Here is a 114,864-nt window from a genome sequence, read left to right on the forward strand (position 1 = left end):
GCATGCCGACGGTGCAGGCCTGGCTGCGTAACGCGGAAGCGGCGCGCAGCGTCGTGCAGACGCGCGGTCTCGACGAAAACCAGATCGTGCAGGCGCTGGTCGAGGAAAACGTGCGGCTGCAACTCACCCATCTGCGCACGCACCCGGCGGTCGCGGCTCGCGTGGCGCAAGGCCAGCTCGAGCTGCAAGGCTGGGTCTACGACATCGGCCACGGCACGATTTCGGTGTTCGACGACACGCACGGCCGCTTCGAATCGCTCGGCGAGGCGCGCGCGCGCCTGCGCAAAGACACCACGGGCTAAGCTCGCCCCAGCGCCGGCCTCAGCCCGGCACCCGCCAGGTATTTGCCAGGCGTTCCCTGCCAGAATCCCCGCTCTTTCCGCCATGCCGGACCGCGCCTCAAGGCGCCGTCCGGCGTCGGCGCTCGATTACATCAACCGTTGCAACAACGTTTTGACTAAGGTGTAACACCTAGGGGTTTACCCCAGGTCAAGACATGGCTATACTCTGCCCCGTACCAGATGCGGCGCCCAGCCGCACGAGAAAAATAATTCCGGAGGTTGCCAGCTTATGCAGTTCGCTTCCTTGCCGTACCCGTCTGACACCGGTTCCACCCGCAGTTACGTCGTCTCTTACGTCGTTCAATTCGCAGTCGATTTCGTCGCCGCACAAGGGCGACCGCGCGCGCCACGCTAATACCGGCACGCGCATCGCGCCGCCGCGTCCACAAGATGCGGCGGCGTTCCCAGGCCCACTCCACGTCAAGCGCCGTTCGACCGCCGAGGCTTTCGCCCCGGCCGACGGCCCGCGCGCGTTCGCGCACTGGCGGCCGGTAATGGGCTCACGCACCCACACGGGCCGAGCGCCCGGTTACCGAAGGAGCAATGCCATGGAGTCCAGCCTCACGCCGCCCGCGAAGATCGAAGTCAAACTGCTTCTGCATCCGCAGGACCACGACCGCGCGCTCGCTATCGCCCGATCGGCCAACATTGCCGAACGCGACTTCTTCGCGCTGGCGATCCACCTTGGCGCGGCCGAAATCCTGCGCGCGTCCGTCACGAACTGAACTTGTCAGGCAAGTGCCGCGCGGCGCTGGTCCGCGACGGCCGCCCCTGCCCACGACCGGCGCGGCGGATTCACCACTCGACCGGCGCCGGATTGCGCTCCGCGAACCCTTCCTGATGCCAGTACGGATAAACCGGCCGCACCTTGCTCGCGGCGTCGAGCTTCGCGACCTGTTCGGCCGTGAGGTTCCAGCCCACCGCGCCGAGGTTCTGACGCAACTGCGCCTCGTCGCGCGCGCCGATCAGCACGGTCGCCACGGTCGGACGCTGCAATAGCCAGTTCAGCGCGATCTGCGGCACGGTCTTGCCGGTTTCCTGCGCGATTTCGTCGATGGCGTCGAGCACGCGGAACAGGGTTTCGTCGGGCACCGGCGGCCCCTGATCGGCGGTCTTGTGCAGACGGCTCGTCTGCGGCAGCGGCTGTCCGCGACGGATCTTGCCGGTCAGACGGCCCCAGCCGAGCGGGCTCCACACGACCGCGCCCACGCCCTGATCGAGCCCGAGCGGCATCAGTTCCCATTCGTAGTCGCGGCCGATCAGCGAGTAGTAGGTCTGATTGGCGACGTAGCGCGGATAGCCGTAGCGGTCGGCGACCGCGAGCGACTTCATCAGGTGCCAGCCCGAAAAATTCGACACGCCCGTGTAGAGGATCTTGCCCGCGCGCACCAGATCGTCGAGCGTCGAGAGCACTTCTTCGGCGGGCGTTTTCGCGTCGAAACCGTGCAGCTGGAACAGGTCGATGTAGTCGGTTTGCAGACGCTTGAGCGCGGCGTCCACGGCGCGCCGCAGATGAATGCGCGAGGAACCGACGCTGTTGGCGTCGTCGTCGAAACGGAAGGTCGCCTTGGTCGAGATGATGACCTTGTCGCGCCGCCCCTTGAGCGCCTCGCCGAGCACCGATTCCGATGCGCCGTTCGAATAGATATCGGCGCTATCGAACATGTTCACGCCCGCTTCGAGACAGATGTCGATGAGGCGGCGCGCTTCGGCCACGTCGGTCGCGCCCCACGCCTCGAAGAATTCGCCCTTGCCGCCGAACGTGCCCGTGCCGAAACTCAGCACCGGCACCTTGAAACCTGATGCGCCCAGAAAACGGGTTTCCATTTCCGATCCTCCGCGAGTCGAGTGTTTGACGAAACAACCGGTCAACGAGTGTACGCGCGTCTTTTGTAATTTGCCGCGCCAGCGGATTCGGCAGCCGCGCTGTACAGTTGCGCTTTCGTATCGGGAACACGCGCGCGCTTCCACGCACTTCCAGCGTGTACGTTCGTTTCCGATCGGCAACTTCCCAGCCTTTCCCATCATGAGCCGCACATTCCCCACCCGCTTCCCCGAGATCCGCCGATGACGAGCACGACGCCCACGCCCCCGACGCGCTCGTCGTTCATCGGCTGGCTGCCCTACATCGTCGCCGCCACCTTCTTCATGGAGTATCTCGACACCACCGTGATCGCCACGGCGCTGCCGCAGATGGCGCACTCGTTCGGCATCGGCCCGAACAGCCTGAGTCTCGGCGTGACGGCCTACATGCTGGCGCTCGCCATCTTCATTCCGGCGAGCGGCTGGGTGGCGGACCGCTGCGGCTCGCGCACCGTGTTCTTCGGCGCCGTGCTCACGTTCACGATTGCCTCGGTGCTCTGCGGGATCGCGCAGAACCTGCCGGAGTTCGTCGCGGCGCGCGTGCTGCAAGGCATGGGCGGCGCGATGATGGTGCCGGTCGGCCGCATGATCGTCGTGCGCAGCACCGAAAAAAGCCGCTTGATGCAGGCGATCTCCACGATCACCTGGCCCGCGATCGCCGCGCCCGTGGTCGGGCCGCCGGTCGGCGGCTTCATCACGACCTACGCGTCGTGGCGCTGGATCTTTCTGCTCAACGTGCCGTTCGGCATCGCGGTGCTCGTCGCGATCATGGCGATGGTGCCGAACCTGCGCGGCGAGCAGCGCCGCCCGCTCGACGTGCTCGGCCTCGTGCTGAGCGGCGCGGCGCTCACGGCGATCCTCTATGGCGCCGAACTCGCGAGCCAGCCCGGCGAAAATCCGTGGCGCGCGGCGGCGCTCGTGGTGGCCGGCGTGCTGATCGGCGCGATGGCGTTCTTCCACGCGAAGCGCCACACGCATCCGCTGATCGACGTATCGACGCTGAAAATCCCCACGTTTTCGGTGACGGTCGTGACGGGTTCGGTCACGCGCGTCGGCATCGGCGCGGCGCCGTATCTGATGCCGCTGCTGTTCCAGATCGGCTTTGGTTTGTCGGCGTTCAAGTCGGGCTTGCTGCTGCTCGCCAGCGCGCTCGGCAACCTCGGCATGAAAGCGCTCACGACGCGCATTCTCGAACGCTGGGGCTTCCGGCTCGTGTCGGTCGTCGACGTGACGATTGCGGGGCTCTCGATGATCGCGTGCGGACTGCTCACGCCCGGCGTGCCGCTCGCGATCGTGCTGATCGTGGTGTTCATCTACGGCGTGACGCGCTCGATGCAGTTCTCGACGCTCGCCACGCTCGCTTACGCCGACGTCGCGCAACCGCAGATGAGCGCCGCCAGCACGCTCTGGAGCGCGGCGTCGCAGATGACCAACGGTCTCGGCATTGCGTTCGGCGCGCTCGCGCTGCGCATGGCAGCGAGCTACAACGGCGAGACGACGGGCCACGCGTTCTCGCTCGACGACTTCCGCCTCGCGTTTCTGGGCGCGGGCCTGCTCACGCTGCTGTCGGTGTGGGGATATGCACAGATGGCGCGCGACGCGGGCCGCAACGTGGGCGGCGGCTCGCGGCGGCAGCGCGCGTGAAGCTTCGGGGCTTCAAGCGCGCGTTGAAGGTGGTTCGATGAAAATTTGCAGCCGCAACGAACACCGTCGCGGCATCGCCGCTTACTTCGACAAACTCGCGCGCACCGTGAATTCCTGCTCGGTGTCCGGCTCGAAATCGTCGTCGTCGCGAATGTACGCGGGATGGAATTCCGCCGAGAGCGGCTCGACCGGATAACCGCGGCGCTCCCACGCATCGAGCCCGCCCTTGAGCGCATGCGCGTGATGAATATGCTTGCTGCGCAACTGGTTGACGATGCGCTTGGCCGTCGCCTCGTTCGGGCACACGCAATAGACCACGATGGGCCGCGCGACCAGTTCGGGCGCGATCTCGTCGTGCGAATCCAGATCGAGCGGACGCGCGCCCGGAATGCGGTACGCCTCCTTCTCGCGCACGGTCTGCGGCCGCGCGTCGAACACGATCGGCGGCGCGGCGGACTTCATCATCTCGTCGAGCTGATCGGGCGAAATACGGTGCGTGGCGAGCCAGCGGCGGAACTGCAAGCGACGCACCCAGCGCCAGCCGAGAAACAGCACGCCGGCCACGGCGAGCACATCGAAAATCGTCCCGCCGTTCGCGCGCACGAATACGGCGAAGCGCGCGATTTCCGCGTGCAGCGCCGCGCCGCCGAGCAGATAGACGCCCGCCCACAAGGTCGCGCCGAGCGCGTCCCAGAGCAGGAAGATGCGCATTTCCATCGACGTGGTGCCGAGCAGCGGCGCCGACATCAGACCGAGGCCCGGCACGAACTTCGCCACGGTCAGAATGGGCGCGCCGTGACGCTCGAAGACGTTGCGCGCGACGCGGATCGTCGTGTCGAGCGACAGCGAAAAACGCACCAGCGCGTTGAGCAGCCGGCGGCCGCGCAGACGGCCCGCCATGAACCACAGCGAATCCGCGAGCAAGGTCGCGCACACCGCCGCGATCAGCAGATTCGGATACGACGCCTCGCCGCCCGCCGCCATCGTGCCCGCGAGAATGAGCACGGGCGCGGCCGGAACCGGCACGCCGAGCTGCGTCACGAGCACGCTGAGAAAGACCGCCCCGGTGCCGAAATCGGGCGGGATGGCGGTGGGGAGGGTCCACATGTCGGGGTTTTCCTGCGCGGGTACGTTGGGTATGAAAGGAAACATGTGTGCGTGCGCAGCACAAGGGTGGAGATTAACCCATCCAGCGCATTTCTTGCTCGCGGTCAGCCGCGCGCGGGATGCGCAAACGCGACGCTTGAGCGGCCGCAGATCCGGCCCTTTTCGTAGCGGGAACGATTGAATGCGATCGGCTTCGATCGGGAAATCACGTGCACGGGCGTAGCACCGATTCGCCCGCCAGCGATTCGGTGCTACGCTCGGGAACCCGGAGCGCCGCGCCGCCGCGCCGATATTTTTCCCGATTTCCTTTAAGAAACATGCGTTACTGGCGTCTCGACCGTCCCAGCCAGACGGGTCAGTTCGACCTGTCCCGCGTCACCCGCCTCGTTGCCTCGATCGGCGACGACGACGCCAATGCGCTCGCCGCCGAAGTCCTCAATCTGCTCGGGCCGGCCACGTCCGTGTCGCAATGCACGGTGTTCGCGTACGAGTTCGGCAACCGTCCGCGCACGGTCTCGGTCGCCGACCATCGCGGCGGGCGCTTTCTGCGCGATGTCGCCGACACCTACGCGCGCCTCTTTTACGCGCTCGACGGCAACCAGCGCATCGTCGCGGGCCACGACGCCGACGCGCCCGGCAACGCACTCGTGCTGCACTGGCAAACCAGCGCCGATATCGCGCACGACGGCTATCGCACGGCCTGCTACGCCACGCCCAATGTCTCCGACCGGCTCTCGCTGCTGTTGCAGCCCGCCGCCGATATCTGGCTCTCCGTGAACCTCTATCGCGAGCGCGACGCGGGCAATTTCCGGCCCGCCGAAGTCGAACTCGTGGAATCGCTCGCACCGCTGATCGGCGAGGCGACGAAGCATCACTACGCGTTGAACGGCCAGCGTCAGGCCGGCATCGCGCCGCTGATGCTCGCGCGCCTGCGCGGCCTCTGCCCCGATCTCTCGAAACGCGAACTCGACGCCCTGCGCGGCGTGCTCGAAGGCCACAGCGCCGCCGAAATCGCCGACCACATGGGCGTCAAGCCGAGCAGCGTCGTGACCTACCAGAAGCGCGCCTATCGGCGGCTCGGCATCTCCAGCCAGCGCCAGTTGTTCGCGCTCTGCCTCGCCCACGGCAACGGCTGAAACGCGCCCCGCGCGCTGTACCCAAAATGAGGACAGCGCCGCCGCCCGCGCGCTCCATACTGACTCCATCGCCGCGAGGTCGTCTCAAACGATCCGCGAAGCCAATAATCCAGATTGGAGACAGCGCACCATGCCCCACTACGCCCATCTTTCGCGCGCCCGCTTTGGCGCATCGCAGCAGGAGCGCGCGCGATGACCGCCGACTTCCAGCCCTACCCGTTCGAAGCCCAACACTACGACGCGCGCCTGCCCGAATGCGTCGATGGCCGCGAAACGGAGCGCCACGCCGTGACGATCGTCGGCGGCGGTCCGGTCGGCCTCGCGATCGCGCTCGGACTCGCGCAACACGGCGTGCGCTCGGTGCTGATCGAAGCCGACGAATCGGTCTGCTACGGCAGCCGCGCCATCTGCATTTCGCGGCGCAGCCTCGAAATCATCGAACGGCTCGGCGCGCTCGACGGCTTTCTCGCGAAGGGACTGCCGTGGACCGGCGGACGCAGCTTCTATCGTCACGACGAAGTGCTGCACTTCACGATGCCGCAGGACGAGAACCAGAAGCTGCCGCCGATGGTCAATCTCGCCCAGTACCACATCGAGCAATTCCTGCTCGACGCGGCCGAGCGGCATGCCGACCTGATCGACATCCGCTGGCAGACGAAGGTCACGGCGATCCGCCACGACGAACACGGCGCGACGCTCACGCTCACGACGCCCGCAGGCGACTACGAAGCGAAAACCGACTGGCTCGTGGCCGCCGACGGCGGACGCAGCACAGTGCGCGACGCGCTGGGCCTGAAGCTCACGGGCACGAGCTACGAAGGCCGCTATGTGATCGTCGACATTCTGCTCGACAGCGCGCGGCCGACCGAGCGCCTCGCCTATTTCGATCCGGCGTCGAATCCCGGCTCGACGGTGCTCGTGCACAAGCAGCCCGACAACGTCTGGCGCATCGATTATCAGCTGCGCGACGGCGAGGATGCCGACGAAGCCGTCAAGCCCGAAAACGTGATGCCGCGCGTGCAAAGCCTGCTCGACATGATGGGCGAAACCGCGCCGTGGTCGCCGGTCTGGATCACGATCTACAAGGCCAACGCGCTCACGCTCGAACGCTATCGGCACGGCCGCGTGCTGTTCGCAGGCGACGCCGCGCATCTGGTGCCGATCTTCGGCGTGCGCGGCGCGAATTCGGGCATCGACGACGCCGACAATCTCGCCTGGAAACTCGCGTACGTCACGCAGGGTCGCGCGCACGCAAGCCTGCTCGACAGCTATTCCGACGAGCGCGTGTTCGCGGCGCACGAGAACCTGAGCTACGGCACAAAGAGCACGGAATTCATGGCGCCGCCGTCGTTCGCGTTCGATCTGATGCGCAAGGCCGTGCTGAGCCTCGCGCTCAAACATGCGGGCGTGCGCTCGCTGATCAATCCGCGCCAGACTTCGGCGATTGCGTATCTTGAGTCGCCGCTCAACGCCGGATCCGATGCGTTCGCGAGCGGCCCCGCGCCCGGCGCCGTGCTGCCCGAATGTCCGCTGACGATCGTCGATCGCGACGGCGCGCGAGCCGCGCATCTCACCTCGCATCTCACCGCACATCTCACCGATCTTCTCGGGCCGCGCTTCACGGCGTTCTGGTTCAGCGACGATGACGCATTGCCCGCCGATCTCGCCGCGCTCGAAGCCGAATTCGCGGCGCGCGACGTGCCATTCGCGCTGATTCCCATCGCGCGCCACGCTCTCGCCGATACCGCGCAACGCAGCGCCTGGGATCACACGGGCAAGCTGTTTCCGATGTACGGCGTCGCGCAACAGGCGCTCTACCTCGTGCGCCCGGACGGCCACGTGCTCGGACGCTGGCAAGGCAAGAGCGAGCAAAGCGACAAGCACGACGAACGCGCCACGTTCGCACAACGCGCGCTCGCCGCCGTCGATCGCGCACTGCGCGGCTGATCCCGACACCCGGAGACACGATGATGGAACAACACTTGAAGCACGCCATGACGGACAGCGAACTCGACGCGGTCTATACGCGCCTGTGCAAAACCATGACGGATTTAGGCGAAGCCGCGACGCCGCTCTTTCTCGCGCGCTTCGCGCTGCTCGCCGTCGAGCGCATCGGCGATGCAGCCGCCGCGTTCGAGTTGATCGACGCCGCGCGCGAGGACATGGACGTATCGGTCACGCGTTGAATCGGGCTTTAAACCGGCTTTAGCGCCGCTTCAAAGCCGCTCAGCGGCGCGCCGTTTGCAGTAGCCGCGCCAGTTTCGACCGATTGCTGATGCCGAGTTTCTGAAAGGAACGGTCGAGATGCGTGCGCACGGTCGTATAGGAAATCCCGAGCCGTTGCGCGATTTCCTTGTCGAGCAAGCCATCCGCGGCAAGCTCGACAACCTCGCGCTCTCGCCGCGTGAGGCGCGCGAGCAGATCGCCGTCAGGCTGAGGCAGATCGTCGGCGGTGGCGGGCGGCGCGTCGATCCACACCTCGCCGTTCGCGCGTGCCAGCGCCGCCGCGAACGCGGGCCGAATCAGATCGAACAACGCGCGTTCGCGCGCGGACGCGACATCGCGATGCCCGCCGCGCGCGATCCACAAGTTGCCGTCGATCGCCTCGTCGCGCCACGCGGTCTCGGCGAAATCGTCCGCGCCCAGCAGATCGAGCATGCGTTGCGCAGCGTCGGCGCGCAACGCGTCCGCGCTCGACGCAGGCTCCGCCAGCACCCTGAAGAAGTCGGCAAGCAGCACCAGTTCGCGGCTAGTCAGATGCATGCGCAACGGGATGAAGACAACGGTGGATCGAAGTACGGGTTCATGACTGCAAGACGTCCCAGGCGCCGTTGCATTCGCAACGTTCTGAGCCGGGATACGCGCTTCAGCTTATCCAGCGCGGCCGGTGAATTCAAGAAAACTTCTGGAGCGGAAAAGAAAATGGGCGGCAACGCCGCCCCAAAAAAACACACGCCGACAGCTTTCAGGCCGCCGGAAATTGCATCCTACGCGATGCTCTCTGGGTGTGAATCCTCATTAAAGAGGACAAATGTGCATCGCATGCGAGCTTTGCCGAATCGCGCCGTCATTCCGGTCTGCAGTGGGAAAAAATGCCCCGCAAATATTGCATACCGGAGAGTTACGGCGCATCGATTCGGTAATTCCTCCCCGCGAACACACGCAGACGAAGGTCGGCGCAAGCTCAGGGAATCACGCGCGTCACGCCACGGCCGCGCGGATCGGAGGCGGCCTCGGGCGTCTGGCCGTCGATGCGGATCGCCTGAATGTCGCCATTGAAATCCTGGCCCTTCAGCACATAGCCCTTCGCCTCGACCTGCTTGGCGAGATCGCCGTCGATCGGCTGGTACGGCTCCCAGAAAATCGTGTTCGGCGGCAGCAGCTGATGGTGGAAACGCATCGCGCCCACGGCATCCTTCAACGGCATCTTGAAGTCGTAGAGATTGTTGATGACCTGGAAGATCGACGTGAAGATGCGCGAGCCGCCCGGCGTGCCGATCACGAGCGCCACCTTGCCGTCCTTCGTGAGAATGGTCGGCGACATCGAGGACAGCGGACGCTTCTTCGGCGCAATCGCATTCGCGTCGCTGCCGACCACGCCGAACATGTTCGGCACGCCGGGCTTCGCGGAGAAGTCGTCCATTTCGTCGTTGAGCACGATGCCCGCGCCCGGCACCACCACGCCCGAGCCGAAGTAGCCGTTGATCGTGTAGGTGTTCGAGACCGCGTTGCCCCACTTGTCGACCACCGAGAAGTGCGTGGTCTCGGCCTTTTCCGGCATCGAGGTGCCGAGCCCCGCCTGCACACTCTTCGTGTCCGAGGGCTTGTCGGGATCGACTTCGGCGGCGCGTTTCGCGAGATAGGCGTCGTCGGTCAGTTGCGCGACCGGCACCTTGTAGAAGTCGGGATCGCCGAGATATTGCGCGCGGTCCGCGAACACGCGCTTCTCGATCTCCGCGATCAGATGAATGTATTGCGGCGAGTTGAGCGTCACGTCCTTGAATTGCGGCGCGAGCATCGCCTTCATCTTGAGCAGCTGCACGAGGCCGACGCCGCCCGAACTCGGCGGCGGCGCGGTGATCACTTCATAGCCGTTCCACTTCGCCTCGACCGGCTGACGCCACACGGCCTTGTACTCCTGCAGATCGCGCTTCGTGATGAGGCCGTGGCCCTTCATCGACGCCGCGATCAGGTCGGCCGTCTTGCCGTCGTAGAAGTCCTTCGCGCCTTGATTGGCGATGCGCGTGAGCACGTTGGCGAGATCGGGCTGCTTGAACGTCGCGCCCTCCTTCATGTCGCCGAAGTACTGATCGAAATTGGTCTTGCCGCCGAATTCCTTCGACGCTTCCTCGCGGCGCTTCGCCAGCAGTTCGTCGACGACGAAGCCGTCGCGCGCGTATTGAATCGCCGGTTGCAGCACCTGTTTCCAGGGCAGCTTGCCGAAGCGCTTCTGCGCTTCCCACATGCCCTCGACCGTGCCCGGCACGCCCACGGCGTCGTAGCCATAAAGGCTCTTGCCGGGAATCACGTTGCCCTTGTCGTCCTGATACATCGTGCGCGTGGCGGCCAGCGGCGCGCGCTCGCGATAATCGAGGAAATACGGCTTGCCGTTCACGTAGAGCGTCATGAAACCGCCGCCGCCGATATTGCCGGCTTCGGGATACGTGACGGCCAGTGTGAATGCGATAGCGACCGCGGCATCGACCGCGTTGCCGCCCGCCTTGAAGATCTGCTCGGCGGCGTCGGCCGCGTATTTGTCGGCGACGGCGACCGCCGACGCGTTGAGGACCGCCGGATGTTGCTGCGTGTCTTTCGCGAATGCGGGCGTGGCTTCGAGAAAGCCCGCCGATAAAGCGGAAAGCGAAATGAGTGCGAGAGCGGCTGCGGAAATTTTCGTTCTATCGACCAGCTTCATTGAGTGACCTCCATGATTCGGTTCATCGCGTAACGTCAACCACCTTTCACCGGGCTTTTGGCCTGGTTACAGCGCTTATAGCACGCGCAGAAATCGTTTGCGATCCGGCGATCCGCCGATAACGCTACGGCGCCGATTCATGGAAGTACCGCGTATCAGGCCTTGCCGCGGCTGCCGCGCGCGATCTCGTCGCCGGCATTGGCGGGCAGGCGCATCGTCACGGGAATCGAGGCCACGGAGAAGAGTCCGACCACGAAGAATGCGGGCCAGAAATCGGACCAGACGATGGTCGAATGGCCTTGTACACGATGCGAAACTTCCAGCACGATCCCGGCGATCGTCACGCCCAGACCCAGCGACACCTGCTGGATCACGCTCGCGACGCTGGTCGCGCGCCCGATGTCTTTCGTCTCGATGTCCGCGTAGGCGAGCGAATTGAGGCCGGTGAATTGCAGCGACGGAAAGAGCCCGCCCGCCAGCACGACGAGCCAGATGAGCCACACGGGCGTAGTCGGCGAAAACAGCCCGCAGACCGCGATGGCCGCGCCCGCGATCGCCGCGTTGACGATCAGCGTGCGCCGGAAACCGAAGCGTCCGAGCACGCGCGAGACGATCGACTTCATGAAAATGGAGCCGAACGCCGACGCGCAGGTAATCGCGCCCGACGCGAACGCCGTCATGCCCAGACCTTCCTGTAGCGTGAGCGGCAACAGGAACGGCACCGCGCCCAGGCCGATGCGAAACAGCGAGCCGCCCGCCACGCTCGCGTTGAAACTCGGAATGCGCAGGAATTTCAGATCGAGCACGGGACGTTCGGCGCGCTGCGCGTAGAACCAGTAGATCGCGAGCAGGACCGCGCCGACCACGCACATCGTCACCGCTTTCGTATTCGAAACGAGTTGGCCGCCGACGAGCGACAAGCCCAGCATGAACAGCGACGCGCCGCCCGCCGAAAGCAGAAACCCGAGCCAGTCGAGCGGCCCCGGATGCTCCTCGTGCATGTTCGCGATATGCCGGTTCGCGAGCCAGATGCCGAACACGCCAATCGGAATGTTCACGAAAAAAATCAGCCGCCAGTGCAGATAGGTGGTGATGAAACCGCCGAGCGGCGGCCCCACGACCGGCCCGAGCAGCGCGGGCACCGTGAGATAGTTGACCGCGCGAATGAAGTCCGACTTCGGCAGCGAACGGAAAATGATGATGCGTCCGACCGGCACCATCATCGCGCCGCCAATGCCCTGCACGAAGCGCGCGGCCACGAACATTTCGAGCGAGCGCGACGCCGCGCACAGCAGCGAACCGGTCATGAAAATGCCGATGGCCGTGCGAAACACATTGCGCGAACCGAAGCGGTCGGCCACCCATCCGCAGATCGGGATGAACACGCCGAGGCCGATCACGTAACTCGTGACGGCGAGCTTGAGGGTGATGGGATCTTGCCCGAGATCGCGGGCCAGCGCGGGCAGCGAAGTGACGATGACCGTCGCGTCCACGTTCTCCATGAACATCGAGCACGCGACGATGAGCGGAACGATGAAAGTGCCGAGGGCAAGGGGCATGGGCAGGAACGACGATCAGCGCGGCTGATGGCGTAAAGGCACCATTATGGCACTGTGTTGCAAAACGCGGTGGCTCGGCAACAGATGAAGCCGCGCTAAAAACACAAAGGCCGTGAAGCGAACTTCACGGCCTTCACGGCCTTTTTTACGGCGTTTCAGCGACAGCGGTTCGCGCGAGCGCTCACTCTGCCGTCTGCTTCAGGCGGCTCACGACCGGCGCGAGTTGCGGCAGCACTTCTTCGGCCGCGCGCGTCACATCGTTCGGGAAGTCGATCTCGATCCACGGCGCGCCCGTCACGTCCGCCGTGTCGAATTCGGCGCCGCGTTCGAGCAGCAGATCGCGCAGCGCTTCTTCGTGCGGCAGGTTCGCGCGGCCCGTATCGACGTAGCCTTCGACGATCTGCGCGAAACGGCGCGCGGTCGCTTCGTTCAGGCGGAAGAAGCCAACCGATTCGCCGATCGTGTCGTACTGCAGGCCCACGGCGAGCTGCTTGCGCAGTTCGACGGGCACGCCGTCGCGCAGGCACAGCTTCACGGGCTCGTCGCCGGCTTCGAAGTCGCGGTCGATCAGCAGACGGTTGGTGGGCGCCTCGCCCGCGACGAGCGGCGCGAACACGCGTTCGTCGTAGAGCACGTCGGCGTCCATGAGCAGCACGTCGCCGCCGCGCGTGATGGCTTCGGCCGTGCGATGCACGGTGAGCACGCTGCCCAGATCGAAACGCGGATTCATCACGACTTCGACCTTGTGCGGCCAGTTGATGCGCTTGAGTTCCGCTTCGACCAGTTCAGGCTGGAAGCCGAGCGCGAGCACGACTTCGGTGACACCCGCCGCTTCGAGCATCTGCAGGTGGCGTTCGAGCAGCGACACGCCCTCGAATTGCAGCAGACATTTCGGAAACTGTTCTCCAGCGCGTTGCTGAAGGCGCAGGCCGAGGCCTGCCGCAAGAATGATGGCGCGCATGCGTTCCTTGGGAGAAAAAAATCAATCGGCGATTTCGACAGCGGGCACACGCAGGGCGCGCCGGCGTTGCCAGCTTCGTTCGCTGAAATGCAGATACAGCAGGCCCGGCAGACCGAGCAGGATTTCGCGCGCGCGCTTGGCGAGCGAGAGCGCGAGGGCCGCTTCCGGCGGCAGGCCGACGAGCGGCGCGAGCAGCAGATAGCCGCCCTCCTGCACACCGAGCGAGCCCGGAATGGCGAAGGCCGCGCCACGAATGGCCTGGCCGATGCTTTCGAGCAGCAGCGCGTCGACCCAGCTCACCGGATGGCCGAGGAAATGCAGCGCGAGCCACACTTCCGCGGTGCCGACGAGCCAGCCCGCGAGGCTCAGCGTGAAGCTGGCCGCCGCGCGGCCGCGTTCGGCGTAGAGCGCCTTGACGGCAGCGTCGATGGCGTCGGCGCGCGTGGCCAGCGACGACCAGTCGCGCTTGCCGAACAGCTTCGACGCGATGCGCAGCAGACGGCCGAACAGACCGCGCCGCTGCGCGACATAGAACAGAGCGATGAGACCGCCGAGCACGACGGTCGCGATCAGCGCGGCGATACCGAGATCGCGCGGCGCGCCGTTCGCGGCGTAAGCCGAAAAGAGCACGATGCCGAACACCGCGAAGACGATCTGCGCGACTGCTTGCAGCGTGGTGCTGACGGTGATGGCGGCGGCCGCGTCGCGCATCAGCATGCCGCGCTGCGCAAGCTGGCGCACCATCGCGACCGGACCGCCGATCTGGCCGGCCGGCAGCAGGCTGTTCACGGCCTCGCCGCTCCAGCGCGCGAGCAGCGCGTGACGCTGGTCCACGCGCTCGCCCTTCTTGAACAGCACGGCGATGGCAGCCGCGTCGAGCGCGAGCGGCACCACGTGGAAGGCCGCGACGAGCGCGAGACCCCAGCCAGCCGCCGCGAGCGCGCCCGTGACCGAGCCGAGGCCCTGCCACGCGAGCAGCGCGATAAAGAGCGCCGTGCCGATCGACAACAGCAGGATGGCAGCACGGCTCACACCGATCCCCCGGTCTTGCGCGCGCCGCCCGTGGCCGATTGCAGCGCCTTGCGGAACACCTGACGGAAACCGAAGTACGCGATCGCGTCCTTCATGTTCGAGATGAAGCGGCGCCACGGACGCATGTTCGGGTTCGTCACGTATTCGAGCGTGAGCGAGACGCGCACTTCGCCTTCGCGGCTGGGCGTGACGCGATGCCGCAGCTTGTCGCCGTCGAAAAGAATGAGCGCGCCCGGCGGATACTGCACCGCGCCGGGTTCGTCGGGCTTGTTTTCATCGCGCGTGTGCAGCTCGTAATCGAGAATGCACGACGAGTCGTCGATCACGCCGAGCAGCACCGTATAGCGGCGGCCGTCGTAGTAGGACGTGTCGTAATGCCAGCCGATGTGATCGCCCGCGCGCGTGTAGTAATACAGCGCGTACGCGTGCGGATCGTCGGGCGGCGAAAGCTGGAGCTTGTCGCCCGTGATGTTCTCCAGCCACGCGATCAGCTTGGGCGAGCGATACAGTTCGGCGATCCACGGCTGCAGGCGGTCGATGGTGTGGCGGCTCACGCTGCCACCCGCCTTGTGGCCGGGGATGAAATTGCGGTTGACCTCGGGCATCAACGCGTTGGCGGCGTCGATGAGCCGCTGCGTCGCGTCCGCGGGCAGGAATTCGGAGAGATAAAGGAACGAGCCTTGATCGACGTACTCGTTTCGCAACTGATTCGTATTCAGGCCGCCCGTTGCCCGGCCGACCGCGGCATCCGCGTCCCCTGACTGCATGGACGCACTCGCCCCGCTACTGTCGCGCACACCCGGCGCGACCACCTGCTCTTCTGCTTGCACACTCATCTGCTGATCCAAACCTGACGGGTTTCCTTGCCTGGCCGCGTGCGGCGCGTTACGCGCACATAGTCGAGCACCACGTAAATGGCGAACAACGGCGCCCCGATGGACGCGGCCACGACGAACGGCGCCACGATACCGGTGAGCGTGACGAGCGGCAACAGATAGAGAACGTCTTCCGTTTCGAACCCGCCGACGAACGCCTGTTGGGTGCCGGCCTTGCCAGCCATTTCCTCGATACGCATGCGCAGGAAAAAGATCACCGCGACCGCGATACCGGCGACGCCGCCGAGGATTGCCGGCGGCACATGCCAGTTCGCACTGGAGGCCGCCTGCACGCCGAGCCCGTAACCCATGCCGAAGAACAGCAGGATGGTCGTGAGCGCGTCGGCAGCGAGATCGTAGAAATGGCCGATCCGGCTGGTTTTACCACTGATGCGCGCGAGCTCACCGTCAGTGTGATCAACAAAATTCGACAAAACGATCAGAAATGCGCCAATATTGACGTTCAGGAAATCGCCCCGCGCCAGATAGAAGGCGCCGGCGACACCGATCAGCAGGCGCAGCGTGGTCAGGTGATTCGGGGTAACGCGGGTGGGCACGAGCGGCGTGACGAGCCAGCGCGCGACGCGCGCGTCCCAGGTACGCGGCAACGGCACCGCGCGGGGTGCCGTTTTTGCAGGTTGGTCTTTTCCAGTCATAACCGGGAAATATATACGGCTTCCAGAAAACTTGCAGGTTTTCCGACAGTCGAAGGGCGCTGGAAGCGCGCCCGCACGCCGCCTGAATGCGCCCGTTGGCGGCGCGGCGCACATGCTCCGGGCGGCCTCGCGAGCAAAATTAAACGATCCCGCGTAGAGTTCAGACCTCGCACCGGCCCGGTACCGAATATCGGGTGACGCCTGCCACGCAGGCGCAGCTTAATCGCCAGAATTCCAATGAAACGTCTGACTTTTGCGGCTCCCGCTGCCGCCCTTCTCGCCACGGCGCTCGCTTTCGCGCCCCTCACGTCCCGCGCCGCCGCCCTCGACGACGCGCTGACCTGCCAGGAATCCGCGCACGATTTCGTGTCGGGCCTGATCGACCAGAAGCTGATCGACGCGAAACCCATGCGCGTGGAAAGCAACTCGATCAACGCGTTCTGGCCCGCTCACGGCCAGCGTCTGACCGCTTACGGCTTCAGCGTGTTCGCCATCGTGGGCTTCCAGCAGGACGATCCGCTGTTCAAGACCGGCGACGGCAAGCCCATCGGCCGTTCGGCCTATGGCGCGGTCGTGGTCGCCACGCAGAGCCGGGTGCAGGCGGCGCTCAACGCGGCCGGCAATCACGCGATCGTCCATCATGCGGGCCCGCTTCTGACGGCGATCTTCTGTCAGCAGGATTAAGCGCGATGGCTTAAGCGCACTCGCGGCGGCGTGTTGGGCCGCGTCGTGCGTGTTTGGCTGTTAGTTGCATATCAATGGGAGCGCCCGCAAGGCTGCGCCGCCCGTCCAGCGCCCCGCTATTCGATACGGCCGAATCCGCCCTCGGCCCACGACTCGGCGCGCGCCTTGGTGAGCTTGAAGTTCGGCGCGACGCGCGCCTGCGCAATCTGCTCGCCGTACGCATCGAAGGCCGTGAGCGTTGCATAGGGCTCGTACTCGTCGGGCACGATGTCGAGCGTGACGTCGACATCGCCATCCGCGGTGCTCACGCCGATGCGCTTGTGCATCAGCGCGCGCAACTGCTGCTCGTGGCGCCGGAGCACCTCCGAGGCGGTCTTCACGAGCGTATTGAACGCCGACGTATCGAGCGGCTTCGGATTCTTCTTGTCGCGCCCCATCGTCCACGGGCCGACCAGCGCGGGCTCCGGCTCGCCGTCCTTGATCATCTCGACCGCCCAGCCGTCGTCGTCCTCGTTCTTGATGACGCGCGCCATCCAGCCGTCCTTGTGCCACAGGCGCGCTTCCTTGATCTCGTCGGCCGCGTCGGTGGCGGTCGGGTCGTCAAAGGCGTCGTCGGGGAGTTCGGTTGAGGCGTCGGTCATGGCGGGTTCCATCGGGTTCTGCGGGCGGCCCGTTTTAGCGGGCTGGGGGCAGGATTTTACCCGCAAGTGCCGATGCGGCCGCGAGGCACGCCATTCAGGCGGCGCTTTATCCGTTTTTCGGCCTTTATAGGGCGCAAGCGAGGGCACACGCGAGGGACATCCGAAAACCGGCACGCAAAGTCACGTGAAATCGTCTCGATTAATGATTCACGACAAAATCAAATCATTAATAAGCGAGAAAGTTCCTGATTTCCTATTTTGCAACAGACTCTTCCAGATTTTAGAAGAAAGGAAAATGCAGGAAATCGGGCAAAAAAAACGCGGCCCGGGGGCCGCGTAAAAACAGATGAAAAAAGACCACCCTTGGTCAAGGGGCAGAGAAATTGTACCGCCGCGCATCGCTGATGTGGGTCACATAATCTGGAACAATACCTTCCACAAATCGGCAGAATACCGTAGCAAATATTTCGTCATCTTCTGTAACGCCCGTCTGACAGGGCCTCCCGGTACGTCGTAATGACGCAACAGATTTTATCGCCGTCACATTTTGTCGCATCTATTTCCAGCATGAAAAAATGCTTATAACCCAGTGACTTACGTTAATTAGTGCGACTTCTACAATATTAAGAATGTATTGTTTCCCCGAACAGTACGAATGTTCTGATTTACGAGAATACACTGGGCCTCGAATCGTCAGACCACGAATGTCAGCGCAGCAACGCGGCTTTCGTGAGATTCCCAAGTACTGTCCCGGAGTTAACAAGCATGAAAAAAACCCTCATCCTCGCTGGCGTTCTCGGTGCCTTTGCCATGAGCGCGCATGCGCAAAGCAGCGTCACCCTTTACGGCTCTCTCGATGCCGGCATCGTCTACGCGAACAACGCTGGTGGCCACAGCCTGTGGGCCCAGGGCAGCGGCGCGCTGTCGCACAACTACTTCGGCCTGAAGGGCTCTGAAGACCTCGGTGGCGGTCTGAAGGCCATCTTCAAGTTGGAAAGCGGCTTCAACATCGGTAACGGCTCGTTCAGCGAATCGGACACGATCTTCAACCGTCAGGCCTATGTCGGCCTGCAGAGCGACCAGTACGGCGCCCTGACACTCGGCCGCCAGTACGACTCGATGAACCAGTACCTCGCGCCGCTCTCCGAAGCGGGCGCGGGCTTCGGCAACAACCTCGCGGGCCACCCGTTCGACAACGACAACTTCGCCCAGACGTTCTCGATCAAGAACGCGGTCAAGTACTCCAGCGCGAACTACGCGGGCTTCCAGTTCGGCGGCATGTACGGCTTCTCGAACCAGGCCGACGGCTTCGCGAACAGCCGCGCATGGAGCGCGGGCGCATCGTATAGCAACGGTCCGCTGAACGTCGCGGCCGGCTACCTGCAACTGAACAACTCGGGCACGGTGGGCGGCAACACGAGCGGCGCCGCGTCGGCTGACTCGAACATCTCGGCGCGCCTGCAGCGCAGCTTCGGCGTCGGCGCGAACTACACGTACGGCCCGGCGCAAGTCGGCTTCGTGTGGTCGCATTCGCAGATCGACGGCCTGCAAAGCCTCGGCAGCGGCGGCGCGACGCTCGCCGGCGTGAGCGGCCTGAACCTGCACATGGACAACTACGAAATCAACGGCGCGTACCACCTCACACCGGCGCTCGCGTTCATCGGTTCGTACACGTTCACGGACGGCACCGTCACGGGCACGGGTACGGGCGACCAGAGCCCGAAGTGGCACACCGTCGTGCTCGGCACCGACTACTCGCTCAGCAAGCGCACCGACGTCTACCTGGCCGGCGTGTACCAGCACGCTTCGGGTTCGCTCGGCGTGAACAGCGCGGGCCAGAGTCTGCAGAACGTGGCGGCGATCAACACGCTGTCGCCGTCGTCGACGAACAACCAGATCGCCGCGACGATCGGTCTGCGTCACCGCTTCTAACACGCTCATCGGCGCGCGCCGAAGCGCGGATCAGCGGGATGGCGGCGCAATCCGCCGCTCGTTCTGCTTCACGCACAACGCACATGCGGCACAAGCGCATGTGCGTTTTTTCTTGAGCGATGGGTTGAGAGAGTCGGGTTGCGAGAGTCGGGTTGCACGAGTCGATGCAAGCGCGGCGCTCGATGCGTGCCTCTTCGCCGGATACTTCAATCGCTTCGTCGTTGCCGGGCGCTTCCCTCTTTCTCTTCGTCCGATCAACAACTCGCCGACGCGCGCCGCGTGTTCCCTCTTCGCTGTTGCATCTTTTTACGATATGCGAGGCCTCTGCCGCATCCTGCGTGCGTATACTCTTATGCAGCTTCCGCAGTCCCGCACTGCCTTTCGATCTGCATTCGTCACACCGCCATGAATACGCTTACGCAACGCCTCGCCGCCGTCCTGCCTTTCGCGCTGCTCGCAGCCTGCGGATCGTCGCCCTCCAGCACCGCCTCGAATGGCGAAACGATGATCTACGCGTCCTCGGCGCGTTCGCCGTCGTCGATTGCGAACTGCCTCGAAGACCGTCTCTCGAACGTGCACGAATCGCGCTCGGGCAGCACCACGGAACTCACGGTGGGCTCGCGTTCGAACGCCTCGTATTTCGTCACGCTCACGCCGAACAACTACGGCTCGGTGATTCGCGTCACGCACGGCGCGTCTACCTCCGACGATCCGCCTGAAGAAAAGCTGCGCTTCGACGTGGCGCGCTGCACGACCTGATGCGTTGAACGTAACGGCCGGCGCATGATTTATTTACTGCGCCGAACCCCTGTCACGAAGCGGTCACATCTGCGATGATGTGCGCCCTTTCGACTTCGCACGGCATCGCTTCATGGCTTCAGGGACCGCACATCACGCCACCGGATGGGCAGCAGGCGTCATCGCCGCCGCCCTCGTCACGCGCATGGGAGCCGACGGTCCCTGGCATCTCTACGCCGCGCTCGCGTTCGTCGCGGGCGTCGCGGGCGGCACCGCGCCCGACTGGCTCGAAGTCGCCTGGTGGAGCAAGAAGCGTCGCCTGTGGATCACGCATCGCACGATCACGCATTGGGGCATCGGCTGGATCGCGCTGCTGGTGGGCTCGTATCGCGAACTGGGCCATCAGATGTGGGCCGCGCCCGCCTTCGGCTTCGCGTGCGGCGGACTGATCCATCTGTTCGCGGACTGGCCGAATCCGCTCGGCGTGCCCTGGATCGTGCGCCGTCATTCGCTGAACTTGTGGCGCAGCGGGCATTGCGATCTGATCGTGGTCGCGGCGTCGTGGGTCGCCGCCTGGTTTTTCGCCGTGCACGGCGTACCGCATAGCTGGTCGCTGGAACCGCTGCGCCGACTCGTCTGATTGATCGGGATTCCGAAGTAAATCGGTGAAGCGCTCGGTGACTTTCTCAGTGACTTGCCCGTATCCAGCGAGCGTGAAAACGGGCGGCCTGAGCCGCCCGCCTGCGCACATCAGTCCAGCGTAAAGTCGATACCCTGCGCAAGCGGCAGCGCCGACGAATAATTCACCGTGTTCGTCGCGCGCCGCATATAGCCCTTCCACGCATCCGAGCCCGATTCGCGTCCGCCGCCGGTTTCCTTTTCGCCGCCGAATGCGCCGCCGATTTCCGCGCCGCTCGGTCCGATGTTGACGTTCGCGATGCCGCAATCGCTACCCGACGCCGACAGGAAACGCTCGGCCTCGCGCAGATCGGTCGTGAACGCGCACGACGACAAACCATGCGCCGCCGCGTTGTTCGCGGCCACGGCCTCGTCGAACTCGCGATACTTCATGACGTAGAGAATCGGCGCAAAAGTTTCCTTGAGCACGACCGCGCTTTGCGACGGCATTTCCACCAGCGCGGGGCGCACGTAATAGCCGTTCGACAAGCCGTCGACATTCACGCGCTCGCCGCCCGTCACCTTGCCGCCTTCCACGCGCGCCTGCTCAAGCGCGGCTTGCATCTGCTCGAATGCGCGCGCGTCGATCAGCGGTCCCATCAAGGTGCCCGCCGTGAGCGGATTGCCGATCGGCACCTTCGCGTAGAGCTGTTTCAGACGCTCGACGGTGGCCTCGTAGACGCTCTCGTGCACGAACAGCCGGCGCAGCGTGGTGCAGCGCTGCCCCGCCGTGCCGACGGCGGAGAACAGAATGCCGCGCAGCGCGAGTTCGCGATCGGCGCTCGCGGTGACGATGCCCGCATTGTTGCCGCCCAGTTCGAGAATCGCGCGCCCGAAACGCTGCGCCACGGCGACGCCGACTGCGCGGCCCATTTCCGTGCTACCGGTCGCGCTGACGATGGCCGCACGCGGATCGGCCACAAGTTTTTCGCCGACATCGCGTCCGCCGACGACCAGCGAGACGAGCCCCTCGGGCGCATCGCCGAAGGCGCGCAGCGTGTCATCCATGATTTTCTGCACCGCGAGCGCGGTGAGCGGCGTTTTCTCCGAGGGCTTCCAGATCACAGGATTGCCGCAGACAAGCGCGAGCGCCGCATTCCAGGACCAGACCGCGACGGGGAAATTGAACGCGGAAATCACCGCGCACACGCCCATCGGATGCCAGCTTTCCGCCATGCGATGGCCGGGACGCTCGGAGGCGATGGTCAGGCCATAGAGTTGCCGCGAGAGACCGACCGCGAAATCGCAGATGTCGATCATCTCCTGCACTTCGCCGAGCCCCTCTTGCAGGATCTTGCCGGCTTCCAGCGAGACGAGGCTGCCGAGCGCTTCCTTGCGGGCGCGCAGGCGCTCGCCGAGCAAGCGCACCAGTTCGCCCCGGCGCGGCGCCGGCACGTTGCGCCACTGCAGAAATGCGGCGTGCGCGCGCGTGAGCGCGGCGTCCACATCGGCGGGCGACTGGCTCGCGACGCGCCCGATGGCTTCGCCGGATATCGGCGATTTGACTACGATGTCACCCGACCCGGCCTCTTCTGAAATGCCGAGGTCGGCAAGAATACGCGCTGCGTTCATGACCGATCCTTTTATTTCCGATAAGAAACAAACTCTCGTGCGCCGACTATACACGGCACCCGATAGCGCATCAAGACGGGAAAAAATGGACGGCGCGCGGGGGCGGAATCCCCGTATGGCAAGCCACAGCGCGCGATTGCGCGAGTCTGGAGCAGGAAGGATGGGCGCGGCGAAAGAGTTTCCGATCAGAAACTTTTGAGCGAAGGGACGCGTTTCCTATCGGAAAATGAGAAAAATCGGGCGCGGGAAACGTGCGAGGTGGCGGTGCGAAGCCGCCGCCCGATCGTCCGCGCCAGAAGCGGCGGCATCGATGGAAAACCGTCAGCGCGCGGAACCGTTGCCCGGTCCGCCCTGCGCATCCTGAGCGCCGCGCCACCGGTTCGGACCGCCTTGACCACCTTGGCCACCCTGCCCGCTGGCGCCGCCCTGGCGATTCTGCGCCGCGCCGTTCGAGCCCGGCGCATGACCCCAGCCGTCACGGCCGGCAGGCGCGGCGTCCGCAGCAGGCCCGCCCGCTCCGCGCTGGCCGTAGGCGGGCCGCGCCTGGTCGGGCCCGCGTCCGCGATGATCGTCGGCTTGCGGCTGGCCGTGGCGAGTGTCGCCGCCCCGACGCTCGCCATCATCGCGACGACCGCCGACCGCGATTTCGACCGAACTCACCGTGCCGTATCCTGGCCCGTATGCCGGCCCGTATCCTGGCCCGTAAGCCGGCGCAGAACCATAGACCGGCGCCGCCGGATAAACCTGAGCGCCGCCCTGATCGCCATAGCCGTAACCCGCCCCATACCCCGGACCGACCACGCACCCCGCCAACGCCACGGCAGCTCCAGCCGCCAGCCACAGTTTCAGCATCGCTACTCCTCGAATCGTTACGCAAAGATCTCGCGATCAACAAAAAACCCCGCAGCGATTGCGGGACTCGTGGGACCGCACCGGCGCTTTAGCGGCAGCGCTTTTCCCAGTGGTGATGCACGCGGACCTTGTGGCAGTCGTGATGCACGCTGGCCTGTGCCGACGAAACGCCGGCCGCGACGATACCCAGCGCGGCAAGTGCGAGGAGGATGGACTTCATGGATTGCTCCGATCGATTGAATGCGGGGCTCGGATCGTAGCAACGGGTGTCGCGCGGCGCGAGGAACGTAAAAGGCCGCCTGACAATCGCGGCGAAGCGCGAGAAAGCGAAGAATTCGCAGCGCCGATGCCAAACGTCGAGGACCCGGGTCAGAGAGGGATCGGAGGCGTGGGCGAAGAACGAGGAAGTCAGGTCAACCGCTGAACCGCACATTGCCGCCCGCGCAGCGGACGGCGGCAAACCAGCACGCAGCGTATCAGCCCGCACGGCCTGCCAGAACGCGCCGCGTAGCCATCGTGCTCACGTTTCTTCCGTGCATTCCGCGCGCCCCATGCGATGGCCGATGATCAAACCGGCGTCGTAGGCGGTTTCCAGCGCGCGGCCGACGTCTTCCGCGCTCACGAGGTGAAAGTCGGCGGTTTGCTTTCCGGTCAGTTCGAAGCGCTCGATACCGAGCGTTCTACGCGAGATGGCCAGCAATAATTCGAGGCGTTCGTCATACATTTTCTTTACTCCATTTGATCCTTCTCATCCAATCTAATAATAAGGACGGGGATAGCGTTCTTCACGCGGCGCCGCGACGCATATCGAGGCTCTATTCAAATTCTTACTACATTGAAAGACAGCGCCGACACCAGTAAGATCCGCGGCAATCTTTAAGGATTGTCAATTCGAAGCCCTAAACGATTTCGGCGGCGTTCAGGCTCGCAAGGCAGACGCCCCAGACCGCGACGCGCCCCGCGCAAATCCACGACACTGGCCATCTGGCCGAGTTTCCTAAACGCGACGTTTTGCTATGATCGGAAACCTGCCAGCCCCAGTCCCCATTTCAGATCCCGCTCATGGAAACCCCGCTCGCGCCATCGGCCGGCTCGTCGACCGCCGACCTCGGACGCCGCGTCCGCGCCGCGCGTCTCGCCCAGGATCTGACGATCGACTACGCCAGCCGCGTCTGCGGCGTGTCGCGCTCGACGCTCTCGAAGATCGAAAACGGCCTGATGTCGCCCACTTTCGACGTGCTGCAGAAGATCGTCGCCGGCCTGAACATCGACCTCGTGGAACTGTTCGGCTCCACGCCCAAGGCCGATTTCGGCGGTCGTCGCGCGCTCACGCGGCGCGGCGCGGGCAAACCGCATGCGTATCGCGGCTATGAGATGGAATTGCTCGCCACCGAACTCGCGCACAAGGCGATGCTGCCGTTTCTCGTGCGTATCACCGCGCATTCGACCGACGCCTTCGACGACTGGGGCCGCCACGAAGGCGAGGAATTCATCTATGTGCTCAGCGGCAGCGTGTGTCTCTACACCGAGCTCTACACGCCCACGCAGCTCGAAGCGGGCGACAGTCTCTATTTCGACAGCCGCACCGGCCATTACGCGGTCTCGACCAGCGAGGAAGACGCCGTCGTGATCTGGATGTCCACCGGCGCCGCCGTGCCCGGCTCGCCCGCGCAGGAAGAAGAAGCGACGCCCGCCGCGAAGCCGACGCGTTCCAAAAGGAAACTTTCGTCGGCTTGAGGAAACGCGCGCGGCTTTAGCGGCTTTAGCGGCTTTAGCGGCTTTAGCGGCTTTAGCGGCTTCGGCGGCTTCGGCGGCTTTACCCACTGGAACGGCTCGCGCGACCCGGTTTTTCCGCGACCACCGGCTCCGGCTGACGCTTGCGCGATCGGCGTCCCGACGCGGCCGCGTGCGCCGCCGCATCGCGTTCGCGCGCCGCGGCCCGCATGGCGTCGATCAGCGCGCGGCCCACCGCAGAGGGCTGCGTGTCGGTGCGCTGGATCAGGCCGACCGGTTCCTCGCCGCCCGCCACCGGCAAGGGCAGGCGCACGAGCGAGCCGTGCCGCAGGTCGTACTCCACCGCGCCCGACGGCACGAACCACACCGCGTCGTTTTCCAGCGCCATCGCGCGCCCGACCGATACCGACAGCAACTCCACCGACGACGTCAGCGGCGGCGCGCCCCACGCCGCCAGCAGACTGTCCGCGGCCTGGCGGATCAGCGTGCCGAACGGCGGCAGCACGAGCGGAAACTGCGTCGGGAACTGCGCGAGCGGCCGCGCCGCGCCCGCGCCCTGCAACAGCGGATGACCCGCGCGCACAACCACCGTCATCGGCTCGTTGTAAAGCTGCTCGAAACTCAGGCCCACCATGCGCTCGGGATCGGCGAGACGGCCCACCGCGAAGCTGATCGCGCCCGCCTTGAGGCGTTCGAGCAGCTCCGTGTTGGCCCCCGTCAGCAGCCGCACGCTCACGCGCGGCCACTCGCCGGCGAAGCGCCGCATGGCGTCGGGCAGCAGCGCCGTGGCGACCGTCGGCAACACGCCGATTTCGAGCGTCGCCGCCACCGCGCCCTCGTCGCGCGCGAGCAAGGCCACGCCCTGACGCAGCGCGCTCACGCACGCGCTCGCGTGCGGCATGAACAACTGCCCCTCGTGCGTGGGCACCGCGCCGTGGCGGCCGCGCTCGAACAGCTTCACGCCCAGCGCCGACTCCAGCTCGGCGATGGTCTTCGAGACGGCGGGCTGCGTCACCGACAGGCTTTCCGCCGCCTGCTGCACGCTGCCGAACTGCGCCACCGCGAGAAAACACTGCAAATGCCGGAATTTGACGCGCGAATCCGCAAGCCGGTTTTCCATAACGATCCGTTATACGAGATGCGATAAAACATCATTTTGCATAACTTTTCCCCTTGGATAAAGTGGATGTCATCCGCGCAACGCGACCGTCCGCCGCGCGGCATAAATCCACTTCCCACAAATCTGCCAGGAGACAACCCCATGGACGAGTCCATCCTGTCGCCGCGCGACTTCGACTCGCATCCGGCGTTCGTGTATCCGCCGTATCGCTCATCGGTCAAACGCGGTCCCACGCTGCCCCTGATCCCCCTGAAGGACAAACTGCGCAATCTGCACGCACCCGTCTACGGCGCGGAAGATCTCGGCACGCTCGACAACGACCTCACGCGTAACGCGGTGCGCAACGGCGAACCGCTCGGCGAACGCATCATCGTCACGGGCCGCGTGCTCGACATCGGCGGCAAGCCGGTGCGCAACACGCTCGTGGAAATCTGGCAGGCGAACGCCGCCGGCCGCTACGTCCACAAGCAGGATCAGCACGATGCGCCGCTCGACCCGAACTTCCTCGGCGCGGGCCGCTGCGTGACCGACAACGAAGGCCGCTATCGCTTCCTGACGATCAAGCCGGGCGCGTATCCCTGGGGCAATCACCCGAACGCCTGGCGTCCGCAGCACATTCACTTCTCGCTGTTCGGCGATTACTTCGGCTCGCGTCTCGTCACGCAGATGTACTTCCCCGGCGACCCGCTGCTCGCGTTCGACCCGATCTATCAAGGCACGCCCGAGCAGGCACGCGAGCGCATGATTTCGCGCTTCTCGCTCGACACCACCGAAGACAGCTACGCGCTCGGCTACGAATTCGACATCGTGCTGCGCGGCCCCAACGAAACCCCGATGGAGCGTTGATCATGGCACTCAAGGAAACGCCCTCGCAGACCGTTGGCCCGTACTTCGCCTACGGCCTCTGCCCGCAGCAATACAACTTCGATTTCAAGAGCCTGTTCAGCGCCGATATCGTCGGCACGAAAACGCCCGGCGAGCACATTTCGCTGATCGGCCGCGTGATCGACGGCGACGGCAAGCCGGTCTTCGACGCGATGCTGGAGTTCTCGCAAGTCGATGCCAGCGGCCAGTATCCGCAGTCGCGCGAGCAGATCGCCGAGACGGGTTTTCGCGGCTTTGCGCGCGTGGGCACCGGCACTGACCCGGAGCAGCGCTTCATCGTGCGCACCGTGAAGCCGGGCGTCGAGAACGCCGGCGAAGCGCCGCATCTGAACGTGATCGTGATGATGCGCGGCATGCTCACGCACACCTTCACGCGCGTCTATTTCGACGACGAAGCGGCAGCGAACGCGGCCGATCCGGTGCTGTCGTCGGTGCCGGCAGCGCGCCGCGACACGCTGATCGCGCGACGCAGCGAGCAGGCGGGCAACATCGTCTATCACTTCGACATCGTGATGCAGGGCGAACGCGAAACCGTGTTCTTCGATCTCTGATCGCGCATGTCACGACACACGGAGCGCGCCGCACTGAATGAAAAACGCATGACTTTCACGCGCCTTTCATGAACGTACCCTAAGATCGCCCGCACTGCGATCTGATCGCGGAACTCCGAGCTGTACCTTGATGAAGCCTGCCATGAGCAGGCTTCTTTTTTTGCTTTCGCGAATGTGAGCGGAGGTGAGCGGACGTGACGGTGTGCGTGTGAAACGCGTCTCAGCCGAGCGGCCGCACACCGATCAGCACGCCGTGCAGCCAGAACCCGAACACGGCCCACGCGACCAGACCGATCACGACGACGAGCGCGTCACGGCTCGCGCTGCCGGGCGGATAGACCACGCCGGCCTCGCGATCGCGGCGGCGGCCCGCACGCACTTCCACGAGCGACCAGACGAGGAACACGCCGAACAGCACGATAGCGTGCAGCGTGCCGTTGGCGAGCAGATGCGCGAACGCCCAGAGCGCCACACCGCTGACGAAGGGCTGGCCGAGCGCGCGCTTGATGTGATTGCCGGGGACGTAGGCCGCCACGATCATCACGAAGGCGATCGCGGTGAGCAGCGCGACGAGGTGCGCCATGCCGTGCGGCGGCAGCCAGATGGGGACGGGATAGCGCCGTGCGAGCCCGTAGCCGGCGACGGTGAGCACGACGCCGAGTATCGACAGCAAGGCGAAAACGCCGCGCCACGCACGGATGCCGAAGCGTTCGATTTGCGCGGCGCGCCACGGCCCGGCCAGCATGCGGATCGAATGCACGCCGATGAAGATCGCAAGACCCAACACCAGTAACGCCATTGTCGCCTCCTGTCGACCCAAGTTAGCGCTTTAGCGCTTACTTGGGTCCCATGCGAAGCTGTCGGTCCAGGTTCGTTTAAACGCTCACCGTCCTTTATCACAAGACGGCGTGCAGCGTCGCGCAACTGACCGGCGCCGCCAATGCGAATGGCCCGCGCGACGCATCCGCATTAATCGCCTAACAGAAGAAGCGGACGAAGCAGAATACGGACGCACCCGAACCGGCGAATCCGCCCGGCCATTTTAATGGCCATAATAAACCAAATAGTATTATTAAAACATCGCTGAAAAATATACCGGAAATGGCCAATAAGCCGGATTGCCATCCGGCAAAATCGACCAACGCGATTACGAACGCCGCCCCGGGCAAACGCCCGTGCCACGTGCCGTACAGGCCGTCATCAGCAGCGGAAATGCTCGATATCCTGGCCTGCGTGCTTATAACGCAGAAGCCAGCTCGGCATTTCGCCTTCCCCGTTCCAGCTATTGCCAAACGCATCCCGGTACTTCGGTTGCCGTTGGCTTTCGGCTATTGATGACTCAAGATCTTCGAGCGTAATGCCGTACTCTTCCATGCGGTGTTGAATCCACAGGATGAGCCGTTCGCGCGCCTCACCGTCGAGGTCGAACATCGGTTAATTCCTCTCGCATCGCCAAGGGCAAGGTGCCGATCGATATCGATTCGTCTGCCCTGAAAAGACAAAGGCTTCGCTCGTACTGCGAAGCCTTGCTGCACTGATGAGGTGGTCTGGGCTGTGGAACCCGTGACCGGTTCGGAGGGGATTGCGGTCCGCTGCTCCGCTCGCCAGAATCGCCGCTATGGGTGTGCGGCTGTTTGCTGCAAGCGGAACCGATCATACCTTGCGCGAGCCGCCCAGATCAAGCGGTTTCCGGCCTGCGCGGCCCGTTGCGGGCACGCGCAGGCACCTCCTCACGACGCCGACGCGCGGCGCTTTTGCACCCCTTTGCGCGCTGTGCCATCGGCCTCGGACGATGCCTCGCCAGCCGACGCCGCCTCGCTTTCCACCGCGTTTTCCACACCGCCATCCACCGCGCTCGCCGACGCATTCGCTACGCGCGCGAGCACCGGCTTGAGCGCCACGCCCGTATGGCTCGCGGCCACCTTCACGAGTCCTTCCGGGTCCGCCGCGCCGACGATCGTGCCGCCGCCCACGCCGCCTTCCGGCCCGAGGTCGATGATCCAGTCGGCTTCGGCGATCACGTCGAGATCATGCTCGATCACGACGACGCTATGCCCGCCATCCGCGAGACGATGCAGCACGCGAATCAGCCGCGCCACGTCCGCCATATGCAGGCCGACGGTCGGCTCGTCGAGCACGTAAAGCGTGTGCGGCGCCTTCTGCCCGCGGCGCGTGATGTCGTCGCGCACCTTGGACAGCTCCGTCACGAGCTTGATGCGCTGCGCCTCGCCGCCCGAGAGCGTGGGCGACGGCTGGCCAAGCGTGAGGTAGCCGAGCCCGACGTCCTTCATCAGCTGCAACGGATGCGCGATGCTCGTGATCGCGCCGAAGAACTCCACGGCTTCGTCGATCTCCATCGTCAGCACTTCGCCGATATTGCGGCCGCGCCAGCTCACCGCGAGCGTTTCCGGATTGAAGCGCTGGCCGTGACAGACATCGCACGGCACCTTCACGTCCGGCAGGAAGCTCATGCCGATCGTGCGCACGCCCTGGCCCTCGCAGGCCGGGCAGCGTCCGTCGCCGGTATTGAACGAGAAACGCGAGGCGCTATAGCCGCGCGCGCGCGCTTCGAGCGTGTCGGCGAACAGACGGCGAATCGCATCCCACACGCCGATATAAGTCGCGGGACACGAACGCGGCGTCTTGCCGATCGGCGTCTGATCGACTTCGAGCACGCGGTCGATGCTTTCCCATCCGCTGATCGATTCGCAGCCCTGCCACGTATGCGCAACGTCGAGCTTCGGCTTCGCGCTCGTGCGCGCGAGCACGCTCGAACGACGCTCCGCCGCGCTCGGCGCAGTCTCTTTCGCCGCCTTGCGCGCGCGCCGCACCGCCGGCGACGACAACACCGAACGGCCCACCGCGTCGAGCAGATTCGAGAGCAGCACGTCGCGCGCGAGCGTCGACTTGCCCGAGCCGCTCACGCCCGTGATCGCCACGAGGCGGCCGAGCGGAATGTGCGCGGTCACGTTGCGCAGATTGTGCAGCTTGCCGCCATGCACCGTGAGCCATTGCTCGGGCACGGCTTCGCGGCCCGCGCGCGCGGCCTTCACTTCGCGGCGCGGTTGCAGCGGATGCACGATCGGATGCGCGAGATAGCGGCCCGTGAGCGAGTCCGGCTGCGCGGCGAGGTCGGCGACCTTGCCTTGCGCGACCACGCGTCCGCCGCGCTTGCCCGCGCTCGGCCCGATATCGATGATGTGATCGGCACGGCGAATCGTGTCCTCGTCGTGCTCCACGACCACGAGCGTATTGCCCTTGTCGTTGAGACTGCGCAGCGCGTCGAGCAGGATCTGGTTGTCGCGCGGATGCAGACCGATGGTCGGTTCGTCGAGCACGTAGCACACGCCCTGCAGATTGCTGCCGAGCTGCGCCGCGAGACGAATGCGCTGCGCCTCGCCGCCCGAGAGACTCGGCGCGGCGCGATCGAGACTCAGATAACCGAGCCCGACTTCCTCAAGGAATTGCAGACGGCTGCGGATTTCGCTGATCACGTCGCGCGCGATCTGCGCGTCGCGGCCATTGAGTTCGAGCGATTCGATCCAGCGGCGCGTTTCGCCCACGGTCCATTGCGCGACATCGACGATCGGCTGTTCATCGAACGTCACCGCGCGCGCGACCGGATTCAGGCGCGTGCCGTGGCAATCCGGGCACGGTTCGTCGACCATGCCGTCCGGCTCCTGCTCCTCCGACGGCAAGGTCTGTTCGCGGCCGCGATCGTCGGCGGACATCACCGTATCGTCGTAGACGGCGCGTTGTTCGCGCGTGAGCGCGAGGCCCGTGCCCACGCAGGTCGTGCACCAGCCATGCTTGCTGTTGTACGAGAACATGCGCGGATCAAGCTCGGGATAACTCGTGCCGCAGACCGGGCACGCGCGCCGCGTCGACAGCACCTTCACTTCGCCGATGCCGAGCGTCGAGCCGCCGTTTTCGAGCGCGCCGTCGAGACCGTCGAGCGGCGCAAGCAGATGCACGACGCCCTTGCCCGCGTCGAGCGTCGCGTCGAGCAGCGCGCGCAATTGCGCCTCGTTTTCAGGCTCGATCAGGAGATCGCCGACCGGCAACTCGATCGTGTGCTCGCGGAAACGGTCGAGCTTCGGCCACGGCGCGACCGGCACGAATTCGCCGTCCACACGCAGATGCGTGTTGCCGCGCCCCTTCGCCCACTTCGCGAGATCTGTATAGACGCCCTTGCGATTCACGACGAGCGGCGCGAGCAGACCGACATGCTGGCCGCGATGCTCGCGCAGCAGTTGCGCGACGATCGCATCGACGCTTTGCGACGTGACCGGCGTGCCGTCATGCACGCAATGCTGCACGCCGAGCTTCACATAGAGCAGACGCAGGAAGTGCCAGACTTCCGAGGTGGTCGCGACCGTGCTCTTGCGGCCGCCGCGCGACAGACGCTGCTCGATCGCGACGGTCGGCGGAATGCCGTAGACCGCATCCACTTCGGGACGGCCCGCGGGCTGCACGATCGAACGCGCGTAAGCGTTCAGCGATTCGAGGTAACGGCGCTGACCTTCGTGGAAAAGAATGTCGAATGCGAGCGTGGACTTGCCCGACCCGGACACGCCGGTAATCACGTTGAAACGGCCGTGCGGAATGTCGACGTCGAGCGCCTTGAGATTGTGCTCGCGCGCATTCACGATGCGCACCACGTCCTCGCCCTGAATCTCGCGGCGCGCCTGCGCGGCACGCAAGGCCGTCTGCAACGCGACGCCCTCTTCTTCGGCGACGAGCACGCCATTCGCGCTGCCGAGCGCGGCTTCGTAGCGTTCGAGCGCCGCGCCCGTGTGCGAGCGCGGGCAGGCGATCACGTCCTCGGGCGTGCCGACGCAGACGACTTCGCCGCCCGCATCGCCGCCTTCGGGACCAAGATCGATGAGCCAGTCGGCCGCGCGGATCACGTCGAGATTATGTTCGATCACGAGCAGCGAATGACCGCCCGCGAGCAGCTTGCCGAACGCGCGCATGAGCTTGGCGATGTCGTCGAAATGCAGGCCCGTGGTCGGTTCGTCGAACATGAACAGACGGCCGCCCACGCTCTTTTCCTTGCCACGCGACTGCGCCGTTTCCGCGAGAAAGCCCGCGAGCTTCAGACGCTGCGCCTCGCCGCCCGACAGCGTGGGCACGGGCTGGCCGAGCTTCACGTATTCGAGGCCCACGTCGACGATCGGCTGGATCACGCGCAATACTTCGGCATCCTGACTGAAGCACTGCGCGGCTTCGCTGACCGTCAGGTCGAGCACGTCGGCGACCGACAACGCGCGGCCGCCGCGCTCGATCTTCACTTCGAGCACTTCGGGGCGATAGCGGCTGCCGTCGCAATCCGGGCAACGCAGATAGACGTCGCTCAGGAACTGCATTTCGATGTGCTCGAAACCCGAGCCGCCGCAAGTCGGGCAACGGCCTTCGCCCGAGTTGAAGCTGAACATGCCCGCCGTATAACCGCGTTGCTTCGCGAGCGGCGCCTTGGCGAACAGCTTGCGGATCTCGTCGAACGCGCCCACGTAGCTGGCCGGATTCGAACGCGCGGTCTTGCCGATGGGCGACTGATCGACGAACACGGCGTCGCTGATCTGCTCGGCGCCGCTCAGGCTGCGGAACACGCCCGGCGATTCGGTGGCCTTGCCCAGATGGCGCGCGAGCGCCGGATACAGCACGTCCTGCACGAGCGTCGATTTGCCCGAACCCGAGACGCCCGTCACGCAGACGAGACGTTGCAGCGGAAACTCGACCGTCACGTCGCGCAGATTATGTTCGCTCGCGCCTTCGAGCAGCAGCGTCGGCGTTTTCGCATCGACGGGGCGGCGCTCCCAGTTCGAAGCATCCGCGACGGCGCGATGGCCGCCCAGATATTCGCCCGTCAAGGTGCCGGACGAGCGGATGTCGTCGGGCGTGCCGTCGTAGACGATCGAGCCGCCGCGCTCGCCCGGACCCGGGCCCATGTCGATCAGGCGGTCGGCCGCCAGCATCACGGACGGATCGTGTTCGACGACCACGAGCGTGTTGCCCGCGTCGCGCAGGCGCTGCATCGCTTCGACGATGCGGTTGAGGTCGCGCGGATGCAGGCCGATGCTCGGCTCGTCGAGCACGAACAGCGTCTTCGTGAGCGAGGTGCCGAGCGCCGTGGTCAGGTTGATACGCTGCACCTCGCCGCCCGACAGCGTGCGGCTCTGGCGGTCGAGCGTGAGATAACCGAGGCCCACATCGCACAGATATTTGAGGCGCGTGCGCACTTCGGCGAGCAGCAGCTTCAGCGCGTCGTCGAGCAACGTTGAGGATAGCGAAAGATCGTCGAAGAAGCGGCGGATGCGCTCGATCGGCAGCAGCATGACATCGTGCAGCGTGAGGCCCGGCAGCGCTTCGAGTTGCGCGCGCGTCCAGTCCACGCCCTGCGGCATGAAACGCGCGGCGGGCGCGAGCACCTCGTCGGCGTTCTGCTGGCTGCCCAGACGCCATTGCAGCGCTTCGGTCTTCAGACGCGCGCCGCCGCAGGTTTCGCACGGCGTATAGCTGCGGTACTTCGAAAGCAGCACGCGGATGTGCATCTTGTACGCCTTCGATTCCAGATACTGGAAGAAGCGTTTGACGCCATACCACTGCGTTTGCCAGCTGCCCTTCCAGTCCGGCGCGCCGTCGATCACCCAGTCGCGCTGCGCCTGCGTCAGCTCCGACCACGCCGTATCGCGCGGAATGCCCGCCTTCGCGGCGTAGCGCATCAAATCGTCCTGGCACTCCTTCCACGCGGGCGTTTGCAGCGGCTTGATCGCGCCGCCGCGCAGGCTCTTGCGCGCGTCGGGAATCACGAGGCCCCAGTCGACGCCGATCACGCGGCCAAAACCGCGGCACGCATCGCAGGCGCCGTAGGCGGAGTTGAACGAGAACAGCGCCGGTTGCGGATCGGCGTAGCGCAGATCGCTGTCCGGGCAATGCAGGCCGGTCGAGAAACGCCAGATCGTCGGCTCGGGTTTCGTATCGGAAACCTCGGCTTGTGCGTCCGTTTCCGATACGACATAAATGTTCACGCGCCCCGCGCCGCGCTTGAGCGAGGCTTCGATGGCCTCGACCACGCGGCTCTTTTCGGCGTTCTGCAGGCGGAAGCGGTCGGCGACCACATCGAGCACCTTGCGCGTGCCGTCGGCCGTCTTCACTTCGCGCTGCGCCTGCACGCGCGTGTAACCGCTCGCCGACAGCCATTGCGCGACCTCTTCCTCGGTGGTCGTGTCCGGCAGCTCGACCGGGAACGTCACCACGAGACGCGGATCGCCCACCGCCGTGCGCGCGAGCAGTTCGGCGTAGATCGTTTCGGGCGTGTCGTGGCGCACCGGCTGCGCGGTCACGCGGTCGAACAGATTCGCAGCGCGCGCGTAGAGCAGCTTCAGGTGGTCGTTCAGCTCGGTCATCGTGCCGACCGTCGAGCGCGAGCTACGCACCGGATTGGTCTGGTCGATGGCGATGGCGGGCGGCACGCCGTCCACGCGATCGACCTGCGGACGGTCCATGCGGTCGAGAAACTGGCGCGCGTAGGCGCTGAACGTTTCGACGTAACGGCGCTGGCCTTCCGCGTAAAGGGTGTCGAACACGAGACTCGATTTACCCGAGCCGGACGGCCCGGTGACGACCGTCATTTCGCCGGTGTGCAGATCGAGATCGAGGTTCTTGAGATTGTGCTGGCGGGCACCGCGGATACGGATGGATCGGTTATCGCTCACTTGCGCTGGCATTCCGGCTGGATCACTCGCGGGGGCCGGGCGGCGGCGCGGCCCGGCAGCTTGCAGCCCGACGCAGCGGGCTGAGTGTTTGAGATTCTACTGTATATTTATACAGCACGCTGGGCGCGCGCCGGGGAGCCGCCAGACCCGGTTTGTGGCGCGTCAAGCCTGCCGAACGGCCTACGCCGTTTGAATCGGCGTGAGGCCGTGCGGCTCGGTTTAGCTGCGTTGCGTCGCGCTCCACATCGTCTCGTAAGCCGACTCCATGCCGCGCGCGAATCGCGCGCCGTCCATGAGCGGCGACGCCTCCATGCGCGCGCGCAAGGTCGCCCGCAGGTTCGCCAGGCGCGGCAGATCGCTCGCGAGATCGGCCACGATCTGCACGAACGCCTCGTCCGACAACGCGGCCAGGTCGTCGAGACCCAGATTCGCCAGCTGCGACAGCCCCGCCCGTCCGGCGCAGGTCGTGCCGACGCGCGTGACCACCGGCACGCCCATCCACATGGCGTCGAGGCTCGTGGTGTGGCCGTTGTACGGCAGCGTATCGAGCGCCAGATCGATCTCGTGATACGTGCGCAGATAGGCGTCGCGCGGCTGGAACGGCACGAAACGCACACGCGACGCCTCGATGCCGTGACGCGCGAGACGGGCGAGCAAGCGCTCGCGCGCCTCGCCTTGCGCGGCCATCAGCAACAGACGCGCCTGCGGCAAGGCCGCGAACACGCCGGACCAGAGCGCGAGCGTCGCCTCGGTGAGCTTGCACGGATTGTTCAGGCTGCCGAGCGTGAGGTGTCCCGCCTGCGCGGCGGGCAGCGCGTTGACGGCGGGCTCGCTCGTGAGCGGGTCATAGCACCAGAACGTGTCGGGCAGACGGTGCGTGCGTTCGGTGTAGTGCGTGTCGTGTTCAGCGGGATCGAGATGCGGATCGGTGAGCCGGTAGCCGATCGCATCGAGCCCCGTCGTGCCCGGATACGCGAGCCACGCGACCTGCACCGGCGCGGGCTGGCGCGCGAACAGCAAGGGACGGCCATCGGCCATATGCATCGCGAGATCGACGAGGATATCGATGCCGTCCGCGCGAATGCGCGCCGCGAGCGCCGCGTCGTCGAGCGGGCGCACGTCGTGCCAGACGTCCACGTGCGCCGCGAGACGCGCGGTGGTGTCGTCCGGGCGCACGACGCTCGAATACGCGTGAATCTCGAAGCGGCTTCTATCGTGATTCGCGAGCAAAGGCGTCATGAACAATGCCTGGCAATGCTCACGAAAATCCGACGACACATAACCGATCCGCAGCCGCCGCCCTTGCGCGCTGCGCGGCGCGTGCGCAATGCGTTCGGCACGCAACGGCGCTTCGTGCTGCGCGGCGAAGCGGCGCGCTTCGGCGGCAATTTCCTCGCCATCGAACGATTGAAAAGACAACGCATACAGCAGATTGCTGTGCGCGGTGAGATTGCCCGGATCGCTCGCCACCGCCTGCCTGAAGCACGCGACGCCTTCGTCCAGTTCGCCGCAATCCTTGAACACGTTGCCGAGATTGTTGAGTGTGGGCGAATGCCGCGGCGCGAGCGCGAGCGCCTGGCTCAACAACGCGCGGGCCGCATCCTGATGCCCGAGCGCGCGATGCAGATTGGCCGCGTTGTTATAGGCATCGACGAAATCGGGGCGCGCCTGAATGGCCGCTTCGAACGCATCCATCGCGGCCTTGTGCTCGCCGAGTTCGCGGCACACGTTGCCGAGATTGTTCGCGGCCTCCGCATGCGCGGGGTCGAGCGCGAGCGCGCGCCGATACTGCGCCTGCGCCTCGCGTTGCTGCCCGAGCGCGTGCAGCGCGTTGCCGTAGTTGTAAGCCGCCGGCGCGAAATCGGGCGCGAGGGCCACCGCGCGCGCGAGCACGTCGGCGGCTTCCTGCGTCTGCGCCTCGTCCATCAGCAGCGCACCGAGATTCACGAGCGCGGCCGCCGATCCGGGCGCAACCGCCACGGCCTCGCGTAGCAACGGCAGCGCCTGCGCGCGTTGACCTTGCGCTTGCAGCAAGGTGCCGAGATTGGTGAGCGCGTCGGCGTTGCCGGGCTGCGCCGCGAGCGCACGCGCGTACGCGGCCTGCGCGAGCGCGGGTTCGCCGAGCAGACGGCGGCAATTGCCGAGATTGTTGAGCGCGTCGGCGCGCTGCGGATCGCGCTGCGCCACGCCTTCCCACGCGAGCGCGGCGTCGCGCACGGCGCCCTGCGCCTGCAACGCGCTGGCGAGGCCGAACCAGTGGTCGGCGTCGGCGGCATCTTCGTCGATCAGGCCGCGATAGGTCGACGCGGCCTCGGCATGCCGCTGCGCGAACGCCAGCGCCTGCCCCAGCGCCTCACGATAACGCCGGTTGCCCGGTTCGATCTCAAGCGCTTTCGTCAGCCGCTCGATAGCGTCCTGAAAGCGATTTTCCTGAATGCCGATGACCGCAAGCCGGAATTGCGCGGCGCCATGCGCCGGATCGATGCCGACGATCTGTGTGTAAAGCTCACGCGCCTGTGCGAGGTGGCCCGCAATATGCTGTTCATGCGCGCGCTGAAAAAGTTCTTCGGTCTGCATCCAGGTAAGCCAGTCGATGTGCAATGCCTCGATTGTAATCGGACGCCGTGGCGGTTCAGGAATCCGCCGGAATGACAATTTTCAGCGCCGGCAATTTAATTCGGAATCCGATTCAAATATCACCGCCATGAGGTTTCCATTCACTTTCGTTAATAAACATCGAATTTGAATTTCGTCGATTTCGCATGCGCAAGCTCAACGCATTGCATTGTGCTTTTCGGCACACTGCCTACGTGTTGAAAGCGTGTCCGCCATGGCAAAACGCAGGCACGCATGCACGATGCATGCACCGCTTTCGCGCTTTACCCCCATCAACAGGAGCCCGACGATGAGCAAGACTATGCAAGCCGCGGTGGTTCGCGCGTTCGGAAAACCCCTCGTGATCGAGGAAGTGGCGATTCCCGAACCGGGCCCCGGCGAAATCCTCGTGAAGATCGAAGCGTGCGGCGTCTGCCATACCGACCTGCACGCCGCGCACGGCGACTGGCCCGTGAAGCCGGAACCGCCCTTCATTCCAGGGCACGAAGGCGTGGGCTACGTCGTGGGCGTGGGCAGCGGCGTCAAGCACGTGAAGGAAGGCGACCGCGTGGGCATTCCGTGGCTCTACTCGGCTTGCGGCCATTGCGAACATTGTCTCGGCGGCTGGGAAACGCTCTGCGAACAGCAGAAAAACACGGGCTATTCGGTCAACGGCGGCTTCGCGCAATACGCAAAAGCCGACGCCAATTACGTGGGCCTGCTGCCCAAGGGCGTCGATTTCATCGACGTCGCGCCGGTGCTTTGCGCGGGCGTTACGGTCTACAAGGGCCTCAAGGTCACCGACACGCGGCCCGGCAACTGGGTCGTCATCTCGGGCATCGGCGGGCTCGGCCATATGGCGGTGCAATACGCGCGCGCGATGGGACTCAACGTTGCAGCCGTCGACGTCGACGACGCCAAGCTCGAACTCGCGAAGCGTCTCGGCGCCACCGTCACCGTCAACGCGAAAACCACCGACCCGGCGGCATATCTGAAGAAGGAAATCGGCGGCGCACATGGCGTGCTCGTCACGGCGGTGTCGCCCATCGCGTTCTCGCAGGCGCTGGGCATGGTGCGGCGCGGCGGCACGGTGTCGCTGAACGGCCTGCCGCCCGGCGACTTCCCGCTGCCCATCTTCGACATGGTCTTGAGCGGCGTCACCGTGCGCGGCTCGATCGTCGGCACGCGCCTCGACCTCGAAGAGTCGCTGATGTTCGCGCAGGAAGGCAAGGTCAAGGCCACCGTGAGCACCGACAAGCTCGATAACATCAACGACATTTTCGCGCGTATGGAACGCGGCGCGATTGAAGGCCGCGTGGTGCTCGATTTCGCGAGTTGAGTGAATACGCGACGCACGCATTCGCTACGTTAAAGCGTTCGCGAATAAAAAAACGCCGGGCACGAAAGCCCGGCGTTTTCATTTCAGCGCAGCGATATCAAGCTGCGATATCCACGCCATTCAGCAACTTGACGTCCACGGGTTCCGCCAGCCAATCGCCGATCTTCGCGCGGAACGCCACGTAATGCGGGCTGTCGCGATGCGCCTGGATGGCCGCTTCGTCCGCATAGGTTTCGTAGACGTGAAAGCCCGGCGTGCCGTCCGCGCGGCGCAGCAGGTCGTAGCGCAGATTGCCCGGCTCACGGCGCGAATGAACCACCATATTGCGCAGTTCCGCTTCGAGGTCGCCGACGTGTTCGGCCTTCGGCGTAATGCTTGCAAAGATGTAGATGCTCATCGTTGTTTCCTGTCGTCAACGAAGTTTCCGATCGGCACATTGCCGACCGGTGCGAGGCGCGCTCAGGCCTTGTAGCGTTCGAGCCAGTGCGCGTACGGTGCGGGCAGCGTCCAGGCCGCGCGCTCGACGTTGAGCTGCTGCGCGGCGAAGTACGGCCAATGCGGGTTGGCCAGATGCGCGCGGCCGACCATCACGAGATCGAGTTGCTCCGACGCCACCGAACGCTCGGCCAGTTCCGGCGTGCCGATGCCCCACGCCGACGAGACCGGCAGGCCGGTTGCGCGGCGCACCTTCTGCGCGATCGGCGCGAGGAACGCGGGCGCCCACGGAATCTGCGCGGCGGGCGTCGAAAAACCAACGCTCACGCTCAGCATATCGAGGCCTTCGCGCTTGAAATTCTTCGCGAGTTCGATCGACTCGGCGAGCGTCTGCTCGTCGCGGCCATCGTACTCGATCACGCCGAAACGCGCCGTCAGCGGCAGATGTTCCGGCCAGACCTTGCGCACGGCGGCGAGCGTTTCCAGCAGGAAACGGCTGCGGTTTTCGAGGCTGCCGCCATAGGCGTCGTCGCGCTGGTTCGAATGCTCCGAGAAGAAGCTTTGGCCCAGATAGCCGTGCGCGAAATGTAGTTCGAGCCATTCGAAGCCCGCGTCGAGCGCGCGCTTCGCGGCGGCGACGAAGTCCTCGCGCACGCGCGCGATATCGTCGAGCGTCATCGCCTGCGGAATCTTCGGCAGGTTCGCGCCGAACGGGATCGCCGAGGGCGCGATGGTCTGCCAGCCGCGCGCATCGCCTTCGGGAATATGGTCGTCGCCCTCCCACGGACGGTTCGCGCTCGCCTTGCGGCCAGCGTGCGCGATCTGGATGCCCGGCACCGAACCGGCCGCCTTGATCGCCTTCACGGTCGGCACGAATGCCTGGGCCTGCTCGTCGTTCCAGATGCCCGCGCAGCCCGGCGTGATGCGGCCTTCCGGCGATACGGCCGTGGCTTCGACGATCACGACGCCCGCGCCGCCGCGCGCGATCTGCGCGTAATGGACGTGGTGCCAGTCGTTGATCACGCCGTCGTCGGCCATGTACTGGCACATCGGCGGCACGGCGATACGGTTGCGCAGAGACACGTCCTTGAGCTTGAACGGTTCGAACAATGCAGACATCAACAGCTCTCCTGTGTCGACCCGGCCGGCGCACGAACGCCGCTGCGGGTCACATGAAAAATGGGTTCAGCCGGGCGCGGCTCGCAACGGGTGCGAGGGGCGCGGCGCTCACCCGCTATCAAAGCGAAAAACACGCAAACGCCCCGCCGCGTCGCGCGCGGCACATGGCGTTGCCGAAACAAAAGGGAAATCGAGGACGAAGACGGCGCGCGGACGAATCAGGCGCCGCCTTCGTTACCGGCTCACTGGCCCTTGAGCGCCGCGAGCAAGGCTTCGGCGACCGGCTCCGAGGAAGCCGGGTTCTGGCCCGTGATGAGCAGCCCGTCGACGGCGACGTGCGGCGCCCAGTCGGCGCCCTTGGTGTAGCGGCCGCCGTGGTCCTTGAGCATGTCCTCGACGAGGAACGGCACCACGTCGGTCAATCCCACGGCGGCTTCTTCGCTGTTCGCGAAACCGGTGACCGACTTGCCGGCCACGAGCGGCTTGCCGTCGGCGCCCTTCACGTGGCGCAGCACGCCCGGCGCGTGGCACACGGCCGCGACCGGCTTGCCCGCCGCGAGCGTCTTTTCGATCAGCGCGATCGAGACCGGATCTTCGGCGAGATCCCAGAGCGGACCGTGGCCGCCCGGATAGAACACCGCGTCGAAGTCGCTCGCGTCGATATCGGCGAGGCGCTTCGTGCTGGCCAGTTCGGCGCGCGCGGCGGCGTCCGCATCGAAGCGGCGCGTGGCGTCGGTCTGCGCAGACGGATCGCTGCTTTTCGGGTCGAGCGGCGGCTGGCCGCCCTTCGGCGAGGCGAGCGTGAGTTGCGCGCCGGCGTCGCGCAGCGCGTAGTACGGCGCGGCGAATTCCTCGAGCCAGAAGCCCGTCTTCTTGCCCGTGTTGCCGAGGTCTTCGTGCGAAGTCAAAACGATCAGTACCTTCATCGGCGTTCCTTGTTCGGTGATGTCCGGGCGCTTGCGCGTCCGTGCGAAACCGGCCCATGCGCGTGATCGCGCACGTTATTAGACCGGTCGTCTAGACCTTCGCCGCATCAAGCGGCCCTCTTTGCTGCGCCCGGCCAGCGGCGCTGTCTCTGTCTCGATGGATTGGGTTCGCGGCGCAGCGCTACGATGGCGCCGCTGCGCGTTCGATCACGTCGCGGGCGGCAGGTTCAACAAGGCGAGCGTCGTCGCCATCGCCGAATCGAGCGGGCTGCGGTCGCGGCGGATTTTTTCCATCAGCGTCGCGCCCAGCCAGAGTTCGTAGAGCGTCGCCGCCGTGCTCGAAGCGTTGCGCACGCCTTCGAGCGAACCGTCCGCGAGGCCTTCGTCGATACAGGCCGCGATACGCGCGATGATCTCGTCGGTGCCGCGGCGCAGGACCGCGCGCATCGGCTCCGAGAGGTCGCTGACTTCGGCGCCCAGTTTTACGGCGAGGCATTTGCCGTCGGGGCCGTCCGCGCACTGCATCGCGCGCCATTCCTCGAAGTAGCGCATCAGGCGCTCGCGCGCCGTGCCGGGCGCGCGCACGAGCTGCGCCTCCAGGCGTTCTGCATACTCGGAGAAATAGAACGTCAGCAAGGCTTCGCCGAACGACTCTTTCGAACCGAAATAGTGATAGAACGACCCTTTGGGCACGCCGGCCGCCGCGAGGATCTCGTTGAGACCGACGGCCGAAAAGCCCTTGCCCAGCAAAATGGGCATGGCGGTATCGAGGATGTGTTGCCGCACTTCCGCGGCTGGCGCTGCATTCATGGGAGGGCATGTTACAGGCCGATTAGACCAGTCGTCTAGGCTTCTCCCGATGGCCAACATGGTTATAGCGCCGGTCTGCCGCACCGGGTTGCAACGCCTGGTTGCTACACATTACGCAGTCGAGTCACACGAATGTTTCCGATCGGAAACCCTCTCCTCCCGCACACTTATTCTGGAGCGTAGACCCATGACGACACGCACCCTGCTCTGCTACGGCGATTCCAACACGCACGGCACCAAGCCGCTCAATCTCCCCGGCGTGCTCGAACGCTTCGGCCCCGCCGACCGCTGGCCCGGCGTGCTGGCCGAGACGCTCGGCGGCGGCTGGAAGATCATCGAGGAAGGCTTGCCCGCGCGCACCACCGTGCACGACGACCCGATCGAGGGCCGCCACAAGAACGGCCTCGCGTACCTGCGGCCATGCCTCGAAAGCCAGTTGCCCGTCGACGTGGTCGTGCTGATGCTCGGCACCAACGACCTCAAGACGCGCTTCTCGGTCACGCCCGCCGACATCGCCAATTCCGTCGACGTCCTGCTCGACACGCTGCTGGCCTGCCGCGCGGGTCCGGGCGGCGCCACCCCGCACGTGCTGCTGATGGCGCCGGTGCCGATCGAGGAAGTGGGTTTTCTCGGTGCGATCTTCACCGGCGGCGCGGCGAAATCGCGGCTGCTCGCGCCGCTTTACGAGCGCGTCGCGGTGAAATATGGCTCGGCGTTCCTCGACGCGGGCGAGTTCGCCACGGTCAGCCCGACCGACGGCATCCACTACGAGGCCGATCAGCATCACAAACTCGGCCGCGCGGTCGCCGGGATCGTGCGGCAGCGCTTCGGCACCTGAACGCGCGACATCGCGACAGCAATCACGAATAAAACGCACGCGGGCACGCCCCAAAAGAAAAACGCCGCCGGGCGCGAGCCCAGGCGGCGTTTTGCTTGTTGACGCATCCGGCGCTGATGCCGGATGCGGTTCAAGCCGATATCGCTGATCGAACGATCAACGCGACATCATGTTCATGCTGACGTTGTGCATGACCCACAGCGTACCGACGACCACGATCAGGACCGTCAACACCGTGAAGCCGAACGCGGTCACGTTCCAGCGCTGGCCCGACGACGTGTTCATGTGCAGGAAGAACATGAGGTGAACCACGATCTGCACCACAGCCAGCACGGCGAGGCCGAGCAGCGCGGTTTCGCGCGGGAAGCCGCCATGCAGCACGAGCCAGAACGAAGCGGCCGTGAGCACCACCGCCAGGACGAAACCGGCCACGTAGCTGCCTACGCTGCCATGGCTTTCTTCTTCATGGATGGAATGAGCACTCATTTAGATCACGCTCGCAAGATAAACAAAGGAGAACACGCAGATCCAGACGATGTCCAGAAAGTGCCAGAAGAGGCTCAGGCAAGCCAGGCGGCGGATTTCACGCTCGCCCAGCACCGGTGCCTTCACGGCCTGAACCATCAGCACGATCATCCAGATCATGCCCATCGTCACGTGGATACCGTGGGTGGCAACCAGCGTGAAGAACGACGACAGGAACGCGCTGCGCTGCGGACCATTGCCTTCGGCGATCATGTTCGCGAACTCATGCAGTTCGAAGTACAGGAACGTCGCGCCGAGCAGGAAGGTGATCGCCAGCCAGACCAGCACTTGACCCTTGCGCTGCTTGTGCGCGCCGATCATCGCAAAGCCGTACGTAATGGACGACAGCAGCAGCACTGCCGTTTCCATCGCGACGCCCTGGATGTCGAACAGGTCCTTGCCCGTCGGGCCGCCTGCGAACTGATTCTGCATCACGGCGAACACTGCGAACAGCGTGCCGAACAGAATACAGTCGGTCATCAGGTACAGCCAGAAACCGAACACCGAGTGTGACGGCGGGTGATCGTGGTGATCGTGCTCCGCGAGTGCGGCCGCACCAGTTTTCGTCAACATCAGTTGGCCTCCAGTGCTTCTTCAACCTTGCCACCGCGCTGCTTGTCAGCAAACGCCTTGACCAGTGCGCGACTACGCGCTTCTTCGTCTGCCCGAACCTTGGCGGCCGGGATGTAATAGCCTTCGTTCTTCTGGAAGCTATAAGCGATGGCCGTGCCGAGAATACCGACGAAGCCGACGATCATGAGCCACCAGATGTGCCAGATGCCAGCAAAGCCGAGCACCAGGCTGAAGAAACCGATGAACAGACCTGCGCTCGTGTTCGAGGGCATGTGGATATCGGTGTAATGCGTGTTCGCGACGTCCGGCGTTTCGCGGCCCGTTTCCTTCAGGTGCTGGAATTCATCGAGTTCCGACACGTTCGGGATAACCGGGAAGTTGTAGACCGGCGGCGGCGACGACATCGACCATTCCAGCGTACGGCCACCCCACGGATCGCCCGTCAGGTCGCGGTTTTCCGGCAGGTTGCGGTCGCGGATCGACACGTACAGCTGCATCAGCTGGTGAGCGATACCAATTGCCACGAGCACGGCGCCAACCCAGGCGATGATCATCCACGGATGCCATGCCGGATTGTCGTAGTGGTTCAGACGACGCGTTGCGCCCATGAAGCCCAGCACGTACAGCGGCGTGAAGGCAACGTAGAAGCCCACGAGCCAGAACCAGAACGCGCGCTTGCCCAGTTTTTCGTTCAGCTTGAAGCCGAACGCCTTCGGGAACCAGTAGTTGAAGCCGGCCAGGTAGCCGAACAGCACGCCGCCGATGATCACGTTGTGGAAGTGAGCAATCAGGAACAGCGAGTTGTGCAGCACGAAGTCCGCGCCCGGGATCGCCATCATCACGCCGGTCATGCCGCCGATGGTGAAGGTGACCATGAAGCCGAGCGTCCACAGCACCGACGAGTTGAACTCGAGGCGACCGCGGTAGATCGTGAACAGCCAGTTGAAGATCTTCACGCCCGTCGGGATCGAGATGATCATCGTGGCGATACCGAAGAACGCGTTGACGTCGGCGCCCGAACCCATCGTGAAGAAGTGGTGCAGCCAGACAACGAATGCCAGCACCATGATCGCGCAGGTTGCGTACACCATCGCCTTGTAGCCGAACAGCGGCTTCTTGGCGTAGGTCGCCACGACTTCCGAGAAGATACCGAACGCCGGCAGGATCAGGATGTACACCTCGGGGTGACCCCATGCCCAGATCAGGTTCAGGTACAGCATGGCGTTGCCGCCGCCGTCATTCGTGAAGAAGTGCGTACCGATGTAACGGTCCAGACCGAGCAGCGCGAGCGTGACGGTCAGGATCGGGAACGCAGCCATGATCAGCACGTTCGTGCACAGCGCCGTCCACGTGAACACCGGCATCTTCATCAGCGTCATGCCAGGAGCACGCATCTTGATGATGGTGACGAAGAAGTTCACGCCGGTCAGCAGCGTGCCGACACCCGAGATCTGCAGCGCCCACAGGTAGTAGTCGACCCCGACGCCTGGACTGTATGCCAGCTCCGAAAGCGGCGGATACGCGAGCCAGCCCGTCATGGCGAATTCACCGACGACCAGCGAGATCATCAGCAGGATTGCGCCAACGGCGGTCATCCAGAACGACAGCGAGTTCAGGAACGGGAACGCGACGTCGCGCGCACCGATCTGCAGCGGCACCACGATGTTCATCAGGCCAACCATGAAAGCCATGGCCATGAAGAAGATCATGATCACGCCGTGAGCCGTGAAGATCTGGTCGTAATGGTGCGGCGGCAGATAGCCCGGCGCGTTGTACGCGAGAGCCAGCTGGGTACGCATCATGATTGCGTCGGCGAAGCCGCGCAGCAGCATGATGAGGGCGAGAACGATGTACATCACGCCCAGACGCTTGTGGTCGACGCTCGTCAGCCACTCCGTCCACAGATATTTCCACTTACCGAGGTAAGTGATGCCACCGAGCACGAATGCGCCGATGAGTGCCATGCCGATCATCGTGCCGAGAATAATCGGCTCGTGATACGGAATGGCGTCCAGTGTAAGTTTTCCGAACATGCTTGGATTACCCCTTGGTCACGCAGGACGGGTCACTGAAATTCGTGACGTGGCCGTTGTTGTACTTCGCGATGATGTTGTTGAAGAGCTTCGGATCCACCGTCGAGAAGTACTCAACCGGCGCCTTTTCGCTCGGCTGCGCGACCGTCGCGTACTGGTCCATCGAAAGCTGCGTCGAGGACGCCTTGACCTTCTGAACCCACGCGTCGAAGTCTTGCTGGCTCGTGGCGAGCGTGCGGAACTTCATGTCCGAGAAACCCTTGCCGCTGAAGTTCGCCGAAAGGCCGGCGTAATCACCAGCTTGATCGGCGATCAGGTGCAGACGGGTCTGCATGCCTGCCATCGCGTAGACCTGGGTGCCCAGCTGCGGGATGAAGAACGAGTTCATCACCGAATCTGACGTGATGCTGAAGTTCACCGGCGTGCCGACCGGCACTGCCAGCTGGTTCACCGTCGCGATACCCAGATCCGGATAGATGAACAGCCACTTCCAGTCGAGCGCCACAACTTCGACGTTGATCGGCTTGACGTTCGATTCGAGCGGCTTGTACGGGTCGAGCTCGTGCGTGGTCTTCCACGTGAGCACGGCGAGGAACAGGATGATCAGCGAGGGGACCGTCCAGACGACAATTTCAATCGCCGTCGAGTGCGACCATTTCGGTGCGTAGGTGGCGCTGCGGTTGGAAGCGCGGTAGCGGTACGCGAACCACAGCGTCAGGATGATCACGGGGACCACCACAATCAGCATGGCCCAGGTGGAGGTCGCGATCAGCGACTTTTCCGCCATGCCCACGCTCCCTTTGGGGTCGAGGACTTCCAGATTGCAGCCGGAAAGACACATGGCCAATCCGGCGCTGACGGGAAGCAATAACCTTTGAAAGGTTGTTCTTTTCATCACGTTTGCCTGAATTTCATTCATTGAATAGTTCCGGGCACTACCCCTGACATCACGCAAAGGAAGCGCGACCGCATCATACAGCCGCTTTGATCAATAACAATCAATGAATGTTGAAAATGATCTTTGTCAAAACAAAAGTGAGACACTTTGTCACATGTGTTCGCGAGGTTCGTCGCGCCTCATCAACACACGCACGTCATGCCCTGCCCTCATTTCAACGCAGACTCGCCGCGGCTTTTTTTCCGAATTGAGAGATTCGGAAACTCTTGAACGCACACGCGCGCCGTGCCGCGAACACTCGCGGGACGGCGCGCGCTTGCGTCGTCATTCTTTAACTGCAGTGAACGTGCTGCTTACGTCGGCGAACGCTCGGTGAGCGAAACAGCACGAACGTCCGCACCCGCCGAACCGGCGCGCACGGCATCCGTGCTCGCGTTGGCGGCTTCGTCGGTCGGCTGCTTGGTGCGGCCGGCCTGCGCCACGAGGTTCGCGGCCGACAGCTCGATCGCGTCGGTCATGGGCTTCGGATAGATGCCCACCGCCAGCACCAGCGCGGCCAGCGAGGCGAAGATCAGCGTTTCGCGGCGGCCGATGTCGGTCAGCTTCGCGACGCCCTTGTTCGCCACCGCGCCGAAGATCACGCGCTTGTACATCCACAGCGTGTACGCGGCGCTCAGCACGACCGTGGTCGTGGCGATCGCGCCGATCCAGAAGTTCACGCGGATCGCGCCCACGATGACCATGAACTCGCCCACGAAACCCGAGGTGCCCGGCAGGCCGACGTTGGCCATGCAGAACAGCATCATGAAGGTCGCGTAGCGCGGCATCACGTTGACGACGCCGCCGTAAGCCGCGATCGTGCGCGTCTTGGTGCGGTCGAACAGCACGCCGACCGACAGCAGCAGCGCGCCCGAGACGAAGCCGTACGAAATCATCTGGACGATCGCGCCTTCGGTGCCGATCTGGTTGAAGAGGAACAGGCCGAGCGTGACGAGACCCATGTGGGCGACCGTCGAGTACGCGAGCAGCTTGGTCATGTCGGTCTGCGCGAGCGCGAGCAGGCTCGAGTACACCACCGCCACCAGCGACATCGTGATGATCACGGGCGCGAAGAAGTGCGCGGCGTCCGGCGTGATCGGCAGCGTGAAGCGCAGGAAGCCGTAGCCGCCGAGCTTGAGCATCGCCATCAGCACGGTCGCGCCGGTGGGCGCTTCGAGGTGGACGTCGGGCAGCCAGGTGTGGAACGGCCACATCGGCACCTTGACCGCGAAGGCCGCGAAGAAGCCGATGAAGACCAGCAGCTGCGGCACGAAGCCGAGCGCCGTGAGGTTATGCCACGCCGACATGTCGAACGTGTGCGACTGGCTGTACAGGTACAGCATCGACAGCAGCATCAGCAGCGAGCCGCCGAACGAGAAGAAGAAGAACTTGACCGCGGCGTACGTGCGGCGCGCATGGCCCCACGTGCCGATCAGCAGGTACAGCGGGATCAGCGTGGCTTCGAAGAACACGAAGAACAGCATGCCGTCCGTCGCTGCGAAGGTGCCGACCATCAGGCCCGAGAGGATCAGGAACGCGCCGAAGTACTGGGCGACGCGCACGGTGATCGACTCCCACGAGGCGATCACGATCACCAGCGTCGTGAACGCGGTGAGCACGACCAGCCACATCGAAATGCCATCGATCCCCAGACGCCAGGCCACGCCGAACTCGGGCAGCCAGTTGCGGAACTCGACGAACTGCATGCCGGCTTGATGGTTGTCGAAGCCGCTGATGAGCGGCAGCGTCAGCAGCAGACCGACGATGGAGCCGATCAGCGAAAGCCAGCGCGCGCGCTGCGGATGACGATCCGACCCGAGGCGCAGCACAGCCACGCCGAACAGGATGGGAATCCAGATCGCCAGACTCAGAAATGGAACGGATTGCATTTCAACAGGACCTTAAAAATGCGGAGCAAATAGCTTCGTCAGCGCGCCGCCCGGGCGCAAGCAATTTGAAAGATTGACGCGGGGTGAAAATCGAACCGGGCCGGCTGTAATGTATTTGTCAGCTGAGCGGCGAAATGCAACACACGTTCAAGGGTTAACGAGCGTAAACGGAATACGGAACTTTTGCAGCGCAACAATGCGAGCCGGATCGAAGATTGATACAAGTCATTGTTTTTATTCGAGTTTATACTACGAAGAAAAACAACGAAACGGTCGCTCAAGGCTGTTTTTCACTCCGAAATCACCCGTTTCGACCTCGCAAGGCCCGTCAGGCGCGGCATGCTGTCGCGCAGCGCGGGCTGAATAATACATTACTTGTATCTTTCGTTTCAATTACTTAGACGCGCGAGCCCTACCCTTACGCTCGCCGAAAACCGCATCCGGCCCCGTCTTCCGGGCAGTTGTCGGACGCTTGTCGGACGCTTGCGCAGCGCAAAAAAAAAGCCCCGGCCGTATGCGGGCAGGGGCGAAACTCTCACGATGCGCCAGCGACGCTGGAACACGCATGGACCCACTGTAGCGGGTTGCGGCCCCCGAATTAAGCGGGCCGCCTGGAAGAGTCCTTTCCGTGCGTGCGCAATCCAGCGAAGCTCGGACGCCATGCGCATTAAATATCAAATGAGAATCATTTGCATTTGATAAAAAATTGCCGCATCATGGAGCCCATGCCGGCGAGACCGGCACCGAATGCTGTGAGCGCGGAGCGTCCGCGCCACCCTTGACCGTTCGCCGGAGGCCCCATGAACTACACCGCCCCGTTCACGAGAAACGACACCCTGATCGACGATACCTTCGTCCATCATCCCGACACCGCCGAGCAAACCGTGCTGCGCGCCGTGCGCACCTGGCTGCGTCCGCATTGCGACGCCTACGGCAAGGACGAAAGCTGGCGCGGCGTGCTGGCCGACGCCGGCCTCGCCGTCGACGGCATCGGCCACTTCGACCTGCTGATGGGCACGCTGTGCCGCGCCTCGTGCCGTCCGCTCGACACGCGCTGCCGCTGCGCCTCGGAGCTGGCCAAGGACGAAGGCTCGCTGCTCCAGGTGATCGCGCTGCTGCAATCGACGCGCAGCGAAGCCGCCGTGCAGCTGCTCAACGACTGGCTGCCGATGCCGAGCGTGAGCGGCATGCTCAAGACCGCGCGCTGGTTCGCGATCGCCCTGCTCGACGCGGGCGTGCAACTGAGCGACCGCGCGCGCCGTGTGACTTATATGCACTGACTCGATGCACTGATTCGATGCACTGCCCCGCCGGCGCGCCAGAAGCGCCGGCCCAACGCGCCCGGCCCGGACACCGGCCGCGGGGTATGAGCTCATAACGAAAAACGATTTGGGCGCGCGCGCCGCCACCGGTAGCATCTGCGCCTTCGTCCGGCATTGCGCCGCCCGCCGTTTTCGTTGTTCCTCGTAGCCGCTTCGCATGTCCGCCTCGTCCGCTTCCGCTTCTCCTTCCTCCTCGTCCGCCGGCCGGCCGCTCATCCGCAGCGCCGCCGACGTCTCGCGGCTCGTCAACGCAGGCGGCGCGCCCGGCAGCAACGCGCGCATCGTCGTCGCGATCGCGCTGGGCGGCGTGTTCCTCGACGCCTATGACCTGGGCGCCCTCGCCTTCGGCCTCAAGGACGTCGCGCGCGAATTCTCGCTGACGCCCGCCGGCACCGGCTTCGTGGCCTCGGCGATCACCTTCGGCGCGATCGTCGGCGCGTTCCTCGGCGGCTTCCTGACCGACCGCATCGGCCGCTACCGCGTGTTCATGGCCGACATGTTCTTCTTCGTGATCGCCGCGATCGCCTGCGCGCTCGCGCCCAACGCGTGGGTGCTGGGCGGCGCGCGCTTCGTGATGGGCCTCGGCGTCGGCATCGACCTGCCCGTGGCGATGGCCTTCCTCGCCGAGTTCTCGCGCCTCGCGGGACGCGGCAACAAGGCCGCGCGGGTGGCGATGTGGTGCCCCGTCTGGTACGCGGCGATCAGCGTCTCCTATCTGCTCGTGCTCGCACTGTACTCGACGCTGCCCGCCTCGCATTCGCATCTGCTGTGGCGCCTGACGCTCGGCTTCGGCGCGGTGCCGGCGCTCGTCATCATCGCGATCCGCAGCCGCTATATCAGCGAGTCGCCCGTGTGGGCCGCGAACCAGGGCGATCTCGCCGATGCCGCGCGCATCCTCAAGCGCTCCTACGGCATCGACGCCGAAGTCGCGCCCGAAGCGCTGCAGGCCGCCGCCGCGAAGCCCGCGCGCGTAGCGTCGTTGAAGAATTACGGCGCGCTGATGCGCGGCGTCTACGCGCGACGCACGGCGCTCGCGACGGTGATCGGCGTGGCCTCTTCGTTCGCGTACAACGCGGTCGCATTCGGCCTGCCCGTGATCATTTCGAGCTTTCTCGCACAGTCGATGCTGACCACCATCCTCGCCTCGCTCGCGCTCAACCTGGGTTTTGCGTTCGTCGGCGGGATGATCGCGGTGCGCACGGTGCCGCGCTTCGGCGCGTGGAAGATGACGGTCTGGGGCTACACGATCCAGTTCTGCGCGCTCGTGGGTCTCGCGGTTGTCGGCAAGCCCGCGACGACGCCGGAAGTCGTGAGCGCGGTCGCGCTGCTCGCCGCCTTCCTGTTCGGCCAGGGCATCGGGCCCGGCTCGCACAGCATGACGTTCGCATCGCTCGGCTATCCGACCTCGCTGCGCGGCGTGGGCGTGGGCCTGAACCAGACGCTGATGCGCGCAAGCTCGACGGTATCGCTGTTCCTGTTCCCCGTGCTCGCCGCCGCGCTCAGCACGCGCGTGTTCTGGATCATCGCGATCGCGCCGCTCGCCGGACTCGCGGCGCTGCTCGCGGTGCGTTGGGAACCGTCGGGCTACGACGTCGATGCCGAAGATTTCGCCGATGACGCGGCCAGCACGAACGCGGTTCGCGTGGCGGAAACGGTGCAGTAAATCCGCATGAAATAAGGTTTGAAATGCGGCGCGTTCATCGCGCCGTTTTTCATTGGCGGATCATTATTTCGGATGCCTGATCGATCAGGCAACTTACACCAGCACGCCGATTCAATCGCGACGCGTGCGCGACATCACCCGCTCGCGCAGAAACCGCTGTATCGCGCGCGCCATCTTCGGATATTGTTCGCCCGGCACCGCGAACAGCACGAGCGCGCACAGCGCAAGCACGCCGCAAAACAGGAACGTGCCGCGATAACCGAAAGCCTGCACGAGCATGCCCGACAGCACGCCCGAAAGAATCGAACCGAGCCGCGACGCATTGAAGAACAGCGCCGTCGCGCGCCCCGGCGATTCGGGCATCAGATCCTGCACGTAAGTCATGCCGAGACATGAGGTCACGGCGACCACGAAGGCGTTGAGAATCTGCATCGGGATGAGCGCGTTCACGCCAGGCGCCGCCGCCATCGACGCGAAGTAGACCGCGTGCACCACCGCGCAGGCCGCGAGCCAGTTCGGCTTGTTGAGCTTCGACGCCTTCGCGCCCAGCGCGAGCATCATCGGAATCTCCATGAACGCGCCAAGACCGAGCATGATCGAGACGTCGATGCGCGTGCCGTCCAGCCCGTGCACGATGTAGAGCGGCAGCACGATCATCGTCGCGTTGGCCGCGAGACCGATCAGCGTGAGCGCCACGACGGCGCGCATGATGTCCTTCTGCGTGGCCTCGGGCGTACTCGGATGCACGCGCTGCGTCACGGCGGGCTGCACTTCGGCCTGCGTGAGCGGCTGGCCCTCGTACGGCGCGATGGCCTCCTCGGCGATTTCCTGCGCCACCTCCTGCGCCGTGGGCCGCGTCATCAGATGCTGGGTGGCGTGCTCGTCGGCGCGCGGCTCGCGCATGCGCCAGACGATGAAACCGCACGCCGCGAAGCTCGCCGCCGCGAACAGAAAGAGACCGTAGAAGCTCGTGGCCGCCAGCACCAGCGCGCCCACCGCCGGGCCGAACACCCACGCCGCCGAGAGGATCGTGCGCAGCGTCGCGCTGGCGAAGGTGCGCTCGGCGTCGTCGGCGCAGGGCAGCGCCGCGCGGCTGAACGAGAACACCAGCGACAGCGCGCATCCGCCCGCGCCGATGAACGCGATGCCGACCACCAGCAGCAAGCGGTAGTCACGCACGATGCATAGACAGATATAGCCGAGCGTGGCCGCGCATAACGAGGCGAGCAGCAGCGGACGATGCTTGCCCGTGGCGTCGCTCCAGCGGCCCGCCGCCGTGCTGGCGATCACGCCGCTCATGGCGATCGTCGTCATGAACAGGCCAAGCCGCAGGGGTGTCATGCCCGCGCGCTCGACGCCGAACAGCGAGAGATATGGCGCGGTGAACGACATCGCCACGCCGAGCATCAGGGTGGCGCCGGCAAGCGGCAGGAAACCGGGGATATGCAGGAGACCGACAAAGCGCGAGTTCTTGAGCACGGCGCGATGGAGAGTGGCGAGGGAAAGGCCGCGACGCGCGGGGTGCGTCGTCAGGCGTATCGAACGAGATTATCGGGTGGAATCGCGGATGCGCGCAACTCGGGTGTTACCGATATCAGAGTTTGGGGTGGGTTGATGGGAAATGTTCGGGCTGTGCGAGGTTTTGGGTGATGCAATATTTGCAGGGATCCCTCTGGGCGGCGGTTGTTTTTACAAATCGACGCTGTATCGACTCCCGCGCGCTATCGGGAACTCGCGGGGGTTACAGAACGATGTACCGCCCTACGTCATACCTGATTTCATCGGCATGCGGCGCCGCGGGCCGATTGCTGCGTCGGCGAGTTGGGTGCCTACGAAAAAGTGCAGTGCGCAGCCTCCCCCAATCATGGCCGCACGCAAGGTCTGGTTGAACTACTGCTCTGTACCCGGTTGCGGCGTAACCACGCCGCTGGAAGAAGGCGTTTCGGGCAAGTCGATGAACTCGATGGACTCAAGCAGTTTGATGACCTGAGGCAGAACGGATTCTTTCGGCCACATCAAATAGGCCACGGTCGGTATTGAACCGCACAGTGCAAGCTGCCGGTGGGGAATACAGAAAGTGAACGCGCGCGAACGTCTCCGTTCGTCGCCGTTGGTCTGATCCTGCGTCGTACCCGCCCCCACCCACCCGTTGCCGCGAAGGAGATATAACGTTGTGCGCTGGCTGGGTAACGCAGGATCTTCAGTCGATGTATCCAGTTTCCATCCGCGCGCGGTCAATTTAATGCTTCTGTTGAGGTATGTCTCAGGTGTCGCGGGATTAGGGCAACTGAACTGAATCCCCGTTTCAAACGGATGACGCGCTTTGGATTTGATGAGGGCCAAATAGAGTCCGCTATTCGGCCCAGCGGTTCTTCCCCGATAAGGATCACTAAGCGAAAAGTGACACGCCCCGATGTTCATCTGGTGCACAACAGTTTTAACTGCACGCGGCTGCTTCGCACATGCGAGCGCTACGACTCCACCCAGGAATGCACCTACCAATATCTGCCGGATTTCCATTACACCTTTCTCCGTTCAAACCCTCCCGGGAGTTCGTTCTGCCCTTGTGCACGCGGGAACGGCCGGTAATCATCGAGCACGAACAGCGCGTTCACATAGGCCTGGTAACGCGCCACAGTCCCGTCTACGTTCGCAATTGAACTCGCGTTCGTGGTGGGACTACGAAGATTGACGACACAACGAATCAATTAACCTTGTTACCGACGTTCGTCCGGTTGTGATGTAGCCGGAACGCTGGATGCCGCCTGTTCGGGTGTGTCGATGAACTCGATGGACTCAAGCAGCTTGATGACCTGCGGCAGCACGGATTCTTTCGGCCACATCAGATAGGCCACAGTCGGTATTGAACCGCACAGTGCAAGCTGCCGGTGGGGAATACAGAAAGTGAATGCGCGCGAACGTCTCCGTTCGTCGCCGTTGGTCTGATCCTGCGTCGTGCCCGCCCCCTCCCACCCCCTCCCATGAAGGAGGTAAAGCGTCGTGTTTACGCCTGGAGCGCCCGAATCCCCATGCGAGGTGTCCAGCTTCCATCCGCGTTCTGTCAATTTGATGCTGCTGGTGAGGTATGTCTCAGGTGTCGCGGGATTCTCGCAACTGAACTGAATCTCCGTTAAGTACGGATGACGCGCTTTGGGTTTGATCACGGCTGAATAGAGCCCGCCTGTCGGCCAAGAGGTTTCCCCCTTATAGGGATCAGACAGGGAAAAGTGACACGGCCCGATGTTCATCTGATGCACAACGGTTTTAACTGCATGCGGCTGCTTCGCCCATGCGAGCGCTACGACCCCACCCAGGAATGCACCTACCAGTATCTGCCGAATGTCCATTACACCTTCCTCCGCTCAAACCCTTCCGGGAGTTCGTTCTGCCCTTGTGCACGCGGGAACAACCGGTAATCATCGAGCACGAACAGCGCGTTCACGTAGGCCTGGTAACGCATCACAATCCCGTTTACGTTCGCAATTGAACTCGCGTTCGTAGTAGGACTGCCGAAGTTGACTGTTGCGGCCACCTGTCCGAACGATTCGCAACTGTAGTAAACGTGCGCTGTGTGATTGACGTTTTGCGTCCTCCGCTGGAACATCGGTTGCTGATCGGCAAACTGCGCCGCACTTGTCCAGGCCCAGTACGCACCAGCACTATCCGAAGGATCGGGGAACAACGTATCGTGCACGTCTTCCCGCCACTGTCGCATCTGCGCAGTCAATCCCGGATGCCTGCTGTCCTGCAACGGCGCATTGGTTCCGGTGCTGTTCGCTTCCCTCTGCGCCCGGTCCATTTCGTCCTTCAGGCTCTTGTCGATCTGCCGCCCCCGGAACTCCCAGTACCTGAAATAGTTCGCCGGCCATGTGAGCTGGAGAAAGCCGCGACCATCCCACGGGTAGTATCTTTGCGTTAGGGCTTCTTCGTGCAGCTTCTGAAACCACTGCGTTTCTTCCGTGGCGTTACCGAAAAACGCCGCCATGCGCAGTCGACTCGATGAGATGCCGTATTTGCGAAGTGCCTTGTTAAGCGCATCGCGTGTCCTCTGGACATTTCTCTCGGCCGTGGCGGGGTATGTTACGGCTTCCGATACCCACCCGGAGCCAGCGCGCCTCAGTGCGGACATCGGCAACATCTGTACCAATTCACTCTCACTCAACCACCCACAGCGCCTGAACGTCTCCACGAACAGGCGCGGATGAAAGTGGTAATGCACCTTGTCCAGTTGCAGCCCCGCCGCCTGCGCGTCCTCCCAGAAAGATAACTTCGCGTGGTGCAGCCTGAACTTCTGGTACGCCTGCGGTGACAGGCACATCGGCAGCAGCACGCTGGCCGGAATACTTCCCATCGGGAGCTGCACCCAGCCCCAGCGCTGCTCGAAGTCATCGCGCGCCCACTCGGTCGGCATCTTCACCACGCACCGCTTCAGACGCTCGCGCACGCGCGCCTCGTGCGTTCCCAGGTACGCGCGGCGCAGCCGTTGCCGCGCCCGGTCGTCAGCGGCCGACGGTTGCGCCGCGGGCGTCGCCACTGGCGCAGCCTGTGCCTCCTGACTCGCCGCTGGTGACTCAGTCGGCGGCAACTGCGCCAGGATCAGCTCAATCAGCTTCTGCGAGTCGCAGCGGCTGTTGCCGTCCGTGTCGTCATCGATGAAGGTCCAGCCCTGCCAGTCGGGAAAGTCCGCGTCGCTGTGCACGCGAATGCCCTGTGCATTCAGATCGATAAACACTTCGTTGCCGTCGATGCGCACCTTGCGAAGATGCGGCACGTGTCCACGGTACTGGTCGCTGACCGCCAGCGCTTCAGGACCGAGCACACGCCCGAGGCGCAACAACTCAGATCCCGCGCTGGGGCAACCGGGAAATTCCTTGCGGGCGCGGTCATAGAGATCGTAGCTGCCCTCCGTCGCCTTCCACAGCGCCTTGCCTGTGGTATCGCGGGTCGTGAGCGTAAAGGTGCCCTGGCTTTCCGCAAGGGAAATCATGAACCGCCCCGTGGTGCGCCCCAGCGGCCGGAGCTGCCACTGAGCCCAGACCTCGGGCGGTACAGCAACCGATTGGGGTCCATCGCCCCAGACTGGCGGTACGGTGATGTTGCGGTTGTTCGGCGGGGGCAGGTTCCGGTTGTGCTGCCACACGCCGGTCACCGCATCGAGCCAGTTGTTCAGCCCTGGGTACTGCGTGCGCAGACGGGCGATCAGGTCCTTGTTGATCTCGTTCAGGCGCGCAGGCGTGGTGGCGAACTGGGCGGCAATCGATGCGAGGGTTTCGTGACCAGCCGGAGGCGTAGCAGGATTGAATGCGCGCACGGCGTAGGTGAGCCGCGCGTCGCGGGGGTCCTTGTCGTAGTACGGCGTGCCAGCGGGCACGACGATATGGCTCTCACCCCAGACGCTGGTGGTCCGCGTCTGCGCGAGCGGTCCCTGGCTGCGCCCCATCAGGGCCGCGACGTTGGCTTCATCCGCGATGATCTCGACATGAATGCGGTTGGGCTGGCCGTAGATCGCGCCCGCCGTCCCGATCGAATCCTTTCGATACACCTTGTCACCACGCGCCAGCGGGACTTCCTGCGTGGTGCTATGCCAGTGACCGTGCGCGTCCTTTTTCCGGGTGGTCACGGTATGGGTGACCAGCGTATGCATATGCTGATAGATGGAATAAAACGTGACGCGCACGCCTTCGCCGATCTCGGTGTCGTGCCTGAGGATGACAACACCGTTACTCGTCCAGCCCTTGTAGTAGAGCAGCGGATTGGCCTCCAGCACGGCGGGATCGTCGGCATGATCGGGGATGGGGTCGCTGGCGCGTGCGAACACCACCGAGCCGTCCGCCATGGCGCGCACGCTTTCGGGCGAGTCGGGATTACCCGGCGCCTGGAAGTGCTGGCCGCCATGCCAGCCGAACTGTGAACTCAGGGGAAATGCGCCCTGGCCCGTCACTTCGCCCAGGGTGTCGCCGCTGGCATCGTCGTCGGTTGCGCCGGTGAGGAATGGGAGACTGACAAGCATCTGGTTGGCCTGGTCGGTAAGGTGTTAATCGGAGAGCAGGCCTGACAGGGAGGTGTCGTCCGGTGGCAGTCCGGGTAAGGGGTTACCGCTCAGGGAGAAGTGGTTGCCCGCACCGCTGGACTGTGTGATCGGCCCCTTGAGCTTGATGGCGAGGCCTTCGATGGTCACGCCGCTGCCGTCAAGCGTGATGCTGCCTCCCGGCCCCCGGATCACGGCACGGTCGCCCGCCTTCAGCTCGTAGTGCTGCGTCTGCCGCTCGATGCTCTGTCCAGCGCTGAGCTTGTGGTGACCCTGCACGGACGCCTCAACATGCCCGCCCACATCGATGATGTGATTCGCCGTGGTCTGGTCCTTGCGGTGGTTGCCGACCTGCTCGACGCGATCCTTGCCGATATTGATCGTGTGATTTCGCTCGACGGAGAGCATCGCGTCCTGACCGATGGTGTGCGTCCGGTTGTGTCCGATGCTCACCTGCTCGTCGTTACCTACGCTCTCCGTGCGGTCGTGACCGATGTCGATCGTTTCGTCATGCTCGACGTTCTCTTTCCGGTCGTTGCCGACAAAGGTCGTCTCGTCGTGATTGACGTGGATGTTCTGATCTTTCTGCGCGTGAACGTAGATTTCCTCCTGGTCCTTCTCGTCCTCGAAACGCAGTTCGTTATAGCCTTCGCCTTTGTGCGTCTGACTTTTGATCGTCATGCGCGTCTTGTGACGCGGCAGTTCATACGGCGGCAGGTTGGTCGCGTGATACGTTCTTCCGATAATGATCGGCTGGTCGCAATCGCCATCGAGGAACGCGACGATGACTTCCTGCCCGATGCGCGGTATCGCCATGTGCCCCCACGTCGCACCGGCCCAGTTCTGCGCGACGCGTATCCAGCAGGAACTATGTTCGTCGTTGTTCCCGTAGCGGTCCCAGGGGAACTGAACGACGACACGCGCGAATTCATCGCAGTAAATTTCTTCTCCAGCAGGCCCGGTGACGGTGGCGATCAACGGGCCATCGATGCGGGGTTTGGGCGGCGGTTCCGGTTTCCACTCGATGTGGTCGGGAATGATGTTCGCCGTGTAGCCGTACTGCGTGCCGACATCGGCTTCTGCCGCTTCCTCTGACTGGCTCACGGTCTGCGTGCCGGTGTGGATCATGCTCACTACGCGCCAGCCCGTGTTCCAGTCCTCGCGGGCGTGGCCCTCAAGATCGAACGCGAGCCCCGGTTGCAGGCGCGCATCGTCGCCCTCGATCCCGGCGATCTGTGCGTCGTGCCGTAGCGCAAGCAGACGGGTTTCGGTAAAGGGACGGCCCGCCTCGTCGCGTTTCGCGCGCGACGGGTAGTCGAAACGTTCGTATTCCCGGCCCTGGTGTTCGAGGTTCGCCCCGTCGCTACTATGCTCCTGGCTGTATCGCGGACTCTTGAAGGAGTAGTCCCGCTGGACCTGGCGGGAAGTCCGCACCCGCTCGGCGTAACTGAACTGGGTGATACACGGCTCGGCCTGGTCACCACCGGGCGTGGCGTTGTAAATCACCGGACCGCCTTCGATGGTGCCGTGGACATAGAGCCGGTCGCCCAAGACGAGGCGATGCTCCGCGGCGCTGAACCGATGCGTATAGAACAATCCTTCTTCTGCGCAGAGTCGGCTGATAAAGTGGAAATCCGTCTCGCCGGACTGGACGCAGTATTCGCGCACCAGATGCTCTTTGGTCAGATCCTGCACGGCGTCGTTAATACCCGAGCGCTTGAGCACGGTCTGAAGAATCTGCGGCACGCTCTCCTGCTGGAAAACTCTCCAGTCCGACCGCAGATCTGCGCGCGATATCTGCGGTTCGACCACCACGCGGTAATAGGTACGCCTGAAGCCGGTCTTGCCCTGCTCGAAGCAGCTGACGAGTCCGTTCACATAACGCACGGCGGTCTCGTCACGCCAGATCGTGAAGGTGGCAGACTGATCGAGCACCGTGCCGAAATCGACAGCGGAATCGGCACTGGAAAGTTCGACGCATAGCTCGTATGGACGGCTGATAGCCTCTTTCAGCCGGAAGCTCACCACGTCGAATTCCATTCTGGCAATTCTGAACGTAAAGCGCACATCACTTTGTTGGCCCATACATATTTCCTTTTCAGATAATTCGCGTTTTTATTGCCTGGTTATGCAAATCTCTGGATGGAAGTATCTGACGCACTGACGCAACGCAATGCACGATCCAGCAGAAATTGGCAGGTTGGTTTACCGCCCGCGATACACGCGGTTCGCGTCTAGAACCAACGCCGATCACGTACATACTTCAGCCAGAACAAACAGCCGACACCGATTGTCCCGGCCGCAACCGTTGTCAGGAAAATGGGAACGATGGCGGTAGCAGTGAACGACAGGACGCTGCATACAATCAGTACACCGCAACAAACCAGAAATACCAACCCGGGTGTCAGGCGCATGGCGAACCTCGCTCGTGGGGAGAAAACGAAAAGCTTAGAACCACGGGCTATCGCGATATTGACCGCTATCGAGTTTCAGGCTCCCCGGCGTTGACTTCCGTTCATAGCGCTCCATCCGCACCCTACGCAGTGCCTGGCAATCGAAAGTTTTGAGATCGGGTTACGCTTGAAGACCACTTGCACAGGAGGCAAAGATGCTTATCAAGGCGTGGCGTGGTCAGGAGCGGTGCTGGAAGGTATGGTGGCTCATGGGACTCCCCTATGGCCTCGTCGCCGGATTCATCCTGCGCGCGTGCGTGCAGGCCGAGGTATCCACGCTCATGTTGCTGGCCGTGGTCATGCTTTACGCCGCCGGGCTGTTTTTGTGGATGGTCTGTGCCTGGCGGTGTGCGCCGAATGTCAAAACGTCGGTTTGGACGCCAACGTCCCGCATGCTGATCGTTCTGCAAACGGTCGCGCTCGTCTGGCAGGCGGCTGACGCCTGAAGCCCTGGTCGCCTTCCGGCGGCAATGCCGGAAGGCTCGCGCAGAGAGATAGCTCGTCCCCACCGTGACTATCTGCGCAAATGCTCACCACCCCGCACACCACCAATCCCAGGTTTTCCACAGATTTCGTTGACAGCCCTGTGTGTAACCCTGGGACGAGTGCGCCAAGTGCCTGAAGCGTATCGGATTGTTCACGACGTTCCCGATGGAAGCAGATTGGTCGTGAATCGCCAGATTGGCGGATGGCTTGTCCACAGTTTTTGTTGGCAGCCTTGTGGGCAACCTTGGGACATTTCACCTAAGTCACTGACCCAAAACGAAAATTCACCACAGAGCACCGGAAATGCACATTTTTTGCGCAGAAAAGTTGTCCACAGATTTCGTGGACAACTTTGGGGATAACCCCCTGGAGATTACGCCAACCCATTGATCGGACGGACAGTTAGTCGCTCCAGTCACGAAAGCGGCAACCTGCGCTACGAATGCGCAACACGTGCGCAGACGACGAACGCGCCGCGCATGCGCCGCCCGCGCCCTCCTCGCTTTGCGTTCGATTACATCCCTTCGGCCAGCTCAAGCCAGATCGAGCGCCGCCGTCAGATCGCCCGGCGGCGTCTGTCCGCGCGCGGTCAGCGCACGATCGCGCGCCGCCACGCCGTCGAGCGGCGCGAGGCCGTGCACGCGGCTGATGAAGCGCAGGATCGACGCCGTGTCGTAGAACGTGTGATCGACGTAGCCCTTCTTCGCGAACGGCGCGATCACCAGCGCCGGAACGCGCGAGCCCGGCCCCCAGCGGTCGCCGGCCGGCGGCGCGACCGGGTCCCACCAGCCGCCATTCTCGTCGTGCGTCATGACGATCACCGTGTTAGCCCACTGCGGACTGCGTTGCAGATGCTCGATGACGGCCGCCACATGTCGATCGCCCGACTCCACATCCGCGTAGCCCGCGTGCATGTTCAGATTGCCCTGCGGCTTGTAGAATGTGACGGCGGGCAGGCGGCCCGCGTCGATATCGGCGAGCAGGCGATTGGTGGCCGGATCGTCGCCGACGCCCGCGTCACGCAGATGCCGCGCGCGCGCCGCCGTCCCCGGCGCAAAGTTCGCAAAGTAGTTGAAGGGCTGATGGTGGTACTGGAAATCGGGCACAGCGCCCGTGTCGCGATGGTCGAGCGCGTACTGCCAGGCGCCGCTGTACCAGGCCCAGTCGACGCCCTTCGCCGACAGCCGGTCGCCGATCGTCGCGTAGGTTTGCGGCGGCATCACACGCGGATCGGCGGGATCGGCCCACGCGGCATTGCCCTCCTCGGCCGGGCGCACGCTGCTCGGCTGATAGGGCGGCGCCATCGTGTTGACGGCGTAGCCGTCGGGCGTGAACGCGCCGTCGTTCACAAACTTCGGCGGCCCGCCGAGCGCCGACGCCGGGCTCGCCGACGCCATCTTCAGACGCGTGCCGAGCGGATCGTCGCCATCGAGCACGGAGACCATGTGCTTCGCCGGGCTGGCCTGGATGTTGGGATAGAACGGCGCCTGCGCGGAGATCAGGAAGATGTGGTTGAGCCACGATCCGCCGAACGCGGCCATGAAGAAGTTATCGCAGAGCGTGTATTGCCGCGCGAGTTGCCAGAGCCGCAGCGTGTCCGCCGAGTTCTCGTAATAGCCCATCACGAGGCCGCCGGAATCGCCCCACGCGGCGAACTGGTCGTTGCGTCCGCCGTTGATCTGCATCTGGTTCTGATAGAAGCGATGCACGAGGTCGCGCGTGATGACGCCGTTCGGCAGCGGCTGGCCCTGCGCGTCGGCGATGCGAAACGGCTGGTTCGCGAGCCCCGCGATGGCCGGTTCGCCGATCATGTAGCGCTTGCCGCCGACTTCCTGCGCCTGCGGAACGAGGCCGCCCCAGATCTTCGGCAACTGTGCGAGCGGCGTCTTGCCGTCGCGGTCGAGCTGGGTGTAGCGCGCCGCGTCCACGCCCGCGAGCGGCGTCTGCACGCCCGGAAAATTGCCGTACAGGTTCACGAAACTGCGGTTCTCGGCGTAGATCACGACGATGTGGCGCACCTGGTCGCGCAGCGCCGCATCGATACGCGCGTCGCCTGCGCTGCGCGGCGCGGCGCCGCGGCCCCGGCCATCGCGCCCTGCCCCGGCGTCTCGCAGCCGGCGATCGCCAGCCCCACGCCGACCGCCGCGAGGCCGCCGAGCACGCGCCGGCGCGCGGGATCGTCGGGGCCGCGCGGGCCGTGCGTGGCGTCCTGATCGCTCATCGGGCTGCCCGTGTCGTGCTGGTCCTCGGGCTTCGGGTCGTCGTGCTTCATGAGCCTGTCTCCTGTGTCCTGTGTCCGGTCGAAAGACGCGCGCGGGCTCACGCACCGCACGCGTGCTACACCACGCGTACTACACATCACGCAGGAGGATACCGCGTGCGCGCGCGTTCGCGACATGCGCGTCCGCGACGCGCGCGTCTCAGGCTACGGCGAAGGGAGCATCAACGACAACCGTATCGACAACAGCAGGCCATGCCCGCCCAAACCGCGCAAGCCGTCAGCTCTCGCGCGGCGGCAGCGTCGGTTGCGGCCCTTGCGCGAGCGTCTGCGCGAGGCGCGGTTCGGCACTGCCGCCCTCGTGCGCGGGCCGCGCGACGATCGGCAACTCGACGCGATCCTGACGCGGCACGTTGCCGTTGTCGGTCCAGAGCGGATCGGGAATTTCGCTGAACACCTGGCGCAGCCGCGCGCCCCAGGTCGAATGCAGCATGTCGAAATAGGCGTTCGATTCGTCGAGCGATGCATAACGCGTCACGCGCAGCGTATCGCGCTCGTACACGAGCAGATCGAGCGGCAAGCCCACCGAGAGATTCGAGCGCAAGGTGGAATCCATCGAAATCAGCGCGCATTTCGCGGCCTCGTCGAGCGGCGTGCGCGGCGTGAGCACGCGGTCGATGATCGGCTTGCCGTACTTCGATTCGCCGATCTGGAAATACGGATTGACGCTCGACGTCTCGATGAAATTGCCCGCCGCGTAGATCTGGAACAGCCGCATCGGCTGGCCGCGCAACTGGCCGCCCAGGATGAAGCTGCAATTGAAATCGACGTTGAACGCCTTGAGCGCTTCGGCATCGCGCCGATGCACCTCGCGCACCGCCTCGCCGACGATGCGCGCGGCTTCGACCATGCTCGGCGCATTCCAGAGCGTGGGCCGCGCGGGATCCTGATGCTCGATGAGCACTTGCAGCGTCGCCTGCGTGATCGCCAGATTGCCGGCCACGAGCAGCACCAGCACGCGCTCGCCAGGCTCCTCGAACACGGCCATCTTGCGCGAGATGCTGATGTGATCGACGCCCGCGTTCGTGCGCGTATCGGCGAGAAAAACGAGGCCGTCGTCGACGGCCATTGCCACACAGTAGGTCATGCTATTCCTTCGACGCGTCGTTCGGCGCACCGTGGTTGCCGATGCGAAACGCGCGCCGTCTCCTTGAATTGCCTTGAGTTTCCTTTGCGATACCGAGAAAACTATTGCTGCGCGCCCTGCGCGCTGACGCGCACGTTCACGTCCATCGTCTCGTTCAGTCCGCCGATGCGGCGGCCGCGCACCGGCGCCGCCGCTTCATAGTCGCGGCCGACCGCGATGCGGCAGTATTTCTCGCTGGCGAAGCACGCGTGCGTGACGTCCACCGTGGTCCAACCGTGGTCGAGCCAGACGTCGACCCATGCGTGGCTCGCCATCTCGGGCACATCGCCGGGATCGACATAGCCGCTCACGTAGCGCGCCGGCACGCCGCGCGCGCGGCACAGCGCGAGCATCACGTGCGCGTGGTCCTGGCAGACGCCGCGTCCCATCGCGAGCGCGTCGGCGGCCGTATGCGTGACGTCGGTCACTCCCGCTTCGTAGCGCACGCGCTCGGTCACGCGCGCCGCGGCGTCGAGAATCGCCGCCGCGCGGTCGAGCGGCGCGAGGCTCTGCGCGAACGCGGTGAGCGGCTCGTCGGCTTCGGTCAGGCGCGTGGGCGAGGTGAAATGCTGGGCGGGAATCGGTCCCTCGCCTTCGGGCAGGCGGCCGTCGGCGAGCGGCACGGTCTCCACTTCGCCGCGCACGCGCAGCCGGATCTCGCTGTGCGGCCGCGAGAGCACCAGCGTCATCAGCGCGTTGCCGTAGGCGTCGCGGCTCGCTTCGAGCTTGCCGGGCGCATCCACGTGCCATTGCGTGACGATCTGGCTCGACGTGGTGAGCGGCGCGAGGCGCAACTGCTGAATCGAATAATGCACGGGCGCGTCGTAGCGATAGACGGTGTCGTGGCGAATCGCGAGTTGCATGGCGAATGTCCTCTAAAGCGACGATAAAACAGCATCGAGACGAAAAAGATATCGATCCGCGCGGGCCGGCTTAACCCACCGGCAACATCAGATAAGTCCGCGCGACCTGGTTGCCGAGTTCGTAGACGCGCGCGAGGAACTGCGTCAGAAACGTATGCACGCCCACCGAGAAAATCTGCCGCAGATCCGCGTAGAGCAGTTCGGCACGCAGTTTGCCCGCCGTGCGCTCGACTTCCTTCGACGTATCGGTGCGCAGCATCGCGAGATTCGCGCACACGCCGTCCATCGAGGCGAGCAGCGAGCGCGGCATCTGCTGGTTCAGGATCAGCAGTTCGACCACGCGCGCGGGCGTGACCACGTCGCGATAGACCTTGCGATAGATTTCGAGCGCCGACACCGAACTCAGGATCGACGTCCAGTAATAGAAGTCTTCGAGCTGACGCGCCGCCGAGCGCGAATCGGCGTTATCGACTTCCACGAAGCGCACGTCGAGAATGCGCGCGGTGTTGTCCGCGCGTTCGAGAAACGTGCCGAGCTGCGTGAAGAACAGCGCGTCGTCCTGCAAGGCCGTGCCCACGCGCACGCCGCGCGACAGATGCGAGCGGAACTTCACCCACTCGAACAGCGTTTCGGGGTGCGTGCTCAATTCGTCGCTGCGCAATAGCTCGTGAAATTGCAGCCAGGTGTCGTTGACCGTTTCCCACCACTCGGTCGTGAGCGTGCCGCGCACCGCGCGGGCGTTCTCGCGCGCCGCCTGCAGGCACGAATAGATGCTCGACGGATTGGTCGGGTCCGCGACCAGAAATTCAAGCACGTTCGCGCGCGTGACTTTCTCGTGACGCGCGTCGAAGGCCGCGTCGAGCTCGGAGATGCGCAACATCGCGCGATGCGTGCGCGCCTCGTCGTCGGCATTGCCGGGCAGCAGCAGCGCCTTGAGATTGATGTCCAGCATGCGCGCGGTGTTCTCGGCCCGCTCCATATAACGGGCCATCCAGAACAGATGATCGGCGGTACGGCTCAGCATGGTCGTTCCTCTTCGGTTCCAGTTGCAGCGGTTCCAGTTGCAGCGATTCTGTCGATCGGGTTTATTCGAGCACCCACGTGTCCTTAGTGCCGCCGCCTTGCGACGAATTCACGACCAGCGAGCCCTCCTTGAGCGCGACGCGCGTGAGGCCGCCCGCCGCCATCTGCACGGTCTTGCCGGACAGCACGAACGGACGCAGGTCGATATGGCGCGGCGCGATGCCCGCCTCCACGAAGGTCGGACACGCCGAAAGCGAGAGCGTGGGCTGCGCGATGTAATTGCCGGGCCGCGCGAGCAGGCGCGCGCGAAACGCCTCGATTTCCGCGCGCGTCGAGGCGGGACCGACGAGCATCCCGTAGCCGCCCGCGCCGTGCACTTCCTTGACGACCAGTTCGGGCAGATGGTCGAGCGTATAGGCGAGATCGTCGGGACGGCGGCATTGCCACGTCGGCACGTTATTGAGGATCGGCTTTTCGCCGAGATAGAACTCGATCATGTCAGGCACATACGGATAGATCGATTTGTCGTCGGCCACGCCGGTGCCCATCGCGTTCGCGAGCACCACGCGGCCCGCGCGATACGCCGTGAGCAGACCCGCCACGCCGAGCGCCGAATCGGCGCGGAACGCGAGCGGATCGAGAAAGTCGTCGTCCACGCGCCGGTAGATCACATCGACGCGGCGCGGGCCTTGCGTCGTGCGCATGAACACGTAGTTATCCTCAACGAACAGATCGCTGCCTTCGACCAGCTCGACGCCCATTTGCTGCGCCAGAAACGTATGCTCGAAATACGCCGAGTTGTACATGCCCGGCGTGAGCAGCACGACGGTGGGATCGTCAACGCCCGCGGGCGCGCAGGCGCGCAGCGTTTCGAGCAGCAGATCGGGATAATGCGCGACCGGCGCCACCTTGTGCTGCACGAAGAGTTCGGGAAAGAGCCGCATCATCATCTTGCGGTTTTCCAGCATGTACGAGACGCCGGACGGCACGCGCAGATTGTCTTCGAGCACGTAGAACGCGCCATCGCGGCCGTCGCGCACGATGTCGATGCCCGCGATATGCGCGTAGACGCCGAGCGGCAAATCGATGCCCTGCATCTCGGGCCGATACTGCGCGTTGGTGTAGACCTGCTCGGCGGGAATGCGCCCGGCGCGCACGATGTCGCGATCGTGATAGACGTCGTGCAGAAACAGATTGAGCGCCTGCACGCGCTGCCGCAGACCGCGTTCGAGCAACGTCCATTCGTCCGCGGGAATCACGCGGGGAATCAGGTCGAACGGAATCAGCCGCTCGGTTCCCGACAGGTCTCCGTTGACGGCGAACGTGATGCCGACGCGCCTGAACAGCAGGTCCGCCTCGGCGCGCTTGCGCGCCATCGTCTCGCCAGTCTGCCGCTCCAGCCAGTGCTGGAACCGCTCGTAGTGTGGGCGCACCGCGCCCTCGTCGCGCATTTCGTCATGGACTTGCATCGGCTCGTTCTCGCGCGTGGATGCAGCGGCGCGTCTCGCACGCATGATCGTCGTGGCGTCATGCGTGGCGCGCTGCGTATTCGGGAAAAGCAAGGGACATGCCATACGCGCGCCCCGTTTCGCGCGCCGTCGTGGTGCAAATTGGCGCGCGCAAACGAAAGCCGCCGCGCAATGCGCGAGCGGCTGGCGACGCCAACTGTCCGCGCGCCTCATCGTGGTGCAGAGGCGGTGCGGACCGGGCGAGCGGCGTTTAGATCAGAGGAATGCGTGGCGCATCAAGACGAATATCGTCTTGATGCGCGCCGGAACCGGCCACGCGGACATCGAGACCGAGAACCCGCTCAGCGCGACGAGGCCGCGCTTTCGCGCTGGCCATGCGCGCTGAGTCCGGTGCGCTGCTGCACGCCCCATTTACGCCGCCCAAGCAGGAAATGGAACCAGCCGAGTGTGGCACCCGTGTGACGCATGAGCTGAAAGGAGAACGGCTCGAAGATGGCCGCCAGCAAAGCCATGCCGAAACTGGAGTGCGTGCGGTCGCCGCTCCAGCGCCGGTACAGGTGCACCGAGAACAGATGGAACGCGAGATCGATCGCGATCTTGCCGACGATCACCGCGAGCACGGGCAGCACGATCGTGAAGCGCCCATCGAACAGAAAACCGAGCAGCAGCGCGAAGGCCGTGAGCCCGTAAATGGGCTGCACGGTATCGAAGGCCTTGACCGGCAGCATCATGAGACCGAGCTTGCCGTAGCGGCGATTGCCGGTCATGTCGCGATACCAGTACTGCGTTTGCAGGAAGCCCGCGAACCAGCGGCGGCGCTGGCGCAGGAAACTCGTGAGCGTGCCGGGCGCGTCGGTGGTCGCGCGCGCCGTGCCGATCACGCGCACGTCCCAGCCCAATCCTTCGAGCGCCGAATGGCGACGCAGGCGGTGAATCAGTTCGTAGTCCTCGACGAGGCAATGCGGATCGAAACCGCCCACGGTCATCACGGCCTCGCGCCGGAACGCCGCGAACGCACCGGAGACGAGCAGCAGACTGTCCGCGCGCATCCACGCAAAACGCGAGATGAAATTGCGGATGTACTCGTAGGTCTGGAACCACTGGAAGAACCGTCCGCTCACCGAATTGCCGCAGACCGGCGTGAGCAGTCCCGCCGCCGCGACCAGTTGAGGCTCGCGGCCGAACGCCGTGGCCATCGCGGCGCAGGCGTCGGGTTCGAGCAGCGTGTCGGCGTCGACGGTCATCACGGTGTCGGTGTCCATCGCGCTGAGCGCCGCGTTGAGCGCGCGCGCCTTGCCGCCGTGCGCGAGCTTGAGCCAGCGCAGCGCCGGATAGCGCGCGGACGGCGCGCTCATGCGCCCTTCGCCCGGATCGGCGAGCCCGTAGCGTTGCGCGAGCAGCGCGGCCGTGCCGTCGCTCGAACCGTCGTCGGCGATCACGATCTGCTGCGGCGCGCGCGTCTGCGCGAACAGCGCGTCGAGCGTGATCGGCAAGACCGCCGCCTCGTTGTGCGCGGCGACGATCACGCCGAGCGTGGACCGCGCGCGCGCCGCAGCATCGTCCGTCACGCCGTCCGCAGCCGTGTCGATGGCATCGACGGGACGCAGCAGCACGCGCGCCTGCCACGCCACGAACAGCAGCAGCACCGTGTCGTAAATCACATACGCGATGCCGGTCGACCACGCCACCACGCCTTGCAGAAAGAACGCGCGCGCGAACAGCACGCACCAGAGCACCATGACGCTCAGATGGATCACGACGCTGATGAGCGGTGTGGGCGGCGGCGCGAGGCGCGGCGAAGTGCGCGCAAGCGCCTGGTCGAGCGAGTCGTTCAAGGCAATCCTTTTTTCTTCGTTGCGTCGATGCATGGCGTCAGCGGGTTGAATCGAACCTCGGTTGATCGAACCGTTGCAGCGTTCAGGGCATCATCCGGCGCAGCACCGAATGACGATCGATCCATTGATGCTTGAGCGCACCCGCGATATGCAGCGCGAGCACGCCATACAGCGCGTAGCTGCACGCCGTATGCAGCGCGCCGAATTGCTCGTGCAGCTGGTTCTTGGTCGCCGGATCGAGATTCATGATGAAGCCGATGCGCGGCCATTCGAACAGGCCGAACAGATACATGGGATGCGAGGCAGCGGCCACCCACGCGGAATCGTGCAGCCAGCCGGACAGCGGCATCGCGAAGATCAGCACGTAGAGCGCGATATGCGCGGCGTGCGCGGCGACCTTTTCCCAGGTGGGAAACTCGGCGGGCAGCGGCGGCGGACGATGCGTGACGCGCCACAGCACGCGCAGGATCGCGAGGCCGAGCACGGTGATGCCGATGGACTTGTGCGTGTCGATCACGAAGCGGATCGCCTCGTCGGAGAGCGTGCCGTCGGGCAGCAGCGCAGCAGTCAGGCCGAGCGCTACATTGGCGAGAATCAGCAAGGCGATCGACCAGTGCAGCAGCACGGCGACGCGCGTGTACTTTTGCGAGGCGGCGGCGCTGTCGAAGCGGGATTCGGCGGAGAGAGAGGTTTTCACGTGAGCGTGCCGTAACGGGTCAGATGGGTTAACGCGCCGCGCGCCGAAATTATTCCCGCCACGCGCGGCAAGCGCGCGATGCGGCAGCCCGGCGACCCGCACATTATGGGCCTTCGTCCCTGACAGCGCAGAAGCCGCCCGATGGCGCGCGTGTCAGTTTGGAGCCCGGCGGCCGTCATGCAGCGGTAATCAAAATGAAAAAACCGGAGCGGCCCGCGTGGGCCGATCCGGTTCGGGATGAAGCAGGATGAAGCGCGCGCGAAGACTCGCGGCTTATTTCACACGCCTGTTTCAAACGCTATTTCACACGCTCATTTCACGGGCTCCGCCACCTTCGCGGCGCCGGCCTTTTCCTCGATGCGGCGGCCCACGTCGGCGTCGATATGCTTCCAGTACGTGAACACGTTCTCGCGCACCGGGCTGCCCACGCCGTTCAGGCTCGCCACCACCTGCTCGACCAGCAGTTCGCGCTGCTTGTCGTTGAACACGTTGCGCACGAGATCGCCGGGCTGGCCGAAGTCGTCGTCTTCCGCGTGCAGCGTGTAGGCGCTGCGCACCATGTCGCCGTCGGTTTCCCAGCCGTCGTCGGCGGGACCGGTTTCGTCCGCCCACGCACGGCCGAAGCTGTTCGGCGCGTAGACCGGCGCGTTGCCGGTATGGTCGAACGCCATATGGCCGTCGAATTGATAGGTCTGCACGGGCACCTTCGGGCGGTTCACGGGCAGCTGGTTGAAGTTCGTGCCGATGCGCGCGCGATGCGCGTCGTTATAGGCGAAGGCGCGGCCCAGCAGCATCTTGTCCGGCGACAGGCCGATGCCCGGCACCGTGTTGCCCGGCGAGAACGCGGCCTGCTCGATCTGCGCGAAGAAGTTCTCCGGGTTGCGGTTCAGCGTCATCGTGCCGACCTTGATCAGCGGGTAGTCCTTGTGCGACCAGGTCTTGGTCAGATCGAACGGATTGAAGCGATAGTGCTTCGCCTCCGCATACGGCATGACCTGCACGAACAGCGTCCACGACGGGAATTCGCCGCGCTTGATGGCCTCGAACAGATCGCGGCGATGGAAGTCGGCGTCGCGGCCCGCCATCGCTTCCGCTTCGGCGTTCGTGAAGTGGGCCATGCCCTGCTGGGTGTGGAAGTGATACTTGACCCAGAACTTCTCGCCCTGCGCGTTCACCCACATATACGTGTGCGAACCGTAGCCGTTCATGTTGCGCCACGTCTTCGGCAAGCCGCGCTCGCCCATCAGATACGTGACCTGGTGCGCCGTTTCCGGGTTGTGGGTCCAGAAGTCCCACTGCATTTCGGCGTCGCGCAGGCCCGAATCGGGCAGACGCTTCTGGCTGCGGATGAAGTGCGGAAACTTCATCGGATCGCGCACGAAGAATACCGGCGTGTTGTTGCCGACCAGATCGTAATTGCCTTCGGTCGTGTAGAACTTCAGCGAGAAACCGCGCACGTCGCGCCAGGTATCGGGGCTGCCCATCTCGCCCGCGACGGTCGAGAAGCGCGCCAGCATCTCGGTGGCCGCGCCCTTCTGGAACAGCGCCGCCTTCGTGTATTGCGAAACGTCCTCAGTCGTCTTGAACTCGCCGAATGCGCCGGAGCCCTTCGCGTGCGGTTGACGCTCGGGCACCTTCTCGCGGTTGAAGTGCGCCATCTGTTCGAGGAAATGCACGTCGTGCAGCAGGATCGGACCGTCCGGTCCCACCGTCAGCGAATTGCGGTCGCTCACGGCCGGTGCGCCCGCGCTCGTCGTGGATTTGCCCAGAGGTTTGCCGCTCGAATCAGCCATTTCACATCTCCTGTGGAATCGCCAGGCCGCGCTGCACGGATCGTTCCGCGCTCCTTCTCAGTGGGGCGTCGCGGCTGGATTGTGGGACGGTTCTGCGCGCGGTCCGCCGCGCCAGGGAAAGAGCATTGTGCACGGATGAGCCAGGCGATGCGCTTAACTCGTGCCGCGTCTTGACACGGGTTGATTGCCGGTCGCGCGGCGGCGCGTTGCCGATCGGAAACGTGTGTCCGCGGCGCGTTTTTCCGATCGGATTCATGTGTTTCGCATCGGCAATTTCCACCTGTCGAGCGCCCCGCACATCGACAACTATTTCCGATGCGAATCAAGCGTTTACTGAAATGTTGCGACGCACAATAAAGTGCTTGACACAGGCTTCTTTTGCGATATCATGAACTCGATTGCTGCATCGCATCAATGCGCGACCCGGTGATCGATTCGACTGAAAGTCCTCTTTTATTCGCCACGGAACCGACGCGTAGCGGTCCCTACAATCAGGAACAACGACATGTCTCTGCCCACTCCCGAACAATTCGCCGCCACCCAGAAAGCCGGTCTCGAAGCCCTCTTTGGTCTCACGACCAAGGCGTTCGAAGGTGCGGTCAAGCTGGCTGAACTGAACATCGAAACGGCCCGCGCAGCAATCGCCGAAGGCCAGGAACACGCGCAGCGCTCGCTGTCGTCGAAGGACCCGCAAGGCTTCTTCGCGCTGCAAGCGGGCTTCGCGCAGCCGGCCGCCGAAAAGGCGCTGGCCTATGGCCGCAACGTGTACGCCATCGTCTCGGCCGCGCAGTCGGAATTCGCTCAGGCCGCGCAAAGCCAGATCGAGCAGCAGCAACACGCCGTGCAAACCTTCGTCGACAACGCGGCGAAGAACGCACCGGCCGGCTCGGAAACCGCGGTTGCCGCCTTCAAGTCGGCCATCACGGCAGCACAAGGCGCTTACGACTCGGTGAACAAGGCCGCGAAGCAAGCCGCCGAAATGGCGGAAACGAACTTCGAAGCCGTCACCAAGGCCGCTTCGAAGGCTGCCGCGCAAGCCACGCGCGCCGCCAAGCAGACGGCTTAAGCTGCGCGTAAAGCGCACGCGCCCTCGCCGGCCACGCGCCGGTGAGCGGGCGACAGATGTGAAAAAAGCGGGTTTCGTGCAAACGAAACCCGCTTTTTCTATGGGCGGTGCGTAGGGATGCTGCGAACGGATCAGGAACCGAACATCCGGCTCACGGCGTGTTCGAGGTGATCGCGCATCGCTTGCGCGGCGCGCTCGGCGTTGCGCGCCTGAATGGCTTCGAGCACTTCGAGGTGTTCCTGCTGCACGATGCGCTGGCGCTCGATCGACTTCACGAGCGACAGATTGCGCGACAGGTTCATGCTGAACACCATCTGCTCCTGGATGCCCGACAGCGCGGTGATGAAGAACTGGTTCTTCGAGGCGCGCGCCACGGCCATATGGAAGGCGAAGTCGTCCTTCGCGCCAATGCCCGAAGTCTCGATGATGGTTTGCAGGTTGTCCCACTCGTGGCGGATCGCGGCGATGTCGGCGTCGTCGGCCTTCTGCGCGGCGAGCGACGCGGCGCCCGACTCCACCACCACGCGGTATTCGTAGCAGCGACGGATGTCCGACAACGTTTCGAGCGGCGCGAAGCGGCGCACATCGGGATCGGGACGGCGCATGACCGTGGTGCCCGAACCGTGGCGCGTGGCGATGATGCCGTCCGCGCGCAGTTGCGCGAGCGCTTCGCGCACGGTCGGACGCGAGGTCGCGAAGCGTTCCGCGAGCATGTGCTCGGTCGGCAGGCGCTCCCCTTCCTTGTATTCGCCTTCGATGATGCGGTTCAGGATGTCGCTGTAAATCCGCGCCGGCATATTCGGCGCTTTCTGCTCAGCCATGGTCAGTGCTACGCGTAGGTTGTCAGGTATGTCGGGGATTGTAAGTCATTGGCGGCGCGCTTCGCGCGAATCTTCAGCTTTCGACGCCCCGCACGGCGTGCGCTGCGGCGATTTCACGCGCTTACGCCAAATCGCTGACAACTAGCCGCAACGTCGCGGTTTCGCTTTGGCCCGGCGCGAGCCGGCGCAGCCCGAGGCCGCTGTGGATCGCATCGGGCAGGCCGAGCCAGGGCTCGACGCAGTAGAAGTCCGAATCGGGCGCGAGCGTCCACGAGGTCACGGCGTACCACGGCACCGAACCGGGACAGCGCAGGTCGATGTCGATCGCGCGCCGCAGCGTGGGCATCTCGATGCGCACCGTGCGTTCGGGTTCGCCGTCGAGACAATGAAAACGGTCGACGATCTGCGGATCGTCGAAGCGGTAACGCGTCGCGCCGGGCGTGGGCGCGGTCGTCGTGCCGTCGGCGAGCTGGTGACGGTAGACGTTGCTCGGCAGCGTCAGGCTCGCCGAGCCGCGCTGCGCGTGCGGCAGCGCGAAGTAGAAATGATGGCCCGCGTAGTAAGGCAAAAGCGAAGGTAACTGCGAAGGCAAAAGCGCAGCGCCTTCGATCGCCGTATTCGTGGTCGTCAGTTCGACTTCGAGCGTGGCGTCGTCGACGAGCCGGTACGCGGCCTCGAAGCGGAAAGGGAACGGATAGCCCGCGTGCGTCGCCTCGCTGTCGGTGAGCGTCATGCGCACGCCGTCGCCCGCCGCATCGACTTGCGCCGCGAACGGCAGATCGCGCGCGAAGCCGTGCAGCGGCACCTCGCGCACGACGCCCTGCGCATCGCGCCAACGCCCGATCACGCCATCCACGCGATGCCGCGCGATGAACGGAAACAGCAGCGGATTGCCGCCGCGCACGAGCGCGGGCTGACGCCAGTCGGCGTCGTCGGGCCAATGGATGATGGGCTCGCCGTGCCGGTGCCACGACAGCAGCCGTCCGCCCGCTTGCGGCGCGACGCGCAGCAGCGAGCCGCCGCGCACGATTTCGATGACGTCCTGATCCTGAAACTTCGGCATGGCGTGCTTCGCGTGAATTCGCGTAAATGGGGTTGGTTATCGGAGCACGCGCCGCCTTCAGCGCGCGCCCGCGAACTCCGGCGCGGGCACGCCCTGCACGCCCGCATCGATCACCGCCGCGCCGCTCACGCGCGCGCTTTCTTCCATTCGGCAAAGGCGGCCAGCGTCGCCTCGTTCGGCGGATAGGTGCCCGGCAGCGCCGCGCCCGCCTCGATGCGCTCGGTGATGAAGCATTCGAGTTCTTCCTGCTCGAAGGCCGCCTGTGCGACTTCCTCGGCCAGATGACGCGGAATCACGACCACGCCATCGGCGTCGCCGACGATGATGTCGCCCGGATAGACGGCCACGCCGCCGCAGCCGATCGGCACGTTCAGGTCGACCGTGTGGTGCTTGCAGAGATTCAGCGGCGCCGACGCGCCCGCGCAGAACACCGGAATGCCGAGCGCGGCGATGGTCGCGCTGTCGCGCACCGGGCCGTCCGAGACCATGCCCGCCACGCCGCGCACCTTCATGCGCGTGGCGAGGATCGAGCCCATCGACGCCGCATCGGTCACGCCGCGGCAATCCTGCACGAGCACCGCGCCCGCGGGCACGGTTTCGACGCCCTTGCGCTGCGGATGCTCGGGATTCTGGAACGCGCTCAACTGGTCGAGATCCTCGCGCGCCGGGATGTTGCGCATCGTGAAGGCCGGGCCGACGAGATTCGGCGCGCCCACTGCCGGCGCGGCGAGCGGATGCACGCCCTGCAGGAACACATTGCGCAGGCCGCGCTTGAAAAGCTGGGTGGTGAGCGTCGCGTTGGAAACGTGGCGCAGTTGTTCGAGCGCAAGTTCGCTGACGGGGATGGCGGGTGAATTCATCGTGTCTCGTCCGTTGTTGTGGTGCGCGAGGACCGCGCAGAAGCGGGTCCGATGCCGATCCGGCAATCCGGCGAGCGGCGGTCGGTGCAATGTCCGCATTGTTGTAATACAACACGAAAATTGTCAACCAGCCCGCAACGGCGCGCTTTCCGCGCAGTCATCCGACAACCCGCCGATCGTCCGTGACGCCGATTCGCGCGGCATTCCCCGCCTGATCGCGCCTTCCCTCGACTGTCACGCCCATCATCCGGCCCCGCCGCGAGACGCCCGCGCATTAGGGAAATCCCCATCCACACAAGATTTGCTTTACAACTTTGCGGCAAATAGAATGATGTCTTACATGACCGGGCGATTCGATCCGATTAGCACCGCGTCACGGCCCAACAGCGATTCGAACAACACGGCTGAAAAAACGCGGCGTCCAGTGACACTGGCCAGCCGCAAGACACACCTGGCACACGCATACAACTTCCATCCGGGCGCATCGTCCGGCACGGCCTCAACCGTGCCCGCACCCGACAACAGCAGGAGACGAGCAGTGCAACGCAAGACTATCAAGGGGCTTCGGTGGTGGATCATCGGCCTCATCATGATTGGCACGATCTTCAACTATCTCGCGCGCAGTTCGCTTTCCGTGGCAGCGCCCACGCTCACGCAGACGATGCACATGACCACGCAGCAGTACTCGTACGTGGTCACGGCGTTCCAGGCCTGCTATGCGCTCTCGCAGCCGATCGCCGGCTTCGTGCTCGACTCCGTCGGCGTCAAGATCGGCTTCGCCATCTTCGCGTTCGGCTGGGCCATCGCCAACATGCTGCACGGTCTCGCCACCACCTGGCCCTCGCTCGCGTTCTTCCGCGGCCTGCTCGGCATGAGCGAAGCCGCGATCTTCCCGGCGGGCATGAAGGCGATCAGCCAGTGGTTCCCGGCCAAGGAGCGCTCGGTCGCGACCGGCTGGCTCAACACCGGCACGTCGATCGGCGCGATGATCGCCCCGCCGCTCGTGGTGTGGTGCATTCTCAAGTACAACTGGCAATTCGCGTTCGTCCTGACCGGCGGCGTGGCGCTGATCTGGGTCGCGCTCTGGCTCGTGTTCTTCAAGACGCCCGCCGAGCACCCGAAGCTCTCGCAGGAAGAAGCCGACTACATCCGCGCCGGTCAAACCCCGGCGCAAAAAGCGTCGGGCAAGCAGCGCGCCTCGTTCAAGGAAGTGCTCAAAACGCGCCGCTTCTGGGGCATCGGCATTCCGCGCATGCTGGCCGAGCCGGCATGGCAGACCTTCGGCGCGTGGATTCCGCTGTACATGGTCACCGTGCGCCACATGAACCTGAAGGAAATCGCGCTGTTCGCGTGGATGCCGTTCCTCGCCGCCGACCTCGGCTGCCTGATCGGCGGCTACCTCGCGCCGCTGTTCATCCGCTGGTTCGGCTGCTCGCTGATCACCTCGCGCAAGCTCGTCATCACGACCGGCGCAGTGCTGATGATCGGACCGGCCTGCGTGGGTCTCGTCGCGAGCCCGTATGCCGCGATCGCCCTCTTCTGCGTCGGCACCTTCGCGCACCAGACGATTTCCGGCGCCCTGTTCACGCTCGCCTCGGACGTGTTCGGCCAGCATGAAGTGGCGACGGCAACGGGTCTCTCGGGCATGTTCGGCTATCTCGGCGCGACGGTGTTCTCGCTCATCGTCGGCGCACTGGCCAGCACGATCGGCTATAACCCCCTGTTCGTCTGCCTGATGTTGTTCGACCTGATCGGCGCCTGCGTGGCCTGGCGTCTGATCTCGAACCAGCAGCGCGACGACACGGCGGCCGCCGCGCTCCAGCCCGCGCAGAACGTGAAGGCCTGATCGGCTCATCACCGGCCGGCGTCCGCGAGGGCGCCGGCTTTTGGCGTTTTTATGTGAGGTAATCCACTGTGAAGAAAGTTGCATTGTCCGGCGCCGCCGGCCAGCTCGGCACCGTATTGCGCAAGGGCCTGCTCGAGCGCGGCGTGAACCTGCGATCCGCGGCCGGCACGAAGCCGCTCGAACCGCTCGTCGCGGGCGAAGACGTCATGCACGGCGACCTGCGCGATCCCGCAGTGGTCGACCGCCTGCTCGACGGCGTCGACGTGCTGATCCACATGGCCGGCACGAGCGTCGAGCGTCCGCTGCCCGAGATCATCGAGAACAATCTGCGCGGCCTCGTGGAAGTCTACGAAGGCGCGCGCCGCCACGGCGTGAAGCGCATTCTGTTCGCAAGCTCGAATCACGCGATCGGCATGTATTCCGTCGACGACAAGCTCGACCTCGATTGCGCGTTCCGCCCGGACGGCTTCTATGGTCTCTCGAAGGCCTGGGGCGAATCGCTCGCCCGCCTCTACTGGGACAAGCACGGCATCGAAACCGTGAACGTGCGCATCGGCAGCTGCCTGCCGAAGCCGACCGAGTTCCGCCATCTGAGCACGTGGTTCGGCCACGACGATCTGTTCCATCTCATCGATCGCGTGATCAACGTGGAATCGATCGGCTTTGCCGTGGTGTGGGGCGTGTCGAACAACACGCGCAGCTACTGGGTGCAGGAAGGCGAACACGACGACGCGAAGCGTCTCGGTTACGTGCCGAAGCAGAATTCGGAAGACTTCGCGGCGGAGATTCTCGCGAAGGACAACCCGCTCGACGCGACCGCGCAGCGCTATCAGGGCGGCAGCTTCGCGAGCTTCGATTTCACGCCGGTCGAACAGCGCGGCAAGCGCGGCTGATATCGCCTGTCACGCGCACGCTGAGAATGCGCCACGGCCTGAGTCATCGCGCTCAGGCCGTTTTTTTTGACCCTCCGATTTCAGGCCGATCGATTCAGGCAGGTCGATTCAAGCGGGTCGCTTCAAGCCGCCTCGCACAGCGCGAGCACATTCTCGACCCGCGCCTCGGCCACACCGGCCTTCATCAGCGCGGCGACGATCACCTCCCGGTTCCACTGCGCCTTGTAGCGCGCATAGAGCGGCTTCACGCACGCGAACTTCTGCAGATCGCAATACTTGATCAGCAGTTGCAGACACTCTCTCGACGCAAAGGTGCGCAGATCGAGCGCGCTCGCGATCGACATCATCTCGTGGTCGTCCACGTGCCGCCACATGTTGAAGACGCCGTGAAATCCGAATGTGGGATTAGCCGGCATTTCATATTCGTACGCGAAGCGACGCGCCACGTCGGCAGGCGCAAAGCGCACGCCGTACTCGCTCTCCAGCTCGCGCCGCCAGGTCCGGCAAATGAGTGTGTCTTCGATCGCATCGGCGGGACAGACGAAGCGATCGCTCGCGAGCGCCTTCAGCAGCCGCGTGGAGCGCAACGAAAACCCGCCGTTGCCGACGTCCATGCCATCGCCGTAAAAGTACCAGGCCGCCCCCAGGTAGTCGTAGTCGAAAAACGCGTCGCGCCATTGCGATCCGTCCACCACGTAGCCGTCCCATTGCACGACCAGCACCCAGGGCGTCGCGATATGCTTCACCAGCTCCTTGATCATGAAGACCGAATAGTCCTCGCGCGATTTGATGCGCTCGATGGGCACGATGCGCGCGTGCGTGGGCACGGATTCGTGCGTGAACAGGATCGCGTCGCCGAACTGGCATTGACGCATCGAGAGATCGAGCGCACGGGCCGCGAGCGCAGGGTTGATCGTATCGGCGGCGCAGATCGTGACGTCGCGCAGATCGGGAAGTTGACGGGCGTTCATGGGATGGGAGCGCGGCGACAGAACGATCGCGCGCGGCAGCGAAAGCCGCGAGACTAGGCGAATCCGCTTTGGCCGGGAATCGCCGACAGTCAATTCCTGTCACGATTACAGAAAAGTTGGAGCGGCGATTGACGTGCGTCAGCGCGGCGGCTGGCAATAAAAAAGGGCGCCTATCAGGGCGCCCTCTCGCGAACCGCGCGAATCAGGCCCTCACAACACGCCCGATTTCACGATCATCTGCACTGCGGCCGCCACCACGCACACCAGCACGACGATGCGAAACGCCAGCGGATGCAGCTTGTCGCGCAGCGGCCGGATCAGCAGCATGCCGACGATCGCAGGCAGGCTCGCGAGCGCCGAAATCGCGAGATCCGCGCCGTTTGCGTGCGCGCCGCCGCTGAACGTGGTGATCAGCGTGAGCACCGAGACCACGAGGATGATCGCGATCTGCTTGGTGAACGCGCGGCCCGTCGCGCCCGTGGCGATCAGATACATCGCGAGCAGCGGACCTGGCACCGAGGCGATGCTCTCCATCAGCGCCGCGCCGAAGCCGAGCGCGAAGCCCACGGGCCGCACGAGCGCGGGCGAGAGCGTGAGTTTCGGCGACGCGAGCAGCAAGCCGGCCGCCACGGCCAGCGCGAGGCCCGATGCCGCCTGCGCGTGATGCGGTTCGAGCCGGATCAGCACCGACACGCCCACCACGTTGCCGATCACCGTGCCGATCAGCGGCGCAGCGATGTGCTTGATCGTCTTCCACAACTCGCCGCCTTCGAGCGCCTGCGGAATGTTGCCGAGGATGATCGGCATCGACAGCAGCAGCACGGCCTGCTTGACGGGCAGGAACTGCGTGAGGATCGGCATGGCGACGAGCGGCACGCCGATGCCGCTCACGCCCTTCACCATGCCGCCGAGCACCAGCGCCACGGCGAGGCCGACGAGTTGCCAGGTGTCCAGCGCCTGCATGTGGGGCAGCAGGACGCCGCCGGAAAGAAGGGATTCGAGCATCGCGACGTTGAGTGCATGAATGAGCGGCCGCGATGGCGCGAGAGCGTTTCGCGATGCCGGGGGCTGCATGATAGCGCAGGCGCCGGAACGTCACAGGCGCGGCCCCGCTTCACTCCAGGTCACTTCGATTCGCGCGCGCAAAAAAAACGGCGGCGCCAACCGGCGCCGCCGCAAAGACTCCCTCGGAACGTGAAATCAGAACCGGTGAATAATGCCGATCGCGCCTGCGAACTGGCTGCGCGACGAGGACGGCGCGCTGTTCTGACCGTCGCCGATATCGGCCGTCGCGTTGATGATGTTGCCCGCGCCGTCCGTGCCGAGCGTCTGGCCGCCCGCGCGCTGGTACGCCTCGACGAAGTACAGGCCCGTGCGCTTCGACAGGCTGTAGTACTGCGAGAGGTTGAACTGCTGGTACGACGCCGCGCTCGTGATGCCGTTCGCCTTGGTCGCGCGCGTGTAGCTGTAGCCCGCGCCCAGATCCAGCACCGTGAACGGCTTGTAGTGCAGTACCACGCCGCCCGTGTTCCAGATCTGCGTGTCGAAGAACTTCGAGCCCGAGCCCGCGATGTACTGCACGTTCGAATAGGATGCCGAAATATCCCATTGCGAGTTGAAGGCATAGCCGCCCGTCACGGCGAAGCGCTGCTGCGCCTGCGCGGTCTGGTAGCCATTGGTGATGGCCGAGACGCCCGGCTCGCCGCCGCTGTAGGCCGTCGAGCTGGAGCTCCACGTGCCGCCGCCGTTGGTGGCGTTGTTCAGACGCTCGAAGCCCACGGCGATACCGACCGGACCGTGAATATAGTTGGCCGCGACGCTCCACGACGAACCGGCGTTCGTGCTGCCCGCCACGCCGCCGAGCGCGTACATGCCGCTGAACGTGAAGCCCGCGAAGTTCGGCGAGGTATAGACCAGCGCATTGTTGATGCGGTAGATCGTATCCATCGAGTCGAGGTCGCCCGGGTGCGCGCCGTAGGCGCCCGTGAGCCAGTTGGTCGGGCTGTAGGGCGAGAGCAGCGTGTAGTACGGCGCGTACTGGCGGCCCGCCGTCAACGTACCGTATTGCTGGTTCGCAAGACCGACGAAGGCCGCGCGGCTGAACATCAGGCCCGAGGTCGATTGGGCGCCGGTGGCCGAGTTATAGCCTTCTTCGAGCTGGAAGATCGCGCGCGTGCCGCCGCCCAGATCTTCGCTGCCCTTGAAGCCGAAGCGCGAACCGGCCCAGATGCCCTGCGCCATCTTGACGAGCGCGTGGCCGCCCGAGGTCTTGCCGAGCGACGTGGCGCTGCTTTGATAACCGATGCCGGTATCGACGATACCGTAGAGCGTGACGCTGCTCTGGGCGTGCGCGCCCAGTGCGGCGAGTCCAAGCGTGGAAGCGAGAATGGTCTTCTTCATCTGTACTCCTGATGTAATCGTTGTGATGTATTGCTTTTTTAACTACGTGTGAATCGTATTGCGTGTGCTCCTCCAGCATCGCTGGCGCGCGCGGCGGCCAAGCCCCGCCGCGCGCGCCGCGATCAACCGCGCCGAACCTGTGCTGCTCGGTAGCGGCTTAGTGAATCTCGGGCTCGCCGCCGCCCTTGACACCGCCACCGCACGAACCGCCGGCGCCGTCACGCTGCATGAAGTCGAATTCGCAGCCGTTGTTGGCCTGCATGACGTGCATCTGGTACATCGCGCCATAGCCGCGCGTGAAGCGCGGTTCCGGTGCGACCCACTCGGCCTTGCGGCGCGCCATTTCCTCGTCGGAGATCAGCACGTTCAGGCGGCGCTCCGGCACGTTCATCTCGATCAGGTCGCCATCCTTGACCAGCGCGAGCGGACCGCCGATGAACGATTCCGGGGCCACGTGCAGCACGCACGCGCCATAGCTCGTGCCGCTCATGCGCGCGTCGGAAATACGCAGCATGTCGCGCACGCCCTTCTGCAGAATCTTTTGCGGAATCGGCAGCTGGCCCCACTCGGGCATGCCCGGCGCGCCCACCGGACCGGCGTGCTGCAGCACGATCACGCTGTTCTCGTCGCAGTCGAGATCTTCGCTGTCGATGCGCGCAGCCATGTCGTTGTAGTCCTTGAACACGACGGCCTTGCCCGTATGCACGTGCAGACGCTTTTCGGCCGCGCCCGGCTTGATCACCGCGCCGTCCGGCGCGAGATTGCCGCGCAGCACGGCGAGGCCGGTGTCCGGCATCAGCGGCTTGGCGCGGCGGTAGATCACTTCGTCGCTATAGATCTCGGCGTCGGCGATGTTTTCGCCGAGCGTCTTGCCGTTCACGGTCATCTGCGTGCCGTCGATCAGATCGCCGAGCTCCTTGAGCATCGCGCGCAGACCGCCCGCGTAATAGAAGTCCTCCATGAGGTACTTGCCGGTCGGGCGCACGTTCGCGAGCACCGGCGTGCGGCGCGCGATGTCGTCGTAGTGGCCGAGCGTGAGGTCGACACCCGCGCGGCGCGCGACGGCGATCATGTGCACGATCGCGTTGGTCGAGCCCGACAGCGCCAGACACGTGGTCACCGCGTTGTCGACCGACTGGCGCGTGATGATGTCCGAAGGCTTCAGGTCTTCCCACACCATATCGACGATGCGCATGCCCGTCTTCGCCGACATCTGCGCGTGACGCGAATCCGGCGCCGGAATCGAGGCGAAGCCCGGCAGCGTGAAGCCGAGCGCTTCCGCCGCGCTCGTCATCGTCGAGGCGGTGCCCATCGTCATGCAGTGGCCCGGCGAGCGCGCGATGCCGCCTTCCACGCCCTGCCAGTCCTGCTCGGTGATCTTGCCCGCGCGCAGGTCGGCCCAGTACTTCCAGGTGTCCGAACCCGAGCCGAGCGTCACGCCGTTCCAGTTGCCGTTGAGCATCGGGCCCGCGGGCAGGAAGATGGTCGGCAGATTCATCGAGATCGCGCCGAGCAGCAGTGCGGGCGTGGTCTTGTCGCAACCGCCCATGAGCACCACGCCGTCGGCGGGATACGAGCGCAGCGTTTCCTCGGTTTCCATCGCGAGGAAGTTGCGATAGAGCATCGTGGTGGGCTTCTGGAACGGCTCGGAGAGCGTCTGCACCGGCAGCTCGATCGGGAAACCGCCGGCCTGCCAGATGCCGCGTTTGACCTCTTCCACGCGCTGCTTGAAGTGCGTATGGCAAGGGTTGATTTCGCTCCACGTATTGAGGATCGCAATCACCGGCTTGCCCGCGTACTCCTCGCGGCTGTAGCCCATCTGCGCCGAGCGCGAACGATGGCCGAACGACCGCAGGTCGTTCACGCCATACCAGCGGTGGCTGCGCAGTTCTTCGGGGGTCTTTCGCTTGTTGCTCATCTTGCCTTGCTCCAGTGTTTCCGCGGATGTGTCAATAAAGCCGCCGGCGCGGGCCGACCTCGCGCTAACGCGATTCCTTCACGCGCGACACGAGTTGTGTCGGGCTGACGAACTGCAGCGCGACCAGCACCCATGCGAGCGTGATCGCCATGTAGATCATCGCCATGGCGTCGATGGACTGCGGCGCGCGCACGCCTGTCGAGAACACTGCGTAATACAGCGCGACGACGAGCGTTTGCGTGTCGGGTCCGGCGGTAAAAAAAGTCAGTTCGAACATGCCGATCGTGCGCACCAGCACGAGCAGCCCCGCCGCCAGCATCCCCGGCACGAGGAGCGGCAGCAATACATAACGGAAATAACGCAGCGTATTCGCGCCGAAAATGCGCGCCGCCGATTCCAGATTCGGATCGATCTGCTCGATGAACGGCGTCATCACGAGAATCACGAAGGGCAGCGCGGGCACGAGGTTCGCGAGGATCACGCCGGTCAAGGTTCCCGCGAGACCGGTTTGATACATCGCCGTGGCCATCGGAATGCCGTAGGTCACGGGCGGCACCATCAGCGGCAGCAGGAACACGAGCATGGCGATGCGCTTGCCCGGAAACTGCGCGCGCGCAAGCGCGTACGCGGCGGGCACGCCGAGCGCGATCGACAGCACCACCACCGCGCCCACCACCTCGAAAGTCACCCACAGCACGCTGCCCAGCTGGAAGTCGCGCCACGCCTGCGCATACCAGTGCAGCGTGAAGCCTTGCGGCAGCGGCGTGCCGAACCAGCGCGTGGCGATGGAGTTCACGCCCACGGTCGCGATCAGCAGCAGCACGTTGAGCAGGAAGAACACCACGCCGCCCCAGACGAGCACCTTCCAGACGATCTCCGGCACGTTCGCGCCGGGCTTCGTCTGCGGCGCGTTGGCGGCGGGCGCGGGACGTTCGTCGCGCATCGGCGCGCCCGCGGGCAGACCGGCGGCGTTACGTTGATGTGCGGTCATCAGCCTTTCCCTCCGCTCACCGGGCCCGAGTAGAAGAAGCGTTTCGCGCCGAGCATCGCCGCCACTACCACGAGCTGCACGAAGCCCATCACGATGGCGATGGTCGAGGCGAGCGAATAGTCGTAGCTCTCGAACGCCGCTTCCGACGCCGCGATCGAAATCACGCGCGTGGGACCGGCGGGCGCGCCGAGCAGCACCGCCGACGGAAACACCGAGTACGCCTGCACGAACGACAGGCACGCGGCCATCGTGAGACCGGGCGCGAGCAGCGGCAGATAGATCTGCCGGAACTGCTGCCACGGTCCCGCGCCGAGCGTGGCCGCCGCGCGCGCGAGCGTCGGGTCGATGCCCGTGACGTACGACAGCGTGAGCAGGAAGGCGAACGGAAAACCCGAGACGATCAGCGAGATCAGCACGCCCCAGTAGTTGTGCGTGAGGCGAATCTCTTCGTTCGTGTACAGATGCAGCGCGTGCAGCGCCTGCGGGAACCAGCCGTTCGGCCCGAAGTAGCTGAGCATGCCGTCGGCGATCAGCACGGTGCCGAGCGTGACGGGAATCACGAGCAGCGTCGTCACGAGCTTCTGATACGGCGACTTGCGGCGCAGCGCGAACGCGACCGGCAGCGAGAGCCCGACGTTGATGATCGTCGCGGGCACGGCGAGTTTCAGCGTGACGAACACCGTCGGCCACAGCGACAGATCGTGAATGAACTGCAGATAGTTCGCGAATACCCCGCCGCCGTTCATCGGCTTGAACGACAACACGAGGCCGTAGGCGAACGGATAGAGAAACAGCGCGATGATGAACCCGAGCGCGGGCGCGACGAGCCAGCCGCGCGCGTCGCGCGGCGCCTTGATGATCGACGAGGCCAGCGTGCTCATGATGCGCGCTCCGCGTAGGCCAGCACGCGCGACGGCGCGACGCGCAGCGTGGCGCGCTCGCCCGCTTCGAATTCGCCTTCCACGCGCGCCCACAGCTTGCCGAACGGCGCGTTCGCGAGCAGCAGCGAATCGCGGCCGCCGTATTCGACCATTTCGACTTCGACGTCGAACGCATTCGCATCACCCGCGTGGGCGCGTTCGAAATCTTCGGGGCGCATCGCCACCGAGATCTCGCCGCCCTTCACGTCGTCCATCGGCACGCCCGTGAGCGTGATGCCCGACGCCGACATCGCGATTTGCTCGCCGCGCTCGCCGCTCACGGCGAACGGCAGCACGTTGCGATAACCCATGAAACGCGCGACATGCAGATTCGCGGGACGGCTGTAAATCTGCTTGGGCGTGGCGACCTGCTGCACGACGCCCTCTTTCATCACGACGATGCGGTCGGCCATCGAAAGCGCTTCGTCCTGATCGTGCGTGACGTAAATCGTGGCGCGTTCCAGCTGGCCGTGAATGCGGCGGATTTCGGCGCGCATTTCGATACGCAGACGCGTGTCGAGGTTCGACAGCGGTTCGTCCATCAGCACGAGCGGCGGCTCGATCACGATCGCGCGCGCAATCGCGACGCGCTGCTGCTGGCCGCCCGAAAGCTGGCCCGGCAGCTTGCTTTCATGCCCGACGAGTTGCACGAGTTGCAGCGCCTCGCGCGCGCGGCGTTTGACCTCGTCGCGCGCGATGCCCTGCATCTTGAGGCCGAAACCCACGTTGTCGAGCACCGACATATGCGGGAACAGCGCGTAATTCTGGAACACCATGCCGAAGCCGCGCTTTTCGGGCGGCAGCACGTCGATGCGTTGTTCGTCGAGCCAGATGCTGCCGCTCGTGAGCGGCTGCAGGCCCGCAATGCAGTTGAGCGCCGTCGATTTGCCGCAGCCCGACGGCCCAAGCAGCGCGATGAATTCGCCGCGGCGAATCTCCAGATCGAGACCGCGCAGCGCCGCCAGCTGGGCGCCCTCCGCGCTCGTGAAGCTGCGGCACACCGCGTCCAGACGCAGACGATCGAAAGAATGCTTCATGACACCTTCCTGACCACGTGTTCCACTCATCCACTTATCCGGGGCCAGGCCGCGAACGGCCCGGCCACGCGCCCTTTTACTGCGACTTCTGCGAGCCGACCTCGCGGTCCCATTTCTGGAACGCCGCGACCATCGCCTGCGCCGAGAGCGGCTGGACGTGCGGATACTGCGTCAGCCACTTCGCGTATTCGGGACGGCCGTACTTGGCGATCACGTCCTGGCTTTGCTTCGGCGCCATCGACAGCGTCACGCCGTTGACCGCCGGGCCCGGATAGAAGTAGCCGTCGTCATACGTCATGGCCTGTTGCTGCGGCTCCAGCATGAAGTTCATCAGCTTGAGCAGCACGGCGAGCTTCTCCTTCGAGACGCCCTTGGGCACCACCATGAAGTGCGCGTCGTTCACCCACGTCATGTTGTCGAACGCCTGCACCTTGAATTCGGCCGGCACGATGCCGAGCGCGCGCGGGTTGATGTCCCAGCCCGTGACCGTCACGGTCATGTCGCGCGTGCCTTCGCCCAGTTCCTTCATCACCGCCGAAGTGCCGCCCGGGTAGTACGGCACGCACGAATTCAGCTCTTTGAGGAAGGCCCAGGTCTTGTCCCAGCCGTTGATCGGGTCTTGCGGATTCTTGTCGCCGAGCAGATACGGCAGGCCCATCAGGAACGTGCGGCCCGGACCCGAATTGGCCGGACGCGCATAAATGAGCTTGCCCGGATTGGCCTTGCAGTACGCGAGCAGTTCAGCCGGCGTGTGCGGCGGCTTCGCGACCTTCGCCGGGTTGTATTCGACGAGCGGACCGGCGGGCATATACGACACTTCGAGGCCGTAGCCTTGCGCGAGGTCCTGCATCTTGCGCGGACCCGGCGCGTACTTGTCGAGCACGCCCGGCAGCGCCGCCGTCTGATCGGGCAGCAGCTTCATCCACAGATTCTGTTCGATGCCCGCCGCCAGCGCGTCCGTGCCCGTGAGCACGAGATCGATATCGGCGCGGCCTGCCGCCTGCATCGCCTTGATCTTGCCAGGCAACTGCGGCGCGGGGGCATTGGTGTACGTGATGTTGGAGACGAGATTCGGGTACTTCGCCTTGAACGCCTCGAAGGCCTTCTGCGTGAGCTGCAGATTGCCGGCCACGTCGACTATGTTCAGGGAAACGGGATCCGCCTTCGCCGCGCTCATGCCGAGCGCCGCCGCGGCCGCCACACATACGGCCAGCACGCTGGCCTTCAAGCGTCCATCGAACATCGCATCTCCTCACATCTGATTATGGGTTTTTTAATACACGGCTGTTGTCGTTCTGATGCCTGTATTTCCGGCTGGACGTCCGCTTGTTGCCATGCTGCTGCCAGCCTCGCGTCAGCCTGCTGCCAACTTCGCGCCAACTTTCGCCGCGGTCAAAGGATGCCGAACCACACATCAAGTTGTCAAGCAACGTCAGGGCTTTTGTGAGCGTCTTGTGAGTCGATTGTCGGGCGGCCCCGTGACAAGGCGCTTGCAGAGAGCTGGTGAGCCGCCGCAAGCGCCTTCGCCCGTTACTTGCAGTGCTTACTTGCGCACCAGTTCACCGTCGCGCAGACGCCACAGCGCCAGCGGATTCTCGTCCTGGAGCGCGGCAGGCAGCAGTTCCGCCGGCAGGTCCTGATAGCAGACCGGACGCAGGAAGCGCTCGATCGCCATCGCGCCCACCGAAGTCGTGCGCGCGTCCGAGGTGGCCGGGAACGGGCCGCCGTGAACCATCGCGTACGAAACCTCGACGCCGGTCGGGAAACCGTTCGCCAGAATGCGGCCGGCCTTGCGTTCGAGCACCGGCAGCAGGCGCGCGGCCATCGCGTAGTCGTCGCGGTCGATCTGCAGCGTGGCCGTGAGCTGGCCTTCGAGATGCTCGGCCACGCGCAGCAGTTCCGCTTCGTCGCGGCAGGCCACGACGATCGAGGTCGGTCCGAAAATCTCGTCCGACAACGCGTGCTGCGCGAGGAACTGCTCGGCGCTCGCCTTGAACAGCAGCGGCAGCGCAGCGCACTGCGCATCGCTTGCCGCGCCTTCGGCCAGTTGCTCGACGCCCTGGGTCTTGCGCTGCGCCACCGCATCGCCATACGCCGACGCGATGCCCGCCGTCAGCATGGTCTGCGCGGGCTTGTGCGTGAGCGCCGCGCTCGCGGCCGTCACGAAGCGGTCGAGTTCCGGCGAGTCGATCGCGAGCACGAGGCCCGGATTGGTGCAGAACTGGCCGACGCCCATCGTGAGCGAATCGACGAAACCCTGTGCGAGCGCTTCGCCGCGCGCGGCCAGCGCCGCCGGCAGCACGAGCATCGGGTTGATGCTGCTCATTTCCGCGTAGACGGGGATCGGTTCCGCGCGCTGCGACGCGATCTGCGCGAGCGCGAGACCGCCGCGGCGCGAGCCCGTGAAGCCCACCGCCTTGATGGCCGGATGCGCGACCAGCGCTTCGCCCGTTTCGTTGCCGCCGCCGAAGATCAGCGAGAACACGCCTTCGGGCAGGCCGACGTCCGCGACCGCCTGCTGGATCGCGCGGCCCACGAGTTCCGAGGTGCCCGGATGCGCGAGGTGCGCCTTCACGACCACCGGACAACCAGCGGCCAGCGCCGACGCCGTGTCGCCGCCCGCCACCGAAAACGCCAGCGGGAAATTGCTCGCGCCGAATACGGCCACCGGGCCGAGGCCGATGCGCTGCGCGCGCAGGTCCGAACGCGGCAGCGGCTTGCGATCCGGCAGCGCCGAATCGAGCACCGCGCCGCACCAGCGGCCGTCGCGCACCAGCGACGCGAACAGGCGCAGCTGGCCGACCGTGCGGCCGCGCTCGCCTTCCAGACGCGCCTTCGGCAGCGCCGATTCCAGATGCGCGCGTTCGATCAGTTCGTCGCCGATGGCGAGAATGCGCTCGGCGATCGCTTCCAGCAGCTTGGCACGCGTTTCGTGCGGCGCGGCGCGGAAGGCGTCGAACGCCAGCGCCGCGAGATCGCAGGCGCGCGCGACATCGGCCTTGTTGCCGAGGCCGAACGCCGGCTCGATGTCCTTGCCGAGCGCCGGCGCGAAGGCGCGCATTTCGCCCGCCTGACCGCGCACCGACTGCGCGCCGATCAGCATGGCTCCCGTGATAGACGACATGTTCGCTCCGTTCAGTTCAATCAGTTGCACAAGCGGTTGCACTCGCCGCTCAGGCGTGCGCCGCTTGCGACGAACCGGCCAGCGAGCGCTCGAACGCGAGCAGCGTCTTCGCCGCTTCGCCGATGGCGGGCAGCGCTTCGGCCGGCGACTGCGAGAGCAGCGGCAGGATCGGGCCCATGTCGGCGATGCCGGAGAGCGTGACGGCGTCGTGCAGCACGCGGATCAGCGAGATGTCGTCGCGCAGCGTTTCGAGCGGCATGAAGGCGTCGTAGAGGCGTTGCGCTTCGTCGGCGCGGCCTTCCTTGGCAGCCTTGAGCAGCGCCATCACGGCGTTCGCGGCGATACAGCCCGAGCCCGTGGTCCAGGCGGCGAGACCGAAATCGCGCACGTGCACCAGCGCCGGACGCTCGCCCATGCCCGAGACGACCTTCGAGGCCGGCACGCTTTGCAGCAGGCGGCGCAGATACGGATCGTTCGCCGGGTCCTGACGCACGATGGCGTATTTCACCGCAATCAGCGTGCCGCGGTCGATCAGGCGCACGAGCGTGTCCACATCGACATAATCCTCGCTCTTGATATAGAGCGTCAGCGGGATGCCCGCGGTGTCGGCGATGCGCGAGAGGCCCGTTTCGACGCCGGCCGGCGTGGTGAAGCCCGACAGCGGCAGCACCATGGCGGTCTTGTATTGCGTCTGCGCGAGGATGCGCGCCTGGTCGAGCATCTTGCCGTAGTCCGGGCCGATGGCCGGGATCACGCGCGTTTCGGGCGCGGTCTGCTCGGCGAGCATGTCAAGCAACTCGCGGAATTCGCTGACGGCGACGTGGTACAGGTTCGCGTTGCCGCCGTACAGCAGCGTGCGGATACCGCCTGCTTCCATATGGCGGATGAGCTTGCCGTTGGCTTCAACGTCAAGGGAGAAATCGGCGCGGCGTGCCAGGGGGGGCACTGCCATCACGGTCGAAGCGAATTCGCTTTCGACGATCGGGGACACGTTCATGAGGCCTCGTGCAGAAATGGTGGGTGGTCGATATCCGCACAGTAGCACCCGCCCCGACCAGTTGTCAAACAACTTGGTGGACTTGTTAGGGTTTGTTCGGAGGCGCGCCGCAAACGCCCGCCAGCCGCGACGGGCCGAGGATTTCCGCAATTAATCAGAGGATTAGACCGGCATCCTGCGCGATACCGAATCTGTCCCTGACTGACAACCCGGCGCGGCGTGCATTCCCCAAAAAGCAACAAGCTCCGCGACGGCTCGCGCTCCAGCCAGCCATGCGAAGCCACGCCGATCCGCCCCGCCCGCCGCGCGCTCCGAATCGGGCCGACCGCCCCAAGCCCTTGAATCCGCTGGACATTCTCCAACCGGCCGGGACGCCATGCCGCGCCCGATTGCGACACCCCGCCACTTGACCGGGCGCGATCGATACAGCCAGCGCAATGGAATATTGTAGAATCCCCCGACAATCATGGAACCGGTTCCAATTACCATTCGTTACCGCGGCGGCCGGACAGAAACCGGCTTCCCCAGATGGTCACGGTCAGATCAGATCGCGCCGAATTCATACAGAATCGAACAATGTCCGAATCCCCTCTCACGTCTCGCCGTGGCTTCCTGCGCACGGCGGTAGTGCTCGTTCCCGCAGGGGCGCTCGCCGGCTGCGAAGGCGGCTCGCAGCCGTCCAACGGCAACGCGCAGCAAGGCGGCAGCCAGGCGGGTGCGTCCCAGCCGGGGCAGGCCCAAAGCGCTTACAAGCCCCGCTTTTTCGACGCCCGCGAATGGGCCTTCCTGCAAGCGGCGGTCGACCGCCTGATTCCCGCCGACGCCGAAGGTCCGGGCGCGCTCGACGCGGGCGTGCCCGAATTCATCGACCGTCAGATGGACACGCCCTACGCGCACGGCGCGCTCTGGTACATGCAGGGGCCGTTCCAGCAAGGCGCGCCGGAACTCGGCTATCAGATGAAGCTGGTGCCGCGCGACATCTACCGCCTCGGCATCGCGGCGGTGAACGCGTACGCGACCAAGGCCTGGGGCAAGGATTTCGACGCGCTCGATGCGAACACGCGCGACGCCCTGCTCGCGGATCTCGAAGCGGGCAAGGTCGAACTCGACTCGGTGCCCGCGAAGGTGTTCTTCGGCCAGTTGCTGCAGAACACGCGCGAAGGCTATTTCTGCGATCCGATCCACGGCGGCAACAAGGACATGGCCGCGTGGAAGATGATCGGTTTTCCCGGCGCGCGCGCCGATTTCATGGATTTCGTGAACCAGGACGGCAAGCCTTACCCGTACGGTCCGGTATCGATCAACGGGGAGCGCACGTAATGGCGATCAAGAAACCTCATGTGGACGCGGTCGTGGTCGGCTTCGGCTGGACCGGCGCGATCCTCTCGAAAGAACTCACGGAAGCGGGCCTGACCGTGGTCGCGCTCGAACGCGGCGAGTATCGCGACACCTACCCGGACGGCGCGTACCCGAACACCATCGACGAGCTGACCTACAACGTCCGCAAGAAGCTCTTTCTGGACCTCTCGAAGACCACCGTCTCGATCCGCCACAACGCGGCCGAGACGGCGCTGCCCTACCGCCAGCTCGCCGCGTTCCTGCCCGGCGAAGGCGTGGGCGGCGCAGGCCTGCACTGGTCGGGCGTGCACTTCCGCATCACGCCGGAAGAACTGCGCCTGAAGAGTCATTACGAAGAACGCTACGGCAAGAAGTTCATCCCGGAAGGCATGACCATCCAGGATTACGGCGTGAGCTACGACGAGCTGGAGCCGCATTTCGACTTCGCCGAAAAAGTGTTCGGCACCTCGGGCCAGGCCTACAAGGTCGGCGACAAGGTGGTCGGCGACGGCAACGTGTTCGAAGCGCGCCGCAGCGACAATTTTCCGTTGCCCGCGCAACTGAATACGTATTCGGCGCAACGCTTCTCGGACGCTGCGAAGTCGATCGGCCTGCATCCGTACCGCCTGCCGTCCGCGAACACCTCGGGTCCGTACACGAACCCGTACGGCGCGCAGATGGGGCCGTGCAACTTCTGCGGCTACTGCAGCGGCTACGCGTGCTACATGTACTCGAAGGCCTCGCCGAACCTGAACATCCTGCCCGCGCTCAAGCTCGAAAAACACTTCGAACTGCGCTCGAAATGCCACGTGCTGCGCGTCGAACTCGACGACACGAAGAAGCGCGCGACCGGCGTGACCTACGTCGATCCGTCGGGCCAGGAAGTGTTCCAGCCCGCCGATCTCGTGATCGTCTCGGCGTTCCAGTATCACAACGTGCATCTGATGCTGCTCTCGGGCATCGGCAAGCCGTATGACCCGGTCTCGGGCACGGGCGTCGTGGGCCGCAATTTCGCGTACCAGAATCTCTCGACCATCACGGCGTTCTTCGACAAGGACACGTGGACGAATCCGTTCATCGGCGCGGGCGGCAACGGCGTGGCCGTGGACGACTTCAACGCCGACAACTTCGATCACGGTCCGCTCGGTTTCGTCGGCGGCTCGCCGCTGTGGGTGAACCAGGCGGGCGTCAAGCCGATCAGCGGCATCGCCACGCCCGCGGGCACGCCGAACTGGGGCTCGCAGTGGAAGAAGGCCGTGAAGGATCACTACGCGCACACCATTTCGATGGACGCGCACGGCTCGAACATGTCGTATCGCGACGTGTTCCTCGACCTCGATCCGACCTATCGCGACTCGTACGGCCAGCCCTTGCTGCGCATGACCTTCGACTGGAAGGACAACGACATCAAGATGGCGCAGTACGTGACCGGCCAGATGAAGAAGATCGCCGAGGCGATGGGTCCGAAGGCCATTAACGTCTACACGCGCGAGTTCGGCGCGCATTTCGATTCGCGCCGCTATCAGACCACTCACCTCGTGGGCGGCGCGATCATGGGCACCGACCCGAACACCAGCGCGCTCAACCGCTATCTGCAGAGCTGGGACGTCCATAACGTTTTCGTGATTGGCGCGTCCGCGTTCCCGCAAGGCATCGGCTACAACCCCACGGGGATGGTCGCCGCCCTGGCGTACTGGTCCGCGAAGGCCATTCGCAGCCAGTACCTCAAGAACCCCGGCCCTCTGGTGAGCGTGTGACGATCCGCATGAAGAAGAACCTTTTCCCCACGGGCTTCGCTCGTGGCGCGCTGGCCGCGTGCGCGGCGCTGTCGATGACGTTCGCGGCTGCGGCTGCGCACGCCGCCAACGCAGGCACGCAAACCGCGTCCTCCGACGCCGCGCTCATCGCGCATGGCGAATACCTCGCGCGCGCCGGCGACTGCATCGCCTGCCACACGTCGCAAGGCGGCAAGCCTTTCGCGGGCGGCCTGAAGTTCGACACGCCGATCGGCGCGATCTACTCGACCAACATCACGCCCGACGCTGGCAGCGGCATCGGCAAGTGGACCTACGACGACTTCGCCAAGGCCGTGCGCCAGGGCGTGCGTCCGAACGGCGACACGCTTTATCCGGCGATGCCCTACCCGTCGTACGCGCGCCTCTCCGACGACGACATGAAAGCGCTCTACGCGTACTTCATGCACGGTGTCGCGCCGGTGAACGCGGCCAATCGCGCGGTGGACATTCCGTGGCCGCTGTCGATGCGCTGGCCGCTCGGCATCTGGCGCACGATGTTCGCGCCGAAGGTCGCGCCGTTCGACGCCGGGCATTACAACGATGCGATCGTCGCGCGCGGCGCGTATCTCGTGCAGGGCCTCGGCCACTGCGGCGCGTGCCACACGCCGCGCGCGCGCACGATGCAGGAACTCGCGCTGACCGATCTCGAAGGCGACGACTTCCTTGCGGGCGGCGGCCCGATCGACGGCTGGGTGCCGTCGAGCCTGCGCGGCAATCCGCGTACGGGCATCGGCGCATGGAGCGAGGACGACATCGTCCAGTTCCTCAAGACCGGCCGCAATCTGCATACGGCGGCGTTCGGCGGCATGACCGACGTGGTCCAGCACAGCATGCAGCACATGACCGATGCGGACCTGCTCGCGATGGCGCGTTATCTCAAGACGCTGCCCTCGAACGACGCGAAGGAAACGCCGTACGCCTACGACGCCACCGCCGCGAGCAAGCTGCAAGGCGGCGACGCGAGCGCGCGCGGCGCGGCGGTCTATCGCGACAACTGCATGGCCTGCCACCGCAGCGACGGGCGCGGCTACACGCGCGTGTTCCCGGCGCTCGGCGGCAATCCCGTCGTGCAGGGCAAGGACGCCACCTCGCTGATCCATGTGCTGCTCGCGGGCGCCGCGCTCGAAGGCACGCAGACGGCGCCCTCGACCTTCACGATGCCGCCGTTCGGCTGGCGCCTCTCCGACCAGGAAGTCGCCGACGTCGCGACCTTCGTGCGCACCAGTTGGGGCAACACCGGCGCGCCGGTCAGCGCCGACGACGTCGCGAAGCTGCGCAAGACCGTGACCGTCACCTCGCCCGAGCTGCCGCCGGGCGCCTCGCTCAAGCGCTGATACCGCAACACGGCCTCAACCGCCCTCACGCGCCTGACCTCCTGAAGTTCTGATCCGCGTTTTTCCAGCGCCGCAAGCCGGCTGCCTCGTTGATCGAGGCGGCCGGTGCGCGCGCGCATAACAACGAGACCGCTTTGATGCGGCGCTCTCTTTTTCACCGAGACGACTCATGATGAAAAAACACCTGATCTCCGCGCCGATCCTGCTCACGCTCGCGGGCACCGCCGCGGCGCAGGGCTCCGTCACGCTCTACGGCATCGCCGACGCGGGCATCACGTACCGCAGCAACGAGCGCACCGGCAAGACCGGCGCTTATCAGGGCCATTCGAACGTCGCCATGACGACCGGCAATCTCTCGGGCAGCCGCTGGGGCCTCAAGGGCCGCGAGGATCTCGGCAACGGCCTCTCGGCGATCTTCGTGCTCGAAGACGGCTTCGACATCAGCAACGGCACCTCGGGCCAGAGCGGCCGTCTGTTCGGCCGCCAGGCGTTCGTCGGTCTCGCCGACCAGCGCTACGGCTCGCTGACGATGGGCCGCCAGTACACCTCGCTCGACGACTTCGTCGGGCCGGTCGCGCCGGTGAGCCAGATCGGCGGCTTCGGCGCGCATCCGGGCGACATCGACGATCTCGACCAGACCACGCGCGTCGACAACTCGATCAAGTACACGAGCGCGAAATACAACGGCTTTTCGTTCGGCGCGCTCTACGGCTTCGGCGGCCAGGCGGGTAGCCTCAAGCGCAAGAACACGTGGAGCGTGGGCGCAGGCTACGCGAACGGCCCGCTGCGCGTGGGCGTGGGCTACGAGCGCTCGGACAACAGCAAGACCGGCCTCGACGACACGACCTACGGCAAATGGCAAGGCACCTACGACGGCACCTTCAACTCGTCGATCAACGAAGGCTTCGCGAGCGCGCAGTCGCAGCAGGTGGTGGCCGCGGGCGCGACGTGGGATTTCAGCACGGTGCAGGTGGGCGTGAACTACAGCAACGTGCAGTACAAGGCGGGCGCGAACTCGCTTTACTCGGGCACGGCGCGCTTCAACATCGCGGGCGTGTTCGGCATGTGGAACGTGCAGCCGAGGACGCATCTGTTCGCGGGCTACAGCTACACGCGCGGCAGCGACGTCGACAATCTCGACGACGCCGCGCAGTACCACAACGTCTCGGTGGGCGCGCTCTACGACTTCTCGAAGCGCTCGACGGTGTATCTGCTGGCCGGTTATCAGCACGCCTCGGGCACGACGCTCGACGCGCTCGGCCATCCGGTGGCCGCGACCGCCTCGGTCTCGGACAAGGGCAACGGCCACTCGTCGAACTCTCAATCGCAGGCGATCGTGAGCGTGGGCTTGCGCCAGAAGTTCTAAACGTTCAGACGTTTTGCCGATGATTCGCCGATGAAAAAACGGCGCGCGGGTGATGGCCCGCGCGCCGTTTTGTTATTCGAACCTCAGGAATGCCGATCGCCGTCGAGAGTGCCGTGCGGGACTCAGTGCAGGATCTCGGGACGCGCGAGCAGGCCGATGAATTCGTCGATCGTGAGCGCGGGCGCGAACTCGGACAGCGTCGAATAGATCACCGTGTCGTAGATCGCGGAACCCGCGGCCGACTCAAGCTCGACGCCCGCCGCCGCCGCGCGGTGCTCCGCGCGCTCGTGGGCGATCGACAGCAGAAGCTGGGCTTCCGATTTCGAGAATGGCGTTTTCATACCTGGTCTAACGGCGCATGCGATGGAAAGTTTAGGGAAGCCCTCGAAAGAGTTGGTAAGTTTACATTTCGTCAGCGAGCCGCGACTTTGCGCAGCGCGGGCAGCGGTCCCGTGACGGTGTAACCGGCGTCGTGCAGCCGTTGCAGCAGCGAGTGCGCACCAAAAAAGTGCCCTGCGCCGACCGCGACGAGTATCGGCCCCTTGCCGTAGAAATAGCCGTATTGCGCGAGCGTCTCGGCGAAGATATCGGTGCCGCGCAGATAGAGGTATTGGCTGAAGTCGTAATGCGCGTCGCTTTCGCCGGGAAAGCGCGCCATCGCCAGCCGCTCCAGTTGCGCGGCGTCGCCCGTTACCCACGCCTGCTGAAACTGCGCGTACGAGGCCGCGCCCTGGCGCGCGCCATGCAGTCCCGCGCATTCGCCTTGCAGAAAGGCTTCCTGATCGGCGGCCGGCATCTCGTCGAAGAGGCGCATGCCCTGCTCGATCGTCTCCAGATAGATCAGCGGAATGCGCTGGCGCTGCGCGATCGATTCGAGCCGCGCGTCGATCCCCGCGAACACCAGCGACTCGCCCGTGGGCACGAAGCGCGGCGGCTTCGCGCCATCCTCCCGTTCGAAGCGCTGCTCATGCAGCCGCACCGCATCGACGACGAAGCCCGCGAGCCACGGCTTGTGCTGGAAGAACACCTTGATATCGGCGCCACTGTCACGCGCGCAATGCGCGAGCGCCTCGGCGCTCATCGACTGCATGTGGTTCGTGAGATTGTCGGCGGCGGGATAGAGGCCGTAGCGCAGGATCGTCTGCACATTGTCGTGCGTCGGGCTCACGTTGGTTTCGAGCGCGATCGCCTGCACGCGGTCCGCCAGCGCAGCGAGCGCGGCATCGATGCGCGGGTCGTCGCTCGCGAGTCCGTGGATCGTGGGCAGCAGCAGCAAGGTGGGATGACCGGGCAGGCTCGCGGTCCACAGCGCAGGACGATAAGCGGATGCCGACGCCGACGCTTTCGCGACGTGTTGCATGTGACCGGTCGCCGGATTGGCCGCCTCGTGCGATGCGTCGTCCTGCGCCCGCGCACTCAAGCTCAAGCTCAAGCTCAAGCCCAGGCTCAAGCTCAGGCCCACGCTCGCGCACCACACAGCGAGGCCCAGCGCGAAGCGTTTCGCGCGCGCGCGTGTCCCGGAGTGGCAGTCAGTGTTTATCATTGTCGGCACCGCTTCTGGGGAGGCCCCGGTTGCAGCATACGCGAGGCGCGCGCCGCGCGTCCGTACGCGAGCGCACATGCGCCGGTCCGCACATCGGCGCGCGCTGAATCGATCGTCAAGGAATGCCCATGGATCGTCTGCAAACCATGCAGATCTACGTGAATATCGTCGAGCGCGGCAGCTTCACGCAAGCCGCCGAAGCGCTGCAACTGCACCGCCCCGCCGTCACGAAAGCCGTGCAGCAACTCGAGGACGAACTCGGCATCCGCCTCCTGAACCGCAGCACGCGCCGCGTGAGCACGACCGCCGAAGGCGACGAGTTCTATCAGCGCTGTGTTCAATTGCTCGCGGGCGTGAACGACACGTTCGCCTCGTTCGCGCAGTTCTCGCAGCAGCGCCCGCAGCCGAAGGGACGTCTGCGCCTGAACGTGGCCGTGGCGCTCGCCAAGGCCGTGATCATTCCGGCGCTGCCCGAATTCCAGCAGCGCTATCCGCAGATCGAGATCGTGCTGGGCGCGAGCGATCAGCCCGTCGATCTGATCGGCGAAGGTATCGACTGCGTGGTGCGGATCGGCGAATTGAAAGACTCCAGCATGGTCGCGCGCAAGATCGGCGAGGTGCCGATGGTGACCTGCGCGTCGCCCGCGTATTGCACGCGCCACGGCCTGCCGCGCACGCTCGACGATCTGCGCGCGCATCGCGCCGTGAACTTCTTCACGGGACGCAACCGCCGCGTGATGGACTGGGTGTATCGCAGCGGCGGCAAGACCGTCGCGCTCAAGCTCGACAGCGCCCTGCTCACCGACAGTTCCGAAGCGCTGCTTGCGTGCGGTCTCGCGGGCTTCGGCCTGATCCACGCGCTGCGCCCGGCGTTGCAGCCGCACATCGACGCGGGCCAGCTCGTGGAAGTGCTGCCCGGCATCGCGAAGGTGCCCAAGCCGATCTCCGTCATGTATCCGAATCGCGAGCATCTGCCGGGCAAGGTGCGCGTGTTCGTCGACTGGCTCACGGAACTGATCGGCAAACGCTGTCCGGGTTGAAGCGCTGCGCGGATTCCGCTCAAGCGCACGCATTGTTATTCATCCAATAACAATGAGTAATCGCGCCACGCGTTTATTCGCGCTGCGGCGCGGCATACAGTAATCGGACCGGGCGCGCCTTGCGATGCATCTTTTCATGCTTATGCGCCCCGTTCGAATTCAAGAGGAATCCAGAATGTCCAGAATCGTCCGCTTTCACCGCATCGGCGGCCCCGACGTGCTCCAGATCGACGACGTCGACGTGCCCGCTCCGCAGGCCGGCGAGGTGCAGATCCGCGTCAAGGCCATCGGCCTGAACCGCGCCGAAGTCATGTACCGCAGCGGCCAGTACACGCACGCGCCGCGCTTTCCCGCCGCGCTGGGCTATGAAGCGTCGGGCATCGTCGAAGCCGTGGGCAGCGGCGTGCAGGACTTCGCGCCCGGCGACGCCGTGAGCGTCGTACCCGCGTTCTCGTTTCTCGACTACGGCATGTACGGCGAACGCGTGAATGCGCCCGCACACGCCGTCGTGAAGAACCCGGCGGGCCTCTCGTTCGAGGAAGCCGCCGCCACGTGGATGCAGTACGCCACGGCCTGGGGCGCGCTGATCGAAATCGGCGGCCTCGCGCGCGGCCAGGCCGTGCTGGTGGGCGCGGCGTCCAGCAGCGTGGGACTCGCGGCGATCCAGATCGCCAACAGCGTCGGCGCGGTGCCGATCGCGCTCACGCGCAGCGACAGCAAGCGCGCGGCGCTGCTCGAAGCGGGCGCAAAGCACGTGATCGCGGGCGGCGGCGCGGCGCTCACGGAGCAGGTGCTGGAGATCACGGCCGGCACGGGCGCGCATCTGGCGTTCGATCCGGTCGGCGGCCCGGAGGCGGCGCATCAACTGCGCGCGCTCGCGAAACAGGGCATCTTCGTGCAATACGGCGCGCTCGACACGCGCGATCTGAGCGTGCCCGTGATGGACCTGCTCTCGCGCCATCTCACGGTGCGCGGCTACGAGTTGTTCGAAATCACCACCGACGCCGCGAAGCTCGAACGCGCGAAACGCTTCATTAGCGACGGCCTCGCCTCGGGCGCGCTCAAGCCCGCGATCGACCGCACGTTCACGCTCGACGAGATCGCCGAAGCGCACCGCTACATGGAAGCGGGCGCGCAGGTCGGCAAGATCGTCGTGACGGTGTAAGGCCGCGCGCGGATTCCGACGCAGCATGAAAAACGCCCCGCTTTCGAGCGGGGCGTTTTACGTTTTTACGTTTTTACGTTTTTACGTTTTTACGTTTTTACGTTTTTACGTTTTTACGTTTTTGCGTTTGTGCGTTTGTGCGTTCTTGCGTTTTACGTTTTTGCGTTTGTGCGTTCTTGCGTTTTACGTTTTTGCGTGTCGAGCGTCTGGCGTCGCGCATCAAGCCTTGCGCGCCTTCGCAAGCACGTCGAGATTGCCCTCGCCGAAACCATGATGGCCGAGGCGCTGCACCACTTCGAAAAAGATCTCGCCGGGGCGGCGCTTCACGAAGGTCTGCAGGAACAGGCGCGGCACGCCGTCCGCGCCGATCTCGCCGTCGATCAGGATATGACGCTTGCGCAGCGCCTCGATATCGAGGCCGTGACCGGGCAGGCGCGCATCGACCGAATCGTAATACGCGGGCGGCGGCTCCACGAATTCGACGCCGCTCGCCATCAGCGCATCGACGCACGGCACGATGTCGTCGCTCGCGAGCGCGATATGCTGCACGCCCTCGCCCGGATGATCGGGCAGATAGTCGTGCATCAGCTCGGTGCGGCGCGTGCCTTCCTCGTAGACGGGAATGCGGATCTCGCCGCCCGGCGACACCATCACGCGCGACTCCTGCGAAACGTGCCAGTTCGCGTTGATCTCGTGGATCTCGCGGAAATGCAGCAGCTCGCGATAGAAGTCGAGCCATTCGTCGATGCGGCCCGCGCCCACCGTCTGCGTGAGGTGATCGACGCGTTGCAGGCCGGTGCCGCCGTGCTCCAGATCGGCCTGGGCGGTGGCGATGTCGATCGGGCGGAAGTCGATGTCGAAAATCGAAATGTCACCGACGCCGCCGCGCAGGCCGCCACGGCCGCGCCAGCGGTCGACGAAATAGATATGCGAGTCGCCGATGCCCTGGATCGCCGGGATCTTCAGCTCGCCCGCGCCGACGCGCTCGCCCTCGAACGCCCACGCGCCCAGACGCAGCGCGTGTTCGAAGGCGCGCCGCGCGCTCTCCACGCGCACGCCGATCGCGCAGATGCCCATGCCGTATTCCTCGGCGTAGCGCGCGGCGAACGAGTCCGGCTCGGCGTTGAGCAGGAAATTCATCTGGCCCTGGCGATAGAGCGTCACGTCCTTGCTGATGTGGCGCGCGATGGCCTTGAACCCCAGCTGCTCGAAGCGCCGCCCGAGCGCGGCGGGATCGGGCGCCGCGAATTCGACGAACTCGATGCCGGCCATGCCGAGCGGATTGGCCTGCTCCGGCGCGCCGGAAATGGGGTTGGACGACATGCGGAAGGCTCCTGAAACCAGCAAAAAACCATGAACGACGGCGGCGACAGACCGCGCCGCCAGTACCCGCCAATTTTAACCAAATCGTTCATCGCGCCAAAGAAGGGCATCGACCAGGTCGTGCCTGCTCTCCGTGCTAACCCGCAAAGCGTTCGATAAACGCACGCGATTGGGCGATAATCGCGCATTTTGCGCGTTCCGTACATTGCCGAGCCGCCTGCGCGGCTCTATGCTCCGTTTCACCGCTGCGGCAAGTCCCGCGCGTATGTTTGGCGACATAGATCAAAAGCCAGTTTCTGGAGACACTCATGACCCCGACCCTCGACACCACCGGCGCCTCCGAGCCCGCTCCCGCCGCCCGCCCGAGCGGCCAGGCCCGCAAGGCCGCGCTGGGCAGCTTCGTCGGCGCCGTCGTCGACTGGTACGACTTTCTGCTCTACGGGATTGTCGCCGCACTGGTCTTCAATACCGCGTTTTTCCCCAACATCGGCAAGATGGGCACGCTCGCGGCCTTCGCGACCTTCGGCGTGGGCTTCCTGTTCCGCCCGCTCGGCGGCGTGGTGTTCGGCCACTACGGCGACCGCCTCGGACGCAAGCGCATGCTCGTGCTGACCGTCATGCTGATGGGCCTCTCGACGGTCGCCATCGGCCTGCTGCCCACCTTCGCGACGATCGGCTGGTGGGCGCCCGTGCTGCTCGTGCTGCTGCGCGCCATTCAGGGCTTCGCGGTGGGCGGCGAATGGGGCGGCGCGGCGCTGATGGCCGTGGAAAGCGCGCCCAAGCACAAGAAGGCGTTCTATAGCAGCGGCGTGCAGGTCGGCTACGGCGTGGGCCTCGTGCTCGCGACCGGCATCGTCGCGCTGCTCAGCCACCTGCTCGGCGAGACCGCATTCCGCGCCTGGGGCTGGCGTCTGCCGTTCGTGTTCAGCGTGGTGCTCGTGCTCGTGGGCCTGTGGGTGCGTTCGAGCATGGACGAGTCGCGCGAGTTCGTCGAGAAGGTCGAGCACGGCCATCGCAAGCTCAAGATGCCGGTGCTCGAAGCGCTCACGCGTCATCCGAAGGCCTTCGTCTATATCATCGCGCTGCGTCTGGCCGAACTCTTCACGATGTACATCGTGACCGCGTTCGCGCTTAGCTATTCGACCACGAACCTCGGCCTGTCGCGCGACCTGTTCCTCGGCATCGGCTTGTTCGTCGGCGCGCTGTCGTGCGTGACGATTCCGTGCTTCGCGTGGCTCGCCGACCGCGTCGGCCTGCGCCGCGTCTACCTGATCGGCGCGACGATCGGCCTTGCCAGCGCGGTGCCGTTCTTCCTCGCACTCGAAGCGCGCTCGATCGTCTGGATCGTGATCTTCTCCGTGGCGCTCGCGAACATCGCGCACGACATGGTGGTGAGCGTGCAGCAGCCGCTTTTCACCGAACTGTTCGGCGCAGAATACCGCTACAGCGGCGCGGGCGTGGGCTATCAGTTCGCAAGCGTGGTCGGTGGCGGCTTCACGCCGTTCATCGCCGTGGCGCTGGTGGGCGTGGGCGGCGGCTCGTGGCATCTGGTGGCTGCGTATCTGGCCGTCGGCTGCCTCATTTCGCTGTTCGTGGCGGCGCGCATGAAGCCCGCGCAGGCGCACTGAGCGCAAGCGCATATCGACTCACGAGGCCGGGCGCATGCCCGGCCTTTTTCGCTTTCCGGCTTGACGGCGTTCCGCCATGAAAACCACCACTCTCGCCCGCCGCGACTGGATCGCCGGACTCGAAAAAGGCCTCGCGATTCTCGAAGCCTTCGACAACCAGCACGCGCGCATGACCGCGACCCAGGCCGGCGAACGCACGGGCCTCTCGCGCACCGCCGCGCGGCGCTATCTGCTGACGCTCGAATCGCTCGGCTACGTCTACACCGATGGACGCCTGTTCGGCCTCACGCCGCGCGTGCTGCGCGTGGGCTGGTCGTATTTCGATTCGGCGCGCTTGCCGCGCATGGTGCAGCCGTACCTGCAGCAATTGAGCGCGACGCTCAACGAATCGGCCTATGTGAGCGTGCTCGACGGCTGGGATCTCGTGGTGATCGCGCGCAACGGCGTCTCGCGCGTGATGACGACGGGCTTCGTGCTCGGCGCGCGCGTGCCCGCGCCGCTGATCTCGCCGGGCGTGGTGCTGCTCGCGTACAAGGAGGATCAGCAGGCGGTGTCGAGCTGGCTCGACGGCGTGGAACTCGCGCCCTTCACGGCGCATACGATCACGAGCGCGACGCGTCTGCGCGAGAAAATCGTGCGTGCGCGCGTGGATGGTTATGCGCTGATCGAGCAGCAATTGCAGGTGGGCGTGCGCGGCGTGGCGGTGCCGCTGCGCAATCGCAGCGGCGCTGTCGTCGCGGCGTTGAGCACGAATATGTCGATCGGCGATGAAAGCCCCGACGACGCCGTGCGGCGTGTGCTGCCGCATTTGCAGGAGACGGCGCTGGCGATGTTGAATGTGTTGTGATGGCGATCGGTAAGCGGCGTTAGCGCGCGGCCGCCTCCGCCACGATCCACTCATAAAACGCCGTCATCGCGGGCGTCATCGCCCGCGACTTCAGCCACGCCAGCCAGTAACTCCCGAGCATCACCTCGGCCTCGAACGGCCGCGCCAGCAACCCCGCCTGCAACTCCCGCGCGAACATGCACGCGGGAGCGAGCGCGACCCCCGCGCCCTGCATCGCCGCTTCCGCCATCAGCCGCGACGAATCGAAAATCGGCCCGCTTACGGCCCACGCCTCGACTCCGGCGGCGGCGAACCATTCCAGCCATTCGTCGGTGCGATAGGACCGCAGCAGCGTCTCCTTCGCCAGATCGGCCGGCGACGCCAGCCGCCGCGCGATCTCCGGCGCGCACAGCACCGCGTGCGGCGCGTCGAACAAGCGCACGTTATCCGTCGCGGGCCACTTGCCATCGCCGAAGCGAATCGCGAAGTCCAGCCCCTCGCCCGCCAGATCGACGAGATTGTTATTCGTCAGCAGCCGCAATTCGACGAACGGATGCGCCTCGCGAAACGACTTCAAACGCGGCATCAGCCAGCCGATCGCGAAGGTGCCGACCACGCCCACCGTGAGCACTTCGTGCAGACGTCCGCCCTCGAACTGCTTGAGCACCGTTTCGATACGGCCGAACGCGTCGCTGAGCACGGGCAGCAGCGCGCGCGCCTCGTCGGTCATGCCGAGCCCGCGCGGCAGACGCCGGAACAGCGGCACGCCGAGCCACTCTTCGAGCATGCGCACCTGCTGGCTCACCGCCGCCTGCGTGACCTTGAGTTCGAGCCCGGCGCGCGTGAAGCTCAAATGGCGCGCCGACGCCTCGAAGGCGCGCAGCGCGTGCAGTGGCAGATTGGGACGCATCGTGTCGACCTATAAGTTTGGCTTGTGGCTGAGCCAAATTATCGTCGCTTGTCGGGTGGCGGGCAACGCACCACAATCGTCGGCGAAATCGCTGCAATGCGCATGATCCGCCGCCCGGCGGTGTCTGTCGGGCGCTCCACAGACCGACTCCGTCCTCGACCGTGAAAATCACGATAAAACATTTACTGATGTCGATGAGCCTGGCCGCCGCAGCCACGGCGACCACCGGCCACGCGCAAGACCGCCTGAAAACCGCCGTCGATGCCGCCATCGCGCCCGTGCAGGCGAAATACGGCGTGCCGGGCCTGATCGTCGGCGTGACCGTGAACGGCAAGCACACGTTCTATCGCTACGGCGTGGCCTCGAAAGCCACAGGCGCGCCCGTGCGCGACGACACGCTGTTCGAAATCGGCTCGCTGACCAAGACGTTCACGGCCACGCTCGCGTGCTACGCGCAAGGCGCGGGCAAGCTCGACTTCGCCGCACCCGCCAGCCAGTATGTCGGCGCGCTGCGCGGCAGCGTGTTCGACCACGTGAGCGTGCTCAATCTCGGCACGCATACGTCCGGCCTGCAACTCTTCGTGCCCGACAAGGTGACGAACGAAGCGCAGTTGATCGCTTATTACCGCCACTGGCAGCCCGCGCAGCCCGTCGGCACGCAGCGCGTCTATTCGAATCTCGGCATCGGCCTGCTCGGCATGGTCGCGGCGCAGAGTCTGGGCGAGCCGTATCGCGAGACCGTCCAGCAGCGTCTGCTGCCCGCGCTCGGCCTGACGCACACGTGGCTCGACGTGCCCGCCGCGCAGATGCCGAATTACGCGCAAGGCTACGACGCGCACGACACGCCGCTGCGCATGCATCCCGGCGTACTCGCCGATGAAGCCTACGGGCTGCGCACGACCGCCCCCGATCTCGTGCGCTATCTGGACGCGAACATGGGTCTCGCGCCGCTGCCCGCGCCGTGGCAACGCGCGCTCGCCTGCACGCACACGGGCTATTACACGTCGGGCGCGCTCACGCAGGATCTCGCGTGGGAGCAGTATCCGTGGCCCGTCGCGCTGGCCACGCTGCAAAGCGGCAACGGCCCCGACATGCTGCGCCAGGGCGCGCCCGCGACGGCCATCACGCCGCCGCTGCCGCCGCAAGCCGACGCGCTCATCAACAAGACCGGCTCGACCAACGGCTTCTCGGCTTACACGGCGTTCGTGCCCTCGCAGAAAATCGGCGTGGTGATACTCGCCAACAAGGCCTATCCGATCGACGCGCGCGTGAGCGCCGGATACGCGATCCTCACGGCGCTCGCGAAAGAAAAGCCCTGAAAACACGCGGTATTCCGGCGCGCGGCGCAGCGAGGCGGCGCGCGCGACTGCGGCCCGACGGGCTATCGGCGCGGGGGATCGGCTAAAGGATCGGCTAAAATGCGGCCCACTACGCAATCCTCACGCTTCATCTGACTTAACGGAGTTTTTCATGATTCAACCGGGCAACGTCTTCAAGGACAACCTCGCGCAACTGCCCGCCATCGACGGCATCGAGCGCATCGACCTCGTGAACGGCCAGGGCGCCGTCGTCTCGACGATTGAGAACAAGCCGGGCAAACAAGGCTCGCTCGCGGTCTACCACTACCTGAAGCAAGCCTTCGGCACGCTCGACGCCAAGGCGGCCGAGCACGGCCTCGCAGTGTTCGCCGAGCACACCGCCGACGCGCGCAACCGTCCGGGCGCGCACCCGAACGTCGACCGCCTGCTCGAAATCGCAGCGGGCGGCGAAGCGCTGCGTATCGACGTGACCGCTGCCGCTTAAGCGACGGCTCCAGGCGTGCGGCCATCGCGGCCGCACGCTTTTTTATCGCCGCAAGTCATTTGGATTCCAGATTAATTGGCGCTTGAATCCGCCGTTTTCGATGCCGATTTCCCGGCAGTTGACACAGGAATATTGCCCGTCTAGTTTACTGGAACACCACATCCATAAAACTGGACACAGCATGGACATCCACACCGCCCTCGCCCAACGTCTGCGCGAACTGCGCGACGCGCGCGGCTGGTCGCTCGACGCGCTCGCCGAACGCAGCACGGTCAGCCGCTCGAATATTTCGCTGATCGAACGCGGACAGAGCAGCCCCACCGCCGTCGTGCTCGACAAACTCGCGACGGCGCTCGGCGTGTCGCTCGCCTCGCTGTTCGAAGCGCCCGACGACACCGCCGCCGCCGAACCCTCGCCGCTCGCCACCGCGCAGGAACAGCCGGTCTGGACCGATCCGGCCTCGGGTTACGTGCGCCGCAATCTCTCGCCCGCACTCTGGTCGCCGCTGCAACTCGTGGAAGTGCAGTTTCCCGCGGGCAAGCGCGTGGCCTACGACACCAGCCTGCGCGACGCGGAAATCCATCAGCAGGTCTGGATCATCGAAGGCGAAATGGAGATGACCGTCGGCGAGCAGCGCTGGCGTCTGCGAACCGGCGACTGCCTCGCGATGCGGCTCGACTGCCCGATCGTCTATCGCAATCCCACGCGCAAACCGGCGCGTTATCTCGTGGCGCTGAGCCGCGTCCCCCAAGGCAGCGCAAGGAGCGCAGCATGAACGACACGAACGACACCCACGACATCATCGCGGTACGCCGCCTCGGCGCGAACGAAGCCGCCGCGAGCCTCGACGCGCTCGCCGACGTGCTGATGGACTGCGTGGAAGGCGGCGCGTCAGTGAGCTTCATGGCGCCGCTCGCGCGCGAGACGGCGCAGGCGTTCTGGCAACGCGTCGCCGATGGCGTGGCCGCAGGCGACCGCATTCTGCTGATCGCCGAAGACGCGAGCGGCGCGATCGTCGGCACGGTGCAGATCGTCACGGCGCAGCCCGAGAATCAGCCGCATCGCGCCGATGTCGCCAAGATGCTCGTGCATCGCCGTGCGCGTCGGCGCGGCGTCGGCCAGTTGCTGATGCAGGCCGTCGATACACACGCGCTGGCCGCCGGCAAAACCGTGCTCGTGCTCGACACCGTGACCGGCGGCGACGCCGAACGGCTCTACGCGCGCAGCGGCTGGCAACGCGCTGGCACCGTGCCGGACTACGCGCTGATGCCGGACGGCGCACTCTGCGCGACGACGTTCTACTACAAGCACCTCGCCACGGGCTGACATCCCGAACCAGTGGTTTCGTCCAAATTTCCGAGAAAATACATTAAAAATAACTGGCCGAAAATCAATACGATTGCACAAACCACTGACCAGGAACCCATCCGCCATGCCGCGTCCGATTGCCGTCCGCATTCACCCCGATGCCATCCGCCACAATCTCCAGATCGCGAAGCAAAGCGCCGAGGGCGCGCGCGTGTGGGCGGTCGTCAAGGCCAACGCGTATGGTCACGGCATCGAGCGCATCTACCCCGCGCTCGCGGCGGCGGACGGCATCGCGCTGCTCGATCTCGATGAAGCCGTGCGCGTGCGCGAGCTGGGCTGGACCGGCCCGATCCTGCTGCTCGAAGGCGTGTTCGACGCCGCCGACGTCGCGACCGCCGTCGCGCACCGCCTGACCGTGACCGTGCACGGCGACGATCAACTGGCGCTGCTCGCGGCCGCCAACACCACGCGGCCGATCGACATCCAGCTGAAGATGAACTCGGGCATGAACCGCCTCGGCTACCGGCCCGACGCCTACCGCGCCGCGTGGGAGCGCGCCCGCGCCCTGCCGACGATCGGCGAGATCGGCCTGATGACCCACTTCGCGAACGCCGACGACGGCGCAATCGACTGGCAACTCGACCGCTTCGACGCGGCCACCCAGGACATTCCCGGCGAGCGCTCGCTCGCGAATTCGGCGGCGGTGCTCTGGCATCCGCGTGCGCATCGCGACTGGGTGCGTCCCGGCACGATCCTCTACGGCGCGTCGCCCACGGGCGCGGCGCGGCATATCGAAAGCGTGGGCCTGCGCGCGGCGATGACGCTGACGAGCAAGATCATCGGCGTGCAGACGCTCGCGCCGCAGGAAACCGTCGGATACGGCCGCACCTACGAAGTCGAGCGGGCGATGCGCATCGGCGTGGTGGCCTGCGGTTACGCCGACGGCTATCCGCGCCACGCGACGACCGGCACGCCCATCATGGTCGACGGCGTGCGCACGCGCGTGGTCGGCCGCGTCTCGATGGACATGCTCACCGTCGATCTCACGCCGTGCCCGGCGGCGAACATCGGCTCGACGGTCGAGCTGTGGGGCGAGAACATCAAGGTCGACGAAGTGGCCGAAGCCTCGGGCACGATCGGCTATGAACTCATGTGCGCGGTCGCGCGCCGCGTGCCGGTGAGCATCGATCCGCACACGCACACGCTCGCGGCGCAGGCCCGCGAGGAACGCGAAAGCATGGCGGCCTGAGCTTTTTTCAGGGCACGCCGCATCATTCCGGCATCGCCACCCCCATCTCTTCCAGCACCGCCCGCGCGCTGCGAAACGCTTCGCTCGCCGCGGGCGCGCCCGCATACAGCGCGCTGTGCAGCAGCACTTCGCGAATCTCGACGACGCTCGCGCCGTTGTTGATCGCGCCGCGCACATGGCCCTTCAGTTCGGTGCTGCGCCCGAGCGCGGCGAGCATCGCGCAGGTGCACAGGCTGCGTGTCTTGAGATCGAGCCCATCGCGCAGCCACGTGCTGCCCCATGCGTGTTCGTTGAGCCAGTCCTGCAGCGGACGCGAGAAGCCATCGAGACCACTCATCGCGCGCTCGACGAACGGCTCGCCCATCACCTGCGTGCGCCGCGCCTTGCCGGCTTCGTAGCCTTCACCGCGCTCGGGCGACTCGCTCGATTCGTTCGGATTGCTCATGATTTCCTCATCGACGATGGTGGATGAATCTTGAAGCGGATTTGCGTCTCTATCGCGTCGGACCGCCGTATTGTGCCCTGAAGTGCCTTGAAGTGCCCTGAGCCACCCAAGCGCCGCGCGCCGCCCGGCGGTATACTCCCTCGACACCGCCGCCTCCCGCCCTTTTCCCATGGCCGATTCCGTCCAGTACCACCAGGTCTCCGAGGTTCCCGGCCTCGTGCTGGGCGCCGCGCGTTTCGTCGACTTCAGTTTCGAGCGCCATTTCCATCTCGACCTCCATATCGGGCTCGTGACCGACGGCGTGCAGCGGCAGCGCTTCAACGGCAAGACCGTGCGCGTCGGGGCCGGATGCATCGCGCTGATGCCGCCCGGCGAAATCCACGACGGCGTGGGCGAGGACGGCGACGCCTATACGCTCAAGACCTTCCGCGTCGCGCCCGAACTGCTCGCGAGCGTGGCGCAGGAGATCGGCGGCGCGCCGCGCGAACCCGCGCTCGCCGCGACGATGCTCGAAGACCCGGCGCTCGCGCATCGCCTGCTGCGCCTGCACGACGCCATGAGCGCCAACGCCGACGCACTCGCGGTGCAATCGGAATGGCTCGCGCTCGCCGACCTGCTGCTCACGCAAGCGCGCGCGGTCGTGCCCGAGAACGTGCAAGGCGCGCTCTCGCCGCAGCAATGGCAGCGCGTGCGCGACTACTGTTTCGCGCATCTCGCCGAGAAAATCACGCTGGATTCGCTGGCCGAACTATGCGGCCTCGGGCGCTTCGCGTTCCTCAAGCAATTCAAGCAGACGATCGGCATGACGCCGCACGCGTGGCTCGTGCGGTTGCGGCTCGAACACGCGTGCAGCCTGCTGTCGCGGCGTCCGCAGGCGATCGCCAGCATCGCGCAGGCGGTCGGCTTCTACGATCAGAGCCACTTCAACCGCGCATTCCGCCAGGCGTTCGGCGTCGCGCCCTCGACTTACCAGGCCTGAGTCCGCCGTCTCCCGATCCGGCGCGCAATTTTTTACAAGCCGCCGCCGGGGCGCCTGCGCCAGAATGCGTCGATCCGGGCGAGCCATCGTCGCCCGCCAGTCGAGGAACGCAGGCATGAACAGTGAGCGAGCACCCGGCGCGAGTGCGCCGGCATGGGGTTTTACGAGCGACAACATCGCCGGCGCGTCGCCGGAAGTGGTCGCGGCCATCGTGGCGAGCAGCACGGGCCAGTCGAGCCCCTATGGCGCCGACGAGATCACCGCGCGCGTCGAGCGCAAGCTCGCCGCAATCTTCGAACGCGACGTGGCCGTGTTCCTCGTGCCGACCGGCACGGCCGCCAACGCGCTGTGCCTGAGCACGATGACGCCGCCGTGGGGCAACGTCTACTGCCATCCCGCGAGTCACATCAATACCGACGAATGCGGCGCGCCCGAGTTCTACACCAACGGCGCGAAGCTCGTGACGCTCGACGGCCCGGCGGCCAAACTCGATGCCGATAAACTGCGCGCCGCCGCGCGCGTCAAGGTCGGCGACGTGCATTCGACGCAGCCCGCCTGCGCGAGCATCACCCAGGCCACCGAAGTCGGCAGCGTCTACACGCTCGACGAAATCGCGGCCATCGGCGAAGCGTGCAAGTCCGCCTCGATCAAGCTGCACATGGACGGCTCGCGTTTCGCGAACGCGCTCGTCTCGCTCGGCTGCACGCCCGCCGAGATGACGTGGAAAGCGGGCGTCGACGCCCTCTCGCTCGGCGCGACAAAAAACGGCGTGCTCGCCGCCGAAGCCATCGTCCTGTTCGACACAACGCTGGCCGCCGAAATGGGTTATCGCCGCAAACGCGCGGGCCATCTGTTCTCGAAGATGCGCTTTCTTTCCGCGCAAATGGACGCGTATCTGAGCGACGATCTGTGGCTGCGCAACGCGCGCCACGCGAACGACATGGCGCGCCGCCTCACGCAAGGGCTCGCGACGGTGCCGGGCGTCGAAGTAATGGGCGAGACGCAGGCCAACATCATCTTTTGCCGTCTGCCGCAGCCGGTCAGCGACGCGCTCGTGCAAGCCGGATTCCAGTTCTATCGCGACCGTTGGGGGCCGAATGTCGTGCGTTTCGTGACCTCGTTCTGCACCGCGCCGGACGCCGTCGAGAGCCTGATCGCGCACGCGCGCGACGCGGCCTCGGCTGCGCAGGCGCGCTCGTGAGGACGCGGTCATGACGCAACGTCTCTATCTGCACAGCGACGATCTGCACATGGACAGCGTCGCGCTGCGCTGCACGCGCACGGACGAGGGCCACTATCAGGTCGTGTTGTCGGCGACGCTGTTTCATCCGCAAGGCGGCGGCCAGCCCTCGGACATCGGCACGATCGGCGCGGCGAACGTGCTGCGCGCGCTGCTCGAAGGCGACGAGGTGATCCATATTTGCGACGCTGAAGTGCCGCTCGGCAGTGTGCCTCTGCGCGTCGATGCCGAAGCGCGCGACCTGCACACGCGCCTGCATTCGGCGGGGCATTTGCTCGGCTATTGCGGCGAGCAGCTTGGCTGGAAGCCCGTGAAGGCGCATCACTGGCCGGGCGAGGCGCGCGTCGTGTTCGAAAGCCACAGCGCCGCGCCGCCCTTCTCCGCCGAGTTTATCGAGCAGCACGCGAACGCCCAGGTCGCCGACGATCTGCCACGTCATAGCCAGTTCGAAGGCGCGGTGCGCAAGATCGGCTTCGGCGCGCAACCGGCCTATCCTTGCGGCGGCACGCACGTGGACTCGTCCGCGCGCGTCGGCAAGATCGTCGTGTCGAAGGTGAAGGAAAAGAAGGGCCAGCTATCGGTGCATTACGCCATCGAGTGAGCGGCCCCGCGTAATCGTCACGCGTTCTGCGCCAGTTCCGCGCGCAGATCGTCGAGCGCGGCGCGCGCAATTTCCAGCCGCGTGATCAAGGCCGGCGACGCGCTCGCGATCGGCATGCGCGTCTCGTGCGAGAGACGCCCTTCCAGCGCGAGCATCGCCTTGATCGCACTCGGATTCGGCGCCGCGAACAACAGGCGTAACACGGGCACGAAACGCTTGAACAGATCGGCGGCCGCTTCGTGCCGCGCCGCTTTCGCGAGCGCGAGCACATCGCGCAGCAGGTCGCCGCACACATGCGCGCCCGCGAGAATGCCGCCCGTGCCGCCCGCGTTCAGGCAGTCGAGAAACGCCTCGTCGCTGCCGCAGAGCATCGCGATGGGCAAGCCGCCGAGCGCGTCGAAACGCTCGCGCACGCACGCCTTGATCGCGACGATATTGCCGATGTCGGCCAGCTCGCACACGGTCTGCGCCTCGATCGCCACGCCGGTGCGATGCGGCACGTCGTAGAGCACGATGGGCCGCGCCGTCGCACGCGCGATCTGCTCGAAATGCCAGGCCACGCCGCGCTGATCGGGGCACACGTAAGCAGGCGCGGAAACAAGAAAACCCGCCACGTTCCAGTGTTCCAGCCGGTTCATCTCGCGCACGAAGGCGCGCGTATCGCTGCCGCCGATGCCCGCAAGCACCGGCACGCGTTGCGCGGCCACATCGGTCACCGCCTGCAGCACGGCGGCGCGCTCCACCTCGTCGAGCAGCGCGGCCTCGCCCGTCGTGCTCAACGCCACGAGACCGTCGACGCCTTCATTCACGTAGTGCTCGGTGAGCGCCTGCAAGGCGTCGATATCCACTTCGCCGTGGCGCATCGGCGTGACGATCGGTAACCAGATCCCCTCGAACATATCAGCAATCCTTAGCATCTTGACGCGGACGAAGCGCGCCGATCGTCGCTTCAGGCACGCAATTCATCAGCGTATGCAGCGTGAACGCGAAGTCCTCGGGCGCGATATCGAAGCGCACACAAAGCGTCTCGCGCGTGAGCGCGGTTTGCACCACATAGATGCCGAGCGGCGACTGATAGAGCGCGGCCAGGTGCGCGCGGGCGGCGTCGTGCGTGCGCGCATCGAGCCTGATATCGAGCCACGCACGCGGCGCGCGCAGCGGCACGACTTTGGCACGCGGGCGCGCCGATTGGGAAAGCGTAGCGGGAACGTCGACAGCGATAGTGCGGGAATGGGCGTGAGCCATACGATCGGGCGAGCATCTCGCCGGTGATGAAGACACACCTAGCGTAGTGCGGATCGCGTAAAACTGGTGTTAAAACTTCAGATGCGCATGGCAATTAAAAGCGCCTCATTCGCATTTATCGACGACGCATTGACGAGAAATACTTGCATTTCCATATCGCTTTTATTCGCTTGGATTGACGTTGCTCGACAACCTGAAACTTATCGTCAAAATGGAAAGTGATTCGAAAGATTTTTACGGAAAAAACCTTTGTAATCAGTGGTAACATGCGCAGCCGGTGAGGAAATTAGCCGATATAAATATCCTCTGTACTGGTTGGAAACGCATTGCCTGCGGCATAACGAGTCCGACCCGCTTCCTTATTCATTAGAAAGAACGCGCCAGCGTCCGCCGCCGCACGATCGCGACGAAACGCCTTGAGGTTGGCGCCATTGCATGCCATGAAAGTCCGTAATGCCCGCCTTTGGGCACCCCGAGGTCCACGCCGCTGGTGTCTCGCAGCCGGCGCGCTCGCCATCGCGGCAGCCCTCCGTATCGCCCTGCATCCGGTGCTCGGCCCCATCATGCCC

98 protein-coding genes and 1 pseudogene (2 of these 99 running past the window's edge) are annotated in these 114,864 nt (G+C 65.0%); 38 read left to right on the forward strand and 61 right to left on the reverse strand.

All coding sequences use genetic code 11. From position 1 onward, the window contains the following. Positions 1 to 302 carry the 3' end of a carbonic anhydrase gene (locus LDO54_RS30005; RefSeq protein ID WP_224014848.1) on the forward strand. Its footprint begins 397 nt before the window's first position, so only the last 302 of its 699 coding nucleotides appear in the window; its start codon lies off the left edge, out of view; the stop codon is at positions 300 to 302. Positions 303 to 889: 587 nt separating this feature from the next. Continuing rightward, positions 890 to 1,066, forward strand: a complete 177-nt coding sequence (locus LDO54_RS30010) for a hypothetical protein (RefSeq protein WP_224014850.1) — start codon at positions 890 to 892, stop codon at positions 1,064 to 1,066. A 70-nt stretch (positions 1,067 to 1,136) separates the two neighbouring features. Here the strand turns inward: LDO54_RS30010 and LDO54_RS30015 are convergent, their stop codons facing one another. Further along, entirely contained in the window at positions 1,137 to 2,168 is a 1,032-nt protein-coding gene (locus tag LDO54_RS30015) for an aldo/keto reductase (RefSeq protein ID WP_224014852.1), read from the reverse strand. A 240-nt stretch (positions 2,169 to 2,408) separates the two neighbouring features. Here LDO54_RS30015 and LDO54_RS30020 point away from each other — a divergent pair, with 240 nt between their 5' ends. After that, positions 2,409 to 3,848, forward strand: a complete 1,440-nt coding sequence (locus LDO54_RS30020) for a DHA2 family efflux MFS transporter permease subunit (RefSeq protein ID WP_224014854.1) — start codon at positions 2,409 to 2,411, stop codon at positions 3,846 to 3,848. An 81-nt stretch (positions 3,849 to 3,929) separates the two neighbouring features. On the opposite strand, the gene LDO54_RS30025 is transcribed toward LDO54_RS30020, so the two are convergent. Beyond that, a complete protein-coding gene (locus LDO54_RS30025; RefSeq protein WP_224014855.1) occupies positions 3,930 to 4,955 on the reverse strand; it encodes a VTT domain-containing protein in 1,026 nt (341 codons plus the stop codon). Positions 4,956 to 5,272: 317 nt separating this feature from the next. Here LDO54_RS30025 and LDO54_RS30030 point away from each other — a divergent pair, with 317 nt between their 5' ends. The 3 genes from LDO54_RS30030 to LDO54_RS30040 all read left to right on the forward strand — a co-directional run bounded on the left by LDO54_RS30030 (position 5,273) and on the right by LDO54_RS30040 (position 8,277). Then, complete coding sequence (locus LDO54_RS30030) at positions 5,273 to 6,091, forward strand: helix-turn-helix transcriptional regulator (protein ID WP_224014857.1); 819 nt, start codon at positions 5,273 to 5,275, stop codon at positions 6,089 to 6,091. 192 nt (positions 6,092 to 6,283) lie between these two features. After that, complete coding sequence (locus tag LDO54_RS30035; protein WP_224014859.1) at positions 6,284 to 8,038, forward strand: FAD-dependent oxidoreductase; 1,755 nt, start codon at positions 6,284 to 6,286, stop codon at positions 8,036 to 8,038. Between the two features lie 20 nt (positions 8,039 to 8,058). Continuing rightward, positions 8,059 to 8,277: a hypothetical protein gene (locus tag LDO54_RS30040; protein ID WP_436975718.1), complete on the forward strand. Its 219-nt coding sequence runs from the start codon at positions 8,059 to 8,061 to the stop codon at positions 8,275 to 8,277. Between the two features lie 40 nt (positions 8,278 to 8,317). On the opposite strand, the gene LDO54_RS30045 is transcribed toward LDO54_RS30040, so the two are convergent. The 7 genes from LDO54_RS30045 to LDO54_RS30075 form a co-directional block, all read right to left on the reverse strand. Then, entirely contained in the window at positions 8,318 to 8,854 is a 537-nt protein-coding gene (locus LDO54_RS30045) for a helix-turn-helix transcriptional regulator (protein ID WP_224014861.1), read from the reverse strand. Positions 8,855 to 9,275: 421 nt separating this feature from the next. Further along, positions 9,276 to 11,006, reverse strand: a complete 1,731-nt coding sequence (gene ggt / locus LDO54_RS30050) for a gamma-glutamyltransferase (protein WP_224014864.1) — start codon at positions 11,004 to 11,006, stop codon at positions 9,276 to 9,278. Positions 11,007 to 11,161: 155 nt separating this feature from the next. Continuing rightward, positions 11,162 to 12,565, reverse strand: coding sequence for an MFS transporter (locus LDO54_RS30055; RefSeq protein WP_224014866.1), 1,404 nt, complete (start codon positions 12,563 to 12,565; stop codon positions 11,162 to 11,164). 181 nt (positions 12,566 to 12,746) lie between these two features. Continuing rightward, positions 12,747 to 13,526 carry an NTP transferase domain-containing protein gene (locus LDO54_RS30060; RefSeq protein ID WP_224014868.1) on the reverse strand — a complete coding sequence of 260 codons (780 nt, stop codon included), beginning with the start codon at positions 13,524 to 13,526 and terminating at the stop codon, positions 12,747 to 12,749. A 21-nt stretch (positions 13,527 to 13,547) separates the two neighbouring features. Then, a complete protein-coding gene (locus LDO54_RS30065) occupies positions 13,548 to 14,558 on the reverse strand; it encodes a flippase-like domain-containing protein (protein WP_224014871.1) in 1,011 nt (336 codons plus the stop codon). Then, complete coding sequence (locus LDO54_RS30070; protein ID WP_224014873.1) at positions 14,555 to 15,394, reverse strand: 2OG-Fe(II) oxygenase; 840 nt, start codon at positions 15,392 to 15,394, stop codon at positions 14,555 to 14,557. The genes LDO54_RS30065 and LDO54_RS30070 overlap by 4 nt, the downstream gene beginning before the upstream one ends. Then, entirely contained in the window at positions 15,391 to 16,089 is a 699-nt protein-coding gene (locus LDO54_RS30075) for a CDP-alcohol phosphatidyltransferase family protein (RefSeq protein ID WP_224014875.1), read from the reverse strand. Before LDO54_RS30075 ends, LDO54_RS30070 begins: the two co-directional genes overlap by 4 nt. A 237-nt stretch (positions 16,090 to 16,326) precedes the next feature. On the opposite strand from LDO54_RS30075, the gene LDO54_RS30080 reads away from it, so the two are divergent. Beyond that, positions 16,327 to 16,773, forward strand: coding sequence for a hypothetical protein (locus LDO54_RS30080; RefSeq protein WP_224014877.1), 447 nt, complete (start codon positions 16,327 to 16,329; stop codon positions 16,771 to 16,773). A gap of 116 nt (positions 16,774 to 16,889) precedes the next feature. On the opposite strand, the gene LDO54_RS30085 is transcribed toward LDO54_RS30080, so the two are convergent. Beyond that, positions 16,890 to 17,414 (reverse strand): hypothetical protein, encoded by a 525-nt coding sequence (locus LDO54_RS30085; RefSeq protein WP_224014879.1) that lies wholly within the window; start codon positions 17,412 to 17,414, stop codon positions 16,890 to 16,892. Positions 17,415 to 18,179: 765 nt separating this feature from the next. Between LDO54_RS30085 and LDO54_RS30090 the strand changes: the two genes are divergently transcribed. The 3 genes from LDO54_RS30090 (at position 18,180) to LDO54_RS30100 (ending at position 20,724) form a co-directional block, all read left to right on the forward strand. Continuing rightward, entirely contained in the window at positions 18,180 to 19,346 is a 1,167-nt protein-coding gene (locus LDO54_RS30090) for a porin (RefSeq protein WP_224014881.1), read from the forward strand. Positions 19,347 to 19,751: 405 nt separating this feature from the next. Beyond that, on the forward strand, positions 19,752 to 20,105 hold the full coding sequence (locus LDO54_RS30095) for a sugar ABC transporter ATPase (RefSeq protein ID WP_224014883.1): 354 nt from the start codon (positions 19,752 to 19,754) through the stop codon (positions 20,103 to 20,105). 112 nt (positions 20,106 to 20,217) lie between these two features. After that, the gene (locus tag LDO54_RS30100) at positions 20,218 to 20,724 is read left to right on the forward strand and encodes a metal-dependent hydrolase (RefSeq protein WP_224014885.1); all 507 of its coding nucleotides are present in this window, start codon (positions 20,218 to 20,220) and stop codon (positions 20,722 to 20,724) included. 110 nt (positions 20,725 to 20,834) lie between these two features. On the opposite strand, the gene amaB is transcribed toward LDO54_RS30100, so the two are convergent. From amaB to LDO54_RS30115, 4 genes are all read right to left on the reverse strand, one after another. Continuing rightward, complete coding sequence (gene amaB, locus LDO54_RS30105; protein WP_224014887.1) at positions 20,835 to 22,334, reverse strand: L-piperidine-6-carboxylate dehydrogenase; 1,500 nt, start codon at positions 22,332 to 22,334, stop codon at positions 20,835 to 20,837. A 321-nt stretch (positions 22,335 to 22,655) separates the two neighbouring features. Beyond that, positions 22,656 to 23,186, reverse strand: a complete 531-nt coding sequence (locus LDO54_RS30110) for a hypothetical protein (protein ID WP_224014888.1) — start codon at positions 23,184 to 23,186, stop codon at positions 22,656 to 22,658. Between the two features lie 88 nt (positions 23,187 to 23,274). After that, the gene (locus tag LDO54_RS38960; RefSeq protein ID WP_290371156.1) at positions 23,275 to 23,406 is read right to left on the reverse strand and encodes a hypothetical protein; all 132 of its coding nucleotides are present in this window, start codon (positions 23,404 to 23,406) and stop codon (positions 23,275 to 23,277) included. Positions 23,407 to 23,706: 300 nt separating this feature from the next. Next, positions 23,707 to 23,910, reverse strand: coding sequence for a DUF6900 domain-containing protein (locus tag LDO54_RS30115; protein WP_224014890.1), 204 nt, complete (start codon positions 23,908 to 23,910; stop codon positions 23,707 to 23,709). Positions 23,911 to 24,248: 338 nt separating this feature from the next. Between LDO54_RS30115 and LDO54_RS30120 the strand changes: the two genes are divergently transcribed. Further along, positions 24,249 to 24,923 (forward strand): helix-turn-helix domain-containing protein, encoded by a 675-nt coding sequence (locus LDO54_RS30120; RefSeq protein ID WP_224014892.1) that lies wholly within the window; start codon positions 24,249 to 24,251, stop codon positions 24,921 to 24,923. 79 nt (positions 24,924 to 25,002) lie between these two features. On the opposite strand, the gene pcaQ is transcribed toward LDO54_RS30120, so the two are convergent. Next, positions 25,003 to 26,040 carry a pca operon transcription factor PcaQ gene (gene pcaQ / locus LDO54_RS30125; RefSeq protein ID WP_224014893.1) on the reverse strand — a complete coding sequence of 346 codons (1,038 nt, stop codon included), beginning with the start codon at positions 26,038 to 26,040 and terminating at the stop codon, positions 25,003 to 25,005. Positions 26,041 to 26,181: 141 nt separating this feature from the next. Here pcaQ and pcaH point away from each other — a divergent pair, with 141 nt between their 5' ends. Beyond that, complete coding sequence (gene pcaH, locus LDO54_RS30130; RefSeq protein WP_224014895.1) at positions 26,182 to 26,886, forward strand: protocatechuate 3,4-dioxygenase subunit beta; 705 nt, start codon at positions 26,182 to 26,184, stop codon at positions 26,884 to 26,886. After that, positions 26,886 to 27,476: a protocatechuate 3,4-dioxygenase subunit alpha gene (gene pcaG / locus LDO54_RS30135; RefSeq protein WP_224015214.1), complete on the forward strand. Its 591-nt coding sequence runs from the start codon at positions 26,886 to 26,888 to the stop codon at positions 27,474 to 27,476. Before pcaH ends, pcaG begins: the two co-directional genes overlap by 1 nt. Positions 27,477 to 27,696: 220 nt before the next feature. Here the strand turns inward: pcaG and LDO54_RS30140 are convergent, their stop codons facing one another. The 4 genes from LDO54_RS30140 to LDO54_RS30155 form a co-directional block, all read right to left on the reverse strand. Continuing rightward, positions 27,697 to 28,275, reverse strand: a complete 579-nt coding sequence (locus LDO54_RS30140; protein ID WP_224014897.1) for an NnrU family protein — start codon at positions 28,273 to 28,275, stop codon at positions 27,697 to 27,699. 401 nt (positions 28,276 to 28,676) lie between these two features. Beyond that, positions 28,677 to 28,907: an H-NS histone family protein gene (locus LDO54_RS30145; RefSeq protein ID WP_224014899.1), complete on the reverse strand. Its 231-nt coding sequence runs from the start codon at positions 28,905 to 28,907 to the stop codon at positions 28,677 to 28,679. A 299-nt stretch (positions 28,908 to 29,206) separates the two neighbouring features. Then, complete coding sequence (gene uvrA / locus LDO54_RS30150) at positions 29,207 to 35,206, reverse strand: excinuclease ABC subunit UvrA (RefSeq protein ID WP_436975719.1); 6,000 nt, start codon at positions 35,204 to 35,206, stop codon at positions 29,207 to 29,209. A 207-nt stretch (positions 35,207 to 35,413) separates the two neighbouring features. Next, on the reverse strand, positions 35,414 to 37,771 hold the full coding sequence (locus LDO54_RS30155) for a tetratricopeptide repeat protein (RefSeq protein WP_224014903.1): 2,358 nt from the start codon (positions 37,769 to 37,771) through the stop codon (positions 35,414 to 35,416). A gap of 328 nt (positions 37,772 to 38,099) precedes the next feature. Between LDO54_RS30155 and adhP the strand changes: the two genes are divergently transcribed. Next, the gene (gene adhP / locus LDO54_RS30160) at positions 38,100 to 39,128 is read left to right on the forward strand and encodes an alcohol dehydrogenase AdhP (RefSeq protein WP_224014905.1); all 1,029 of its coding nucleotides are present in this window, start codon (positions 38,100 to 38,102) and stop codon (positions 39,126 to 39,128) included. Between the two features lie 97 nt (positions 39,129 to 39,225). Here adhP and LDO54_RS30165 read toward each other — a convergent pair whose 3' ends face one another. The 4 genes from LDO54_RS30165 to LDO54_RS30180 all read right to left on the reverse strand — a co-directional run bounded on the left by LDO54_RS30165 (position 39,226) and on the right by LDO54_RS30180 (position 42,418). Beyond that, positions 39,226 to 39,525 (reverse strand): putative quinol monooxygenase, encoded by a 300-nt coding sequence (locus LDO54_RS30165; protein ID WP_224014907.1) that lies wholly within the window; start codon positions 39,523 to 39,525, stop codon positions 39,226 to 39,228. A gap of 62 nt (positions 39,526 to 39,587) precedes the next feature. Further along, entirely contained in the window at positions 39,588 to 40,682 is a 1,095-nt protein-coding gene (locus tag LDO54_RS30170; protein ID WP_224014909.1) for an NADH:flavin oxidoreductase/NADH oxidase, read from the reverse strand. Positions 40,683 to 40,924: 242 nt separating this feature from the next. Further along, positions 40,925 to 41,608 (reverse strand): type 1 glutamine amidotransferase domain-containing protein, encoded by a 684-nt coding sequence (locus tag LDO54_RS30175; RefSeq protein WP_224014911.1) that lies wholly within the window; start codon positions 41,606 to 41,608, stop codon positions 40,925 to 40,927. 207 nt (positions 41,609 to 41,815) lie between these two features. Next, positions 41,816 to 42,418, reverse strand: coding sequence for a TetR/AcrR family transcriptional regulator (locus tag LDO54_RS30180; RefSeq protein WP_224014913.1), 603 nt, complete (start codon positions 42,416 to 42,418; stop codon positions 41,816 to 41,818). A gap of 187 nt (positions 42,419 to 42,605) precedes the next feature. Between LDO54_RS30180 and LDO54_RS30185 the strand changes: the two genes are divergently transcribed. Beyond that, positions 42,606 to 43,256: an SGNH/GDSL hydrolase family protein gene (locus LDO54_RS30185; RefSeq protein ID WP_224014915.1), complete on the forward strand. Its 651-nt coding sequence runs from the start codon at positions 42,606 to 42,608 to the stop codon at positions 43,254 to 43,256. A gap of 156 nt (positions 43,257 to 43,412) precedes the next feature. Here the strand turns inward: LDO54_RS30185 and cyoD are convergent, their stop codons facing one another. The 5 genes from cyoD to LDO54_RS30210 form a co-directional block, all read right to left on the reverse strand. Further along, a complete protein-coding gene (gene cyoD / locus LDO54_RS30190) occupies positions 43,413 to 43,742 on the reverse strand; it encodes a cytochrome o ubiquinol oxidase subunit IV (RefSeq protein WP_224014917.1) in 330 nt (109 codons plus the stop codon). Beyond that, complete coding sequence (gene cyoC / locus LDO54_RS30195) at positions 43,743 to 44,354, reverse strand: cytochrome o ubiquinol oxidase subunit III (RefSeq protein WP_224014919.1); 612 nt, start codon at positions 44,352 to 44,354, stop codon at positions 43,743 to 43,745. Further along, complete coding sequence (gene cyoB / locus LDO54_RS30200) at positions 44,354 to 46,387, reverse strand: cytochrome o ubiquinol oxidase subunit I (RefSeq protein ID WP_224014921.1); 2,034 nt, start codon at positions 46,385 to 46,387, stop codon at positions 44,354 to 44,356. The genes cyoC and cyoB overlap by 1 nt, the downstream gene beginning before the upstream one ends. 7 nt (positions 46,388 to 46,394) lie before the next feature. After that, positions 46,395 to 47,282: a ubiquinol oxidase subunit II gene (gene cyoA / locus LDO54_RS30205; RefSeq protein ID WP_224015216.1), complete on the reverse strand. Its 888-nt coding sequence runs from the start codon at positions 47,280 to 47,282 to the stop codon at positions 46,395 to 46,397. Between the two features lie 356 nt (positions 47,283 to 47,638). Then, positions 47,639 to 49,213 carry an NADH-quinone oxidoreductase subunit M gene (locus LDO54_RS30210; RefSeq protein ID WP_224014923.1) on the reverse strand — a complete coding sequence of 525 codons (1,575 nt, stop codon included), beginning with the start codon at positions 49,211 to 49,213 and terminating at the stop codon, positions 47,639 to 47,641. A gap of 800 nt (positions 49,214 to 50,013) precedes the next feature. On the opposite strand from LDO54_RS30210, the gene LDO54_RS30215 reads away from it, so the two are divergent. Both LDO54_RS30215 and LDO54_RS30220 read left to right on the forward strand, forming a co-directional pair. Continuing rightward, positions 50,014 to 50,493 carry a hypothetical protein gene (locus tag LDO54_RS30215; protein ID WP_224014925.1) on the forward strand — a complete coding sequence of 160 codons (480 nt, stop codon included), beginning with the start codon at positions 50,014 to 50,016 and terminating at the stop codon, positions 50,491 to 50,493. Between the two features lie 199 nt (positions 50,494 to 50,692). After that, positions 50,693 to 52,198, forward strand: a complete 1,506-nt coding sequence (locus LDO54_RS30220) for an MFS transporter (protein ID WP_224014927.1) — start codon at positions 50,693 to 50,695, stop codon at positions 52,196 to 52,198. 111 nt (positions 52,199 to 52,309) lie between these two features. Here LDO54_RS30220 and LDO54_RS30225 read toward each other — a convergent pair whose 3' ends face one another. The 5 genes from LDO54_RS30225 to LDO54_RS30245 form a co-directional block, all read right to left on the reverse strand. Next, a complete protein-coding gene (locus LDO54_RS30225) occupies positions 52,310 to 53,677 on the reverse strand; it encodes a sugar efflux transporter (protein WP_224014929.1) in 1,368 nt (455 codons plus the stop codon). A 411-nt stretch (positions 53,678 to 54,088) separates the two neighbouring features. Then, complete coding sequence (locus tag LDO54_RS30230) at positions 54,089 to 54,718, reverse strand: hypothetical protein (RefSeq protein ID WP_224014931.1); 630 nt, start codon at positions 54,716 to 54,718, stop codon at positions 54,089 to 54,091. A 197-nt stretch (positions 54,719 to 54,915) separates the two neighbouring features. Continuing rightward, positions 54,916 to 55,545 (reverse strand): hypothetical protein, encoded by a 630-nt coding sequence (locus LDO54_RS30235; protein WP_224014932.1) that lies wholly within the window; start codon positions 55,543 to 55,545, stop codon positions 54,916 to 54,918. Next, on the reverse strand, positions 55,545 to 58,208 hold the full coding sequence (locus tag LDO54_RS30240) for a M23 family metallopeptidase (RefSeq protein WP_224014934.1): 2,664 nt from the start codon (positions 58,206 to 58,208) through the stop codon (positions 55,545 to 55,547). The genes LDO54_RS30235 and LDO54_RS30240 overlap by 1 nt, the downstream gene beginning before the upstream one ends. 24 nt (positions 58,209 to 58,232) lie before the next feature. Beyond that, entirely contained in the window at positions 58,233 to 60,311 is a 2,079-nt protein-coding gene (locus LDO54_RS30245) for a type VI secretion system Vgr family protein (RefSeq protein ID WP_224014953.1), read from the reverse strand. A gap of 523 nt (positions 60,312 to 60,834) precedes the next feature. On the opposite strand from LDO54_RS30245, the gene LDO54_RS30250 reads away from it, so the two are divergent. Then, a complete protein-coding gene (locus LDO54_RS30250) occupies positions 60,835 to 61,125 on the forward strand; it encodes a hypothetical protein (RefSeq protein ID WP_224014955.1) in 291 nt (96 codons plus the stop codon). A gap of 573 nt (positions 61,126 to 61,698) precedes the next feature. Here LDO54_RS30250 and LDO54_RS30255 read toward each other — a convergent pair. The 8 genes and pseudogenes from LDO54_RS30255 to LDO54_RS30290 form a co-directional block, all read right to left on the reverse strand. Then, positions 61,699 to 63,386, reverse strand: a pseudogene (locus tag LDO54_RS30255) (acid phosphatase). Positions 63,387 to 63,663: 277 nt separating this feature from the next. Continuing rightward, positions 63,664 to 64,530, reverse strand: coding sequence for a proteasome-type protease (locus LDO54_RS30260; protein ID WP_224014957.1), 867 nt, complete (start codon positions 64,528 to 64,530; stop codon positions 63,664 to 63,666). Positions 64,531 to 64,631: 101 nt separating this feature from the next. Next, positions 64,632 to 65,432, reverse strand: a complete 801-nt coding sequence (locus tag LDO54_RS30265; RefSeq protein ID WP_224014959.1) for a transglutaminase family protein — start codon at positions 65,430 to 65,432, stop codon at positions 64,632 to 64,634. A gap of 70 nt (positions 65,433 to 65,502) precedes the next feature. Beyond that, positions 65,503 to 66,456, reverse strand: coding sequence for an alpha-E domain-containing protein (locus LDO54_RS30270; RefSeq protein ID WP_224014961.1), 954 nt, complete (start codon positions 66,454 to 66,456; stop codon positions 65,503 to 65,505). A 61-nt stretch (positions 66,457 to 66,517) separates the two neighbouring features. Continuing rightward, positions 66,518 to 67,924, reverse strand: a complete 1,407-nt coding sequence (locus LDO54_RS30275) for a circularly permuted type 2 ATP-grasp protein (RefSeq protein WP_224014963.1) — start codon at positions 67,922 to 67,924, stop codon at positions 66,518 to 66,520. Between the two features lie 341 nt (positions 67,925 to 68,265). Further along, positions 68,266 to 69,759 carry a glycosyltransferase family 2 protein gene (locus LDO54_RS30280; RefSeq protein ID WP_224014965.1) on the reverse strand — a complete coding sequence of 498 codons (1,494 nt, stop codon included), beginning with the start codon at positions 69,757 to 69,759 and terminating at the stop codon, positions 68,266 to 68,268. Between the two features lie 82 nt (positions 69,760 to 69,841). Beyond that, entirely contained in the window at positions 69,842 to 70,456 is a 615-nt protein-coding gene (locus LDO54_RS30285) for a cytochrome b (RefSeq protein ID WP_224014967.1), read from the reverse strand. Positions 70,457 to 70,767: 311 nt separating this feature from the next. Continuing rightward, on the reverse strand, positions 70,768 to 72,249 hold the full coding sequence (locus LDO54_RS30290) for a catalase (protein WP_224014969.1): 1,482 nt from the start codon (positions 72,247 to 72,249) through the stop codon (positions 70,768 to 70,770). Positions 72,250 to 72,754: 505 nt separating this feature from the next. Between LDO54_RS30290 and phaP the strand changes: the two genes are divergently transcribed. Further along, positions 72,755 to 73,315, forward strand: coding sequence for a TIGR01841 family phasin (gene phaP / locus LDO54_RS30295; protein ID WP_224014971.1), 561 nt, complete (start codon positions 72,755 to 72,757; stop codon positions 73,313 to 73,315). Between the two features lie 131 nt (positions 73,316 to 73,446). On the opposite strand, the gene LDO54_RS30300 is transcribed toward phaP, so the two are convergent. From LDO54_RS30300 to LDO54_RS30310, 3 genes are all read right to left on the reverse strand, one after another. Next, positions 73,447 to 74,136 carry a FadR/GntR family transcriptional regulator gene (locus LDO54_RS30300; protein WP_224014972.1) on the reverse strand — a complete coding sequence of 230 codons (690 nt, stop codon included), beginning with the start codon at positions 74,134 to 74,136 and terminating at the stop codon, positions 73,447 to 73,449. A gap of 121 nt (positions 74,137 to 74,257) precedes the next feature. Further along, positions 74,258 to 75,199 carry an aldose epimerase gene (locus LDO54_RS30305; protein WP_224014974.1) on the reverse strand — a complete coding sequence of 314 codons (942 nt, stop codon included), beginning with the start codon at positions 75,197 to 75,199 and terminating at the stop codon, positions 74,258 to 74,260. A 125-nt stretch (positions 75,200 to 75,324) separates the two neighbouring features. Beyond that, positions 75,325 to 76,059: a ribonuclease activity regulator RraA gene (locus LDO54_RS30310; protein WP_224014976.1), complete on the reverse strand. Its 735-nt coding sequence runs from the start codon at positions 76,057 to 76,059 to the stop codon at positions 75,325 to 75,327. Positions 76,060 to 76,597: 538 nt separating this feature from the next. Here LDO54_RS30310 and LDO54_RS30315 point away from each other — a divergent pair. Both LDO54_RS30315 and LDO54_RS30320 read left to right on the forward strand, forming a co-directional pair. Further along, positions 76,598 to 77,905 carry an MFS transporter gene (locus LDO54_RS30315; RefSeq protein WP_436975721.1) on the forward strand — a complete coding sequence of 436 codons (1,308 nt, stop codon included), beginning with the start codon at positions 76,598 to 76,600 and terminating at the stop codon, positions 77,903 to 77,905. A 68-nt stretch (positions 77,906 to 77,973) separates the two neighbouring features. Continuing rightward, on the forward strand, positions 77,974 to 78,798 hold the full coding sequence (locus tag LDO54_RS30320; protein WP_224014978.1) for an NAD-dependent epimerase/dehydratase family protein: 825 nt from the start codon (positions 77,974 to 77,976) through the stop codon (positions 78,796 to 78,798). Between the two features lie 122 nt (positions 78,799 to 78,920). On the opposite strand, the gene LDO54_RS30325 is transcribed toward LDO54_RS30320, so the two are convergent. The 10 genes from LDO54_RS30325 to LDO54_RS30370 form a co-directional block, all read right to left on the reverse strand. After that, entirely contained in the window at positions 78,921 to 79,769 is an 849-nt protein-coding gene (locus LDO54_RS30325; protein ID WP_224014980.1) for a DUF5672 family protein, read from the reverse strand. A gap of 210 nt (positions 79,770 to 79,979) precedes the next feature. After that, on the reverse strand, positions 79,980 to 80,774 hold the full coding sequence (locus LDO54_RS30330; protein ID WP_224014982.1) for a sulfite exporter TauE/SafE family protein: 795 nt from the start codon (positions 80,772 to 80,774) through the stop codon (positions 79,980 to 79,982). Between the two features lie 195 nt (positions 80,775 to 80,969). Next, positions 80,970 to 82,169, reverse strand: coding sequence for a porin (locus tag LDO54_RS30335; RefSeq protein ID WP_224014983.1), 1,200 nt, complete (start codon positions 82,167 to 82,169; stop codon positions 80,970 to 80,972). Between the two features lie 157 nt (positions 82,170 to 82,326). Next, positions 82,327 to 84,087, reverse strand: a complete 1,761-nt coding sequence (araD, locus tag LDO54_RS30340) for an L-arabinonate dehydratase (RefSeq protein WP_224014985.1) — start codon at positions 84,085 to 84,087, stop codon at positions 82,327 to 82,329. A 64-nt stretch (positions 84,088 to 84,151) separates the two neighbouring features. Then, positions 84,152 to 85,078: an ABC transporter permease gene (locus LDO54_RS30345; protein ID WP_405045127.1), complete on the reverse strand. Its 927-nt coding sequence runs from the start codon at positions 85,076 to 85,078 to the stop codon at positions 84,152 to 84,154. Next, positions 85,078 to 85,959, reverse strand: coding sequence for an ABC transporter permease (locus LDO54_RS30350; RefSeq protein ID WP_224014987.1), 882 nt, complete (start codon positions 85,957 to 85,959; stop codon positions 85,078 to 85,080). Before LDO54_RS30350 ends, LDO54_RS30345 begins: the two co-directional genes overlap by 1 nt. Continuing rightward, positions 85,956 to 87,035 carry an ABC transporter ATP-binding protein gene (locus tag LDO54_RS30355; protein WP_224014989.1) on the reverse strand — a complete coding sequence of 360 codons (1,080 nt, stop codon included), beginning with the start codon at positions 87,033 to 87,035 and terminating at the stop codon, positions 85,956 to 85,958. Before LDO54_RS30355 ends, LDO54_RS30350 begins: the two co-directional genes overlap by 4 nt. 76 nt (positions 87,036 to 87,111) lie before the next feature. After that, positions 87,112 to 88,212: an extracellular solute-binding protein gene (locus LDO54_RS30360; protein ID WP_224015222.1), complete on the reverse strand. Its 1,101-nt coding sequence runs from the start codon at positions 88,210 to 88,212 to the stop codon at positions 87,112 to 87,114. Between the two features lie 366 nt (positions 88,213 to 88,578). Further along, complete coding sequence (locus LDO54_RS30365) at positions 88,579 to 90,159, reverse strand: aldehyde dehydrogenase (NADP(+)) (RefSeq protein ID WP_224014991.1); 1,581 nt, start codon at positions 90,157 to 90,159, stop codon at positions 88,579 to 88,581. A 49-nt stretch (positions 90,160 to 90,208) separates the two neighbouring features. Beyond that, positions 90,209 to 91,156 carry a dihydrodipicolinate synthase family protein gene (locus LDO54_RS30370; RefSeq protein WP_224014993.1) on the reverse strand — a complete coding sequence of 316 codons (948 nt, stop codon included), beginning with the start codon at positions 91,154 to 91,156 and terminating at the stop codon, positions 90,209 to 90,211. Positions 91,157 to 91,732: 576 nt separating this feature from the next. On the opposite strand from LDO54_RS30370, the gene LDO54_RS30375 reads away from it, so the two are divergent. The 4 genes from LDO54_RS30375 to LDO54_RS30390 all read left to right on the forward strand — a co-directional run bounded on the left by LDO54_RS30375 (position 91,733) and on the right by LDO54_RS30390 (position 96,990). Further along, positions 91,733 to 92,476 (forward strand): gluconate 2-dehydrogenase subunit 3 family protein, encoded by a 744-nt coding sequence (locus LDO54_RS30375; protein ID WP_224014995.1) that lies wholly within the window; start codon positions 91,733 to 91,735, stop codon positions 92,474 to 92,476. Next, positions 92,476 to 94,251: a GMC family oxidoreductase gene (locus LDO54_RS30380; RefSeq protein WP_224014997.1), complete on the forward strand. Its 1,776-nt coding sequence runs from the start codon at positions 92,476 to 92,478 to the stop codon at positions 94,249 to 94,251. The genes LDO54_RS30375 and LDO54_RS30380 overlap by 1 nt, the downstream gene beginning before the upstream one ends. Before the next feature lie 74 nt (positions 94,252 to 94,325). Continuing rightward, complete coding sequence (locus LDO54_RS30385) at positions 94,326 to 95,624, forward strand: c-type cytochrome (RefSeq protein ID WP_224015224.1); 1,299 nt, start codon at positions 94,326 to 94,328, stop codon at positions 95,622 to 95,624. Between the two features lie 172 nt (positions 95,625 to 95,796). Next, positions 95,797 to 96,990: a porin gene (locus tag LDO54_RS30390; RefSeq protein ID WP_310634221.1), complete on the forward strand. Its 1,194-nt coding sequence runs from the start codon at positions 95,797 to 95,799 to the stop codon at positions 96,988 to 96,990. Positions 96,991 to 97,112: 122 nt separating this feature from the next. Here the strand turns inward: LDO54_RS30390 and LDO54_RS30395 are convergent, their stop codons facing one another. Together LDO54_RS30395 and LDO54_RS30400 are read right to left on the reverse strand one after the other, a co-directional pair. Then, a complete protein-coding gene (locus LDO54_RS30395) occupies positions 97,113 to 97,331 on the reverse strand; it encodes a hypothetical protein (RefSeq protein ID WP_224015000.1) in 219 nt (72 codons plus the stop codon). Between the two features lie 71 nt (positions 97,332 to 97,402). Further along, positions 97,403 to 98,533, reverse strand: coding sequence for a TraB/GumN family protein (locus tag LDO54_RS30400; protein WP_224015002.1), 1,131 nt, complete (start codon positions 98,531 to 98,533; stop codon positions 97,403 to 97,405). Positions 98,534 to 98,661: 128 nt separating this feature from the next. On the opposite strand from LDO54_RS30400, the gene LDO54_RS30405 reads away from it, so the two are divergent. Together LDO54_RS30405 and LDO54_RS30410 are read left to right on the forward strand one after the other, a co-directional pair. Next, positions 98,662 to 99,573, forward strand: a complete 912-nt coding sequence (locus tag LDO54_RS30405; RefSeq protein WP_224015004.1) for a LysR family transcriptional regulator — start codon at positions 98,662 to 98,664, stop codon at positions 99,571 to 99,573. A gap of 175 nt (positions 99,574 to 99,748) precedes the next feature. Further along, positions 99,749 to 100,738 carry a zinc-dependent alcohol dehydrogenase family protein gene (locus tag LDO54_RS30410; protein WP_224015006.1) on the forward strand — a complete coding sequence of 330 codons (990 nt, stop codon included), beginning with the start codon at positions 99,749 to 99,751 and terminating at the stop codon, positions 100,736 to 100,738. A 219-nt stretch (positions 100,739 to 100,957) separates the two neighbouring features. Here LDO54_RS30410 and LDO54_RS30415 read toward each other — a convergent pair whose 3' ends face one another. Continuing rightward, the gene (locus tag LDO54_RS30415; RefSeq protein WP_224015007.1) at positions 100,958 to 102,061 is read right to left on the reverse strand and encodes a 4-hydroxyphenylpyruvate dioxygenase family protein; all 1,104 of its coding nucleotides are present in this window, start codon (positions 102,059 to 102,061) and stop codon (positions 100,958 to 100,960) included. A 308-nt stretch (positions 102,062 to 102,369) separates the two neighbouring features. Between LDO54_RS30415 and shiA the strand changes: the two genes are divergently transcribed. Both shiA and LDO54_RS30425 read left to right on the forward strand, forming a co-directional pair. Beyond that, positions 102,370 to 103,689: a shikimate transporter gene (shiA, locus tag LDO54_RS30420; protein ID WP_224015010.1), complete on the forward strand. Its 1,320-nt coding sequence runs from the start codon at positions 102,370 to 102,372 to the stop codon at positions 103,687 to 103,689. Positions 103,690 to 103,765: 76 nt separating this feature from the next. Continuing rightward, on the forward strand, positions 103,766 to 104,536 hold the full coding sequence (locus tag LDO54_RS30425) for an IclR family transcriptional regulator domain-containing protein (RefSeq protein ID WP_224015012.1): 771 nt from the start codon (positions 103,766 to 103,768) through the stop codon (positions 104,534 to 104,536). 19 nt (positions 104,537 to 104,555) lie between these two features. Here LDO54_RS30425 and LDO54_RS30430 read toward each other — a convergent pair whose 3' ends face one another. After that, positions 104,556 to 105,425 (reverse strand): LysR family transcriptional regulator, encoded by an 870-nt coding sequence (locus LDO54_RS30430; RefSeq protein WP_224015015.1) that lies wholly within the window; start codon positions 105,423 to 105,425, stop codon positions 104,556 to 104,558. 167 nt (positions 105,426 to 105,592) lie between these two features. Here LDO54_RS30430 and ampC point away from each other — a divergent pair, with 167 nt between their 5' ends. The 5 genes from ampC to alr all read left to right on the forward strand — a co-directional run bounded on the left by ampC (position 105,593) and on the right by alr (position 109,785). Next, positions 105,593 to 106,744 (forward strand): class C beta-lactamase, encoded by a 1,152-nt coding sequence (gene ampC, locus LDO54_RS30435; protein ID WP_436975727.1) that lies wholly within the window; start codon positions 105,593 to 105,595, stop codon positions 106,742 to 106,744. A 151-nt stretch (positions 106,745 to 106,895) separates the two neighbouring features. Then, a complete protein-coding gene (locus LDO54_RS30440; protein ID WP_224015019.1) occupies positions 106,896 to 107,228 on the forward strand; it encodes a DUF2322 family protein in 333 nt (110 codons plus the stop codon). A gap of 181 nt (positions 107,229 to 107,409) precedes the next feature. Further along, complete coding sequence (locus LDO54_RS30445) at positions 107,410 to 108,003, forward strand: helix-turn-helix domain-containing protein (RefSeq protein ID WP_224015020.1); 594 nt, start codon at positions 107,410 to 107,412, stop codon at positions 108,001 to 108,003. Then, positions 108,000 to 108,554, forward strand: a complete 555-nt coding sequence (locus LDO54_RS30450) for a GNAT family N-acetyltransferase (RefSeq protein ID WP_224015022.1) — start codon at positions 108,000 to 108,002, stop codon at positions 108,552 to 108,554. The genes LDO54_RS30445 and LDO54_RS30450 overlap by 4 nt, the downstream gene beginning before the upstream one ends. A gap of 106 nt (positions 108,555 to 108,660) precedes the next feature. After that, complete coding sequence (gene alr / locus LDO54_RS30455; protein ID WP_224015024.1) at positions 108,661 to 109,785, forward strand: alanine racemase; 1,125 nt, start codon at positions 108,661 to 108,663, stop codon at positions 109,783 to 109,785. Between the two features lie 22 nt (positions 109,786 to 109,807). On the opposite strand, the gene LDO54_RS30460 is transcribed toward alr, so the two are convergent. Then, the gene (locus tag LDO54_RS30460) at positions 109,808 to 110,230 is read right to left on the reverse strand and encodes a carboxymuconolactone decarboxylase family protein (protein WP_224015026.1); all 423 of its coding nucleotides are present in this window, start codon (positions 110,228 to 110,230) and stop codon (positions 109,808 to 109,810) included. Between the two features lie 169 nt (positions 110,231 to 110,399). Here LDO54_RS30460 and LDO54_RS30465 point away from each other — a divergent pair, with 169 nt between their 5' ends. The 3 genes from LDO54_RS30465 to LDO54_RS30475 all read left to right on the forward strand — a co-directional run bounded on the left by LDO54_RS30465 (position 110,400) and on the right by LDO54_RS30475 (position 113,050). Then, positions 110,400 to 111,209, forward strand: coding sequence for an AraC family transcriptional regulator (locus LDO54_RS30465; protein WP_224015027.1), 810 nt, complete (start codon positions 110,400 to 110,402; stop codon positions 111,207 to 111,209). A 115-nt stretch (positions 111,210 to 111,324) separates the two neighbouring features. Continuing rightward, positions 111,325 to 112,410, forward strand: a complete 1,086-nt coding sequence (locus LDO54_RS30470; protein ID WP_224015029.1) for a threonine aldolase family protein — start codon at positions 111,325 to 111,327, stop codon at positions 112,408 to 112,410. Positions 112,411 to 112,420: 10 nt separating this feature from the next. After that, positions 112,421 to 113,050: an alanyl-tRNA editing protein gene (locus LDO54_RS30475; protein ID WP_224015031.1), complete on the forward strand. Its 630-nt coding sequence runs from the start codon at positions 112,421 to 112,423 to the stop codon at positions 113,048 to 113,050. A 17-nt stretch (positions 113,051 to 113,067) separates the two neighbouring features. On the opposite strand, the gene LDO54_RS30480 is transcribed toward LDO54_RS30475, so the two are convergent. Both LDO54_RS30480 and LDO54_RS30485 read right to left on the reverse strand, forming a co-directional pair. After that, positions 113,068 to 113,949: a 4-hydroxy-tetrahydrodipicolinate synthase family protein gene (locus LDO54_RS30480; protein WP_224015033.1), complete on the reverse strand. Its 882-nt coding sequence runs from the start codon at positions 113,947 to 113,949 to the stop codon at positions 113,068 to 113,070. Position 113,950: 1 nt separating this feature from the next. After that, complete coding sequence (locus LDO54_RS30485; RefSeq protein WP_224015035.1) at positions 113,951 to 114,214, reverse strand: hypothetical protein; 264 nt, start codon at positions 114,212 to 114,214, stop codon at positions 113,951 to 113,953. A 521-nt stretch (positions 114,215 to 114,735) separates the two neighbouring features. Between LDO54_RS30485 and LDO54_RS30490 the strand changes: the two genes are divergently transcribed. Further along, positions 114,736 to 114,864: the start of a DUF4118 domain-containing protein gene (locus tag LDO54_RS30490; RefSeq protein ID WP_224015037.1), read on the forward strand. It continues 648 nt past the right edge of the window; 129 of the gene's 777 nt are visible here — the first part of the coding sequence; its start codon is at positions 114,736 to 114,738; its stop codon lies off the right edge, out of view.

The organism is Paraburkholderia tropica (assembly GCF_914484835.1).
GTDB classification, from domain to species: Bacteria; Pseudomonadota; Gammaproteobacteria; order Burkholderiales; family Burkholderiaceae; genus Paraburkholderia; species Paraburkholderia tropica_A.

Excerpts from the sequence above, each read along its gene's own strand:
- cyoA (WP_224015216.1), bottom strand. The coding sequence starts at position 47,282 with ATGAAAAGAACAACCTTTCAAAGGTTATTGCTTCCCGTCAGCGCCGGA.
- araD (WP_224014985.1), bottom strand. The coding sequence starts at position 84,087 with ATGAGCAACAAGCGAAAGACCCCCGAAGAACTGCGCAGCCACCGCTGG.
- LDO54_RS30085 (WP_224014879.1), bottom strand. The coding sequence starts at position 17,414 with ATGACCGACGCCTCAACCGAACTCCCCGACGACGCCTTTGACGACCCG.
- LDO54_RS30250 (WP_224014955.1), top strand. The coding sequence starts at position 60,835 with ATGCTTATCAAGGCGTGGCGTGGTCAGGAGCGGTGCTGGAAGGTATGG.
- LDO54_RS30395 (WP_224015000.1), bottom strand. The coding sequence starts at position 97,331 with ATGAAAACGCCATTCTCGAAATCGGAAGCCCAGCTTCTGCTGTCGATC.
- LDO54_RS30300 (WP_224014972.1), bottom strand. The coding sequence starts at position 74,136 with ATGGCTGAGCAGAAAGCGCCGAATATGCCGGCGCGGATTTACAGCGAC.
- LDO54_RS30075 (WP_224014875.1), bottom strand. The coding sequence starts at position 16,089 with ATGACTGGAAAAGACCAACCTGCAAAAACGGCACCCCGCGCGGTGCCG.
- LDO54_RS30360 (WP_224015222.1), bottom strand. The coding sequence starts at position 88,212 with ATGAGCGCGGCGAAGGCGGATCCCGTTTCCCTGAACATAGTCGACGTG.
- LDO54_RS30450 (WP_224015022.1), top strand. The coding sequence starts at position 108,000 with ATGAACGACACGAACGACACCCACGACATCATCGCGGTACGCCGCCTC.
- LDO54_RS30430 (WP_224015015.1), bottom strand. The coding sequence starts at position 105,425 with ATGCGTCCCAATCTGCCACTGCACGCGCTGCGCGCCTTCGAGGCGTCG.
- LDO54_RS30120 (WP_224014892.1), top strand. The coding sequence starts at position 24,249 with ATGGAAACCCCGCTCGCGCCATCGGCCGGCTCGTCGACCGCCGACCTC.
- ggt (WP_224014864.1), bottom strand. The coding sequence starts at position 11,006 with ATGAAGCTGGTCGATAGAACGAAAATTTCCGCAGCCGCTCTCGCACTC.
- LDO54_RS30390 (WP_310634221.1), top strand. The coding sequence starts at position 95,797 with ATGAAAAAACACCTGATCTCCGCGCCGATCCTGCTCACGCTCGCGGGC.
- shiA (WP_224015010.1), top strand. The coding sequence starts at position 102,370 with ATGACCCCGACCCTCGACACCACCGGCGCCTCCGAGCCCGCTCCCGCC.
- adhP (WP_224014905.1), top strand. The coding sequence starts at position 38,100 with ATGAGCAAGACTATGCAAGCCGCGGTGGTTCGCGCGTTCGGAAAACCC.
- LDO54_RS30180 (WP_224014913.1), bottom strand. The coding sequence starts at position 42,418 with ATGAATGCAGCGCCAGCCGCGGAAGTGCGGCAACACATCCTCGATACC.
- LDO54_RS30070 (WP_224014873.1), bottom strand. The coding sequence starts at position 15,394 with ATGAGTGTGCAAGCAGAAGAGCAGGTGGTCGCGCCGGGTGTGCGCGAC.
- LDO54_RS30145 (WP_224014899.1), bottom strand. The coding sequence starts at position 28,907 with ATGTTCGACCTCGACGGTGAGGCGCGCGAACGGCTCATCCTGTGGATT.
- LDO54_RS30235 (WP_224014932.1), bottom strand. The coding sequence starts at position 55,545 with ATGGACATTCGGCAGATACTGGTAGGTGCATTCCTGGGTGGGGTCGTA.
- LDO54_RS30325 (WP_224014980.1), bottom strand. The coding sequence starts at position 79,769 with ATGAACGCCCGTCAACTTCCCGATCTGCGCGACGTCACGATCTGCGCC.
- LDO54_RS30380 (WP_224014997.1), top strand. The coding sequence starts at position 92,476 with ATGGCGATCAAGAAACCTCATGTGGACGCGGTCGTGGTCGGCTTCGGC.
- LDO54_RS30080 (WP_224014877.1), top strand. The coding sequence starts at position 16,327 with ATGAAACGTCTGACTTTTGCGGCTCCCGCTGCCGCCCTTCTCGCCACG.
- LDO54_RS30045 (WP_224014861.1), bottom strand. The coding sequence starts at position 8,854 with ATGCATCTGACTAGCCGCGAACTGGTGCTGCTTGCCGACTTCTTCAGG.
- cyoB (WP_224014921.1), bottom strand. The coding sequence starts at position 46,387 with ATGTTCGGAAAACTTACACTGGACGCCATTCCGTATCACGAGCCGATT.
- LDO54_RS30030 (WP_224014857.1), top strand. The coding sequence starts at position 5,273 with ATGCGTTACTGGCGTCTCGACCGTCCCAGCCAGACGGGTCAGTTCGAC.
- cyoC (WP_224014919.1), bottom strand. The coding sequence starts at position 44,354 with ATGTTGACGAAAACTGGTGCGGCCGCACTCGCGGAGCACGATCACCAC.
- LDO54_RS30010 (WP_224014850.1), top strand. The coding sequence starts at position 890 with ATGGAGTCCAGCCTCACGCCGCCCGCGAAGATCGAAGTCAAACTGCTT.
- LDO54_RS30475 (WP_224015031.1), top strand. The coding sequence starts at position 112,421 with ATGACGCAACGTCTCTATCTGCACAGCGACGATCTGCACATGGACAGC.
- LDO54_RS30090 (WP_224014881.1), top strand. The coding sequence starts at position 18,180 with ATGAAAAAAACCCTCATCCTCGCTGGCGTTCTCGGTGCCTTTGCCATG.
- LDO54_RS30140 (WP_224014897.1), bottom strand. The coding sequence starts at position 28,275 with ATGGCGTTACTGGTGTTGGGTCTTGCGATCTTCATCGGCGTGCATTCG.
- LDO54_RS30445 (WP_224015020.1), top strand. The coding sequence starts at position 107,410 with ATGGACATCCACACCGCCCTCGCCCAACGTCTGCGCGAACTGCGCGAC.
- LDO54_RS30385 (WP_224015224.1), top strand. The coding sequence starts at position 94,326 with ATGACGTTCGCGGCTGCGGCTGCGCACGCCGCCAACGCAGGCACGCAA.
- LDO54_RS30185 (WP_224014915.1), top strand. The coding sequence starts at position 42,606 with ATGACGACACGCACCCTGCTCTGCTACGGCGATTCCAACACGCACGGC.
- uvrA (WP_436975719.1), bottom strand. The coding sequence starts at position 35,206 with ATGCCAGCGCAAGTGAGCGATAACCGATCCATCCGTATCCGCGGTGCC.
- LDO54_RS30020 (WP_224014854.1), top strand. The coding sequence starts at position 2,409 with ATGACGAGCACGACGCCCACGCCCCCGACGCGCTCGTCGTTCATCGGC.
- LDO54_RS30355 (WP_224014989.1), bottom strand. The coding sequence starts at position 87,035 with ATGAAGCATTCTTTCGATCGTCTGCGTCTGGACGCGGTGTGCCGCAGC.
- LDO54_RS30470 (WP_224015029.1), top strand. The coding sequence starts at position 111,325 with ATGAACAGTGAGCGAGCACCCGGCGCGAGTGCGCCGGCATGGGGTTTT.
- LDO54_RS30240 (WP_224014934.1), bottom strand. The coding sequence starts at position 58,208 with ATGCTTGTCAGTCTCCCATTCCTCACCGGCGCAACCGACGACGATGCC.
- LDO54_RS30110 (WP_224014888.1), bottom strand. The coding sequence starts at position 23,186 with ATGCTGAAACTGTGGCTGGCGGCTGGAGCTGCCGTGGCGTTGGCGGGG.
- LDO54_RS30035 (WP_224014859.1), top strand. The coding sequence starts at position 6,284 with ATGACCGCCGACTTCCAGCCCTACCCGTTCGAAGCCCAACACTACGAC.
- LDO54_RS30290 (WP_224014969.1), bottom strand. The coding sequence starts at position 72,249 with ATGGCTGATTCGAGCGGCAAACCTCTGGGCAAATCCACGACGAGCGCG.
- LDO54_RS30410 (WP_224015006.1), top strand. The coding sequence starts at position 99,749 with ATGTCCAGAATCGTCCGCTTTCACCGCATCGGCGGCCCCGACGTGCTC.
- LDO54_RS30375 (WP_224014995.1), top strand. The coding sequence starts at position 91,733 with ATGTCCGAATCCCCTCTCACGTCTCGCCGTGGCTTCCTGCGCACGGCG.
- LDO54_RS30165 (WP_224014907.1), bottom strand. The coding sequence starts at position 39,525 with ATGAGCATCTACATCTTTGCAAGCATTACGCCGAAGGCCGAACACGTC.
- LDO54_RS30350 (WP_224014987.1), bottom strand. The coding sequence starts at position 85,959 with ATGAGCACGCTGGCCTCGTCGATCATCAAGGCGCCGCGCGACGCGCGC.
- cyoD (WP_224014917.1), bottom strand. The coding sequence starts at position 43,742 with ATGAGTGCTCATTCCATCCATGAAGAAGAAAGCCATGGCAGCGTAGGC.
- LDO54_RS30370 (WP_224014993.1), bottom strand. The coding sequence starts at position 91,156 with ATGAACGTGTCCCCGATCGTCGAAAGCGAATTCGCTTCGACCGTGATG.
- LDO54_RS30175 (WP_224014911.1), bottom strand. The coding sequence starts at position 41,608 with ATGAAGGTACTGATCGTTTTGACTTCGCACGAAGACCTCGGCAACACG.
- amaB (WP_224014887.1), bottom strand. The coding sequence starts at position 22,334 with ATGAACGCAGCGCGTATTCTTGCCGACCTCGGCATTTCAGAAGAGGCC.
- phaP (WP_224014971.1), top strand. The coding sequence starts at position 72,755 with ATGTCTCTGCCCACTCCCGAACAATTCGCCGCCACCCAGAAAGCCGGT.
- LDO54_RS30310 (WP_224014976.1), bottom strand. The coding sequence starts at position 76,059 with ATGAATTCACCCGCCATCCCCGTCAGCGAACTTGCGCTCGAACAACTG.
- LDO54_RS30260 (WP_224014957.1), bottom strand. The coding sequence starts at position 64,530 with ATGACCTACTGTGTGGCAATGGCCGTCGACGACGGCCTCGTTTTTCTC.
- LDO54_RS30060 (WP_224014868.1), bottom strand. The coding sequence starts at position 13,526 with ATGCGCGCCATCATTCTTGCGGCAGGCCTCGGCCTGCGCCTTCAGCAA.
- LDO54_RS30365 (WP_224014991.1), bottom strand. The coding sequence starts at position 90,159 with ATGTCGTCTATCACGGGAGCCATGCTGATCGGCGCGCAGTCGGTGCGC.
- LDO54_RS30025 (WP_224014855.1), bottom strand. The coding sequence starts at position 4,955 with ATGTGGACCCTCCCCACCGCCATCCCGCCCGATTTCGGCACCGGGGCG.
- LDO54_RS30460 (WP_224015026.1), bottom strand. The coding sequence starts at position 110,230 with ATGAGCAATCCGAACGAATCGAGCGAGTCGCCCGAGCGCGGTGAAGGC.
- LDO54_RS30270 (WP_224014961.1), bottom strand. The coding sequence starts at position 66,456 with ATGCTGAGCCGTACCGCCGATCATCTGTTCTGGATGGCCCGTTATATG.
- LDO54_RS30095 (WP_224014883.1), top strand. The coding sequence starts at position 19,752 with ATGAATACGCTTACGCAACGCCTCGCCGCCGTCCTGCCTTTCGCGCTG.
- LDO54_RS30100 (WP_224014885.1), top strand. The coding sequence starts at position 20,218 with ATGGCTTCAGGGACCGCACATCACGCCACCGGATGGGCAGCAGGCGTC.
- pcaH (WP_224014895.1), top strand. The coding sequence starts at position 26,182 with ATGGACGAGTCCATCCTGTCGCCGCGCGACTTCGACTCGCATCCGGCG.
- LDO54_RS30210 (WP_224014923.1), bottom strand. The coding sequence starts at position 49,213 with ATGCAATCCGTTCCATTTCTGAGTCTGGCGATCTGGATTCCCATCCTG.
- LDO54_RS30480 (WP_224015033.1), bottom strand. The coding sequence starts at position 113,949 with ATGTTCGAGGGGATCTGGTTACCGATCGTCACGCCGATGCGCCACGGC.
- LDO54_RS30405 (WP_224015004.1), top strand. The coding sequence starts at position 98,662 with ATGGATCGTCTGCAAACCATGCAGATCTACGTGAATATCGTCGAGCGC.
- LDO54_RS30115 (WP_224014890.1), bottom strand. The coding sequence starts at position 23,910 with ATGTATGACGAACGCCTCGAATTATTGCTGGCCATCTCGCGTAGAACG.
- LDO54_RS30400 (WP_224015002.1), bottom strand. The coding sequence starts at position 98,533 with ATGATAAACACTGACTGCCACTCCGGGACACGCGCGCGCGCGAAACGC.
- LDO54_RS30230 (WP_224014931.1), bottom strand. The coding sequence starts at position 54,718 with ATGGAAATCCGGCAGATATTGGTAGGTGCATTCCTGGGTGGAGTCGTA.
- LDO54_RS30305 (WP_224014974.1), bottom strand. The coding sequence starts at position 75,199 with ATGCCGAAGTTTCAGGATCAGGACGTCATCGAAATCGTGCGCGGCGGC.
- LDO54_RS30155 (WP_224014903.1), bottom strand. The coding sequence starts at position 37,771 with ATGCAGACCGAAGAACTTTTTCAGCGCGCGCATGAACAGCATATTGCG.
- pcaQ (WP_224014893.1), bottom strand. The coding sequence starts at position 26,040 with ATGGAAAACCGGCTTGCGGATTCGCGCGTCAAATTCCGGCATTTGCAG.
- LDO54_RS30265 (WP_224014959.1), bottom strand. The coding sequence starts at position 65,432 with ATGCAACTCGCGATTCGCCACGACACCGTCTATCGCTACGACGCGCCC.
- LDO54_RS30425 (WP_224015012.1), top strand. The coding sequence starts at position 103,766 with ATGAAAACCACCACTCTCGCCCGCCGCGACTGGATCGCCGGACTCGAA.
- LDO54_RS30335 (WP_224014983.1), bottom strand. The coding sequence starts at position 82,169 with ATGAAGAAGACCATTCTCGCTTCCACGCTTGGACTCGCCGCACTGGGC.
- LDO54_RS30275 (WP_224014963.1), bottom strand. The coding sequence starts at position 67,924 with ATGCAAGTCCATGACGAAATGCGCGACGAGGGCGCGGTGCGCCCACAC.
- LDO54_RS30245 (WP_224014953.1), bottom strand. The coding sequence starts at position 60,311 with ATGGGCCAACAAAGTGATGTGCGCTTTACGTTCAGAATTGCCAGAATG.
- LDO54_RS30330 (WP_224014982.1), bottom strand. The coding sequence starts at position 80,774 with ATGCTCGAATCCCTTCTTTCCGGCGGCGTCCTGCTGCCCCACATGCAG.
- LDO54_RS30040 (WP_436975718.1), top strand. The coding sequence starts at position 8,059 with ATGATGGAACAACACTTGAAGCACGCCATGACGGACAGCGAACTCGAC.
- LDO54_RS30215 (WP_224014925.1), top strand. The coding sequence starts at position 50,014 with ATGAACTACACCGCCCCGTTCACGAGAAACGACACCCTGATCGACGAT.
- LDO54_RS30415 (WP_224015007.1), bottom strand. The coding sequence starts at position 102,061 with ATGTCGTCCAACCCCATTTCCGGCGCGCCGGAGCAGGCCAATCCGCTC.
- LDO54_RS30345 (WP_405045127.1), bottom strand. The coding sequence starts at position 85,078 with ATGACCGCACATCAACGTAACGCCGCCGGTCTGCCCGCGGGCGCGCCG.
- LDO54_RS30015 (WP_224014852.1), bottom strand. The coding sequence starts at position 2,168 with ATGGAAACCCGTTTTCTGGGCGCATCAGGTTTCAAGGTGCCGGTGCTG.
- LDO54_RS30465 (WP_224015027.1), top strand. The coding sequence starts at position 110,400 with ATGGCCGATTCCGTCCAGTACCACCAGGTCTCCGAGGTTCCCGGCCTC.
- LDO54_RS38960 (WP_290371156.1), bottom strand. The coding sequence starts at position 23,406 with ATGAAGTCCATCCTCCTCGCACTTGCCGCGCTGGGTATCGTCGCGGCC.
- LDO54_RS30170 (WP_224014909.1), bottom strand. The coding sequence starts at position 40,682 with ATGTCTGCATTGTTCGAACCGTTCAAGCTCAAGGACGTGTCTCTGCGC.
- LDO54_RS30220 (WP_224014927.1), top strand. The coding sequence starts at position 50,693 with ATGTCCGCCTCGTCCGCTTCCGCTTCTCCTTCCTCCTCGTCCGCCGGC.
- alr (WP_224015024.1), top strand. The coding sequence starts at position 108,661 with ATGCCGCGTCCGATTGCCGTCCGCATTCACCCCGATGCCATCCGCCAC.
- LDO54_RS30055 (WP_224014866.1), bottom strand. The coding sequence starts at position 12,565 with ATGCCCCTTGCCCTCGGCACTTTCATCGTTCCGCTCATCGTCGCGTGC.
- LDO54_RS30440 (WP_224015019.1), top strand. The coding sequence starts at position 106,896 with ATGATTCAACCGGGCAACGTCTTCAAGGACAACCTCGCGCAACTGCCC.